The organism is Dactylosporangium siamense, from assembly GCF_016862795.1.
In the GTDB taxonomy this organism is placed as follows: domain Bacteria; phylum Actinomycetota; class Actinomycetes; order Mycobacteriales; family Micromonosporaceae; genus Dactylosporangium; species Dactylosporangium siamense.
In genome coordinates this window covers 1-113883 of the sequence record NZ_BONQ01000129.1, presented here as the reverse complement: position 1 = coordinate 113883, position 113883 = coordinate 1, and the positions used below count along the sequence as shown (strand labels likewise).

General features: G+C 70.3%; 104 protein-coding genes, 2 pseudogenes and 1 CRISPR repeat array. Of the genes and pseudogenes, 51 read left to right on the top strand and 55 right to left on the bottom strand.

From position 1 onward, the window contains the following. Positions 1 to 43 precede the first annotated feature (43 nt). Positions 44 to 796, top strand: coding sequence for an amino acid ABC transporter ATP-binding protein (locus Dsi01nite_RS41835; protein ID WP_203852049.1), 753 nt, complete (start codon positions 44 to 46; stop codon positions 794 to 796). Then, complete coding sequence (locus tag Dsi01nite_RS41830) at positions 793 to 1956, top strand: M20 family metallopeptidase (RefSeq protein WP_203851966.1); 1164 nt, start codon at positions 793 to 795, stop codon at positions 1954 to 1956. The genes Dsi01nite_RS41835 and Dsi01nite_RS41830 overlap by 4 nt, the downstream gene beginning before the upstream one ends. 50 nt (positions 1957 to 2006) lie before the next feature. On the opposite strand, the gene Dsi01nite_RS41825 is transcribed toward Dsi01nite_RS41830, so the two are convergent. Beyond that, on the bottom strand, positions 2007 to 3233 hold the full coding sequence (locus Dsi01nite_RS41825; protein ID WP_203851965.1) for a cyanophycinase: 1227 nt from the start codon (positions 3231 to 3233) through the stop codon (positions 2007 to 2009). A 148-nt stretch (positions 3234 to 3381) separates the two neighbouring features. Between Dsi01nite_RS41825 and Dsi01nite_RS41820 the strand changes: the two genes are divergently transcribed. Together Dsi01nite_RS41820 and Dsi01nite_RS41815 are read left to right on the top strand one after the other, a co-directional pair. Then, positions 3382 to 4788 carry a pre-peptidase C-terminal domain-containing protein gene (locus Dsi01nite_RS41820; RefSeq protein ID WP_203851964.1) on the top strand — a complete coding sequence of 469 codons (1407 nt, stop codon included), beginning with the start codon at positions 3382 to 3384 and terminating at the stop codon, positions 4786 to 4788. A 20-nt stretch (positions 4789 to 4808) separates the two neighbouring features. Then, on the top strand, positions 4809 to 5651 hold the full coding sequence (locus Dsi01nite_RS41815; RefSeq protein ID WP_203851963.1) for a MurR/RpiR family transcriptional regulator: 843 nt from the start codon (positions 4809 to 4811) through the stop codon (positions 5649 to 5651). A gap of 57 nt (positions 5652 to 5708) precedes the next feature. Here Dsi01nite_RS41815 and Dsi01nite_RS41810 read toward each other — a convergent pair whose 3' ends face one another. Continuing rightward, positions 5709 to 7385, bottom strand: coding sequence for a GGDEF domain-containing protein (locus Dsi01nite_RS41810; RefSeq protein WP_203851962.1), 1677 nt, complete (start codon positions 7383 to 7385; stop codon positions 5709 to 5711). A gap of 129 nt (positions 7386 to 7514) precedes the next feature. Beyond that, positions 7515 to 10916 carry a 3-keto-alpha-glucoside-1,2-lyase-like domain-containing protein gene (locus tag Dsi01nite_RS41805; RefSeq protein ID WP_203851961.1) on the bottom strand — a complete coding sequence of 1134 codons (3402 nt, stop codon included), beginning with the start codon at positions 10914 to 10916 and terminating at the stop codon, positions 7515 to 7517. A 317-nt stretch (positions 10917 to 11233) separates the two neighbouring features. Between Dsi01nite_RS41805 and Dsi01nite_RS41800 the strand changes: the two genes are divergently transcribed. Then, positions 11234 to 11758 carry a nitroreductase/quinone reductase family protein gene (locus Dsi01nite_RS41800; RefSeq protein ID WP_203851960.1) on the top strand — a complete coding sequence of 175 codons (525 nt, stop codon included), beginning with the start codon at positions 11234 to 11236 and terminating at the stop codon, positions 11756 to 11758. 4 nt (positions 11759 to 11762) lie between these two features. After that, positions 11763 to 12356 (top strand): TetR/AcrR family transcriptional regulator, encoded by a 594-nt coding sequence (locus Dsi01nite_RS41795; protein WP_239136567.1) that lies wholly within the window; start codon positions 11763 to 11765, stop codon positions 12354 to 12356. A 42-nt stretch (positions 12357 to 12398) separates the two neighbouring features. Here Dsi01nite_RS41795 and Dsi01nite_RS41790 read toward each other — a convergent pair whose 3' ends face one another. Further along, positions 12399 to 12869: a hypothetical protein gene (locus tag Dsi01nite_RS41790; protein WP_203851959.1), complete on the bottom strand. Its 471-nt coding sequence runs from the start codon at positions 12867 to 12869 to the stop codon at positions 12399 to 12401. Positions 12870 to 13089: 220 nt separating this feature from the next. Here Dsi01nite_RS41790 and Dsi01nite_RS58510 point away from each other — a divergent pair, with 220 nt between their 5' ends. Further along, on the top strand, positions 13090 to 16044 hold the full coding sequence (locus Dsi01nite_RS58510) for a fibronectin type III domain-containing protein (protein ID WP_203851958.1): 2955 nt from the start codon (positions 13090 to 13092) through the stop codon (positions 16042 to 16044). A 93-nt stretch (positions 16045 to 16137) separates the two neighbouring features. Here the strand turns inward: Dsi01nite_RS58510 and Dsi01nite_RS41780 are convergent, their stop codons facing one another. Next, the gene (locus Dsi01nite_RS41780; RefSeq protein ID WP_203851957.1) at positions 16138 to 17256 is read right to left on the bottom strand and encodes a hypothetical protein; all 1119 of its coding nucleotides are present in this window, start codon (positions 17254 to 17256) and stop codon (positions 16138 to 16140) included. Positions 17257 to 17534: 278 nt separating this feature from the next. Here Dsi01nite_RS41780 and Dsi01nite_RS41775 point away from each other — a divergent pair, with 278 nt between their 5' ends. The 5 genes and pseudogenes from Dsi01nite_RS41775 to Dsi01nite_RS41760 all read left to right on the top strand — a co-directional run bounded on the left by Dsi01nite_RS41775 (position 17535) and on the right by Dsi01nite_RS41760 (position 19507). Further along, on the top strand, positions 17535 to 18437 hold the full coding sequence (locus Dsi01nite_RS41775) for an undecaprenyl-diphosphate phosphatase (protein ID WP_239136566.1): 903 nt from the start codon (positions 17535 to 17537) through the stop codon (positions 18435 to 18437). Positions 18438 to 18480: 43 nt separating this feature from the next. Continuing rightward, positions 18481 to 18594, top strand: a pseudogene (locus Dsi01nite_RS59010) (acetyl-CoA hydrolase/transferase C-terminal domain-containing protein); the annotation flags it as partial. A 25-nt stretch (positions 18595 to 18619) separates the two neighbouring features. Then, a pseudogene (locus Dsi01nite_RS57785) lies at positions 18620 to 18850 on the top strand (acetyl-CoA hydrolase/transferase C-terminal domain-containing protein); the annotation flags it as partial. A gap of 148 nt (positions 18851 to 18998) precedes the next feature. Further along, a complete protein-coding gene (locus Dsi01nite_RS41765) occupies positions 18999 to 19292 on the top strand; it encodes a hypothetical protein (protein ID WP_203851954.1) in 294 nt (97 codons plus the stop codon). Positions 19293 to 19315: 23 nt separating this feature from the next. Next, positions 19316 to 19507: a hypothetical protein gene (locus Dsi01nite_RS41760; RefSeq protein WP_203851953.1), complete on the top strand. Its 192-nt coding sequence runs from the start codon at positions 19316 to 19318 to the stop codon at positions 19505 to 19507. A 30-nt stretch (positions 19508 to 19537) separates the two neighbouring features. On the opposite strand, the gene cydC is transcribed toward Dsi01nite_RS41760, so the two are convergent. The 4 genes from cydC to Dsi01nite_RS41740 form a co-directional block, all read right to left on the bottom strand. Continuing rightward, positions 19538 to 21214: a thiol reductant ABC exporter subunit CydC gene (gene cydC, locus Dsi01nite_RS41755; protein ID WP_203851952.1), complete on the bottom strand. Its 1677-nt coding sequence runs from the start codon at positions 21212 to 21214 to the stop codon at positions 19538 to 19540. Between the two features lie 202 nt (positions 21215 to 21416). Next, entirely contained in the window at positions 21417 to 23210 is a 1794-nt protein-coding gene (cydD, locus tag Dsi01nite_RS41750; protein ID WP_203851951.1) for a thiol reductant ABC exporter subunit CydD, read from the bottom strand. Further along, positions 23207 to 24211: a cytochrome d ubiquinol oxidase subunit II gene (gene cydB / locus Dsi01nite_RS41745; RefSeq protein ID WP_203851950.1), complete on the bottom strand. Its 1005-nt coding sequence runs from the start codon at positions 24209 to 24211 to the stop codon at positions 23207 to 23209. Before cydB ends, cydD begins: the two co-directional genes overlap by 4 nt. 10 nt (positions 24212 to 24221) lie before the next feature. After that, positions 24222 to 25616 (bottom strand): cytochrome ubiquinol oxidase subunit I, encoded by a 1395-nt coding sequence (locus Dsi01nite_RS41740; RefSeq protein WP_203851949.1) that lies wholly within the window; start codon positions 25614 to 25616, stop codon positions 24222 to 24224. Positions 25617 to 25820: 204 nt separating this feature from the next. On the opposite strand from Dsi01nite_RS41740, the gene Dsi01nite_RS41735 reads away from it, so the two are divergent. After that, positions 25821 to 26660, top strand: coding sequence for a universal stress protein (locus Dsi01nite_RS41735; protein WP_203851948.1), 840 nt, complete (start codon positions 25821 to 25823; stop codon positions 26658 to 26660). 18 nt (positions 26661 to 26678) lie between these two features. Here the strand turns inward: Dsi01nite_RS41735 and Dsi01nite_RS41730 are convergent, their stop codons facing one another. Continuing rightward, entirely contained in the window at positions 26679 to 28874 is a 2196-nt protein-coding gene (locus Dsi01nite_RS41730; RefSeq protein ID WP_203851947.1) for a winged helix-turn-helix domain-containing protein, read from the bottom strand. Between the two features lie 395 nt (positions 28875 to 29269). Here Dsi01nite_RS41730 and Dsi01nite_RS41725 point away from each other — a divergent pair, with 395 nt between their 5' ends. Together Dsi01nite_RS41725 and Dsi01nite_RS41720 are read left to right on the top strand one after the other, a co-directional pair. Further along, positions 29270 to 30724 (top strand): GAF domain-containing protein, encoded by a 1455-nt coding sequence (locus Dsi01nite_RS41725; protein ID WP_203851946.1) that lies wholly within the window; start codon positions 29270 to 29272, stop codon positions 30722 to 30724. A gap of 291 nt (positions 30725 to 31015) precedes the next feature. Continuing rightward, positions 31016 to 32827, top strand: coding sequence for a right-handed parallel beta-helix repeat-containing protein (locus Dsi01nite_RS41720; protein ID WP_203851945.1), 1812 nt, complete (start codon positions 31016 to 31018; stop codon positions 32825 to 32827). A gap of 53 nt (positions 32828 to 32880) precedes the next feature. On the opposite strand, the gene Dsi01nite_RS41715 is transcribed toward Dsi01nite_RS41720, so the two are convergent. Together Dsi01nite_RS41715 and Dsi01nite_RS41710 are read right to left on the bottom strand one after the other, a co-directional pair. Continuing rightward, positions 32881 to 34185, bottom strand: a complete 1305-nt coding sequence (locus Dsi01nite_RS41715) for a lectin (RefSeq protein ID WP_203851944.1) — start codon at positions 34183 to 34185, stop codon at positions 32881 to 32883. Between the two features lie 118 nt (positions 34186 to 34303). Then, on the bottom strand, positions 34304 to 35722 hold the full coding sequence (locus tag Dsi01nite_RS41710; protein WP_203851943.1) for a dihydrolipoyl dehydrogenase family protein: 1419 nt from the start codon (positions 35720 to 35722) through the stop codon (positions 34304 to 34306). A 274-nt stretch (positions 35723 to 35996) separates the two neighbouring features. Here Dsi01nite_RS41710 and Dsi01nite_RS41705 point away from each other — a divergent pair, with 274 nt between their 5' ends. Continuing rightward, entirely contained in the window at positions 35997 to 36806 is an 810-nt protein-coding gene (locus tag Dsi01nite_RS41705; protein WP_203851942.1) for an SAM-dependent methyltransferase, read from the top strand. Positions 36807 to 36809: 3 nt separating this feature from the next. Here the strand turns inward: Dsi01nite_RS41705 and Dsi01nite_RS41700 are convergent, their stop codons facing one another. Beyond that, entirely contained in the window at positions 36810 to 37664 is an 855-nt protein-coding gene (locus tag Dsi01nite_RS41700) for a helix-turn-helix transcriptional regulator (RefSeq protein ID WP_203851941.1), read from the bottom strand. Between the two features lie 102 nt (positions 37665 to 37766). Between Dsi01nite_RS41700 and Dsi01nite_RS41695 the strand changes: the two genes are divergently transcribed. The 3 genes from Dsi01nite_RS41695 to Dsi01nite_RS41685 are packed head-to-tail and all read left to right on the top strand — an operon-like array spanning position 37767 to position 39537. Next, positions 37767 to 38096 (top strand): carboxymuconolactone decarboxylase family protein, encoded by a 330-nt coding sequence (locus Dsi01nite_RS41695; protein ID WP_203851940.1) that lies wholly within the window; start codon positions 37767 to 37769, stop codon positions 38094 to 38096. Continuing rightward, positions 38096 to 39118 carry a zinc-dependent alcohol dehydrogenase family protein gene (locus Dsi01nite_RS41690; protein ID WP_203851939.1) on the top strand — a complete coding sequence of 341 codons (1023 nt, stop codon included), beginning with the start codon at positions 38096 to 38098 and terminating at the stop codon, positions 39116 to 39118. Before Dsi01nite_RS41695 ends, Dsi01nite_RS41690 begins: the two co-directional genes overlap by 1 nt. 11 nt (positions 39119 to 39129) lie before the next feature. After that, positions 39130 to 39537 (top strand): (R)-mandelonitrile lyase, encoded by a 408-nt coding sequence (locus Dsi01nite_RS41685; protein WP_203851938.1) that lies wholly within the window; start codon positions 39130 to 39132, stop codon positions 39535 to 39537. Positions 39538 to 39611: 74 nt separating this feature from the next. Here the strand turns inward: Dsi01nite_RS41685 and Dsi01nite_RS41680 are convergent, their stop codons facing one another. Together Dsi01nite_RS41680 and Dsi01nite_RS41675 are read right to left on the bottom strand one after the other, a co-directional pair. Beyond that, positions 39612 to 40898 carry an alpha/beta hydrolase gene (locus Dsi01nite_RS41680; RefSeq protein ID WP_239136564.1) on the bottom strand — a complete coding sequence of 429 codons (1287 nt, stop codon included), beginning with the start codon at positions 40896 to 40898 and terminating at the stop codon, positions 39612 to 39614. A 53-nt stretch (positions 40899 to 40951) separates the two neighbouring features. Further along, positions 40952 to 41980: a helix-turn-helix domain-containing protein gene (locus Dsi01nite_RS41675; protein WP_203851937.1), complete on the bottom strand. Its 1029-nt coding sequence runs from the start codon at positions 41978 to 41980 to the stop codon at positions 40952 to 40954. Between the two features lie 109 nt (positions 41981 to 42089). Between Dsi01nite_RS41675 and Dsi01nite_RS41670 the strand changes: the two genes are divergently transcribed. The 6 genes from Dsi01nite_RS41670 to Dsi01nite_RS58505 all read left to right on the top strand — a co-directional run bounded on the left by Dsi01nite_RS41670 (position 42090) and on the right by Dsi01nite_RS58505 (position 46573). Then, a complete protein-coding gene (locus Dsi01nite_RS41670) occupies positions 42090 to 42845 on the top strand; it encodes an SDR family oxidoreductase (RefSeq protein ID WP_203851936.1) in 756 nt (251 codons plus the stop codon). 7 nt (positions 42846 to 42852) lie between these two features. Continuing rightward, positions 42853 to 43830 carry a serine hydrolase domain-containing protein gene (locus Dsi01nite_RS41665; protein WP_203851935.1) on the top strand — a complete coding sequence of 326 codons (978 nt, stop codon included), beginning with the start codon at positions 42853 to 42855 and terminating at the stop codon, positions 43828 to 43830. A 163-nt stretch (positions 43831 to 43993) separates the two neighbouring features. Beyond that, a complete protein-coding gene (locus tag Dsi01nite_RS41660; RefSeq protein ID WP_203851934.1) occupies positions 43994 to 44416 on the top strand; it encodes a hypothetical protein in 423 nt (140 codons plus the stop codon). 88 nt (positions 44417 to 44504) lie between these two features. Continuing rightward, positions 44505 to 45068, top strand: a complete 564-nt coding sequence (locus Dsi01nite_RS41655) for an ankyrin repeat domain-containing protein (protein WP_203851933.1) — start codon at positions 44505 to 44507, stop codon at positions 45066 to 45068. A gap of 320 nt (positions 45069 to 45388) precedes the next feature. Continuing rightward, positions 45389 to 46108 carry an alpha/beta hydrolase family protein gene (locus tag Dsi01nite_RS41650; RefSeq protein WP_203851932.1) on the top strand — a complete coding sequence of 240 codons (720 nt, stop codon included), beginning with the start codon at positions 45389 to 45391 and terminating at the stop codon, positions 46106 to 46108. Between the two features lie 153 nt (positions 46109 to 46261). Next, positions 46262 to 46573 carry a VOC family protein gene (locus Dsi01nite_RS58505; RefSeq protein WP_203852046.1) on the top strand — a complete coding sequence of 104 codons (312 nt, stop codon included), beginning with the start codon at positions 46262 to 46264 and terminating at the stop codon, positions 46571 to 46573. A 141-nt stretch (positions 46574 to 46714) separates the two neighbouring features. On the opposite strand, the gene Dsi01nite_RS41640 is transcribed toward Dsi01nite_RS58505, so the two are convergent. The 3 genes from Dsi01nite_RS41640 to Dsi01nite_RS57775 all read right to left on the bottom strand — a co-directional run bounded on the left by Dsi01nite_RS41640 (position 46715) and on the right by Dsi01nite_RS57775 (position 48507). Then, positions 46715 to 46864 (bottom strand): hypothetical protein, encoded by a 150-nt coding sequence (locus Dsi01nite_RS41640; protein ID WP_239136563.1) that lies wholly within the window; start codon positions 46862 to 46864, stop codon positions 46715 to 46717. Between the two features lie 34 nt (positions 46865 to 46898). Continuing rightward, positions 46899 to 47840, bottom strand: a complete 942-nt coding sequence (locus Dsi01nite_RS41635; protein WP_203851931.1) for a hypothetical protein — start codon at positions 47838 to 47840, stop codon at positions 46899 to 46901. 88 nt (positions 47841 to 47928) lie between these two features. Next, entirely contained in the window at positions 47929 to 48507 is a 579-nt protein-coding gene (locus Dsi01nite_RS57775; RefSeq protein ID WP_239136562.1) for a hypothetical protein, read from the bottom strand. A gap of 87 nt (positions 48508 to 48594) precedes the next feature. On the opposite strand from Dsi01nite_RS57775, the gene Dsi01nite_RS41625 reads away from it, so the two are divergent. Further along, entirely contained in the window at positions 48595 to 49650 is a 1056-nt protein-coding gene (locus Dsi01nite_RS41625; protein ID WP_203851930.1) for a sensor histidine kinase, read from the top strand. Between the two features lie 8 nt (positions 49651 to 49658). After that, the gene (locus Dsi01nite_RS41620) at positions 49659 to 50297 is read left to right on the top strand and encodes a response regulator (RefSeq protein ID WP_239136561.1); all 639 of its coding nucleotides are present in this window, start codon (positions 49659 to 49661) and stop codon (positions 50295 to 50297) included. 291 nt (positions 50298 to 50588) lie between these two features. Here Dsi01nite_RS41620 and Dsi01nite_RS41615 read toward each other — a convergent pair whose 3' ends face one another. Next, positions 50589 to 51425, bottom strand: a complete 837-nt coding sequence (locus Dsi01nite_RS41615; protein ID WP_203851928.1) for a peptidoglycan-binding protein — start codon at positions 51423 to 51425, stop codon at positions 50589 to 50591. 454 nt (positions 51426 to 51879) lie between these two features. On the opposite strand from Dsi01nite_RS41615, the gene Dsi01nite_RS41610 reads away from it, so the two are divergent. After that, positions 51880 to 52386, top strand: coding sequence for an NUDIX hydrolase (locus Dsi01nite_RS41610; RefSeq protein WP_203851927.1), 507 nt, complete (start codon positions 51880 to 51882; stop codon positions 52384 to 52386). Between the two features lie 108 nt (positions 52387 to 52494). Then, positions 52495 to 53628, top strand: coding sequence for a hypothetical protein (locus tag Dsi01nite_RS41605; protein WP_203851926.1), 1134 nt, complete (start codon positions 52495 to 52497; stop codon positions 53626 to 53628). Between the two features lie 83 nt (positions 53629 to 53711). Here Dsi01nite_RS41605 and Dsi01nite_RS41600 read toward each other — a convergent pair whose 3' ends face one another. The 5 genes from Dsi01nite_RS41600 to Dsi01nite_RS41580 form a co-directional block, all read right to left on the bottom strand. After that, positions 53712 to 55037 (bottom strand): enolase C-terminal domain-like protein, encoded by a 1326-nt coding sequence (locus Dsi01nite_RS41600; RefSeq protein WP_203851925.1) that lies wholly within the window; start codon positions 55035 to 55037, stop codon positions 53712 to 53714. 82 nt (positions 55038 to 55119) lie between these two features. Next, entirely contained in the window at positions 55120 to 56142 is a 1023-nt protein-coding gene (locus Dsi01nite_RS41595; protein WP_239136560.1) for an ABC transporter permease, read from the bottom strand. Next, a complete protein-coding gene (locus tag Dsi01nite_RS41590) occupies positions 56135 to 57676 on the bottom strand; it encodes a sugar ABC transporter ATP-binding protein (protein ID WP_203851923.1) in 1542 nt (513 codons plus the stop codon). The genes Dsi01nite_RS41595 and Dsi01nite_RS41590 overlap by 8 nt, the downstream gene beginning before the upstream one ends. Continuing rightward, on the bottom strand, positions 57673 to 58743 hold the full coding sequence (locus tag Dsi01nite_RS41585) for a sugar ABC transporter substrate-binding protein (RefSeq protein ID WP_239136559.1): 1071 nt from the start codon (positions 58741 to 58743) through the stop codon (positions 57673 to 57675). Before Dsi01nite_RS41585 ends, Dsi01nite_RS41590 begins: the two co-directional genes overlap by 4 nt. Before the next feature lie 266 nt (positions 58744 to 59009). Beyond that, positions 59010 to 61007 (bottom strand): alpha-L-fucosidase, encoded by a 1998-nt coding sequence (locus Dsi01nite_RS41580; protein WP_203851922.1) that lies wholly within the window; start codon positions 61005 to 61007, stop codon positions 59010 to 59012. 391 nt (positions 61008 to 61398) lie between these two features. Between Dsi01nite_RS41580 and Dsi01nite_RS41575 the strand changes: the two genes are divergently transcribed. Beyond that, entirely contained in the window at positions 61399 to 62112 is a 714-nt protein-coding gene (locus tag Dsi01nite_RS41575) for a GNAT family N-acetyltransferase (RefSeq protein ID WP_203851921.1), read from the top strand. A 126-nt stretch (positions 62113 to 62238) separates the two neighbouring features. On the opposite strand, the gene Dsi01nite_RS41570 is transcribed toward Dsi01nite_RS41575, so the two are convergent. The 11 genes from Dsi01nite_RS41570 to Dsi01nite_RS41520 form a co-directional block, all read right to left on the bottom strand. Beyond that, a complete protein-coding gene (locus Dsi01nite_RS41570) occupies positions 62239 to 63366 on the bottom strand; it encodes a glycosyltransferase (protein ID WP_203851920.1) in 1128 nt (375 codons plus the stop codon). Beyond that, on the bottom strand, positions 63363 to 64529 hold the full coding sequence (locus tag Dsi01nite_RS41565) for a glycosyltransferase family 4 protein (RefSeq protein ID WP_203851919.1): 1167 nt from the start codon (positions 64527 to 64529) through the stop codon (positions 63363 to 63365). Before Dsi01nite_RS41565 ends, Dsi01nite_RS41570 begins: the two co-directional genes overlap by 4 nt. 104 nt (positions 64530 to 64633) lie before the next feature. Next, entirely contained in the window at positions 64634 to 65641 is a 1008-nt protein-coding gene (locus tag Dsi01nite_RS41560) for a hypothetical protein (protein ID WP_203851918.1), read from the bottom strand. 236 nt (positions 65642 to 65877) lie between these two features. After that, positions 65878 to 67065: a glycosyltransferase gene (locus Dsi01nite_RS41555; RefSeq protein WP_203851917.1), complete on the bottom strand. Its 1188-nt coding sequence runs from the start codon at positions 67063 to 67065 to the stop codon at positions 65878 to 65880. Then, positions 67062 to 68240 carry a glycosyltransferase family 4 protein gene (locus Dsi01nite_RS41550; protein WP_203851916.1) on the bottom strand — a complete coding sequence of 393 codons (1179 nt, stop codon included), beginning with the start codon at positions 68238 to 68240 and terminating at the stop codon, positions 67062 to 67064. The genes Dsi01nite_RS41555 and Dsi01nite_RS41550 overlap by 4 nt, the downstream gene beginning before the upstream one ends. 54 nt (positions 68241 to 68294) lie before the next feature. Further along, positions 68295 to 69446, bottom strand: coding sequence for a glycosyltransferase (locus Dsi01nite_RS41545; protein WP_203851915.1), 1152 nt, complete (start codon positions 69444 to 69446; stop codon positions 68295 to 68297). Continuing rightward, a complete protein-coding gene (locus Dsi01nite_RS41540; RefSeq protein ID WP_203851914.1) occupies positions 69443 to 70594 on the bottom strand; it encodes a glycosyltransferase in 1152 nt (383 codons plus the stop codon). Before Dsi01nite_RS41540 ends, Dsi01nite_RS41545 begins: the two co-directional genes overlap by 4 nt. A gap of 163 nt (positions 70595 to 70757) precedes the next feature. After that, complete coding sequence (locus Dsi01nite_RS41535; protein ID WP_203851913.1) at positions 70758 to 71816, bottom strand: glycosyltransferase family 4 protein; 1059 nt, start codon at positions 71814 to 71816, stop codon at positions 70758 to 70760. After that, complete coding sequence (locus Dsi01nite_RS41530; RefSeq protein ID WP_203851912.1) at positions 71813 to 73243, bottom strand: oligosaccharide flippase family protein; 1431 nt, start codon at positions 73241 to 73243, stop codon at positions 71813 to 71815. The genes Dsi01nite_RS41535 and Dsi01nite_RS41530 overlap by 4 nt, the downstream gene beginning before the upstream one ends. Further along, positions 73236 to 74657 carry an O-antigen ligase family protein gene (locus Dsi01nite_RS41525; RefSeq protein WP_203851911.1) on the bottom strand — a complete coding sequence of 474 codons (1422 nt, stop codon included), beginning with the start codon at positions 74655 to 74657 and terminating at the stop codon, positions 73236 to 73238. Before Dsi01nite_RS41525 ends, Dsi01nite_RS41530 begins: the two co-directional genes overlap by 8 nt. 38 nt (positions 74658 to 74695) lie before the next feature. Further along, entirely contained in the window at positions 74696 to 75583 is an 888-nt protein-coding gene (locus Dsi01nite_RS41520; protein WP_203851910.1) for a GumC domain-containing protein, read from the bottom strand. Positions 75584 to 75876: 293 nt separating this feature from the next. Between Dsi01nite_RS41520 and Dsi01nite_RS41515 the strand changes: the two genes are divergently transcribed. Continuing rightward, positions 75877 to 77583, top strand: a complete 1707-nt coding sequence (locus Dsi01nite_RS41515) for a sugar transferase (protein ID WP_239136558.1) — start codon at positions 75877 to 75879, stop codon at positions 77581 to 77583. Between the two features lie 196 nt (positions 77584 to 77779). On the opposite strand, the gene Dsi01nite_RS41510 is transcribed toward Dsi01nite_RS41515, so the two are convergent. Then, positions 77780 to 78349: a MarR family winged helix-turn-helix transcriptional regulator gene (locus Dsi01nite_RS41510; RefSeq protein WP_203851909.1), complete on the bottom strand. Its 570-nt coding sequence runs from the start codon at positions 78347 to 78349 to the stop codon at positions 77780 to 77782. Positions 78350 to 78392: 43 nt separating this feature from the next. On the opposite strand from Dsi01nite_RS41510, the gene Dsi01nite_RS41505 reads away from it, so the two are divergent. Continuing rightward, on the top strand, positions 78393 to 79403 hold the full coding sequence (locus Dsi01nite_RS41505) for a molybdopterin-dependent oxidoreductase (protein WP_203851908.1): 1011 nt from the start codon (positions 78393 to 78395) through the stop codon (positions 79401 to 79403). Between the two features lie 227 nt (positions 79404 to 79630). Here the strand turns inward: Dsi01nite_RS41505 and Dsi01nite_RS41500 are convergent, their stop codons facing one another. Further along, positions 79631 to 80404, bottom strand: coding sequence for a TetR/AcrR family transcriptional regulator C-terminal domain-containing protein (locus tag Dsi01nite_RS41500; RefSeq protein WP_203851907.1), 774 nt, complete (start codon positions 80402 to 80404; stop codon positions 79631 to 79633). Between the two features lie 97 nt (positions 80405 to 80501). Between Dsi01nite_RS41500 and Dsi01nite_RS41495 the strand changes: the two genes are divergently transcribed. Both Dsi01nite_RS41495 and Dsi01nite_RS41490 read left to right on the top strand, forming a co-directional pair. Further along, positions 80502 to 82013 carry an MDR family MFS transporter gene (locus Dsi01nite_RS41495; RefSeq protein WP_203851906.1) on the top strand — a complete coding sequence of 504 codons (1512 nt, stop codon included), beginning with the start codon at positions 80502 to 80504 and terminating at the stop codon, positions 82011 to 82013. Between the two features lie 58 nt (positions 82014 to 82071). Then, positions 82072 to 82356 (top strand): AMP-binding enzyme, encoded by a 285-nt coding sequence (locus tag Dsi01nite_RS41490; protein ID WP_203851905.1) that lies wholly within the window; start codon positions 82072 to 82074, stop codon positions 82354 to 82356. On the opposite strand, the gene pdxR is transcribed toward Dsi01nite_RS41490, so the two are convergent. After that, positions 82353 to 83723, bottom strand: a complete 1371-nt coding sequence (pdxR, locus tag Dsi01nite_RS41485) for a MocR-like pyridoxine biosynthesis transcription factor PdxR (RefSeq protein WP_239136557.1) — start codon at positions 83721 to 83723, stop codon at positions 82353 to 82355. The genes Dsi01nite_RS41490 and pdxR overlap by 4 nt on opposite strands. Positions 83724 to 83769: 46 nt before the next feature. Here pdxR and Dsi01nite_RS41480 point away from each other — a divergent pair, with 46 nt between their 5' ends. Further along, positions 83770 to 84231: a carboxymuconolactone decarboxylase family protein gene (locus tag Dsi01nite_RS41480; RefSeq protein ID WP_203851904.1), complete on the top strand. Its 462-nt coding sequence runs from the start codon at positions 83770 to 83772 to the stop codon at positions 84229 to 84231. 31 nt (positions 84232 to 84262) lie between these two features. On the opposite strand, the gene coaD is transcribed toward Dsi01nite_RS41480, so the two are convergent. Beyond that, entirely contained in the window at positions 84263 to 84706 is a 444-nt protein-coding gene (gene coaD, locus Dsi01nite_RS41475; RefSeq protein ID WP_203851903.1) for a pantetheine-phosphate adenylyltransferase, read from the bottom strand. A gap of 164 nt (positions 84707 to 84870) precedes the next feature. Further along, the gene (locus tag Dsi01nite_RS41470) at positions 84871 to 85356 is read right to left on the bottom strand and encodes a hypothetical protein (protein ID WP_203851902.1); all 486 of its coding nucleotides are present in this window, start codon (positions 85354 to 85356) and stop codon (positions 84871 to 84873) included. Between the two features lie 328 nt (positions 85357 to 85684). On the opposite strand from Dsi01nite_RS41470, the gene Dsi01nite_RS41465 reads away from it, so the two are divergent. Then, the gene (locus tag Dsi01nite_RS41465; RefSeq protein WP_203851901.1) at positions 85685 to 87232 is read left to right on the top strand and encodes a hypothetical protein; all 1548 of its coding nucleotides are present in this window, start codon (positions 85685 to 85687) and stop codon (positions 87230 to 87232) included. A gap of 158 nt (positions 87233 to 87390) precedes the next feature. On the opposite strand, the gene Dsi01nite_RS41460 is transcribed toward Dsi01nite_RS41465, so the two are convergent. Next, a complete protein-coding gene (locus tag Dsi01nite_RS41460) occupies positions 87391 to 88029 on the bottom strand; it encodes a LysE family translocator (RefSeq protein ID WP_203851900.1) in 639 nt (212 codons plus the stop codon). Positions 88030 to 88312: 283 nt separating this feature from the next. On the opposite strand from Dsi01nite_RS41460, the gene Dsi01nite_RS41455 reads away from it, so the two are divergent. Beyond that, positions 88313 to 89059 (top strand): hypothetical protein, encoded by a 747-nt coding sequence (locus tag Dsi01nite_RS41455; protein ID WP_203851899.1) that lies wholly within the window; start codon positions 88313 to 88315, stop codon positions 89057 to 89059. Positions 89060 to 89505: 446 nt separating this feature from the next. Here the strand turns inward: Dsi01nite_RS41455 and Dsi01nite_RS41450 are convergent, their stop codons facing one another. Further along, a complete protein-coding gene (locus tag Dsi01nite_RS41450) occupies positions 89506 to 89883 on the bottom strand; it encodes a hypothetical protein (RefSeq protein ID WP_203851898.1) in 378 nt (125 codons plus the stop codon). 408 nt (positions 89884 to 90291) lie between these two features. On the opposite strand from Dsi01nite_RS41450, the gene Dsi01nite_RS41445 reads away from it, so the two are divergent. Together Dsi01nite_RS41445 and Dsi01nite_RS41440 are read left to right on the top strand one after the other, a co-directional pair. After that, positions 90292 to 90537, top strand: a complete 246-nt coding sequence (locus Dsi01nite_RS41445; RefSeq protein WP_203851897.1) for a hypothetical protein — start codon at positions 90292 to 90294, stop codon at positions 90535 to 90537. A gap of 147 nt (positions 90538 to 90684) precedes the next feature. Further along, positions 90685 to 91326, top strand: a complete 642-nt coding sequence (locus Dsi01nite_RS41440; RefSeq protein WP_203851896.1) for a YcxB family protein — start codon at positions 90685 to 90687, stop codon at positions 91324 to 91326. A 77-nt stretch (positions 91327 to 91403) separates the two neighbouring features. Here the strand turns inward: Dsi01nite_RS41440 and Dsi01nite_RS41435 are convergent, their stop codons facing one another. Further along, on the bottom strand, positions 91404 to 91871 hold the full coding sequence (locus Dsi01nite_RS41435) for a DUF2690 domain-containing protein (RefSeq protein WP_203851895.1): 468 nt from the start codon (positions 91869 to 91871) through the stop codon (positions 91404 to 91406). A 135-nt stretch (positions 91872 to 92006) separates the two neighbouring features. Between Dsi01nite_RS41435 and Dsi01nite_RS41430 the strand changes: the two genes are divergently transcribed. Next, complete coding sequence (locus Dsi01nite_RS41430; protein ID WP_203851894.1) at positions 92007 to 93419, top strand: hypothetical protein; 1413 nt, start codon at positions 92007 to 92009, stop codon at positions 93417 to 93419. Between the two features lie 204 nt (positions 93420 to 93623). Here Dsi01nite_RS41430 and Dsi01nite_RS41425 read toward each other — a convergent pair whose 3' ends face one another. The 4 genes from Dsi01nite_RS41425 to Dsi01nite_RS41410 form a co-directional block, all read right to left on the bottom strand. After that, positions 93624 to 94247, bottom strand: a complete 624-nt coding sequence (locus tag Dsi01nite_RS41425; RefSeq protein ID WP_203851893.1) for a DUF899 family protein — start codon at positions 94245 to 94247, stop codon at positions 93624 to 93626. 88 nt (positions 94248 to 94335) lie between these two features. Continuing rightward, the gene (locus Dsi01nite_RS41420; protein WP_203851892.1) at positions 94336 to 94845 is read right to left on the bottom strand and encodes a hypothetical protein; all 510 of its coding nucleotides are present in this window, start codon (positions 94843 to 94845) and stop codon (positions 94336 to 94338) included. 266 nt (positions 94846 to 95111) lie between these two features. Then, complete coding sequence (locus tag Dsi01nite_RS41415; RefSeq protein WP_203851891.1) at positions 95112 to 96257, bottom strand: RCC1 domain-containing protein; 1146 nt, start codon at positions 96255 to 96257, stop codon at positions 95112 to 95114. Between the two features lie 273 nt (positions 96258 to 96530). After that, complete coding sequence (locus Dsi01nite_RS41410; RefSeq protein WP_203851890.1) at positions 96531 to 97346, bottom strand: hypothetical protein; 816 nt, start codon at positions 97344 to 97346, stop codon at positions 96531 to 96533. Between the two features lie 441 nt (positions 97347 to 97787). Between Dsi01nite_RS41410 and Dsi01nite_RS41405 the strand changes: the two genes are divergently transcribed. Further along, positions 97788 to 98237, top strand: a complete 450-nt coding sequence (locus tag Dsi01nite_RS41405; protein WP_203851889.1) for a group II truncated hemoglobin — start codon at positions 97788 to 97790, stop codon at positions 98235 to 98237. 124 nt (positions 98238 to 98361) lie between these two features. Beyond that, positions 98362 to 98922: a DUF4240 domain-containing protein gene (locus tag Dsi01nite_RS41400; protein ID WP_239136556.1), complete on the top strand. Its 561-nt coding sequence runs from the start codon at positions 98362 to 98364 to the stop codon at positions 98920 to 98922. Positions 98923 to 98973: 51 nt separating this feature from the next. On the opposite strand, the gene Dsi01nite_RS41395 is transcribed toward Dsi01nite_RS41400, so the two are convergent. Beyond that, entirely contained in the window at positions 98974 to 99114 is a 141-nt protein-coding gene (locus Dsi01nite_RS41395; protein WP_203851888.1) for a hypothetical protein, read from the bottom strand. 153 nt (positions 99115 to 99267) lie between these two features. Between Dsi01nite_RS41395 and Dsi01nite_RS41390 the strand changes: the two genes are divergently transcribed. From Dsi01nite_RS41390 to Dsi01nite_RS41380, 3 genes are all read left to right on the top strand, one after another. After that, positions 99268 to 101463, top strand: coding sequence for a hypothetical protein (locus tag Dsi01nite_RS41390; protein WP_203851887.1), 2196 nt, complete (start codon positions 99268 to 99270; stop codon positions 101461 to 101463). Positions 101464 to 101551: 88 nt separating this feature from the next. Further along, positions 101552 to 102514 (top strand): isopenicillin N synthase family dioxygenase, encoded by a 963-nt coding sequence (locus Dsi01nite_RS41385; RefSeq protein WP_203851886.1) that lies wholly within the window; start codon positions 101552 to 101554, stop codon positions 102512 to 102514. A gap of 75 nt (positions 102515 to 102589) precedes the next feature. Beyond that, positions 102590 to 102988, top strand: a complete 399-nt coding sequence (locus Dsi01nite_RS41380) for a hypothetical protein (protein WP_203851885.1) — start codon at positions 102590 to 102592, stop codon at positions 102986 to 102988. A gap of 44 nt (positions 102989 to 103032) precedes the next feature. Here Dsi01nite_RS41380 and Dsi01nite_RS41375 read toward each other — a convergent pair whose 3' ends face one another. From Dsi01nite_RS41375 to Dsi01nite_RS41360, 4 genes are all read right to left on the bottom strand, one after another. Continuing rightward, the gene (locus tag Dsi01nite_RS41375; RefSeq protein WP_203851884.1) at positions 103033 to 103629 is read right to left on the bottom strand and encodes a hypothetical protein; all 597 of its coding nucleotides are present in this window, start codon (positions 103627 to 103629) and stop codon (positions 103033 to 103035) included. A 182-nt stretch (positions 103630 to 103811) separates the two neighbouring features. Next, positions 103812 to 104993, bottom strand: a complete 1182-nt coding sequence (locus Dsi01nite_RS41370; protein WP_203851883.1) for a HEAT repeat domain-containing protein — start codon at positions 104991 to 104993, stop codon at positions 103812 to 103814. 56 nt (positions 104994 to 105049) lie between these two features. Continuing rightward, positions 105050 to 105850, bottom strand: a complete 801-nt coding sequence (locus Dsi01nite_RS41365; RefSeq protein ID WP_203851882.1) for a class I SAM-dependent methyltransferase — start codon at positions 105848 to 105850, stop codon at positions 105050 to 105052. A gap of 87 nt (positions 105851 to 105937) precedes the next feature. Beyond that, entirely contained in the window at positions 105938 to 106714 is a 777-nt protein-coding gene (locus Dsi01nite_RS41360) for a class I SAM-dependent methyltransferase (RefSeq protein WP_203851881.1), read from the bottom strand. 413 nt (positions 106715 to 107127) lie between these two features. On the opposite strand from Dsi01nite_RS41360, the gene Dsi01nite_RS41355 reads away from it, so the two are divergent. The 4 genes from Dsi01nite_RS41355 to Dsi01nite_RS41340 all read left to right on the top strand — a co-directional run bounded on the left by Dsi01nite_RS41355 (position 107128) and on the right by Dsi01nite_RS41340 (position 109493). Continuing rightward, positions 107128 to 107520 carry a nuclear transport factor 2 family protein gene (locus Dsi01nite_RS41355; RefSeq protein WP_203851880.1) on the top strand — a complete coding sequence of 131 codons (393 nt, stop codon included), beginning with the start codon at positions 107128 to 107130 and terminating at the stop codon, positions 107518 to 107520. Positions 107521 to 107573: 53 nt separating this feature from the next. Next, a complete protein-coding gene (locus Dsi01nite_RS41350) occupies positions 107574 to 107954 on the top strand; it encodes a DUF6334 family protein (protein WP_203851879.1) in 381 nt (126 codons plus the stop codon). 532 nt (positions 107955 to 108486) lie between these two features. Beyond that, positions 108487 to 108912 (top strand): Rrf2 family transcriptional regulator, encoded by a 426-nt coding sequence (locus tag Dsi01nite_RS41345; protein ID WP_203851878.1) that lies wholly within the window; start codon positions 108487 to 108489, stop codon positions 108910 to 108912. After that, a complete protein-coding gene (locus tag Dsi01nite_RS41340) occupies positions 108909 to 109493 on the top strand; it encodes an NIPSNAP family protein (protein ID WP_203851877.1) in 585 nt (194 codons plus the stop codon). The genes Dsi01nite_RS41345 and Dsi01nite_RS41340 overlap by 4 nt, the downstream gene beginning before the upstream one ends. Here the strand turns inward: Dsi01nite_RS41340 and Dsi01nite_RS41335 are convergent, their stop codons facing one another. Then, complete coding sequence (locus tag Dsi01nite_RS41335) at positions 109494 to 109793, bottom strand: DUF2695 domain-containing protein (protein WP_203851876.1); 300 nt, start codon at positions 109791 to 109793, stop codon at positions 109494 to 109496. It abuts the gene before it with no gap. A 67-nt stretch (positions 109794 to 109860) separates the two neighbouring features. Here Dsi01nite_RS41335 and Dsi01nite_RS41330 point away from each other — a divergent pair, with 67 nt between their 5' ends. Both Dsi01nite_RS41330 and Dsi01nite_RS41325 read left to right on the top strand, forming a co-directional pair. Continuing rightward, complete coding sequence (locus Dsi01nite_RS41330; RefSeq protein WP_203851875.1) at positions 109861 to 110169, top strand: NIPSNAP family protein; 309 nt, start codon at positions 109861 to 109863, stop codon at positions 110167 to 110169. Between the two features lie 47 nt (positions 110170 to 110216). Then, the gene (locus Dsi01nite_RS41325; RefSeq protein WP_203851874.1) at positions 110217 to 111020 is read left to right on the top strand and encodes a hypothetical protein; all 804 of its coding nucleotides are present in this window, start codon (positions 110217 to 110219) and stop codon (positions 111018 to 111020) included. Between the two features lie 9 nt (positions 111021 to 111029). Here Dsi01nite_RS41325 and Dsi01nite_RS41320 read toward each other — a convergent pair whose 3' ends face one another. Both Dsi01nite_RS41320 and Dsi01nite_RS41315 read right to left on the bottom strand, forming a co-directional pair. Then, the gene (locus tag Dsi01nite_RS41320; protein WP_203851873.1) at positions 111030 to 111887 is read right to left on the bottom strand and encodes an NAD(P)H-binding protein; all 858 of its coding nucleotides are present in this window, start codon (positions 111885 to 111887) and stop codon (positions 111030 to 111032) included. A gap of 28 nt (positions 111888 to 111915) precedes the next feature. Then, the gene (locus Dsi01nite_RS41315) at positions 111916 to 112722 is read right to left on the bottom strand and encodes a polysaccharide deacetylase family protein (RefSeq protein ID WP_203851872.1); all 807 of its coding nucleotides are present in this window, start codon (positions 112720 to 112722) and stop codon (positions 111916 to 111918) included. A gap of 671 nt (positions 112723 to 113393) precedes the next feature. Beyond that, positions 113394 to 113848: direct repeats of the CRISPR family, unit length 24 nt; unit sequence GTGCTCCCCGCGCATGCGGGGGTG. Between the last annotated feature and the right edge of the window lie 35 nt (positions 113849 to 113883).

Here is a 113883-nt window from a genome sequence, read left to right as displayed (position 1 = left end):
TGGTGCGGTGAACGTGCCGAAGGGTGGTGCCGTGAGCGTGCCGATGGTCTCGGCCGAAGGTGTCCGGAAGCGGTACGGCGGTCACGAGGTGCTGTGCGGCGTGGACCTGCGCATCGCGCCGGGTGAGGTGTGCTGCCTGCTCGGCCCGTCCGGCTCCGGCAAGTCCACGTTCCTGCGCTGCGTCAACCACCTGGAGACGGTCGACGGTGGCAGCCTGCGGGTCGACGGCGCCCTGGTCGGTTACGTGCAGCGCGGCGACCGGCTCTTCGAGCTGCGCCCCCGTGAGGTGGCGGCCCGGCGGCGCGAGATCGGCATGGTCTTCCAGCGGTTCAACCTGTTCCCGCACCTGACCGCGCTGCAGAACATCACCGAGGCGCCGTTGCGGGTGCTGCGTGAGCCGGCCGGCGAGGTCCGCGAGCGGGCCCTGGCCCTGCTGGAGCGGGTCGGGCTGGCCGACAAGGCCGCCGCGTTTCCGGCGCAGCTGTCCGGCGGGCAGCAGCAGCGGGTGGCGATCGCCCGTGCCCTGGCGATGCGCCCGAAGCTCATGCTGTTCGACGAGCCGACGTCCGCGCTGGACCCGGAGCTCGTCGGTGACGTCCTGGAGGTCATGCGCGGTCTCGCCGCCGACGGCATGACGATGCTGGTGGTCACCCACGAGATGGGCTTCGCCCGGGAGGTCGCCGACACGGTCGCGTTCCTCGACGGCGGCCGCGTCGTGGAGTCCGGCAGCCCGGACGAAGTCCTCGTCAACCCCCGGCACGAACGCACCCGCGCGTTCCTGTCGAAGGTGCTGTGAGCATCCGCGACGCCGCCGAGGCGCGCTACCCGTCCTATGTGGAGCGTCTCGGCCGGCTCGTGAACATCGACTCGGGCTCCCGTGACCTGGCGGGTCTGCGCGAGGTGGCGACGCAGGTGGCGGCCTGGTGCACCGACGCGGGCCTGTCGACGCACCTCGTGCCGGTGCACGACGCCGCAGTGACCCCGCTCGGCGATGCGGTCGTCGCCCGGGTCCGGGGTGCCGGTACCCGCCGGATCCTGCTCGCGGGGCACCTGGACACCGTCTTCGCGGCGGGCACGGCGGCGGCCCGGCCGTTCCGGATCGACGGCACCCGGGCGACCGGGCCGGGCGTCTGCGACGACAAGGGCGGCGTCCTGGCCGGGCTGTGCGCGGTGGAGACGCTGCTGGACCTCGGCCGGACCGGGTTCGGTGAGCTGATCCTGGTGGCGACGCCGGACGAGGAGATCGGCTCGATCGGCAGCCGGGCGCTGCTGGGCCGGCTCGCGGCCGACGCGGACGTGGCGCTGTGCCTGGAATGTGCCCGGGAGAACGGCGATCTGGTCTCGGCCCGCAAGGGCGTCGCCGATGTCGAGCTGGTGCTGCGCGGTCGGGCCGCGCACGCCGGGATCGAGCCGGAGCGTGGCGCCAACGCCGCCCTGGCCGCGGCCCGGCTGACGATCGCGCTGCAGGAGCTCAACGGGCGGTGGCCGTCGGTGACGGTGAACGTCGGTGTGCTGCAGGCGGGACAGCGGGCCAACGTGGTGGCCGACCAGGCCCGGCTCGTCGTGGACCTGCGCGCCGATCGGGTCGGCGCGTTCGACGAGGCGCTCGCCGCCGTCGAGGCGCTGAGTCGCCGGTCGTTCGTGGACGGTGTGACGGTGGAGCTGGCGGTGCACGCGCCGACGCCGCCGTGGGAGCGTTCCGCCGCGACGCAGCGGCTGGTGGACCTGGCCGGCAAGGTCGGGGCCGCGATCGGTGTCGAGGTCCGCGACGCCGCCACGGGCGGTTGCGCGGACGCGAACCTGTTCGCCGCGGCCGGGGTCGCGGTGCTGGACGGGCTCGGCCCGGTCGGTGGCAACGACCACAGCAGCGACGAGTGGCTCGACCTGGGGTCGGTGCCGGAGCGGGTGGCGCTGCTCGCGGGCCTGGTGGACGCCGCGGCGCACGACGAGATGTAGCGGCACGGCCTGGAGAAGGGGCCCCGGGAAACCGGGGCCCCTTCGCTGTTTCAGCTGATCCGGATCGAGACGCCGGTGAACGTGACCGCGTCACCGGTGCCGAATCCGGCGAAGCCGGGGCCCCTGGTCAACTCGACCGTGAAGGCCGGCCCCGTCTCGTAGGTGCGGCCCGAGGTGCGCCGGCACCCGGCGACCAGCCCGAGGGCGAGCGTCGGCAGCACATCCTCGCCGAACACGTCCTCGGACGGGCCCACCTGGCATCCCCCGGTCCCGTGGGACCGCGGTCTGGTGCTGGCCGGCCGCCAGCGGCCGGCGTCGTAGGTGTCGCCGGCGGTCAGCCGGGTCCACCGCACGTCGCGGATCGCCCATCCAGCGGTGCGCCGGTCCACCTTCGCGGCCCGCAGGTCGAGCACGTGCACACCGCTCGTGCCGATGACCCGCATCGCCTCCCGCCGCGTGCCCACGCCGGTCACCTCGAGTGCGGTGTCCTGGTCGAGGCCGAACACCCGGTTGTGGTGGGTGTCCGCGGCGAGCCGGATGGAGCGGCCCTGCCGTCCACGGGTGGAGAAGTGCGTGTCGAGCAGACCGGCCCGGAAGAAGCCGAAGCCGCCCTCCGGCAGGTAGCCCAGCACGCTGGCGTCGTCGAAGTAGCCCGCGGCGCTGCCGTCGCGGAGTCCTTCGTACGATTCGCCGCCGGTGAGCATGTCTGCGCCGGCCTGGATCTGCGCGCCGGCGCTGGTGCCGGCGACCACCGCACCGGCGTGCAGCCGGCTTCTGATGGCCGCGAGCACGGCGGAGTCGGTGCCGCCGGCCCGCCGCATGGTGGTCACGTACCGATACTGGTCGCCGCCGCCGAAGAAGAACCCGGTCAGCCCCCGCACCTGCGCCACGACCGACGGGTCGTCGGCCGCGGACACGTGGTCGAGGTCGATCGGGATCCACTCGGCGTGGGCGCCGTACCGCTCGAACAGCGCCGCGTAGTAGTCACCGTTGCAGACGCTGTTGTTGCAGTCGGGTGTACCGGCGTCGGGGTCCTCGGCCGGCGTCGAGGACGCCGCGGTGACGATCCCGATCCGGGCGCGCCCCGGCCCGCCGGCGAGGCGGACGATGTCGCCGTAGACCGCCGCGTTGTCGTCGGACAGGCCGCCGCCGACGAGCACCAGGCTGCCGCCATCATCCTGCGGATGGTGGGCGGACGCCGCTGACGCCGGCAGCACCGAGAGCGCGAGAGCGATGCAGACGCCGGCCAACGCGGCCGGCAAGCGTTTTCTGGGCATGGTTGCTCCTCCGACGAACCGTGAGAGGGCGGACCGTGCGCCACTACCCTACGATCACCGCCGATGTAACAGCAAGCACATCTTTAACAAATCGAAGAACTTATGTAACGTACGTTTCACCCCACCGCTCGACCCTCCCGGAGGCGTCATGCATCTAGCCCGGCTCTGCACAGCCGCACTGCTGACCACCACGGCCCTCGTCCCCCTCGGCGCCACCGCCGCACACGCATCGGTCACCCGAGTCCGGCAGGGCAGCACCAGCGACGTCACCCGCGGCACCTGGAGCGGCCCGTCGTTCGTGATGAACGGCTCCGGCGCGGTCGTGCCGGCCACGATGACCACCGCGCTGAACGCGATCCGCGGCGGCACCGGCACCCTCGACGTCGTCGTCATCGCCGGATCTGGTTCCACCACCCCGGAATGCGATGCCATCATCGGCCTGACCGGCGTCAACTCCTGCACCACCCTCACCCTCACCGCCGCGTCCGACGGCAACAACAGCCAGGTCAACACCGACATCCGCAACGCCGAGTTCGTCTACTTCGCCGGCGGCGACCAGTGCCGCTACGCGGCCTGGAAGGGCACCGCGCTGGAGGCCTCCGTCGAGTCGGTGGTCGCCAAGGGCGGCGGCAGCGGTGGCGGCAGCGCCGGCCTGCACATCAACAGCGACATCGTGTACGACGCGTGCGGTGGCAGCGCCACGTCGGCGACCGCGCTCGCCGACCCGTACAGCGCCGCCATGACCTTCACCACCGGCATGTTCGGCTGGCCGAACTACCTCAACACCATCAACGACTCGCACTTCGTCACCCGCGACCGGATGGGCCGCACCATGGCCTTCGTCGCCCGCGCCATCGCCGATGGGCGCACCACCGCCGGGAAGGCGTGGGGCGTCGGCATCGAGGAGGGCGGCTCGTTCGTCATCGACCGCAACGGCCTGGCCACCCTCGCCGGGCAGGACGCCTACATCGTGCTCGGCGACCACACCCCCGAGCGGGCCACCGCCGGGCAGTCCCTCACCTACTCCGACTACAAGATCTGGCGGGTCACCCCCGGCGGCACGTTCGACTTCAAGACCCGCCCCACCTGCGGCTACTACCTCAAGAGCGTCACCAACGGCACCCCGAGCGGCAGCCTGTACTCCGGCACCCCGGTCACCGACTGCAGCGGCGGCGGTGGCGGCGGAGGCGGCAACCCGTCCCAGGTCACCGAGACGGAACCGAACAACAGCCGCAGCGCCGCCAACACCGTCACCGTCCCGGTGACCGTCACCGGCGACCTCGCCACCAGCGGCGACCGCGACTACTTCAAGCTCACCCTCGCCGCCGGGCGCACGCTCACCGCGGCCTGCGCCGTGCCCAGCGCCTACGACGCCGACATCTACCTGCTCAACAGCGGCGGCAGCACGCTGACCCGCTCCGTCAACGACGGCGCCGGCACCGACGAATCCGTCACCTACACCAACACCGGCAGCGGCTCCGCGACGCTGTACCTCGATGTCGAGGCCTACAGCGGCAGCGGCACCGCCGACTACACGTGCACGATCACGATCTGAGTGTTGTCTACGCTGGTCCCATGACGCAGACCGTCGGTGTCGCGGGCATCATCCGGGCTCGGCTGGGCGAGTGCAGCCCAGCCGAGCGCCGGGTCGGCCGTGTGCTGCTCGCCGCCTACCCGACCGCCGGCCTCGAAACGGTCGCCACCCTCGCCGAACGGGCCAAGGTCAGCGCCCCGACCGTCCTGCGGTTCCTGACCCGCCTCGGGTTCGGCAGCTACCCCGACTTCCAACGCGCCCTGCGTGACGAGCTCGCCGAACGCGAGACCTCGCCGCTGTCGGCGTACAGCGCCGACGAACCGGCCGACGGCCCGCTCGCCCGCGCCGCGGCCGTGCTGCCGACTGCCGTCGCCGAGACGCTCGCCGAACTCCCCGACGCCGAGCTCGACCATGCCGTGCGGCTCATCGCCGACCAGCAGCTGCGGGTCACCGCGCACGGCGGCCGGTTCTCCTCGCTGCTCGCCGAGTACCTCGTCCTGCACCTCATGCAGATCCGCGGCAACAGCCGGATGCTCCCCACCGGCCCGGTGCAGCGGGTCGACGCCCTCGTCGACGTCGGGCGCCGGGACCTGTTCGTGCTGTTCGACTTCCGCCGCTACGAGCAGCCCACGCTGGAGCTCGCCCGCACCGTCACCCAGCAGGGCGCGCGGATCATCCTGTGCACCGACCGGTGGCTGTCGCCCATCTCCGGCCTCGCCGACGTGGTGCTGCCCAGCCGGGTCGACTCGCCGTCGCTGTATGACAGCTTCGTGCCGTCGCTCGCCCTGCTCGAAGCGCTCGTCGCCGGGCTCATCGACCGGCTCGGGCCGGCCGCCGGGCAGCGCCTCGCCGCGATCGAGGCCGCCAGCCAGCCCTACCTGTGACCCTAGGATGGCCGGGCTGCGGCGGGCCTCGCTCCGACCCCCACTTCGATACCGCCCCTACCGTCGCGACGCCTCGCGTTTGCGTTGATACATGGCGAGGTCCGCGCGGTGCAGCAGCTGCTCGGTCGACTCCCCCGCGCGGTGGACGGCCACGCCGACGCTGCCACCGATCTGCGCCACCCCGGCCGTCAGCACGAACGGCTCGTCCAGCACCGCCCGGAGGCGCCGGGCGACCTGCTCCGCGGGTGCGGCGGCGGCCGGGTCCTGCACCAGCACCACGAACTCGTCGCCGGCCAGCCGGGCGACGAAACCGCCGTCCGGCACCTCCGCGCGCATCCGCTCCGCGGCCGTGACCAGCAGGTCGTCCCCGGCGCGGTGGCCGAGGGTGTCGTTGATGTCCTTGAACCGGTTGAGGTCGACGAACAGCAGGGCCACCGAGCCGCCGCCGGCGCCGGCGAGCGCGGCGTCCAGGCGGGCCAGGAACTGGGCCCGGTTCGGCAGGCCGGTGAGGGGGTCGTGCATCGCGGCGTACCGGGCCTGCGCCTCGGAGCGGTAGCGGCGCAGGGCGCTGGAGATGGTGACGCCGACGGCCTCGGCGCTGAAGCGTTCGTCGACGGAGAAGCGCCGCCGTCGGCCGGAACGCTGGATCTGCAGCCGGCCGCCCTCGGCCAGCGCCACGGTCAGCGTCGCACTGGAGCCGGCCGGGGACCCGTCAGCGGTCGCGAGGTGCGGTGTCCCGTGCTCGTCGTCGGTGAGCAGCACGACGGCCTCGGCGGACATTGCCACCCTGACCTGCTCGACGATGTACTGCAGCAGCCGGTGCTCGTCGTCCTCGGCCAGTGCCCTCGTGCCGAGCTGCGCCACGAGGGCGTGCAGGCGCCGGGCCCGTTCCCGGCCGTTGATCAGCTGGATCACCCTGACGATGAGCAGCACGACGACGCTGAGCACGCCAAGGCCGCCGAAGGAGGTCAGCTGGTCGCCGCCGGCCTGGATGAACACCCCGACGATGGCCAGCGACAGGGCGATGCCGAGCAGCACGACCCTGGCGTAGGGCAGGTCGCCGCGACGGTCGCCGGGCACGGTCATGCGGACCATGCCCGGAGCGAGCGCGGCCGCGCCCAGCAGCAGGCGGCTGAGCCCGGCGAGGACGTCGGCGCCGACGACGGAACCGATGATGCCACTGTTGGTCATGGCGAGGGAGATGCCGATGAGCTGCCCGGCGACGGAGCCGAGCAGCAGCAGCCAGGCGCTCGGTGACCGTCGCGCGAGAAAGACCAGGCGCAGGCACGCCGCGAGGGTCACACTGGCGCTCACGGTGAGCACCAGCACCACCTGTTGCGGCACGACCGCCTGGTCCGGCTGCCCGGCGAGGAGGAACTGCCGCAGGGCGACCGCGAAGGACAGGGCCAGGATCCAGCCGTCGAACGCCTCCTCGCGGTCCTTGCCGCCGCGCACCCGCGCCAGGAGCAGCGGTGCGACGAGGAAGCCGAGGTTGCCCAGCACCGACACCAGGATCGTCGGGCCGTGCAAGGCCGCGCCACTGGTCAGCATCTTCGGAAACGACGTGCACCCGACGGCTCCGGCCAGGATCAGCCAGATCGCCGGCCGCCGCGGCCGGTGCACCCGGACGCCGATGACGATCGCGGCGACGCCGACCAGGCCGGTCAGGACCCCGGCGACGACCACCGCCGCCGGTGGGCCCGCGACGATCAGGGCCATGAGCACCACGCTCACGGCGACGTACCCGGCGGCCCACCTCCTCACTGCGTTCAATTCGGTCGTGGGGCGCCGCTCTTGAGTGGATCTCCGCGGCCACCCCTGCGCTCCTCCGGCGGGGACGCAGGGGTGGCGTGCGGTGCCGGGTTACGCGGGTTCGATCCAGATGTTGCGGTAGCGGACGTTGGCGCCCGGGTCGCCGTGGTCCTGCAGGCGGATCGGCCCGCCGGTCGGGCCCTCGGCGGCCCCGGCTCCGGTGGGTCCGTCGAGCTCGACGTTGTTGTGCACGGTCACGCCGTTCCACACGACGGTGGCGCGGGCGTTGGCCGTCTTGGTGGTGCCGTTGTACCTGGCTGCGGTGAAGGTGATCTCGTAGGTCTGCCAGGTCTCCGGTGCGGTGCCGGCGTTGCTGGTGGCCGCGTGCTTGAGGTAGAAGCCGGCGCAGTCGTTGTTGGCGAGGGTGGCCTTGCCGTAGGTGTCCAGCACCTGCAGCTCGTAGCGGTCCTGCAGGTAGATGCCGCTGTTGGCGCGCTGCTGTCCGGTGACGTCGCCGGGCAGGTTCGGCAGCCAGAACTCGATGTGGAGTTTGAAGTCGCCGAAGGACTGCTTGGAGCGGATGTCGCCGCCGAGGACCTCGGCCGAGCCGCCGGAGACCGGCCAGGTCGCGGCGCTGCCGTCGGACAGCTGCCAGTTGTTGAGGTTGGTGCCGTCGAACAGCTGGGTCCGGGTGCTGCCCGCGCCGCCGTTGAACACCCACTTCTGGTTGTCGCCGTTGGCGAACTCCCAGATGTGGATCTGGGTGCCGTCGGCGGAGCTGACGCCGGCGGCGTCGAGGACCTTGCCCGACTGCGGGTTGAGGATGGAGCCGTTGGCCTGTGGCTGCCAGACCTGGGCGGCGGAGCCGTTGCACGTCCACAGCTGCACGAGCGTGCCGTTGGTGGTGCCGCCGTTGTCCACGTCCAGGCACTTGCCCAGGGCGCTGAACGTGTCGCCGGTGCGGGTCCACTGTTGCGCGCCGGTGCCGTTGCAGGTCCACAGCTGGATCTTGGTGCCGTCGGCGGTGCCGGAGTTGTTCACATCGATGCACTTGCCGCCGATGCCGGTGATGGTGCCGGCCCCTCCGGTGCTGGCGGCGCCGTACACCTCCAGCTCGTAGATGCGGGCGGCGAGGTTGCCGTCGCTGGCCGGGGTGCTGACGTTCAACCGGACGTAGCGGGCCCCGACTGCGGTGATGTCGTGGGTGGTGGTGCTGGCCGTGTTGGCCGTCACCGTCGTCCTGGTCGTCCAGTTGGTGCCGTCGGTGCTGGTCTGGATGGTGAAGTCGCGGGTGTTCCAGGCGGTGTTCTCGCCGCCGGCGCCGGCGTGCTGCACGACGAACCGGTTGACGTTGTAGCTCGCGCCGAGGTCGACCTGCAGGTACTTGCCGGCACCGAGGGAGCACCACTTGTCACCGTTGCCGCCGGAGACGCTGCCGTTGACCGCCTGGGCCGGGCCCTCGGACGCGGCGCAGGAGCTGTCGGCGGTGGCCGGCTTGTTCAGGGCGAGGTTGCCGGCCGGCTGGGTGCCGCCGGGGATGGCGTTGAGCGTGTACCAGGCCTCGGTGCTCCACAGCGCCTGACCGTCGGTGGAGCTGAACGGCCGGGGCGAGCGGACGTAGACGACCCGGCCGGCCTTGAGCCCGTCGATGGCGAGGGTGACCTTCTTGCCGTCGGCCGACAGCGTCGCCGAGGTGACGGTCAGGGTCTCCTCGTCGACCTTCGGGCCGCCGTAGGCCGCGGTCGGCACGTATCGCCACTGCTTGACCCGGTACTTGCCGGCCAGGGCTGCCGCCGTCTCCGCGGACACCGGCTTGGTGTACTCGATCTCGAACCCGCCGGACTGCGCCCGCATCGCCAGGATGTCGAAGGTGTTGGTGCCGTTGGGGGTGAGCTTCTGCAGGCCGTAGCTGAGCTTGCCGTCCTGGCCCCAGTTGCCGCCGCCGTGCAGGCCGCCGGTGTACAGGGCGCCGTCCGGGCCCAGGCTGACCTCGGAGACCCCGGCCTCCAGGCCCTGCGTCATGCGGAACAGCGCGCCCTGGTATTCGCCGTTGACCTTCTCCAGGTACGCCCGCTGCAGGCCGCCGTAGGTGACGTCACCGATGGCCAGCTGCCCGGCGAACGTCCCCTGCGTCAGCAGGACCGGCGTGCTGGGCGAGTTGCCGATCTCGTTCTGCGGCAACCAGATCACCGGCTGGGTGACCGCGGTGCCGTCGAACGGGCCGGCCGGGTTCATGTAGTGGTTGAAGAACCGGCCCTGCTTGATGTGCAGCAGTTTCGACGACGGCAGCCAGCCGCCCTGGTTGTCGGTGACGAGCAGGCTGTTCTCCGGGCCCCAGCCGATGCCGTGCGGTGTGCGCAGCCCGCCGGCGACGTAGGTGACCGCGCCGGTGTTGCGGTCGATCTTGATGGTGGTGCCGCGGTTCGGGGCCGGCTGCGGGTCGGTGGTGGCGCCGCCGTAGTTGATGGACACCGACAGGTTCAGGTAGAAGAACCCGTCCTGGTACAGCAGGCCGAACGCGAACTCGTGGAAGTTGCCGCCGAACGGCCAGGTGGCGACGGTGCGGTACTGGTCGGTGACGCCGTCGCCGTTGGTGTCGTTGAGCTCGGTGAGCCTGGACTTCTCCGAGACGTAGATCTTCCCGTCGACGATCTTCACGCCCATCGGCTCCTGCAGGCCGCTGGCGACCCGGGTCCGGGTCACCTGGGCGGCGCTGGTGGCGCCGGTGACGTTGCCCAGGATCCACACCTCGCCCGCGGTGTTCAGGGAGCCGCCCCAGGTGGCCACGGCCAGGCGGCCGTCGGGGAACCAGTCGAAGCCGGTCACCTGCGGCTCGAAGCCGGACGGGCGCAGGTCGGTCAGCGTGTAGCTGGGGTGGACCGAGGTGAGCGGCAGCCCGTCGCCGGGCGAGTCGGCGCCGCCCTCGCACTCCTTGCGGCCCGGCGCGGTCACCCGCACCACCCCGGCGTCGGTGCTCAGCGCCGAGTTGGGCACCAGCACGAACGAGGACGAGCCCGGGGTCTTCCATTCCAGGGTGATCTGCTGACCGCCGTCGCGTTCGAAGTGGTCGATCCGCAGCGCGTGCAGCCCGGTGGTCAGGCTGACGGTGCCCTCCTTGGGCAGCGGCCCGTGCAACCCGTCGTGGTTGATGACGGTGGAGTTGTCGATCAGCAGCCGGGACCCGTCGTCGCTGGTGAGCCGGAAGGTGTAGCTGCCGGCGGCGCTGATGTTGACGTTGCCGAGGACCTGGGCGACGAAGAAGTTGTCCTGGCCGAAGTCGCTGACCGAGGTCCAGTCGATGGTGGGCATCAGCTTGTCGACGTTCGGGGTCTGCGCGGCCTTGAGGGTGCACAGCTCGTTGAGGGGTGTCTGCACGTCGAAGACCCGCAGTGTGACGCCCGGCTCCTGGGCGGGGGCCGCGGCGGCGGGCGCGACCCAGAGGCCGGCGGTGAGGACGAGCGCGAACGATCCGAGGACAGGACTGCGAAGTCGGCGCAGCAGTCGGGTGCCCATGATTCCTCCTGAAAGGGGTGGGTGGGTTCGGCGGCCGACCGGGTCTGGCGGGGTCTGGCGGGTTGGGCGGCAGCCGATCATCCGAGCCCGGGGTCGTCGACGCCGACGACGAACACCCTTGAGGCATCGCGTGATGGACTCGGACGATAGGGCACTTTCGATGACCGAGTCCATAGTTTTGGATCTGTTGAACAAAAGTTTTAGAGATCCGGAAATAAGTTCGCCGGAATTGACGTCTTTCACCGCATATTCGATGGCGCACAGGATTGGCGGGCCTGCCAGTTTTCGCTACACTCGCGTAGCGTTACGCTGGCGGGGTGAGCATCCAGCAGCGACCTGCGGTCGAACGCGTCCAGCCACCGAAGACCCCGTACCGACTGGTCAACCGCGTCATGCGCGGCCTGCTGTCCTCACCGCGCCGGGCCCGGGGCGTCGGCCGCCACCTCATGCTGCTGCACGTCACCGGCCGCAAAACCGGACGGAGCCTGGTGTTTCCGGTCGCTTACCGGACCCTGGAGGACGGCCGGCTGCTGGTGCTGACCAACTCCGGCTGGCGGGTCAACCTCCGCGGCCGCTCCGACGTCGCGGTCACCCTGCTCGGCGAGCGGCGCAAGGCCGGCGCCGAGCTGATCGAGGACCCGCAGACCGTCGCCCAGCTCTACCGGGACCTCATCGAGGCCGTCGGGCACGAGAAGGCGGGCCGCAGGATGGGCATCCGCATCAACGTCCCCCGCACCCCCACCCTGGACGAGCTGGCAACCGCGGCGACCCGCGACGGATTGTCCGTGCTCTATCTCGACCTGGATTCCCGCTCGCCGGGTGCTCAGCCGCCGATACGGTGAACGGGTGGCACGCCAGGACCCGTTCATCCCGAGAAGCACCGACCCCCGCGTGCAGCGCAGCCGCGCCGCCGTCATCGCGACGGCGCTGGAACTGCTCACCGAACGCGGCATCGCCGCCACCACCATCGAAGCCGTCTCGGAACGGTCCGGCGTCGCCCGGACCACGATCTACCGCCAGTGGCCGGGCCAGGCCGAGCTCGTGCTCGACGCCTTCGCCGCCGTCCTGCGGCCACCCGCCGACCCCGACACCGGCACGTTGCGCGACGACCTCGTCGAGCTCACCACCGGCCTGGCCCGAGCCCTGTCCACCGGGCCGGCCGCGGGGCTGATGCTCGCCCTGATGGACGCGGCGGAACGCGAGCCGTCCTACGCCGCGCTGCACCGGCGCGAGGCCGAGCTGCGCCACGCCGTCATCCTCGACGTGATCACCAGGGGCATCCGGCGCGGCGAGCTGCCGGCCGGCACCGACCCGGCCGAGGTGCTCGACCTGATCGCCGGGCCGATCTTCCACCGGCGCACCGTCTCGCAGGGCACGGTCGACCCGGCGTTCGCCGCCCGGGTCGTCGACCGGGTTCTCCTCGCCTACCGGCACCCGTAGGCCGGGCGGCGCTGCCCGGCCTACGGAGCGCGAAGTCCCGCCTCAGTTCGCGTTGACCGTCAGCACGAACACGTCGGGGTACACGACCTGCTGCACCGTGAGCGTGCCGGTGTGGTTCTTGGTGAGCGGCAGCTGCTGCGGCACGAACCGTTCCAGCGCGCTCTCGTTGATCTCGCCGGTCGCCTCGAAGACACCGGCCGGGGTGTACAGGACGTCGGTGCAGGTGCCGTAGTAGTCGGCGCCGACCTTGCGGGTGGTGAGGCAGAACGTGCTCACCGAACCCACCGCGGCGCCGCCCTGAGTCAGGCTCAGCGGCCCGGTCGAGCTGAACCAGCTGCCCGCACCGCGCGGGTCGCAGGTCGGGTCGACCGGCGTCGGCGTGCACGCCGGCACGAAGACGACGTTGGCGGCGGTCTCGAAGTAGGTGAGCTGCTGAGAGGCGTGTGCCGCGGTCGCGGGCAGCAACGCGACCCCGAGTGCCGCGACGGCTGCGGCGACGAACGCTTTGCGCATGGAACCTCCTTGATGTCGGTCGCCCGGCGGCTCACCGGACGCCCGTCATCGTGTGCCGCCGCGCGCCCAGCGCCGAGCGGACCGGTCCATGCTGTGAACCATGTCCATGTCCGGACCTCCGCGGTGGCACCGGCCGGGGAACAAGATCCGTGAAGTCCAACGGCGAACGACACAATGCGTTACGTTCTGAGCACTTAACGTAACGGAGTGTCTCTTCGCCATGCGTAAATTCGTCTCGGGCATCGTCGCCGTCCTCGCCACCACGCTGAGCACCGGCGTGTTGATCACCGCGGCGGCGAGCCCGGCGGCCGCCAGCGGTCCCACCTCGTTCTCCTACACCGGTGCGCCGCAGACGTACACGATCCCGGCCGGTGCCACGAAACTGCAGGTGGTCCTCAAGGGTGCGCAGGGCGCCGGCGGCAACGGCGGACCCGGCGGCGTGGTGTCCGTCGTGATCACCACCCCGCCGTCACTGGGCGGCACGATCCAGGTGATGGTCGGCGGCTCGGGCGGCTGGAACGGCGGCGGCTCGGCAACGTCCGGCGGCGGCAACGGCGGCGGTGCGTCCGACATCCGGCAGGGCACCTGCGCCGCGACCCTCAGCTGCGCCGCCGGCGACCGCACGGTCGTGGCCGGCGGCGGTGGCGGCGGCGTCAACTACGACGGTGGCGGCGGCGGCAAGCCCGCCATGCCCGCCTACAACACCTCCGGCGTCGGCAGCAACTTCGGCCGTGAAGGCGGCCCGGGCACCCAGGTCGGCGGCGGCGCGGGCGGCACAGCAGCGAGCGGTGCGGGCGCCGGATCCGCCGGTGCGCAGGGCACCGGTGGCGCCGGCGGCACCGGAACGGTCGGCGGGAGCGGCGGCGGAGGCGGCTACTACGGCGGCGGCGGGGGCGGCGGGACGAACTCCGGCGGTTCCGTCGGCGGTCCCGGTGGCGGCGGCTCCAGCTACGTCGACGCGACCAGGCAGGACGCCGCTCCCACATACACCAACGCCGACAACTACAACACCGGCTCGATCGAGATCTCCACCCTCGGCCCGCCCGCCCCGTCCGGCGTCAGCGCCCAGGTCACCGCGGGCACCGGCGCCATCGGCCTGCAGTGGACCGCACCCGGCGGCGGCGCCGACTCCTACGTCGTCTACCAGGCCACCAACTCCGGCGGACCGTTCACCGCCGTCGCGTCCGGCACCTGCGCCGCCCCCACGGGCACCTCCTGCACGTTCACCGGCACCCCCGGCCAGGCGTACTACTTCACCGTCGCCGCGGTCCTCAGCGCCGCCGAGGGCGCGGCGTCGAATCCGGCGGTCTCCGCGACCGCGATCGAGCCACCGGCGCCGCCCGGCACCGTCAGCGGCGCCGCCACCGGCGACGGGACGATGACCGTCACCTGGACCGACCCGTCCACCGCGGGCGCCCCGGCCAGCACCTACCAGGTCCTCGTCTCCGCCGGCGCCGGCTCGTTCGCCGCGGCCGCCGCAGGCACGTGTTTCACCGGCCCGGTCACCAGCCCCTGCACCGTGACCGGGTTGACCGGCGGCACCTCGTACCGCTTCCAGATCGTCGCAAGCAACGCCGCCGGCACCGGCTCGGCGTCGAACCCGTCGACCGGTGTGGTCGCGGTCGCCGCGCCGGGCGCCCCGACCCCGACGAGCGTGACCGTCACCGGGTCCGGCACCGTGACCGTCGCCTGGTCCGGGCCGTCCGAGGCCACGACCGGGTTCAAGGTGTACAGCTCCACCGGCGGCCCGTACACCGCCGTCGCCGCGGGTACCTGCGCCGCCGCGCCCACCTCGAGCCCGTGCACCGTCACCGGGCTGGCACCGGGCCAGGCGTACCACTTCACGATCTCCGCGGTCTCAGGCGTCCTGGAAGGCAGCCAGTCCGTGCCGTCCGGCGAGGTCACCGCGATCACGACGCCGGGCCCGCCGGGAACCCCGGCGCTCACCCTCGCCGGCGCGCGCTCGCTGCGGGTCACGTGGACATACCCGAGCAGCAGCACCGCCCCGGCGACCGGCTTCCGCGTCACGCTGTCCAAGAACGGCGGCCCGTACACGAGCGTCACCACCGGTCCCTGCGCGGCGCCGGCGGCCAGCCCGTGCGTCCTCGGCGGCCTCGAGGCGGGCGCCGCCTACCGGGTCCGCGTCACCGCAACGAACGCCGCCGGCACCGGCAGCGAATCCACCGACGCCACGCCGGTGACCGCCGCCGACGCACCGGCGGCGCCCACGATCGCCTCGGTCGTGCCCGGCGACGGGCAGGCGGTCGTCACCTGGACCTCGGCCGCGCAGTCCGTCACGTTCCACGCGGCCGCCGTCCCCACCACCGGGAGCGGCCCGACCCTGCGCTGCCAGGCCGCCGCCCCCGCGCTCACCTGCACCATCGTGGGGCTCGCCAACGGCACCGGCTACACGATCACCGTCCTGGCCAGCGGCGACCTCGACTCCTCGCCGAGCAGCCCCGCCACCGTGACCCCGAGCGTCGCACCGGCCGCGCCGGTCGTCACCGTCCAGGGCGGCACCGCCTCCATCACGGTCAGCTGGACCGCTGCCGCCGCCGGCTCCGGCATCGGCGGCTACCTCGTCACCGCCACGCCCGGGCCGGCCACCTGCGAGACCGGCCCCACCGGCACCGGATGCGTCCTCGGCGCGATCGCCGGCACCAGCTACACCGTGTCCGTCGTCGCCAAGGGCACGTTCGGCCGCGACTCCGCAGCGGGCGTGTCCGCCGCGGTGACCCCGACGACCCCGCCGCTACCGGCCGCCCCGCCGTCGTCCGCCGCCGAGCTCACCACCGACCAGGGCGACATCAGCACCGCCGCCCCCGGCCAGCGCATCGTGGTCGTCGGGCACGGGTTCGCCCCCCACTCGACGGTGACCATCGCCGTGTACTCGACGCCGAAGGTCCTCGCGACCGCCGTCGCCGACGCCGCCGGGGACGTGGAACAGCCGGTGACCGTGCCGGCGGACCTCGCCGCGGGCGCCCACAACCTGATCGCGCTCGGCGTCGACAGCAACGGCCTCACGCACACCCTCGCGCTCGCGGTCACCGTCCCGTCCGCTGCGGCGAGCCTGCCGGTCACCGGGATCGCCCTGAGCACCATGCTGACGGTCGCCCTGACGTCCGTCGCCGCCGGGGCGCTGCTGCGGTCGGTGGGCAACGGCTTCAGGAGGTGATGAGCCCGGCGGCGGCGAACCGGTCCCGGACGTGCGTCAGCAGCCCGCTGAAGGCACCTGCGCAGGACCCGGCGTGTCGAGGGTCGTCACCCGTCAGGCGGGCGGGGTGTAGGCCGGAAGGTTCGCCGCGACCAGGTGCTGCTCGAAGGCGAAGACGTTCGGGTCGCGGGCGTCGACGGTGGCGCTCACCCAGTGGTTCTGGGCCTCGCCGAACGTGGTCACGCGGGTGAAGTTCTCGACTACGTTCGGGCCCGCGAGGCCGGCGGCGTTGGTGGTGGCGTAGTCGGTGAGGGGCTTGTCCATCTCGAAGCTGTGACTGTCGCCGTTGACCAGGACCACCCGGCCGTTGAAGGCGGTGGTCTGCAGGAACAGCTCCTTCTTGGTGTCCGCGTAGTGGGTCTGTACCGCGGTCGGGTCCCACATGTCGGCCTGCGTGATGATCATGACGCCCTTGCTGCGGGCGGCCTTCGCGGCGGCGAAACCGGCGCGCAGCCACTCCAGGTTGGCCGCGTTGCGGGCCGCGTACTCGGCCTGGCCCTCCGCGGCGGGGCCGTTCTTGCCGCCGTCGGCGAAGTTGTTGTCGCTGCCGGGGATGTTGACGGTGATGAACGTGACCGGGCCGCGCGACCAGCGGGCGTTCTCCGGGTAGGCGGCGCTCTGCCGGGTCACGCTCATCGGGTGGCGGCCCTGGCTGAGGTTCGTGGTGAAGAAGATCGAACGCAGGTAGGCCAGCCGGTCGCTGGAGTCGGAGATCAGGCCGCCGAGGGTGCTCGGCCGGTCGCAGTCGGTCCACTCGTTGTCGCCGGGTGTGTAGACCACCGGAGCCTGGAACTGGCCGAAGAGGTGCTTCGTGTACTTGTACACGTCCGGGTGGGTCGCGTCGGCGATCGCCTTGTCCGGGGTGGGGTTGTTCGGGTCGGTCGGGTGCGGGTCGGCGAAGCAGGGTTCGCTGCCGTTCTTGGTGTCGCCGTCGAAGACCGAGAAGGCGAGGCGGGCGTCGTTCATGTCGGCGACGAGGTTGGCGATGTGGGACCGGCCGTAGTCGCCGTAGGGCATGTCGCCGAAGAGACCGACGTCGAAGGTCGCTCCGCGGGAGCGGTCGTCGTGGTTGCCGTCGGCGAGGGCCGGCGACGAGCCGCCGGTGGCCAGGACCACGCCCATGATCAGGGCAGCTCCGGCCGCGGTCAGGCCGACGGACAGTTGGGTGCGCATGGCGGGCTCCTCCGGGGGCGAGATGGCTGTCCGGAGTGTCGGCCGCCGCGGTTACGGCCCGACGGCCCGCAGTCCATACTCCTACAACATGTAGGTGAACGGCTGGCTCGACAATCTCCTACACGATGCAGGAGATTGACGGAGGTTAGGTAGGCCTGCGCTTGGAGCGCTTTGTGGGAACGGTGCCGATCGCCGTCGAGCTGCTGCGCGGCCGGGCGCGGGCCCGCCGCGACGTGCGTTCATGAATTTCTCAGCATCGCCCGGCCAGAATGCCCGACGTGCATCACCTGACCTATCCCGAGGCGATCGTCATCGGCCTCCTGCAAGGCGTGACCGAGCTGTTCCCGGTGTCGAGCCTGGGCCACAGCATCCTGCTGCCGGCCCTGCTCGGCGGACGCTGGGCCCAGGACCTCAACGTGGCTTCGCCCGAGTCGCCGTACCTGGCCTTCGTCGTGGGCCTGCACGTGGCCACGGCCCTCGCGCTGCTCGCGTACTTCTGGCGTGACTGGCTGCGCATCGTCACCGGCTTCGCCACCTCGGTACGGCACCGGCGGGTGCAGGCGCCGGACGAGCGGCTGGCCTGGATGATCATTCTGGCGACCATTCCGGTCGGGGTTACCGGCCTGCTCCTGGAGCACACGTTCCGCACCGTGCTCGGCCGGCCCGTGCCGGCGGCGATCTTCCTGACCGTCAACGGCATCCTGCTCTACGGCGCCGAACGCCTTCGCCGCCGATCGGCGGCGACCGACAAGGCCCACCCCATCAATGAGGACGGCGGCATCACTTCGGACCGGCGGATCGCTGCGGAGACGTTCACCGGGACGACGCTCGTCGGCGCCGCCCAGGTGCTCGCCCTGCTGCCCGGCATCAGCCGCTCCGGCGTCACCCTCGGCGCCGGCCTGCTCAGAGGGCTGTCCCACGAGGACGCCGCCAGGTTCTCGTTCCTGCTGGCCACCCCGGTCATCCTCGCCGCCGGCGTGCTGAAGCTCCCGGACCTGTTCGGCCCGCTCGGCGACGGCATCCGAGGTCAGGTCCTGGTCGGCAGCCTCGCCTCGGGCGCGGCGGCCTACCTGTCCGTGCGCTTCCTGACCCGCTACTTCGAGAAGGGCACCCTGACCCCGTTCGCCATCTACTGCGTCGCAGCCGGCCTCGCCTGCCTCACCTGGCTGCTGGCGGCGTGACGCCGGGTGCCGCCTGTCGTCCGGTCAGCCGAACCCCAACCTGATGAGCGTCAACAGCGCCCTGCAGGTCGACCTGTTCGCCCAGGCCAACGCGACCCGGATCGGCAACCGGACGCACTCCGGCTTCGGCGGGCAGACCGACTTCATCGTCGGCGCCAGGCACTCCCCCCGGCGGCCACGCCGTCATTGCGCTGCGGTCCTGGCACCCGAAAGCGGACGTGTCCTCGGTCGTTCCCCTGGTGTCCGGCCCGGTCACGTCCTTCCCGCACAGTTACATCGTCACCGAACAGGGCACCGCCCGGATCTGGGGCCATGACTCGGTGGAGCAGGCCCAACAGATCGTCGACCGGGCCGCGCACTTGGCCGCCCGCGACGAGTTGCGCGCCGCCGGCCGGACGTTCGGGCTGCCCTGACTTGAGTCGCCGCCGATCATCCACCCGGGTGACCGCGGCGCGGGCACGACCGGCACCCAGGTTCGTGACGTTCGACCCTCGTCTGCGGCGCCCCGGACGCATACCGTGGCAAGCAGAGCGCTCCGACGCATGACGGAAGGTGAGTCCGGTGGTGGCAGTCATGCTGGTGGCCACGGTCATCGTGGCCGTCTACGTCGCGCTGATCGCCATGCACGTCCTGGCCATTCGCGGCGGTGCGGCGGCGAACGAGCGCTACCGCCCGCGGATCGCCAGGTGGCTCGCCGGCCATGACGAGCGGCGGCGCGGCCGGGCCGAGCGCGACGCCGTCCACCGGCTGGCCGCCGGCACCCTCGACCGGGCCTCGTACCGCTCGGCGATGGCCGCCCTGGCCGCCCAGGACGCGGTCGAGCACCCGATCGAGCTACCCAAGACCAAGATGTGACCGTTGTGGAGGGGGTACCAGTCATGATCGCCCCTGACGAGCCGGTGGCGGGCGGGTTCCCGCCGTCGGACGCCGTCCTGCTTCGCGTGCGCCGGCTGGAGTCGCGGGTCCAGCTCCTGGAACTGACGGTCCGGGACCTGGCGGCGGCACTCGACCGGCTGGACCGCGACGACGCGGTGACCGTGGTCCGCAGGGCCCTCGACCAGCTCTCCTGACGTCCGAGAACGTTGCTCCGACCCGCCTCCTCAACCTGCCCGCACGGAGGCGGTCGCCGCCGCGCGGTCGCCCGGCGTCAGGGTGATGACCTCGTCGACGTCGGCGAGGACGTCGGCCCGGTGGGTGATGAGCAGGACCGCGCGGTCCCCGGCGGCGGCGAGCAGGTCGCGGATCAGCTCGGCGGCGGTGTCGTCGTCGAGGTGTTCGGTGGGCTCGTCCAGGACGAGGACGGGGAAGTCGGCCAGCAGCGCCCGGGCCAGGGCGAGCCGCCGCCGCTGGCCGCCGGACAGGGCGACACCGTGCTCGCCGACGGGTGTGCCGAGACCGGCGGGCAGCGTCCGCACCCAGTCCAGCAGCCGGGCCGCGGCGAGCGCGGTCTCCAGCTGGGCCGTGGTCGCGTGGGGCCGGCCGATGCGGAGGTTCGCCTCGAGGGTGCTGTCGAACAGGTACGCGTCCTCGCCCAGGTAGCCGACGACGCTCCGCAGGTCGTCGCCGCGCAGGTCGCGCACGTCGACGTCGTTGAGGGTCACCCGGCCGGCGGTCGGGTCGAGCCAGCGGACCAGCAGCGCGGCGACGGTGGTCTTCCCCGCGCCGCTCGGTCCGACGAGCGCGACCCGGCGGCCGGGGCGCAGGGTGAGCGTGACGTCGTGCAGCACGGGCCGGCCCGGCTCCCATCCGGCCGACACGTGCTCGAGGCGGACGGTCAGCGGCCCGGTCGGCAGCGCGACGGGGACGGCGGGGTCGGGCGCCGGTTCGGTGGCGGCGGCGATCTCGGCGAGCCGGCCCAGCGCCGCCCGCGCGGCGGCGAGGCGCTGCGCGGCGGCGGGGATCGCGCCGATGGTCTCGAACACGGCGAGCGGTGTCAGGACGACCACGGCGAGCAGTTCGCCGGGCAGCGTGCCGGCCCGGACGGCGACGGCGCCGGCGGCGAGGCCGGCGAGGACGCTGAGTCCGGTGCACAGCGCGGTGACCGCGGCCGAGACACCGGCGGCGGCGCTGGAGCGGCGGGCCGCCGTGAGCAGCTGCCGGTCGGTGCGGTCCAGGGTGGTCAGCGTGTCGCTGACGGCACCGTACGCGATGAGGTCGGGCAGCCCCTGCGTGAGGTCGACGACCCCGGCGGCGAGGGCGCCGCGCAGGGGCGCGAGCCGGGCGTCGGCGCGCCGGACCGCGGCCGCCTGCACCGCCGGGACCCCGACGGCGACGACGAGCATCGCGACGGCGAGGGCGGCTCCGGCGACGGGCAACAGCCCGCCGACGAGCGCGACGGTGGCGGCGCCGGTGACGGCGGCGACCGTGATGGGCAGCAGCGCGCGGACGATGACGTCGAGGACGGATTCGACGTCGTCGACGAGCCTGGCGACGAGGTCACCGCGGCGGAAAGCGACCAGGCCGGCCGGTGCGAGCCGTTCGAGCCGGCGGTACGTGCGGACCCGCAGCGCGCCCAGCACCCGGAACGCCGCGTCATGGCCGGTGAGCCGCTCCACGTAGCGCAGCACGCCCCGGCCGATGCCGAACGCCCGCACCGCGACGATCGCCACCATGAGGTGCAGGACCGGTGGGTGCTGGGCGGCCCGCGAGATCAGCCACGCCGAGGTCGCCATCAGACCCACCCCGGCGCCGGCCGCGCCGACCCCGGCGAGCACCGCGAGGGTCAGCTGGCCCGCGGCGGGCCGGCACAACCGCAGCACCGCACCCACCCCGCTCATGCCGCCACCCCACGGCGGCGGCTGCGACCCCAACGAACACCGCCACGGACACCTGACCGACGGCAGGCCGGCACAACCGCAGCACCGCACCCACCCCGCTCATGTCGCCACCCCACGGCGGCGGCTGCGACCCCAACGAACACCGCCACGGACAGCTGACCGACGGCGGGCCGGCACAACCGCAGCACCGCACCCACCCCCCTCATGCCGCCACCACCACGGCGTCGACGGAAGTCGCCGCAGCGCCCGCAAGGATCACAGTGGCGCCGGCGGGAATCGCGGCGGTGCCGCCCGAGGTCACAGTGGTGCCGCCCGGGGTCGCGGCGGTGCCGACGGGGATCACCCGGTCGGCGAGGGCGACGAGCGACGGGCGGTGCGCGGCCATGATGACGGTGCGGCCGGCCGCGTGTGCCCGGATGGCGGCGAGGATCCCCGCCTCCGTCGAAGCGTCGAGGTTGGCGGTCGGCTCGTCGAGCAGGACCAGCGGCGCGTCGCGGAGGAACACCCGGGCGAGCGCGATCCGCTGCCGCTGCCCCGCGGACAGTCCGGCGCCGTCGTCGCCGAGCCTGGTCGACAGACCGTCCGGGAGCGCGTCGATGAAGGCGAGGGCGCCGGCCTGTTCCGCGGCGGCGCGCACCGCCGCGTCTGTGGTGCCGGGCGCGCCGAGGCGGATGTTGTCGGCGATGGTGCCGGTGCTCAGCCAGGGCCGTTGCGGCAGCCACGCGACCCGCTGCCGCCACGCGTCCGGGTCCACGGTGGCGAGGTCCTGGCCGCCGACGGTGACGCGGCCGCTGGTCGGTGCGGCGAAACCGAGCAGGACCGCCAGAGCGGTGGACTTGCCGCAGCCGCTGGGGCCGGTCAGGGCGACCAGCTCCCCCGGTTCGACGGTGGCGGTGAACGGCGGCAGCGACGCGGTGGACCGGCCGGCGTGCCGCACGGCGACGGCTTCGAACCGCACCGTCCCGGCGGACACCGATGCCACGCCGACCGGTGCGCCAGGCGGTGCGCCAGGCGGCGCGTCGGCCGGTGCCGTGCCCCGCGGTCGTGCGGGTGTTTCGAGGAGCTCGAAGACCTCGGTGGCCGCGGCAAGTCCTTCGGCGCTGGCGTGGTAGTTGGCGCCGACCTGGCGCAGCGGCAGGTACGCCTCCGGGGCGAGGATCAGCACGAGCAGCGCGGTGGCGAGACCGAGGCTGCCGTCGAGCAGGCGCAGGCCGATGCCGACGGCGACGAGCGCCACGGACAGCGTGGCGAGCAGCTCCAGCACGAGCGAGGACAGGAACGCGACCCGCAGGGTGCGCATGGTGGTGGTGCGCTGCTCGGCGCTGATCCGGGCGATGATCCCGGCCTGTCGTTTCGCACGGCCGAAGACCCGCAGTGTCGGCAGGCCGGCGACGACGTCGAGGAAGTGGTGCGACAGCCGGGCGAGGAGCCGGAACTGCCGCCGGTTCGCCGCTTCGGTGTGCAGGCCGACGAGGGCCATGAACACCGGGATGAGCGGCAGGGTGAGCGCGATCGTGCCGGCGGCGACGAGGTCGACCGGTGCGATGCGGGCGAGCACGATCACCGGCACCAGGGTCGCGAGGACCAGCTGCGGCAGGTACCGGGCGAAGTAGGCATCGAGCGCGTCGAGCCCGCGGGTGGCCAGGGTGGCGATCGTGCCGCTGCCGCCGGCCGCGCCCGGTCCGAGCGCGGCGACGTGGGTGAGGAGCCGGGACCGCAGTTGCCGTTTGACGGCGGCCGAGGCGCGGGCGGCGGTCACCTCCTGCGCCCAGGCGACCGCGGCCCGCAGCGTGACGACGGCGGCCAGCCACGCCAGCGTCGGTGCGATCCGGTGCACGTCGGCGCCGTGCTGGTAGACGGCGGTGATCCCGGTGGCGAGCAGGGTCGCCTGCGCCACGACCAGGGCGGCGAGGGCGACGCCGAGGACGACGGACAGGATCAGGTAGGTGCGGGTCGCCCGGGCGTAGCGCAGCAGGCGCGGGTCCAGCGGCCTCACGGGTGGCTCGCCGGGATGTGTTCGACCCGCAGCCGGCGGCGGAACACCCAGTAGGTCCACGACTGGTAGCCCAGCACGATCGGGGTGCAGCACACCGCGACCCAGGTCATGACCTTCAACGTGTACGGCGTGGACGCCGCGTTGGTCACGGTGAGGCTGTCGCCGCCGGCCAGGGTGGTCGGCATGACGTCGGGGAAGAGCGTGACGAAGAGCGCCGCGACGGCCAGGACGAGCGTCGCGCCGGTGGCCAGGAACGCCCACCCCTCGCGGCGGACCTTGGCGGCGAGCACGGCGCCGACCAGCGCGGCGGCGGCCGCGGCGGACAGCGTCCAGCCCCACGCGTCGTCGTGGGTCAGCTGCGTCCACAGCAGGAACCCGGCGGCGAGGAGCACCGCCGGCAGGCTGAGCCGCATCGCGAGCCGCCCGGCGCGGACCCGGATGTCACCGTCGGTCTTCAACGCCAGGAACACGGCACCGTGCAGCGCGAACAGCGACAGCGTGGTGAGCCCGCCGAGCAGCGCGTACGGGTTGAGCAGGGTGAAGAAGGTGCCGACGTATTCGTGGTCGGCGTTGATCGGCACACCACGCACGATGTTGCCGAACGCGACGCCCCACAGCAGCGCCGGGACGAGGCTGCCGCCGATGACGCACAGGTCCCACCGGCGTCTCCACTGTGGACTGTCGACCTTGCCGCGGTATTCGAAGGCGAGGCCGCGCAGGATCAGCGCGACGAGGATGAGCAGCAGCGGCAAGTAGAAGCCGGAGAACAGGGTGGCATACCACTCGGGGAACGCGGCGAAGGTCGCGCCGCCGGCGACGAGCAGCCACACCTCGTTGCCGTCCCAGACCGGGCCGATGGTGTTGATGAGCAGGCGCCGCTCCCGCTCGTCGCGGGCCAGCACCGGCAGCAGCATGCCGACGCCGAAGTCGAAGCCCTCCAGGAGGAAGTAGCCGGCCCACAGCACGGCGATGAGCGCGAACCAGACGGTGGTGAGTTCCATGTCGAATCCTTCAGTACGCGAACGCCAGTGGGCGGTCTTCGTCATCTTCGTCGTGTGGTACGACGATTTCCGGGGCTCCGGCCCGGGCGTAGCGCAGGATCAGCGTCAGTTCGATGACGGCGAGGACGCCGTACAGCAGGGTCAGGACGATCAGCGAGGTCGCGACGGTGCCCGCGCCGACGGTCGGTGAGACGCTCTGCGAGGTCTTGAACACCCCGAAGACGGTCCACGGCTGGCGGCCGACCTCGGTGAAGATCCAGCCGAACGAGTTGGCCAGCAACGGCATCGCGACGGTGGCCACGGCGGAGATCCACAGCCAGCGCCCGCCGGGCAGCCGGCCCTTGCGGGTGCGCCACAACGCGACCGCGGCGATCGCCATGGCGAGGGCGCCGAACCCGATCATCAGGCGGAACGACCAGTAGGTGACCGGCACGTAGGGGACGTAGTCGCCGGCGCCGTACCGCTCCGTGTACTGCCGCTGCAGGTCGTTGATCCCCTCCACCTCGCCGTTGGGGCTGCCGGTCGCCATGAAGGACAGCAGCGACGGGATGCGGACGCTGGCGACCTCCTCGCGACCGTCGAGCGAGCCGATGGTGAAGATCGAGAACGAGGCGGGCTGGTCGGTCTGGTACAGCGCCTCCGCCGCGGCCATCTTCATCGGCTGCTGCTCGGTCATCACCCGGGCCTGCAGGTCGCCGGTGATGAGCACGCCCACACCGGCGATCAGCACGACCCAGGCGCCGAGCCGCAGGGCGGGACGGAAGACCTCGACCTGGTTGCGGCGGCGCAGGTGCCAGGCGCTGACCGCGAGCATGAGCGCGCCGGCGGTGAGGAAGCACGCGGTGATGGTGTGCGGAAACGTCACCAGGGCCGTCGAGTTGGTCAGCACGGCACCGATGTCGTTGAGTTCGGCCCTGCCACGTTCGGTGTTGACGGTGTACCCGACGGGGTGCTGCATCCACGAGTTCGCGGCGAGGATGAAGTACGCCGACAGCATCGTGCCGATCGAGGCGAGCCAGATCGTGGCCAGGTGGACGCGTTTCGGCAGCCGGTCCCAGCCGAAGATCCACAGTCCGAGGAACGTCGACTCGAGGAAGAACGCGAGCAGTCCCTCGATGGCCAGGGGCGCACCGAAGATGTCGCCGACGAAGCGGGAGTAGGCGCTCCAGTTCATGCCGAACTGGAACTCCTGCACGATGCCGGTGACGACCCCCATCGCGAAGTTGATCAGGAACAGCTTGCCCCAGAACCTGGTCGCCCGCAGGTAGTCCGGCCGCCCGGTCCGCACCCAGGCGGTCTGCAGCCCGGCCACGAGCGCCGACAGGCCGATGGTGATCGGCACGAAGATGAAGTGGTACACGGTGACAATCGCGAACTGCCACCGGGCGAGATCGAGCGCGTCCATGGGGCGATCCTCGGGACTCACCGGGTGTCCCGGCAGGGCCGAACGGCACGTCTGTTCGGGACCGTCGGTCCTGGGTTCATCCGGCCGGGCAGTGACGGGCCGTTCGTCACGGGCGCGGGGGCCGCCGTCCTCTTCCGGTGACGGGTGGCACCGGACGAGGGTGGAGCTGCACCCCTGCTGGGGATCGCCGTTGAAGGAGCATCGATGCAGTACACCGACATCGTCGTGGGCACCGATGGCTCGGCGGCCGGCACCTCCGCCGTCCGCTGGGCCGCGACGCACGCGGAGCGGGTCCGGGCCCGGCTGCGGATCGTCTGTGTCTACCATTGGCCGCTGCCCGGTCCGGGGCGGTCGGCGGCGCAGTTGGACGCGGCGGCCCGGGCGCAGGCGCTGGCCGTCGTGGCGGCGGCGGTCGCCGACGCGCAGGGCGCGCAGCCCGCGGTCGACGTGCACGGGACCGCGGTCCTCGGCCTGCCGACCGACGCGCTGCTGACCGAGGCGAGGACGGCGGCGTTGCTCGTCGTCGGTTCGCACGGGCGGGGCGCGCTCGCCTCGGCGCTGCTGGGTTCGGTCGGTCTGCAGATCGCCACGTACGCCGCGGGCCCGGTCGTCGTCGTTCGGGGGCGTGCGCACACCGCGATCGGACCGGTGGTCGTCGGCGTCGACGACACCCCGTCGAGCGATCGGGTGCTGGAGGCCGGTTTCGCGGAGGCGTACCGCCGCGGTTGTGCGCTGGTCGCGGTGCGGGCCGTCGAGAACGACGCGCCGCGGGTGCGCGCCGCGGCGGGTGGCCTGCGGACCATTGCCGCGATCGAGGTGACCGAGGGCGTCGCCCGCCTGCAGGACCGGTATCCGGCGGTGCCGGTGGAGGTCGAGCTCGCCGCCGGTAACGCCGCGGACGTGCTCGTGGCCGCGGCGCGCAGCGCGCAGCTGGTCGTGTTGAGCCAGCACGGATACGGTGCGTCACTCGATCCGGTCACCCATCACCTGTTGCAGCGCTCCGACTGCCCGGTGCTGATCGTGCCCGGGGCGGCGCCGGCCTGACCCCGGCGCCGGCGCACGTCAGAACAGGCCGAGCTCCCGGGCGCGGCGCACCGCGTCACGACGCCGGTGGACGCCGAGTTTGCGGTAGACGCCCGCCATGTGGGTCTTGACGGTGTTCGGGGACACCTTGAGGGCCCGCGCGATCTCGGTGACGGTCATAAATCCTTGCAGCAGCTCGCACACGGCGGTCTCGGCGGCGGTGAGCGGGACGATCAGGGTTTCCGCGCGTTCCGGTGCGGCACGGTGCAGGCCGTGCGGCCACCTGGGGTCGAGGAGCCGTGGGTGGTGGATGCCTTCATCGGCGGCCAGGGCGGCGGCCTGACGTTCGAGGTGGGCGGCGTGTGCGGTGTCGCCGTGCCGGTGGGCGTCGGCGGCCAGGACGAGGCGCACTTCGATGTCGTGCAGCAGTGACGGCGGCGGGTTCTGCAGGTGCGGTTGGAGCCGTCGATCGATGCGTTGCCGCACCTCGGGCGTGGCGTCGTCCAGCAGGAGCAGTTTCGCGGCGATGAGGTCGGCGAGGACCTGGGGAAGCACGCCGGCGTCGTGGCTCCAGTGGCGGCGCGCGTCGGACGGCAGATCGACGGCGAGGAGGGCTTCGATGCGCAGGGCGCGTGGTGCCCAGCGCGGGATGACGAGGGTGTCGAGGCCGTCGGTGATGAGCCGCTCGAGGTGGCGCAGGGCGGCGGCGTGCCGGCCCTGCTGGTGGTCCAGCAGTGCGGTGAGGAACCGTTCGCCGGCGACGATCTGCGGGTCCGGGCGGCGCAGTTCGGCGGCGAGCCGGTACAGGTGCCGGTGCGCTTGTTTGGCTCGCCCGCGGGCGATGGCGACGCCGGCGAGCACGAGCAGGGCCCATCCTTCGTCGTCGGCGCCGGTGATGCCGTGCTCGGCCAGGACGGCCCTCATCCGGTCCGCGTGGCGGGCGGCTTTGCGGAGCTGTCCGCGCTGGTAGGCGATGACGGCCTGGACGCGCAGCGGCGCCGTGTCGGGCGCGTCGCCGGGCGCGGGTGGCCGCCTGGCGCCGGTCGTGTCGAGTGCCGCCTGAGCCAGATCGGGTCGGCCGTGGCTGAGGGCCAGCCAGGCCTCGGCGATTCCGGCGGCGGCACCGGGCGCGGCGCGGCCGGCGGGTGCCGGGGGGCTCGCGCCGGCCGTCAGGGTCGGGCCGTGTCCGGCGAGGGCGTGCCGCAGCGCCTCGGCGGGCTGCTGATGGTGCCCGTACCAGATCGCGGCGCGGCGGTGGAGCTCACGGGCGGTCGCCGGGTCCTGTTCGTGCAGGGCGGTGACGATGGCGGCCCGCCACAGTCGCCGGTACCGGTACCAGTGCGAGGTCGGGTTGAGCCGGCAGGCGAACATGTCGTTGCGGGACAGCTCGGCGAGGATGTCGGCGCTGTCGGCCCGCCCGGTCAGCGCCGTGAACAGTTCCGGGTTGACGGTTTCCACGATGCTGCTGGCCTGCACCGCGTCGGCCACGTCGGCGGGCAGCTCGGCGAGCACCTCGTTCTGGACGTAGTCGTGCAGGCCCGCACCGGTGCGCTCGAGCCGGTCGAGCACCGTGTCGGGGTCGTGGGGTTCGCCGGCGAGGGCGGCGATCGCCACGACGACCCCGGCGGCCCATCCCTCGGTCACCGCGTACAGGCGCCGGACGGTGGTGGGCGGCAGGGTCAGGTGGTGCCGGTCGCACAGGTCGGCGGTCTCGGCCGGGGTGAAGGCGAGGTCGGCGCCGTTCAGGGCCGGGAACAGGCTTTCGTCACCGGGTGCGGGATCGGCTGAGGCCGGCGCGTGCCGGCCGCACAGCACGACGTGGACCGGCAGGGCGGTCACGAGCTGGTCGAGTTGCGCCAGCGCACCCGGCGCGGCGGTCTCGGCGCCGTCGAGCACGACCGTGCACGGCGTGGTCCCGCCGCCCTGCTGCCGGAGCTGGTCGAGCCAGCCGTCGAAGGTCGTCGCGCCGGCCGGCCACCAGCGCGCCGGTAGGGTGGTGGGGCACCACCACCGGCCGTCGGGGCACTGCGCCACCTGCACGTATGCCGTGCGATGCGGGGGCGGCACGGTCCGCAGCCAGACCGTTGCCAGCTCGGTCTTGCCGGCGCCCGCGGGCGCCAGCACGGCGGTGATGCTGTGCTGGTCGGCGCGGTCCAGGGCACGGTGCAGCCGTGGCCGGTACAGGCGCTTCGCCGCCGGCATCATCACCGCGCCCGTCGCCGGGTCACTCACCATCACAGCAGCCGGTCGTCGGCGCCGTGCGGTGCCGGCGGCACATCACCGCCGGCGACGCGGGACGCGGCCACGCGGACCCGGTCCGATGCTCACTGCCGACCCCCATCGCCAGTCCCCTTCCGCAGTGCCCACCGCCCTCGCCACACGTGACGGCACGGTTACGCCCGGAAACAATGACGATGCCGAACCCGGCATGTGCTTGTCCACATGTTGCACCGATATCGAAGGTGTCGTCGACCGAACGACTTCACTGCTAAGCCGTTCAGCTATCGAGCTTACTCGATCGGTTGACCACGAACGGGTGAACTGGACACTGAAATGTGGGGTACCCCGGACGACCTGGGTACATGGCAGCGCCTAACCAGGTAGGGCGGCGGATGCGAGTGGACCGTGCGATGGCGATCGATGTAGTGCGGACCGCGGCGGCGGTGCGGGACCGCGCCCGGCTGGCAGCCGTCGCAGCGCTCGGGGTCACGGCGGCCCCGGAGCCGCACCTGGACGAGCTGGCCGAGCGGGCCCGCCGCACCCTGCGCGTGCCGGTCGCCCTGCTGGTCGTGGTGGAAGCGACCAGGCAGGTGTTTCCCGGCGCGACCGGGCTGCCCGAGCAGTGGCAGCGCAGCCGGACCACGCCGCTGACGCACTCGTTCTGCCAGTACGTCGTGGGGGCCGACGCGCCGCTGGTCGTCGCCGACGCCCGCCGTGACCCGGTGCTGCACACCAGCGACGCCGTCCGGGACCTCGGTGTGATCGCCTACGCCGGCACGCCCCTGCACGACGTCGACGGGCACGCCGTGGGTGCGCTGAGCGTGGTCGACTCCCGGGCCCGCCACTGGACCACCCGTGAGCTGCGGGACCTCGACCGGCTGGCCGTCATCTGCAGCCGCGCCCTGCAGGCCCGGCAGGCGGACGGTCGCGCCCCGCAGGCCCGGCGGGCGGACCACCCGCCGGTCCGGTCCGACCCGCCGTCCCGGCCGGCTCCGGCGTGCACCGGCAGCAGGCCCGCCGACGGCCGGCAGTGGACGCCGCAGCACCTGCCGCCCGGACTCGTCCTCGACGTCCGGCCACCGCTGCGAGCCGGCCGGTCCGAGACCGTGCACGCCGGCCACCTGCACGGCGAACCCGTCGCCGTCGTCGTCCGGACCGGCGACGATGATCAGGCCCGGCAACGGTTCCAGCGACGCACCGAGGTCGCCGTCGCGTTCGGCGCCGACCCACCGCCGATCCCCGTCGGCCTGTACCGCTGGACCGACGGCGACCGCGTCCTCGTCCTCAGCCGCCTCATCGGTGAAGCCCTCGACCGGCGGCAGGGCGACGCGCCGGACCACCGGCTCTCCGGCCGTGACACGCGCGAGATGTCCCACACCGCCGCGCTGCTGTCCGCCTGGCAGCCGACCCGCCAGGACGCCCGCCGCTGGCTCGTCGACTACGCCGCCGAACTCGACGGGCATCACCGGGCGGGCCGGCTCACCGACGACGACCTGCGCCGCGCCAACACCGTGCTGGACCGGTGCGGCCGGGACCGCACCTTCGCCCACGGCAGCCTGCACCTCGCCAACGCCCTGCGCCTGCCCTCCGGGCGGCTCGGTCTGGCCGACTTCAGCGCCGCCGGCGTCTACCTCGCCGGTTACGACCTGGCCACGCTGCACCTGCACGCCCCCACCGACCAGGTCCGCCACGCGGTGCAGCGCCGTGCGGAGCACAGCGACATCGTGGAGACCTTCGCCGTCAACCTCGTGCTCGCCACCGCGCGGCACCACCGCGACCACAGCCACCGGACCGACCGGACCGCGCTCCTGCGCACCCGGCAGCACGCCCGGCGACTGCTCAACGACCTGACCGGACCCGGCTGAGCCCGCTGCAACTTTCACGACGGCGACGGCGACGGCGATGGCGGCGGCCTACCGGGTGATCCGCCCGCGCCGCCGCGAATCCCGAACGGCGCGGCTCCCGCGGCACGGTGCTCCACCGACTGCAAACAACCTGCACATCGCTTCCCTTGCGCTAGGAAACCGCTTTCCTTAGTGTCCGTTTATCGGCACGAAGGCCCGCTCCGCACCCCGCCGCCGAGGGCCTCACCGTGCGCACCCGTGCGATCTCCCCTGCGATCCGCCCTGCGTGCGCACCGTCTTCCCGGAGGATTCATGCGTCTACACATCGGTTCCCGGCTGCGCTCCCGCCGGTGGCCCGCGGCGACGGCCGCCGTCGTGGCCGCGACGGGCGTGGTGCTGGCCACGCAGATCGCGTTCGCCGACACCGCGTTCAGCGCGACGTTCGAGGACGGCACCACCAGCGGTTGGTCGAAGTCCGGCGGCACCTGGAGCGTCGTCACCGACGGCAACAAGGTCCTGCAGCAGTCCAACGCCGGCAGCGAAAACGCCCGCGAGTTCGCCGGCGACAGCGGCTGGACGAACTACACCGTCCAGGCCTCCGTCAAGCCGCTGACGCTGGGATCGGGCGGTTTCGCCGGCCTGCTCGCCCGCTCGACCAGCGCGACGACCTACTACCGCCTCGCGCTGCTGCCCGGCAACACGGTGCAGCTGCAGGCCGTGAACAGCGGCTCGGTCACCGTCCTGGGCAGCGCGTCGCGGACGGTGGCGACCGGCACCTGGCACACCCTGTCCATCACCGTCAACGGCAGCTCCGTCAGCGGCGCCGTGGACGGCACCACGGTCGGCACCGCGACCAACACGTCGATCACCAAGGGGCGCATCGGCCTGCAGACCGCCTACTCGACCGCGAACTTCGACAACGTCACGGTCACCACCGGCGGCACGAACCCGACCCCGTCGTCCTCGTCATCGCCTCCATCGTCGCCGTCACCGTCGGCTTCGGCCTCGACTTCGCCGTCCACCAGTCAGCCGCCATCGTCCGCGTTGTACGTGGCGTCCAACGGCACCGCCGGCGCCGCCGGCACCCAGGCCAGCCCGACCACCCTCGCCTCGGCGATCACCCGGGTCACCACCGGCGGGACGATCTTCATGCGCGGCGGCACCTACAGCCAGTCCTCCACGATCACGATCGCCGCCGGCAACAACGGCACGTCGGGCGCGACGAAGAACATCACCGCCTACCCGGGTGAGACGCCGGTGCTCAACTTCTCCGCGCAGAGCGAGGACCCGGCCAACCGTGGCCTGGCCGTGAACGGCAACTACTGGCGCGTCAGTGGCATCGTCGTGGAACGCGCCGGCGACAACGGCATCTTCGTCGGCGGCAGCAACAACGTCTTCGAGCGGGTCGTGACGCGGTTCAACCGCGACAGCGGGCTGCAGATCTCCCGGACCGCCTCCGACACCCCGAAGGCGCAGTGGCCGGCCAACAACCTCGTCATCAGCTCCGAGTCCCACGACAACGCCGACTCCGACGGTGAGGACGCCGACGGCTTCGCCGCCAAACTCACGGTCGGCACCGGCAACGTCTTCCGCTACACGGTGTCGCACAACAACATCGACGACGGCTGGGACCTGTACACCAAGACCGACACCGGCGCGATCGGCCCGGTCACCATCCAGGACTCGCTGTCCTACAACAACGGCACGCTCAGCAACGGCACCGTGAACACCAACGGCGACCGCAACGGCTACAAGCTCGGCGGCGAGGACATCGGCGTCAACCACGTCGTGCAGCGCAGCATCGCCTACCACAACGGCCATCACGGGTTCACGTACAACAGCAACCCGGGCTCGATGACCATCTCCAACAACCTGTCGATCGACAACGCCGAACGCAACTTCTCCTTCGACGCGGGCACCTCGACGTATCGCAACAACACGTCCTGCCGGTACAGCAGCGGCGGCTCCAACGACAAGACCATCGGCAACACCGACAGCTCCAACCAGTTCTGGACCGGCACCAACGGCTCCCGCTGCAGCACGTACAGCGGCGCCCTGGCCTGGTCCTTCGCCGCCGACGGTCACCTGGTCGTGACCCTCGGCGGCCGCACGGTCAGCCTGTAGCCCCGCACGCACCGGACCGGTCACGCTGTTGGGCGCGACCGGTCCGTGTTGTGTCAGCAGCTCAGATTGCCACCGGCGGGGACCCCCAGGATCCCGACGAACTGGTTGTAGAGGTTCACCCGGCTCTGCACCTGCGCGGGGTTCCCGCCGTTGCACTCGATGCTGTTGATCGCCCGGATCGTGGTGCCGAAGCCCTGCCCGTTCACCATCGCGTTGTGCGACGTGGTGCCCGCGCCGCCGGTGCCGGTCATCCAGTACCACAGGCCGGTCTGCCACGAGATCGACGAGTTCGTGGCGACCAGGTTCGGGTTGTTGAGCAGGTCGACGCCGAGCGCGTCACCGGCCGCCTTGTAGTTGAAGTTCCAGCTCAACTGGATCGGCCCGCGGCCGTGATACGCCGACTGGCCGGCCGGGCAGCCGTAGGGCTGGCTGTAGTCGCAGTAGTGCGGCCAGTTCGCCGTGTTGATCTCGTCGATGTAGACCAGGCCGCCGGTCTCGTGGCTCACGTTGGCCAGGAACGCCGCGGCCTCCTGCCGCTTGACCGTGTCGCTGCCGGTCGTGGCGAACGCCGGGTACTTCTTCATCGCGTCGGTCAGCCCGGCGTAGGAGTAGAAGCCGTTGCGGCCCGGGAACATCTGGTTGAACTGCGCCTCGCTGACCACGAAGCCGCTCCCGCCGCCACCACCACCTCCACCGCCGCCGCAGGCGTACGGCGACCAGAACCAGGTGCTGATCGTCGGGTCGTAGCCCGGGTTGTCATGCGTCGCCTGGTAGTACAGGCCGTTGGTGTACCGCACGATCGCACCGGTCACGTAGTTCTGCCCGGCCACCCAGTTCGGGTAGTTGCACGAGCTGCCGCCTCCGCCGCCGGGGACCGTCCACTTCTGGTTGGCGCCACCGGTGCAGGGCCAGATCAGCAACGGGGTGCCGTCGGCGGTGCCCCAGTTGGCCGCGTCGAGGCACTTGTTCGCCTGCGGGTTGACGATGTCGTTGGCGGCGGTGGCGACCCACTGCTGGGCGCCGGTGCCGTTGCAGTCCCACAGCTGGACCCTGGTCCCGTCGGCGGTGGAGCCGCCGGCGACGTCGAGACACTTGCCGAGCGCGCGGACCGTGCCATCGGTGCCCACGGTCCAGGTCTGGGCGTTGGTGCCGTTGCAGGTCCACAGTTGGATGGCGGTGCCGTTCGCGGTGTTCGCGGCGTTGACGTCGACGCACTTGCCGCCGTAGCCGGTGATCGCTCCGGTGCCCGCGGCGGCCGCGGTGCCGGGGTTGAACGGGATGAGGACGACGGCGCCGAGGACGGTGGCGGCCGCCGCGACGAGCACCCGGCGCAACCGCGCCGGTCGTGATCTGTCCATTCTGGGGTGCTCCTGGGCTCGGAGGTGAGGCAGAACATGGACCTACCTCGATGGGGGACCTTGTTCATATCGCAAACCCAGGAAACTGTAAAGAGTCTTTAATTTTTCGGTACGGTGTCTACAGGCCGTACTGCTCCAGCAGACGCAGCCAGATCTCACTGACCGTCGGGAACGGCGGGACGGCATGCCACAACTGATCGAGGGGCACCTCCGCGTTCACCGCGATCGTGACCGAGTGCAGCATGTCCGCGGTGTCCGGCGCGACGAACGTGCCCCCGAGCACGACCCGGCGGTCCGCGTCGACCACCAGCTTCGCCCGGCCGCTGAAGCCGACGCCGCGGACCATGGCGCCGGCGACGTCGCCCACGTCGTATTCCACGGTCCGGACCGTGAAGCCGTCGGCGCGCGCCCGCGACTCGGTCCGCCCGACCATGCTCACCTGAGGTTCGGTGAACACCACCTGCGGGGCGCCCCGGTCGTCGGCGGTCGCACGCAGCGCCGGCCCGTCGTCGCGGGCGCCCGCGGCCCGGGCGGCGATCACGTCGCCGCACACCCGGGCCTGGTACTTGCCCATGTGGGTCAGCAGGTTGCGGCCGTTGACGTCACCGACGGCGTACAGCCAGCCCTCGGCGACCGCGGTGGCCCGCAGGCTGCCGTCGACCTGGATCGGGCCGTCCACCCGCACGCCGACCGTGTCCAGGCCGATGTCGTCGACCCCGGGCCGGCGGCCCGCACCCACGAGGATCTCGTCGGCGACGATCTGCTCGCCACGGCCGGTGTGCAGGGTCACCGGACCACCCGGAACCGGCCGCTCGACCCGGGTCACCGAGCGGCCGAACCGCACGTCGATGCCCGACTCCCGAAACGAGCGCGCCACCAGGTCACCGGCGAACGGCTCCATCGCGGCGAGCAGCCGCTCGCCGCGCACCAGCATCGTGGTCTCCCGCGCACCGAGGGAGTGCAGGGCCTGCGACATCTCACAGGCGACCGGCCCCGCGCCGATCACCGCCAACCGTTGCGGCACCCGCTGCACACTGGTCGCCTCCTGGTTCGTCCACGGGTGGGCCGCCGCGAGCCCCGGCACGTCCGGAACGGCCGGGGTGCTCCCGGTGGCGACGACCACGGCGTGCCGGGCCCGCAGCGTACCCACACCGCCGTCTGACGAAGCGACCTCGACGCGGCGCGGGCCGGCCAGCCGTCCGTGACCCCGCACGAACGTCGCCGGCAACTTCTCGATCGCCTGCACCTCGTGATCGTCGTTGCGGTGCGACACCGTCTCGTCGCGGCGGGCCAGGACCGCCGCGGCGTCGATCGGGCCGCGCAGTTGCAGCCCCGGCATCCGGCCCACCTCGGCCGCCAGCTCCATCGGCCACAGCAGCGCCTTGCTCGGGATACACCCGTAGTACTCGCACTCACCGCCGGCCAGGCGGTCCTCGACGACAGCCGCGCTCAGCCCACCCCGCACGACGCGCGCGGCGACGGTCATCCCGACCGGCCCCGCACCGATCACCACCACGTCGAAGACGTCATCCTCCACGACTCACCTCTTTCAGCGTTGCACCGAGACGTCGCCGCCTTCCCCGACAGCGCGGCAGTCCAGCCGACAGCCGGCAACTTCCCCAGCGCTTTCACCCGCTCGCGCTGCTCAGCAGGCGTGCCGGTGCGGCGCACGACGTCGGCGGCGCGGTCGCGGGTGGAACCTCCGGTCGACAACCGGTGCGGTACAGGACGCGGGCAGCGCAGTGCGGCGCACCGGGCGTAGTGTCGGACATCAATCCGAGCTTGTCCGACCCGCCACGGAGGACCGTCGCATGGAAACGCCTGCCTGGGCACCGGCCCGAACCGGATCCGAGACACCGAGCGCGGCGCGGGTCTACAACTACATGCTCGGCGGCTCCCACAACTTCGCCGTGGACCGGGCCGTCGCCGAGCAGGCCATCGCGGCCATGCCGGCGGTCCGTGTCGCCGGCCAGCTCAACCGCGCGTTCCTGCGCCGCGCCGTGCAGTTCCTCATCAGGTCCGGCATCCGCCAGTTCATCGACCTCGGCGCCGGGATCGCCGCGGTCGGCGCCGTCCACGAGATCGCCTGGCAGCTCGATCCCGAATGCACCGTCGCCTATGTCGACAACGACCCGGTCGTCGCGGCGTACAACGAACAGATCCTCTCGGGTGACGCGCGGGCCGCCGCGGTGCACGCCGATCTCCGCGATCACGACGCGGTGCTCGCCGACCCCGGCCTGGCCGCGGTGATCGACCTGACCCGGCCGGTGGGCCTGCTGATGGTGGCGGTGCTGCACAACCTCCCCGACGGCGACGACCCCTACGGCGTGGTGGACGGATACCGCGCGCGGCTCGCGCCCGGGAGCTTCATCGCGGTGTCGCACGCCACCATGCCACCGGGCATGCCGGCGCCGGCGTCGGACGCGCAGGCCCAGTACAACCGCACCGACAACCAGCTCGTCCTGCGCGCCCAGCCGGACGTGGAGCGGTTCTTCACCGGCTTCGACCTGGTGGAGCCGGGCGTCACCTACGCCGACGCCTGGCGCCCCGACGACGGCGACCCCACCGACCACGGCATCGCGTCGCTGATGACCGTCGCCGGAGTGGGGCAGCTCTCCTGAGGACTACCGGTGGTGACCGGCGGGCGCGGCCCAGCTGGCCAGCAACCGGAGCGCGTCGGCCGCGGGTGTGCCCGCGGCGGCGCTGTACGCGGTGAGGGTGAGCCCCGGGTCGGCCGGCATCGGCATCGCCTCGAAGCCGAGCTCGACGGTCCCGACGACGGGATGGTGGAAGCGTTTCACGCCGGTGTGGTGCAGGCGGACGTTGTGCGCCGCCCAGCGGGTGCGGAAGTCGTCGCTGCGGGTGACGAGCTCACCCACCAGATCGGTGAGACCCTTGTCGTACGGGTCACGGCCGGCCTCGGTCCGCAGCAGCGCGACGGTCGTGTTCGCCGCCTCGCTCCAGTCCGGGTAGAAGTCCTCCGCGCGGGGGTCGAGAAAGCAGAACCGGGCCAGGTTCACCGGCCGGGTCGGGGTGTCGAACGCCGGGGCGTACAGCGCCTCGGCGAGCCCGTTGGCGGCGAGGACGTCGAGGCGACCGTTGCGGACGAACGCCGGGGCGTCGGTCATCGCGTGCAGCAGGTGCAGGGTGCCGGGACGCACCTGCTGCTTCGGTGACCGGCGGCTGCGTGGTCCGGTGTTCGCGGCGCGGGCGAGGTCGTGCAGGTGGGCGCGTTCGGCCTCATCGAGCCGCAGCGCCCGGCCGACGGCTTCCAGGACGCTGTCGGAGACGCCGGCGAGATTGCCGCGTTCGAGGCGGACGTAGTAGTCGGGGCTGACCCCGGCCAGCAGCGCGACCTCGGCCCGCCGCAGGCCGGGAACGCGGCGGCTACCGCCGTACTGCGGCAGCCCGGCCTGCTCGGGGGTGATCCTGGCGCGGCGGGTGGCCAGGAAGTCGCGCACCTCGTCGCGGTTGTCCATGCGTCCCACGCTACGGGTGCCGCCACGGGCGAGAGGGGTCCTGGCATTACCACCTTCGGTAATCCCTCCCGCCCGTCGTGAGCCGGCGGTTGGATGGGTGTCATGAGCGAGCAATCCGAGCCGTCCGGGCCGCACCGCATGTTCGGCGACTTCGCCCCGGCCTTCGTCGACCTCACCGACAACGTCGTGTTCGGGCAGGTCTGGCAGCGCCCCGAGCTGTCCCCGCGCGACCGCAGCCTCATCACCGTCGCGAGCCTGCTCACCAGCGGCGCCACCGAGCAGCTGCCGTTCCACCTCGCCCGGGCCCGCGACAACGGCCTCACCGAGACCGAACTCGTCGAAGTCATCACCCATCTGGCGTTCTACGCCGGCTGGCCCAAGGCCGTGTCGGCGATGACCGTCGCCAAACAGCTGTTCCGAGGAGACCACTGATGCGCGGCACCATCCTGCACGCCCCCGGCGACGTCCGGCTCGAGGACCGTCCCGACCCGACGATCACCGCACCCACGGACGCCATCATCCGGATCACCGCGACCTGCGTGTGCGGCTCGGACCTGTGGCCGTACCGTGGCATCGAACCGGTCAAACAGCCGTCCCCGATGGGCCATGAGTACGTCGGCGTCGTCGAGGCGGTCGGCGGCGACGTGCGGCAGATCCGGCCCGGGCAGTTCGTCGTCGGCTCGTTCTTCGCCTCCGACAACACCTGCGAGATCTGCCGCGCCGGATACCAGAGCAGCTGCATCCACCGCGAGCCGGTCGGCGCCGGGGGCGCTCAGGCGGAGCTGCTGCGGATCCCGCTCGCCGACGGCACCCTGGTCGCCACGCCGGAGCTGCCCTCCGACGACCTCGTGCCGGGCCTGCTCGCCGCGTCGGACGTGCTCGGCACCGGCTGGTTCGGCGCCGTCGCCGCCCAGGTGCAGCCGGGCAAGACCGTCGCCGTCGTCGGTGACGGCGCGGTCGGGCTGCTCGCCGTCCTGGCCGCCAGGCACTTCGGGGCCGAGCGGATCATCGCCATGAGCCGCCACACTGACCGGCAGAAACTCGCCCTGGACTACGGCGCCACCGACATCGTCACCGAACGCGGCGACGACGGGGTGGCCCGCGTCAAGGACCTGACCGGCGGCCTCGGCGCCCACAGCGTCATCGAAGCCGTCGGCACCCAGGAGTCGATGCTGCAGGCGATCCGCTCCACCCGCCCCGGCGGGCACGTCGGCTACGTCGGCGTCGCCCACGGCGTCGAACTGCCCGGCAGCGAGCTGTTCTTCTCCCACGTGCACCTGCACGGCGGCCCGGCACCGGTGCGCCGGTTCCTGCCCGAGCTCATCGACCTCATCACCAGCCGGACCATCGACCCGGGCCGGGTCTTCGACCTCACCCTCCCCCTCGACCGGGTTGCCGAGGGATACACGGCAATGGACGAGCGTCGCGCCGTCAAGACCCTGCTGCGACCGTGAAGGAGCCCACCATGCGACTGCAACCCGTTGCCGCCACCGTGAAGACACCCGCCACGCGCTTCACCGGGGACGTGTACATGACGCCGATCGTTGCCGGGACGGGACCGTCCCGGATGACCGTCGCGCTGGTCCGCTTCACGCCGGGCGCCCGCACCAACTGGCACTCCCACGCCGTCGGTCAGACCCTGCACGTCACCGAGGGCGTCGGGCTGGTCGGCACCCGCGACGGCACCGTGCTGCGCATCCGCGCCGGCGACACCGTCGTCTGCCCGCCCGACGAGGACCACTGGCACGGCGCGGCCGCCGACACGTTCATGAGCCACCTCGCCATGCTCGAGGCGAAACCCGACGGCGGCGACCCGACGACATGGCTCGAGCCGCTGCCGGAGGAGCAGTACGCCGCCGCCAACCAGCTGTGAGAACCCACACCGCGTCCAGAGCTTCCTAGGACAATCCTTGCCGACGGTGCGCCGGAGCCGGTCCGTCGCTCGCGTCACCGCCGGCCGAAGACCTCGTCGAGCCAGTCGTAGATCCGGGCGAACGCCAGCCGCTGCGCGCCCGACTGGCAGTGCGCCGCCGCGCCTTCGGCGTTGGTGAAGGCGAGCAGCGTCTTCTTGCAGGTGAGGTGTTCGAAGAGGCGCTCGGGCTGACCGCTGAAGAACAGGTCCTCCTCGGCGGAGCACACCAGCGTCGGGCAGGCGATCTCCTCGGCGGTGCCGTCCCGCAGGTGGTAGTCGAGGAAGCCGGCACAGAACGCCCGTGGCGTCGGCGCGTTGCAGGCCCACATGCCCTGCTCCATCATCCATCTGACGGTCGGGTTATCGGCCATCAGCCCGGCGATCACGCCGTCGAGGTCCGGGTCCGACGCCGCCCGCAGCCGTGGGTCGAGGTCGGCGCGGCCGCCGGGGACCTCGGCGGCTTTTTCGGCGGCTTTTTCGGCGGTGATCTCGGCGGTGATCTCGGCGGTGATTTCCGCGGTGACGAAGTCGCCGAGGTCGTACACGCCGTCGAGCGCGATGAGGGCGTTGACGCGGGGCTCGAACGCGGCGGCCCTCGGCATGAGCTCTCCGCCCATACTGACGCCGAGCAGCGCGATGTGCATCGGGTCGACGTCGACCCTGGTCAGTGCGTAGTCGATGACCGGACCGACCACGTGCTCCCAGTCGGGCCGGAAACCCAGCCCCTGCCGGTGCCGCGGCCCCGGCTGCCCGGGACCGTCGAAGCTCAGCACGTGATAGCCGCGCTCGGCGGCGGCCGCGGCCCCGAACACGTGCATCTCCTCGACCGTGCCGTCGAAGCCGTTGCACATCAGGATCGTGGCACGGCGCTCGCCGGTACCACTGCCGCGGCCGTGGTAGAAGTACCCGGGCAGCGTCGTGCCCTCATAGGGGATCTCGACCGGTTCGATCGCCGGCGTGAACAGGCCCGCCGCGGCGTGGAAGCAGGCGACGCTGCGGTCGTAGGCGTGCGGGATGCGCGGGTCGTCGGGCCGCCCGTGCAGGAAGAACTCGGCGGACCGGTAGTAGTTCGAGGCGCGCAGGTGCGCGTCGCGGGCGCTGACCCGGTGCCCGGCCGCGGCGGCCTTGTCGGCGACGGTCGCGACCCGGTCGGCGGTGGCCAGCCACCGGTCGTGCCAGCCGTCGTAGTCGCCGGCGGTGATGGCCTCGGCCGTGCTCACGACCTCGCCGATGTCCGCGCCGCCGTATGCGGTGTGGCCGAGGCTGCGCAGCGTCTCGAACCAGAACTGCTGGTCATCCGGGAACAGGAGCGGGCGCATCATGCCTCCTCAACACGTCGGTGCCTGCCTTGAGGCGCATTGGATACCCCGCTGTGTCACTCGAAACGGGCCGCGCGGGGCTGGGCCGAATCCAGCCGCAGCGAGAAGTCGCGGCGGTAGTGCTGGGGCGGCACTCCGAAGTGGAGGCTGAAGTGGCGGCGGAGGTTCGCCGCCGAGCCGAGGCCGCTCTGTTCGCTGACGGTGTCGATCGGCAGGTCCGTCACCTCCAGCAGCGTCTGGGCGTGGGCGAGGCGCTGGTGCAGCAGCCACTGCAGTGGCGTGGTGCCGGTCGCGGCCTGGACCCGGCGGAAGAAGGTGCGCGGGCTGAGCCCCGCGCGACGGGCGAGGGCCTCGACGGTGTGCGGCCGGTCGAGGTGCGCGGTTGCCCACTGCAGGACGGTGCCGACGCTGTCGTCCTCCGCGGCGGGCACCGCGACGTCGACGAACTGCGACCTGTCCCCCGGCCGGTGCGCCGGCACCACGAGACGGCGGGCGAGCTGGTTCGCCACGTGTGCGCCGTAGTCGGTACGCACCACGTGCAGGCACAGGTCCAGCCCGGCGGTCATCCCGGCGCTGGTGAGCACCGGGCCGTCGTCGACGTACAGCACCGAGTCGTCGACCTGCACGTCCGGGTGCCGGCTCGCCAGGATCGCGGTGTGCGCCCAGTGGGCGGTGGCCCGGCGCCCGTCGAGCAGACCCGCGGCGGCAAGGGCGAACGCACCGGTGCACAGCGACATCATCCGGCTGCCGGCGGCGCTCGCCTGCCGGAGGGCGTCCAGCAGCTCGCCGTCGAGACCCTGCTCGCCGGTGACGCAGGCCTCCGGCACGGCGGTGACGATGACGAGGTCCGCGCCCATGATGTCCGACAGGCGGTGCGGTGATCGCAGGTCGATCCCGCTCGGCGCGGTGATCGCGGCCGGCGCCGGCCGGTCGCTGCCGGGGCAGAGCCGCAGCTCGTACCAGGAGTCGGTCAGGTCCGGCTGCGGCACACCGAAGACCGCCGATGCGATGGCAACCTCGTACAGGTCCCACGGGTGCAGGTCGGCGTGGTCCACCACGACCACCGCCACAGATGGGCCAGTCATGCATCCGATCGTATGGCACGAATTTTGCGGACATGGTCAGTCCTGCCACTCGTGCGCGGGTATCGCAGCTTGGCAGCATGACACCACCCTCTTCGGCACAAGGAGCATGATGCGCCCGTTCAACGGCAAGCACTGCGTCGTCATCGGCGGCACCCACGGCATGGGCCGCGCGGTGGTGGATCATCTGGTGGCCGGCGGTGCGCAGGTGCTGCTGACCGGCCGTTCCGAGACGACGGTGCGGCAGGCCACGGAGGAGCTCGGCGCGACGGCACACGTCGTGCGGTCGGATGTCGCCGACGCCGCACACATCGACGCCCTTGGCACCTTGGTGGCCGAGCGGTTTCCCGCGGTGGACCTCCTGTTCGTCAACGTCGGTGTCGCCGATGCGCAGCCGTTCGAGGACGTGACCGTGGCGGGCTACGACCGGATGTTCGACGTGAACGTCAAGGGCGCCTTCTTCACCGCCCAGCGCCTCGCCCCGCTGATCCGCGACGGCGGGTCGATCGTGTTCACCACCGCCGTCACCAACGGCCGCGGTTCACCGACGATGAGTGTGTACTCGGGCACCAAGGCCGCAGTGCGAGCGTTCGCCAAGGTCCTGGCCGCGGAGTTCCTGCCACGCCGCATCCGGGTCAACACCGTCGCACCGGGGTTCATCGACACTCCCACGATGGGTATCGCTGACGCCACGGCCGAGCAACGCGCGGCGCTGATGAAGATCGGCGACGAGGTCACCCCGATGCGCCGGCACGGCACCACCGACGAGGTGGCCCGCGCGGTGCTGTTCCTCGCCTTCGACGCCACCTTCACCACCGGGGTGGAACTCCCCGTCGACGGCGGCCTCGGCCACGTCGAAGCCGCCTGACCGCTCGATGTCCAATCTCCGCCACCGCACAGCCACGCTGATCAGGCAGGCTGGCTACACCGACGACCAACCGATCGTCGTCGGCATCCAGCAGCGTGGGGCACCACCGGTCTTCTCAGCCCAAGGGTCGACGCTGACTGCCTCGACACCCGTCTACGCCGCGTCCCTGGCCAAACAGATCACCGCGGCCTGCGCCGCCCTGCTCGTCAACCAGGGCCGCCTGAACATGCGATCCACGCTCGCGCAATGGCTGCCCGAACTGCCCGGCTGGGCGCACGAAATCCACCTGCGCCACCTCGTCCACCACACCGCGGGGCTGCCTGCCGACGACCACATCGACACGCTCATCCGCACCGATCACGACCGCACCACCGCCGGCATCATCGGAGCACTGGCCCGGTCAGTGGACGCCCCCAGCACCCCAGGCGGTCAGTACCTGTACTCCAACGCCGGATACGTCTGCCTGGCAGCCGCGGTCGAACGCGCGGCCGGCCAGCCGCTGCCCGAGTTCGCCCGTGCGCACGTGTTCGCGCCGCTGCGCATGAACCGTAGCCAATACTGGCCCGGACCCGCACCGCACCCGCCCGGGGCGGCACCACTGCCCGACCCTCGGCCCGCGCCACTGTCCCTCGGCGACGGCGGCATCTGGACGACCGCGCACGACCTGATCCGCTGGAACCAGGCCCTCGAAGCCGACGAACTGGGCATCTCAACACTGCTGCACACACCCGGCACCCTCGACGACGGCACCGTCCTCGACTACGCGTGGGGCCTCGGCCTCCGGACCCACGCCGGGCGCCGCATCTACCGCCATGGCGGCGGCTGGCCCGGCCTGCGCGCCCAACTCATCCGCATCCCCGACCAACGGTCCAGCATCGTCATCCTCGCACTGGCCGACGACACCGACCGCACGATCGGCCTCGCCAACGCCTTGCTCGACGAGCTCAACCCAGCCGACCCAATACTCGGAACTCGAGCCGATTGACCGTCCATACCTCCAAATCCCCGTTCAACGCCTTTGAGGTCGTCCACCTCGCAGCATCCGCGGCTGCCGTCAGCGAAGTCAGCGCCGATGTCCTGGCGCCGAACGGCGCCGTGCTGCTCGCATCTTGATCAGCTTCAGGTGCTCCCCGCACTACGCTTCCTGGATGCGCTACCTCACCCGGCAGTTCGCCATCGGGGCCCTGCGCCGCGGACGCGGCATCGAACAGTTTCTCGGTGGCATCCAGCTCGGCGGCGAGGCCGCCATCCAATGGGTCGCGATCAGCCCCATGGACGGTCAGTACCGTGTCTCCCTGCACACCGTGCAGGACCCCGACGACGACGAGTTCGGCGACCTGCCCAACCTCATGTCCCTCGACCCGGTCGACCAAGAGTACGTAGGCGAAGGCCGCGAACTCGGCGCCAGCCAGGACGAGGCCGAAGCGATAGCGCTCGCCGAGCGATCCACGACCGCACAACCCGACCGCTGGGTCAACAACGCGGTCGCCGGCGACGAATACATGGACTTCGTCCGAAGCCGGCGAGACACTGCCGGCGCGCACGGCGAACAAGACCAGTCACGAAGTTAGCGCCAGTGCCGACTTTGGGCACCGCTCACGCCGTCGGCCTCCCGCGGAGGACCTGGCTGGCGAAAGTCGATCAAGTTGGTGTGCGGAGATGAACGCGCTGCGAGAGGGCCCGCTGCACATCGCCGCCCAGGCGGGCGATGTGCAGGAGGTAGCTCGGTTGATCGCCGAGGGCGCCGTGGTCGACGCAGGTAATTTCCGTTTGTATACGCCGTTGCATTTCGCCGCCGGTATGGGGGCGTCCGCGGTCGTCACGATGCTGCTGGACGTCGGCGCGGACGCCGGGGCGCTGACGGTGTTTCAGGAGACGCCGCTGCATCGGGTGGCCCATGGTCTGGTCGGCGCCGCCGATGCTCGCGTGGAGATCATCGACAGGCTCCTCGACGCCGGCTGTCCGCTCGACGCTGTCGACACCGCTGGACGCACCGCGCTGTGGTTCGCAGCGGGCACCGGCACCATGCCGTGGACGCCCGAGCAGCAGGCCACGCGCTTCCGCGTCTTGCGGTATCTGCTGGAGCGAGGTGCTGATGTCAGCATCGCAGCGGGCGGCAAGCAGGGCCGGCCGATCGACGCTGCTCGGGGACTCCACCAACTGAGGAAGTATCGAATCGAGTGGGCTGAAGGCGCCGCGCTGCTGGAGCAACGCGGCCAGTAGCCACTAGACAGATCAGTTCCAGATCGGCGGTGGTGGACGAGATCGTCGACGAGACGGTCCCGCGGCGGCGGAGGCGGATCGGATTGTTGCCAGCAGCGGCTGCGCAGCGCCCGGCAGTGATACCCGGCGACCGCACGAGCCCCTCACAGTCGCCGGTGACGGGCCAGCGACGTGGTCGCCGAGTGTGCACGGCCGAGCACGGCAGCTGTGGCGGGTCGACGACATGACGCGACGTGCCCTCGGACGCGCGGTAGGCTCCGTCTTCGGGAGGTCCGATGCGCGCAACGGCCGAACACCTTGAACCGTACCGGCGGTGGCGTATGTCGTACCGCAGCGAAGGGCGTGACCTGGCCGGCTTCTGGCTGACGCCCGACGGCGACGGCCCGCATCCAGCAGTGGTGTTCAACCACGGCAGCATCGGCCTCGGCCCGGCCTCGCTGCCGGGTCTTCAGGTGCTGCTCGCGCTGGGGTGCGCGGTGTTCGCGCCGATCCGCCGCGGGCACAACGAGGAGCCGGGCCCCTACTGGTCGGATCTGGTGCCGGCGCCGTGGGGCAGTCCGGAGATGGGCCGCCAGCTGGTCGCCGTCCTGCGGGCGGAACTGGTCGACGTGTTGGCCGCGGTGGAGTGGGTCGCGGCGCGACCCGAGGTGGACGCCGGGCGGATCGCGGTGGCCGGCTCATCGTTCGGCGGTGTGCTGACCGTGCTCGCGTTGAGCGAGCCGGCACCGTTGCGCGCTGGGGTGAGCTTTGCCGGACCGTCGATGAGCTGGCCGGACGCGCCGGCGTTGCAGACGGAACTGCTGGCCGCGGCGGCGTCGGGGACGGCGCCGCTGTTTCTGGCCCAGGCGTTCAACGACCACAGCCTGCAGCCGACCTACGCGATCGGGGCCGAGTTGGCCAGGTGCGGCCGGCCACACGAGACCCGGGTGTATCCGGCCATCGGCGACGAGCCCATGACCGGACATGGAATCTTCGCCACCGGAGTGGACCTGTGGCGCGACGACATCGGGCGGTTCCTGGCCCGCTGGGTGACCGGATAGCCGACCGACTTCGACCACCCACTGGAACAGGCTTGGGCTCACCGCCGAGGTCCAGGTCATGCTCGAGCAGCCAGCCAAGGAAGCCCGGCCATGGGCCTGACGGCAGGTGACTCGCCGGCAGACAATCGCTGAGCAGGCCCTCGCCCCGCTCGGCTGACCCGGAGCAGCGGTCTCACCAGCCCACTCGTCTACGTCGGCGACGGACCGGACGTCCTCGTCTACGCGGAAGAGGGCGGCGACACCAACCCGCACCGCCACGGCCGACCCGGCCTCCAGCACATCGCCTTTGCCGTCGACAGCCCTGGCATCGTCAACGCCGCGCACCAGGCAGCCGTCGACGCCGGCGGTGCCGTCGTGCACGAACCGCAGATCTTCCCGTACATACCGGGCTACCACGCCGCCTTCGTCGAGGACCCCGACGGCTCCCGCATCGAGATCGTCCACATCCCGGCATGCGCGGCCTGACCGATGTCGACACCGCGACGCTGTCGGCCACCGACCTCCGCGAGCAGCGTGGTCCGGGCCGAGGCGACAGGTCTGCGGCGCGGCTGCGACCGAAACAACGGCCGGCCCCAGCGACCGGGTCGGCCGTTGTTGTCGTGACGGCTACCGCTGGTCCTTCTCCCACCACGTGAACGCCACCCGATAGTCCGACGGCGTGTCGTCCGCGGCGTGGTTGGCCAGCCCGTTCCTGCCGAAGTAGTAGTCGTGCACCTGGTTGGCCGCCTCCGTGGCCAGAGTTGATTGACGGTCCACACCTCCAAATCCCCGTTCAACGCCTTCGAGGTCGTCAAAGTGCAGTACGACTGCTCGGCTCCGGTGATTCCGCTTCCAGCTTCGGCGGGAGTGTCACCGGCGTCGGTCGAGTCCTGAGCTGGTACGAGACCGCACAGACGGTCAGCGCCAGCCCATAGCCGGCGAACGATATCGGCTGGGCCACGCCGATATAGCCCGCCGCGTCGAGGCCGGTGCGGCCGTGCCAGTGCAGCACGCCGCCGATCAGCAGCATGACGTAGACCCCGGCGCCCAGCCCGTACAGCACGAACGTGGGGGCGATCAGCCAGACCGGGACGATCGGCAGGAAGCGGGGGACGCGCCGGCCGGCCAGCAGGATCGTCCAGCGGGGGAACACCATGCCCCATGGATGGACCAGGCCGAGCAGCAGAAACACGGCCAGGCTGAGGCCGACGCAGAGCGCGATCGCCATGCTGGGACTCGGGCGGAAGCCCTCGGGCTCGAGACCGGGCACCCCGAACGCGCCGAGCAGATGCACGCCCCCGTACGGTAGCCACGCCGCACAGCCGGCGTAGGCGATCCGGCGGATCCGCGCGGGGGCGGAGTGCGCGAGCGGCCGGAGGCCAGCGGTGCGGCGCCGTACGGTGGTCGCGACCAGGAGGGCGCCGGCGGTCGTCAGCCCGAGGCGTTCCAGGAACGCGAGCCAGGCCGGGTCGCCGTGGCGGTCGGTGACGGTGCCGGTGAGCGCGAGTTCGACGAGGTTGAGCAGCAGCCAGCAGCTACCGGCGAGCAGCACGACGGCAAGCGTCCAGGCCGCCCATCGGCGGTGAGTGAGCACGGCAGCGGTCGCGAGCAGCAAGACCGCCGCGCCGGGCCACGCCGCATGCGGAAAGCCGGCGAATTGGTCGTGGCCGGCGAACGCGCCGATGCCTGTGCCGATGCCGAACAACGCAGTGAATGCGGCGGTCGCCCCCGCAACCCAGACCCTCAACTGCATGCCGGCAGTCTCTATGCCCAGGCCTGTGCCAGGGCTGAGCCACCCTGAGATCGCCCACAGCCGAGAATCTGCGACCGGCGCCCCACCATCAGCGCTGCCGGCGGCGTCGATGGTAGGCGTAGGTGACGACGGCGAGGAGTGGCCCCCACAGCAGCAGGGGCAGGTAGCAGATGTAGAAGATCGTGGCCGACCAGACGCCCTGCTGGGTGGGGAAGTCCGAGGGAACCGGTGCGCCTCCCGCCGTGACCCCTCGGAAGACGGCGATGAAGGCGACGATCCACAGGACCGTCAGGAACACCGCGGCGACCGTCGCGGGAACGACGGCCACCAGTGCCGGCACGGTCCGGCCACGAAGCCAGGGAATCCAGGATGGGAATCGTTCTCCCCAGGAGGCGACCAGTCCGACGGCGGTGAACGCCACCAGCTCCGCCACGATCGACAGGCAGACGACGTAGACCTCCACGCCGAGCCCGCCGCCGTGCAGGAACGCGGCCGGCAGCCGCCAAAGGCTGGACGGCAGGACGACGAACGGCACCGCGTACGCGGCGACTCGCGCCCAGCGGGGCACCCCAGCGACCGGCGCATGCGCGGCCCGCCAAGCGGCACGCAGCCGCCCGGCGGGCATCGGCGGCGCGGCCCCGCCGCCTGATTGATCGATGTCGGTCATGCCGATGACGCTAGGAGCGGCCCGGCTGGGTCGCCTCCCCCTGGCGAGGGAGTATGCCGTCCGGGGCGTGGGCTACCGTCGGTCGTCGTGAAGCGCCGTGTCGTCCGAGCCGCGCGGGCCGGGATCTACCAGTTGCTGGGCGCCGCGCTGCTGACGCCGGTCGCGGTGGCACTCGGCCTGCCGATCCTGGTGGAGGTGACGCCGCAGCGCGTGCTGGCCTGGTGGGCGGCGTGCCTGCCCGCCGCGGTGCTCCTGGCCGTGACGCCGCTGATCCGGCGTCTCGAGGTGACCGCGCTGTCCGAGCTGCTCGACGTCGACGTGCCGAAGCGAGTCGACCCCGTCTATCTGACGGCCCTGACCAGCCTGCACCTGTACGGCGGCGCCACGCTCAGCGCAGGTCTGGTGGCGCTGTCCCCCGAGCTCGTCCGCGCCGCCGGATACCGGCGTGGCGCGCCGGGCGACTCGACCGAGGTCCTGCTGGCCGCCGCCGCCATCCTGGCCGCAATGGTCGCTGCGGGGTTCGGCCAACGCTGGGCGGCGCGCCGGCTGCTGCGCACCGAACCGTCCCGTATGGTCGACGAACTCGGCCGCCGCCAGACCCTCGCCATGGAACTGCACGACGCCGTCGGTCACGCGCTCAGCGTCGTCCTGGTGCAGGCCATGGCCGCCCAGGCCGCGCTGCAACGGCCCGATCTCACCGCTGCCGTGTCATCACTCGACCATCTGACGGCAGCCGCCCGGCACGCCCAGCAAGACCTCGACGTCGTGCTCAGCGTGCTCGACGACGGCGTCGGCGCCCAGCCACCCACGCTGGAAGCACTCGACATGCTCATCAGCGGCCTGGACGTGCACGCCAACGTCGGCGATGTGGACAAGGTCCCGGCCGCAACGTCGCGGGCGGCGTTCGCGATCGCCCGGGAAGCGCTGACCAACGCCCTGCGGCACGGGCACGGCCCGGTGACACTCGACCTCGCCGTCGGCGCCGAAATGGTGCTGACCGTGGGCAACGTGACCGTCGGCCCGCCCGGCGAGGCCGGCCGCGGCCTGACCGGTATGCGCCTGCGCGCTCGCCTGGCCGGCGGCACATGCACCTGGCAGCAGGCGGACGGAACGTGGCGCGTCCAGGCGAGGCTGCCGCTGTGATCCGCGTGGTGCTGGCCGACGACGAGAGACTCATCCGCGCGGGATGGCGCACCATCCTCTCCCTTCACGACGACATCGAAGTGGCGGCCGACGCGGCCGACGGCTGCGAAGCCGTCGAGGCCGGCGCCGGCGCAGACGTGGTGCTGATGGACGTCCGCATGCCACGCATGGACGGCCTGGCTGCCACCCTGGAACTCGCCCGCCGCGCCCCGACGACGCGGGTGATCGTGGTCACCACCTTCGAGCACGACCAACTCGTCTGGGGCGCGCTGCGCGCCGGCGCCGCCGGCTACGTGCTCAAACGCGCACCCGCCGAGCAGCTGGTCGACGCCATCCGGCTCGTGCACACACGCGATGCGGTGCTCTTTCCCGACGCGCTGCGCCGTATCGCCGCACCGCTCGCCGGCACGGTCCGATCCAGCACGGTGGCCGGGCTGACCCCCCGCGAGCTGGACGTCCTGCGCCACATCACGCTCGGGCAGAACAATTCGGAGATCGCGGCCACGCTGCACATCACCAACGAGACCGTCAAAACGCACGTGGGCAACATCCTGGACAAACTCGGCGCCCGCGACCGCACCCAGGCGGCGGTCCTCGCCTACGAACTCGGCCTCGTCTTCCCCGGCGCCCACCACCAAACCCCATAAGACGTTCGCGCATCCTGCTCGCTGTGCACCGCCGGAGGTCGGCCTCACGGTGTCGTTGCCCTCGACCGGCTCGGACCTGAAGGGCGGAGTGAGGCCGGCGGTCACGGCGTCCAGGTCCGCCGTCTACTCGGAGCCGGAGCTGGTGGAGCTGCCGGCCTGCGTCGCCGACTCGACCGAGGGCAGCTGGGTCGAGCATCGCGCTTCAACGGCACCGTGCGCCGCCTGCGGCGCGGCTGAAGACGAAACAACGGCCGGCCCCGGCGATGGGGTCGGCCGTTGTCGTAATATCGGCTACCGCTGGTACTTCTCCCACCACGTGAACGCCACCCGATAGGCCGACGGCGTGTCGTCCGCGGCGTGGTTGGCCAGCCCGTTCTTGCCGAAGTAGTAGTCGTGCACCTGGTTGGCCGCCCCCGTGGCCAGATCGGTGTCGGAGATCGCGACGGCATGGATGTGGTACGGCCAATCCCCCTGCGACGGATTGCGCAGCCAGGCGGCGAACCCGACGGTCCGCAGCGCCTGGACGGTCTGCCACCGCTGTGTGGTGCTCAGACTGGCGACCGAGATGTCCACCGCTCCGCCCGCGTCATGGGTACCGGCCGAGCTCGGGTTCGACGACGTGTAGGACCCCTGGCTCAGCGTGATGCTCCAGGACAGCTTGGCATCGGCCGCGGCGAGCATGTCGCGGGTCCTGGCGTTCACCCGTTCGCCACCGTACGAGCTGGTCCGCGACCCGGTGCTGATCGGCCTGGTGACCGTGTACCGGCCGCTGCCGAGCGTGGTCAGCGACGACGGACCCGGATACCCGTTGGCGTCCAGGCCCGAGTAACCGAGTGAGCGCTGCCAGGCCGCGTACGCCGCGACGGTCGACGTGCCGTAGTGCCCGTCGACCGAGCCCGAGGCCAGGAATCCCTTCGCCGACAGCGCCCGCTCGACCTCCAGCACGCTCGCCGCCGCGCCAGGGGTCTGCCCGGTGCCACTCTTCGGCGGGTCGACCTGCGCGGCGAGCATGACCTGCTCCATGTCGACGACCGGCAGCGCTGCGGCGGCCGGCCCGCCGAAGGGCACGACGACCCCGAGCAGCGCGAACACCACCGCCCCACGGGACAGCACGGCGGAAAGGTTCATGGGAGCTCCCATCCAGACATCGACGGACATGATGTCAAGAAGCTACAGGATCATCGATGTGGATGGAAGAAACCTGCAAACCGGCCTCTGAGGCACCACAGTGGTGCGGCACGATCGAGCACGATGGCGTGATCGTGGCGGCTTCCCGGATTCGCGGATTGTCGCCGGATGAGGCCGACGTCCCGACGGAACGTTCCGGGTGCCACGGTGTGGTCATTGTTTGAGGTGCCTGAGGTCGGCTGGCTGGTGTCGTCCGGCCAACCCGCGCACGCGTTCGCGACGTCGGGCTATTTGGTGCCGCCGGTCGTGGAGTACCGACCCGTCCCGCAGTGAGGTGCGATCAGCGTCTGCGGCACGTGGGCGTCATCCGCGAGGCCATCGACGGCAGTCGCCACGCGCTACCCTCAGTCTCTCGCCGATCATTGCGGTACTCGCACAGCATCAGGAGTCTGCCATGTCGCTGAACCTTCGAGCCTCCGCCCGCGCGATCATCCTCGACGAAGACGACCGCATCCTGCTGTGCCGATTCGTCTTCCCCCACCCGGCGGTCCCGACCGGAGCACCGGCCGTCTGGTCTGCTCCAGGTGGCGGCATAGAACCAGGTGAGGACGGGCTGTCCGCGCTGCGCCGCGAGCTGCGTGAGGAAACCGGCCTGGTCGCCGACATCGATCCGCCACACGTCTGGCATCAAGTCGTTGTCAGCGCAGATCATGCGCCCCGCTTCGACGGCATCGTCAACGACTACTTCCTCGTCCGTGCCACCCACTTCGAGCCCCGAGGCCAGTTCACCGACGACCAACTCGCCGCTGATGAGCTCCTCGCCGGCTTTCGCTGGTGGCAGCTCTCCGAGATCGCCGACTACACCGGACCTGACGTGTTCTCGCCCCGTGACCTTGCCACACCGCTGACCGACCTGCTCACCTTCGGGCCACCCTCCGCCCCGGTCGCGCTCGGACTATAAGGATCAGTAGCTGATCCGGCTGGAGCCGCGAATTCGGACGACGGTAGGACCGACCATCGACGCGGGCCTGAGGCGGCCAGTGTTGCGCCCGGCATCTAGATTCGGCGCATGTCACTGCGTGACTGGTGGTCCGATCTCATGGCAGGCGACCCGACCGCGGTGGCGCTGCTCATCATCGGCGGAATGCTGGCGGCGCTGGCCTACGCCGTGGTCAAGGCTGTCGTCGGCGGTCTTTGGAGCTTTGGCCGCAGCCAGGTCGAGCAGCAGTTCTGGCGCGACGGCGGGAAGCTCACGACCCTGATGAGCGTGACCGTCCTGGTCCTCGCCTACGCCTTCTACCGCGACGAGCAGCCTCGCCCCCTCGCCAGGGCCCTGGTCGACCTGGCCCACGACAAGCTGCTCGCCGTCCTGCCGCTGGCGATCCTCACCCAGTGGGTGCTGCTGTGGCTGTTCTGGATCCTGTTCGGGCTGCTGATGAAGGTGCCGCTCGCGCAGCTGATCCAACCGGCCGTGATCTTCAACTCCTTGCTGGTCTTCTCCGGCCTGATGGTGCTGTTCACGCTCGTCTTCCTCGGCGTCGCGCGGCGTGACTGGGGCGCGGCGGCGGGCTGGTATGCGGTCGTCGTCGCCGCCAACTATCTGCTGATCGTCATGGGGAACAACCCCCGCAACAGACCGTCCGATCGGCGCGGCTGGACGTACCGCTGGAGAATCGCACCGCAGACCATCGTTCTGGTCACCCTCCTGTTCACGGTCCTCTTCGCGGTCATCGCCGCCGTCGTCTGGGGCGTTCAGCGATCGATGCACCGTGGCGTGCCGTCCCTGGCTGGCGCGCTGCACGGCGAGCTCATCGCCATGTCGGCCGTGTTCCTCCTGGCCTGCCTCGGGTTCAAGACCTTGATCCTCAAGGACAACCCCGGCACCCCGAAGGTGCTGCTGAACTTCATCGAGCTGACGACCGCGCTCTCGGCCGTGATGATCGCTCTCATCGGGCTGTCCCAGTCGCCAGTGAAGCTCGGGTCGACGCCGGTGTGGGTCATCGCCGTCGGACCGCCGCTGCTGGTCGCCGTGGCGATCCTGCTCTTCAACCTGGTCCCGCGGTCGGCCCGCACCGAAGCCCCGCGCTGGGGGCTGTGCCTCGCGGCGAGTGTCGCCGTCGCACTCCTCGTCGTCCCCGGCCGGGTGATCCTGACCGACGTCCTCACCCCGGTCGCCGCCCTCATCCCCTGGCCCGACCTGTAGCGGTCCTCGTCGGGGGTGCACCGGCCCGCTCTGCGTGGTGGAGACGCGCCACGGGACGCGCGGCGGGAGCTACGTCCGCACCGTCAGGCGACCGTCGTGAGCGGCTGGTCGTCCGCGGCCGCCCACTCCGGGCCGTCCGGGAACCGGAACGCGGCCAGCGAGGCGGGGACGATCTGCGCGCTCATGCCCGGCGTGGTGGGCGCCAGGTACCGCCCGCCGCTGATGCGCACCGGATCGACGAAGTGCTCGTGCAGGTGGTCCACGTATTCGATGGCCCGGTCCTCGGTGCTCCCGCTGACCGCGACGAAGTCGAACATCGCCAGGTGCTGCACCAGCTCGCACAGCCCCACGCCGCCGGCGTGGGGGCAGACCGGCACCCCGAACTTCTGCGCGAGCAGCAGGATGGCCAGGTTCTCGTTGACGCCGGCGACCCGGCACGCGTCGATCTGCACCACGTCGATCGCATCGGCCTGCAGCAGCTGCTTGAACATCACGGCGTTCTGGCAGTGTTCGCCGGTGGCGACCTTGACCGGCGCGACCGCCCGGCGGACCGCGGCGTGGCCCAACACGTCGTCCGGTGACGTCGGTTCCTCGATCCAGTACGGGTCGAAGCTGCTGAGTTCGCGCATCCATCCGATGGCGTCGGGAACGCCCCAGATCTGGTTGGCGTCCACGGCGATGCGGATCTTCGGCCCGACGGCCTGCCGGGCGATGCCCAGCCGGCGCACGTCGTCGGCCAGGTTACCGCCGACCTTCAGCTTGATCAGCTCATAGCCGGCGTCGACGGATTCCCGGCACAGCCTGGCGAGCTTCTCATCGTCGTAGCCGAGCCAGCCCGGCGTCGTGGTGTACGCCGGATAGCCGCGCTCCAGCAGCATCCGTTCACGGTCAGCCCGGCCACCGGCAGCACCCCGCAGCAGTGCGAGCGCCTCGTCCTCGGTGAGCGCGTCGCGCAGGTAGCGGAAGTCGATCTGGGCCACCAGCTGTTCCGGGGTGAGGCCGGCCAGCAGCTTCCACAACGGCTTGCCGGCCCGGCGGGCGGCGAGGTCCCACACGGCGTTGACCAGCCCGCCGGCGGCCATGTGCACGACGCCCTTCTCCGGCCCGAGCCAGCGGATCTGGCTGTCCCCGGTCAGTCGCCGGGCCAGCGCACCCGGATCGGCCAGCAGCTCCTCGACGGACTGCCCGACCACCATCCCGGCGAGCGACCGCATCGCCGCCACCGCGATCTCGGTCCCCCGGCCGACGGTGAACACGAGACCGTGGCCTTCCGCGCCCGAGGTCGTGCGCAGCACCACGTAGGCAGCCGAGTAGTCGGGGAACGGGTTCATCGCGTCGGACCCGTCCCGGTGCAGGGAGGTCGGGAACCTGACGTCGAGAGTCTCCACGGACGAGATGCGCTCAGTCACCGATGCTCCTTGGAGGTCTTGGAAGGGTCCTGGCGCCGCACGGCAGCACCCGGGCGGTCCGCAGGTCGGCGATCGGCCCGCGTCACGTCTGCGCCTTGCCGCCGGTGATCCGGGCGACCACGAGCGCGACCAGGATGACGGCGCCGTTGAGGAAGTTCGTCCACTGGGCGGGTACACCGGCCAGCGTCAGCACGTTGATGATCATGAACAGCAGCAGGACGCCGGTGAAGGCGCCGAACACGGTTCCCTTGCCGCCGTTGAGGCTGACGCCGCCGATGACCGCCGCGGCGAAGACCTGGAAGATGGCGCCGTTGCCCTGTGCGGCGGGCACGGCCGCGAGCCGGCCGCTCATCAGCAGGCCGGCGAGTGCCGCGAGCATGCCGGCCACGATCAGGGTGACCCACAGGATCCGGTCGGTGCGGATGCCGGCCGCGCGCGCCGCGTCGACGTTGCCGCCGATCGCGTACAGCGCCCGGCCCGCCCGGGTGTAGCCGAGCACGACGATCCCGGCCACGAACAGCAGCAGCGAGATCCACACCGATGCGGGCACTCCGAGCCAGGTGGTGGAGCCGAGGTAGGTCATCGACGACGGCAGGGCGAAGAAGGTCTTGCCGCCGGAGATCCCGGTCAGCAGGCCACGCAGCACGATCAGCATGCCGAGGGTGACGATGAACCCGTTGAGGCCGAAGCGGACGATGAGCAGCCCGTTGAAGGCGCCGACCAGGACGCCGACGAGCAGGACGACCGGGATGGCCAGGGCCGGTGGCAGGACGTGGACACCGAGGCCGTGGGTGACGGCCGGGTCGACGATCAGCCAGGCGGCGATGCCGGGGGCGAGCCCGAACGTGGACTCCAGCGACAGGTCCATCTTGCCGGTGATCAGGACCATGGTCTGGGCCAGCACGAGCACGGAGATCTCCGACATGCTCTGGAGCACGTTGATGACGTTGTCGGACTGCAGGAAGACCGGGTTGACGAGGTAGCCGACGACGGCGACGGCGATGATCGCGGGGACCAAGGCCAGGTCACGCAGGCGTGCGAGCGCTACGCCCCGGCGTACCTCAAGCGGTGGGGACACGGCGGTCTCGGACAACGTTTCAGACATGGTCGACATCGACCCCCTCCATCGCGGCCACCAGTTCGTTGTCGCTCCAGCCGTGCGCCTTCGTCCCGACCACGCGGCCCCGGAACATGACCAGGACCCGGTCGCAGAGGCGAAGATCGTCGAGTTCGTCGGAGACGATGAGCACCGTGGTGCCACGCCCGCGCACCTGTTCCACGACGCCGAGCAGCGTCTGTTTGGAGCGCACGTCGACGCCGGCGGTCGGCGTGATGAGCACGAGCACCTTCGGGTCACCGGCCAGGGCGCGGCCCATCACCACCTTCTGCTGGTTGCCACCGGAGAGCTCGGCGACCGGCACGTGCGGGCCGGATGCCTTGACGGCGAGGTCGGCGATCGCCACTCGGGCGAAGGCGTCGCGCCGGGCCGGGGAGATGAACCCGTTGCGCCCGATGCGATGCGGCACGGTCATCGTGACGTTCTCCCCGATCGACAGCTGCGGCACCAGGCCCTCCCGGTGCCGGTCCTGCGGCACCAGGCCGACGCCGGCGTCCAGCGCGTCCGGCACGTCGCCCGGGCGCAGCACCCGGCCGTCGATGGTGACCGTCCCGGCGACGGGACGGCACAGACCGACGATCGCCTCAGCCACCTCGACCTTGCCGCTGCCGCCGCCACCGGCGATGCCGACGACCTCCCCGGCCCTCGCCTCCATCGACAGTTCCGCGCCGGACCGGGTGGTCAGCCCCCGCACGGACAGCAGCACCGGCGCGCCCGGCACCGGTGGGCGGTGGGCGGCCTCGGGCAGGCTCACGTCCTCGCCGGTCATCGCGGCCACCAGGGCCTGGCGGCTCAGATCGGCCACCGGCGCGGTGAGGATGTGCCGGGCGTCGCGGAAGACCGTCACCTGATCGCAGATCTCGTAGATCTCCTGCAGGTGGTGGCTGATGAACAGAAACGTGACCCCCTGGGCACGAAGGTCGCGGATGCGCTGGAAGAGTCGGCTGATCCCGGCGGCGTCCAGCTGCGCGGTCGGCTCGTCCAGGATGATGAACCGCGCGCCGAACGACAGTGCCCGCGCGATCTCCACGAACTGCCGCTGCTCCACCGACAAGGTCGAGGCCGGTTGGCGGACGTCGACGTCGACCGCCCACGCGGCGAGGAGCTGCTCGGCCTCACGCCGCAGTGCGGGCCAGCGGATCAGCCGGTCCCTGCCGCGTGCGTGCCGGTTGAGGAAGAGGTTCTCCGCCACGGTGAGCGCGGGGATGATGGTGGACTTCTGATACACGCACGCCACCCGTCGCCGCCACCCGTCGCGGTCGGCGAGCGGCGGCGCGGGCGCGCCGTCGAAGGTGACGATGCCGTCGTCGGCGGCGTGCAGGCCGGTGAGGATGCTGACCAGGGTCGACTTGCCGGCGCCGTTGCGCCCGACCAGAGCGTGGGTCTCGCCCCGGCGGACCATGATGCCGGCTTGGGACAGTGCCACGGTCGAGCCGAACCGTTTGTCGATGTTGACGGCCTCGACGACGGGCCGGCCGCTGACAGCCGGCCCGTCGGTCGCGCTTTGCGGGATGGAGCTCATGCGGTGTTGCCCCACAGGGTTTTGTCGTCGAACTTGAGGGTCGGCTGGCCGCCGATGGTTGCACCGTCCTGGGTCACCAGCGGCGCCGCGAGCTGGTCCTCCAGCAGGCCGTCACGGACCTGGATGATGGTGCTGCCGTGGTCGGTCGGGCCGGGCTGGAACGTCTTGCCGTCGATGGCCGCCTTGACGTAGTAGAGCCCGTACTTGGCGTAGAGATCGGCCGGCTGGCTGACGGTGGCGTCGATGGTGCCGCTGCCGATGTCCTTGAGTTCCTCGGGGATGCCGTCGTTGGAGACGATGAAGACGTGCTTCGGGTCCGACGGCGGGACCTGCAGCCCCTTCTGCTTGAGAATCTGCAGCGTTCCGGACAGCGCGAACGACGACTGCATGTAGACGCCCTTGATGTCCGGGTCCGACGCGAACCGGGTCTGCAGCTTCGCCGCGGCGACGTCGGCCTTCCAGTCGGTGGCCTCACCGAACACGGTAATCCCGGGGAAGTCCTTCTTCATGCACTCGTTGAAGGCCTCGGTGCGGTCCCGGCCGTTGATCGAGGCCAGGTCGCCCTGCAGCATGACGACCTTGCCCTTGCCGCCGAGCTTCGTGCCCAGGAACTGGCACGCCTTGGTGCCGTAGGCCCGGTTGTCGGCGCGCACCACCATGAACACCTTGCCGGTGTCCGGTCTCGTGTCGATGGTGACGACCGGGATCTTCTTGGCCTCGAGCTGGCCCAGCGTCGGGGCGATGGCCGCGGTGTCCTGCGGCGCCATCACCACGCCCTTCACCCCTTGGCTGATGAACGTCTGCGCGTTGGAGATCAGGTTCGCGATGTCGTTCTGCGAGTTGGTGGCCTTGAGCTCGACCCCCAGTTCCTTGGCGTACTGCGGCGCGTACTTGATGTAGGAGTTCCAGAAGTCGGTGTCCGAGCGCGGGTAGTCGACGCCGACCAGCGGCGCCGAACTGCCGGTGGTGCCGGAGCCGGACTCGCCGTCATTACCGCAGCCAGTGGTGAACATGGCCGCGCCGAGCGTGACAGCCAGACCGCAGCCGAGCAGAGCTTTGCGGTTCACCGGGGCTCCTTCCGTTTCGACATGGGTGCGCGCCGCGCAGCGCGTTTCGGCACGGGTCAGCACCACCGCCGCGGACGCGGAGGCGTGGACTGGCGTGTCGGGGGTGTCGTTGCCTGCACGGCGCGCGGAGGGGGCTGTTCAAGCGGGTCGAGATCCGCCATACATCAGATGTATTTATAGACCAGAAGCGAACTGGTGTCCATAGTGCCGGTTTGCCCGACACGTATTCGTCATTACATCAGATGTATCGCCGACGGAATCGTCGGTCACAGCGCGGTGATGGTCCATTGCAGGTTGGTGCTGGAGTCCGCCGTCCACAGCTTGACCCGGGCGCCGACAGTCGCGTCACCGCCGCTGTCGAGGACGGTGCCGGTGCCGCGGTTGACGATCTGGTAGCGGCCGTTGCCCACGCTGTCGAGCCGCCACTGCTGGTTGTTGCCGCCGTTCCACGGCGCCTGCATCGCGGTCGCGCCGTTTGCGGTGTTTCCCCAGCTGTCGGCGACCATCCCGTTGGTTCGGTTCACGATGCGATACCAGCCTCCGCCCACGTCGACCAACTGCCACTGCAGGTTGGCGCTGCCGTCCCAGTTCCACTGCTTGAGCTGCGACCCGGACGCGACACTGCCGCCGCTGTCCAGTACCAGACCGGTCGCGACGTTGGTGATCCTCGCCCAGCCGGTCGGGACCCCGCTGCCACCGCCGAGGGCCGGGATCTGGCCGGAGAACACCAGCTTCACCACATAGGCCGGCGCGCTGTACGGCGCACTGCTGGACGGCATGGTGATCCGCAGACCGCTGCCGTCCTGGCTGCGTGTGGGCAGATTGATGTAGGTGCCGGCGGTGGAGCCCAGCAGCTGCGCGGAGGTCAGGGTGCCGAGGTTGATCCGGCTCGCGGACAGGGTGGTGATGTTGACCGTGCTGCCGGGCCAGCCGAGGATCGTCGCGTACAGCACCCGGTTGTCCTTGCTCCGGGTGAACCGGATGTCCTGCGCGGTGCCGGTCCGCGGCGTCTGGAACGTCCCGCCGCCCATCTGCGTCGGCCCCTCGCCGTAGGCGCTCCACGCCCTGGTGCTGTAGACGGACTCGCCGAAGCGCCGCAGGTAGTCGCCGATGCTCAACAGGACGGTGCGCTGCCCGGACGGGATCGTGCCGTCGGCCATCGGCGCGATGTTGAGCACCATGTTGCCGTTCTTGCTGACCCGGTCGATCAGCGCGTGCAGCAGGGCGTTCGCCGAGTAGTAGCCGATACCCACCGTGTAGCACCAGCTCGAGCTGGAGATGCTGTCATCGGTGAGCCAGTACGGGCTCTGAATGCCGGCCGGCCCGCCGCGCTCGAAGTCGAAGACCTCGCCCCGGGTGTTGAAGCCGTCCTTGTAGGTGGCGACGACTTCCTTGTCCCAGGCGACCGCGCGGTTGTAGTAGTACGACAGGAAATCCAGCCGCCGCGACTCCGGCAGCTGCGACAGGTTGAAGTCCTGCCACAGGATGTCCGGCTGATACCCGTCGATCACCTCGCGCAGCTTGTCGTACCACAGCTGCTCCTCGGCGGAGGCACCGAGCTGGCCGTAGAGCTTCCTGAGGCTCGCGTCGGTCTGCTGCGGCGCCCACTGGTAGAAGCCGGTGAAGTTGAACGCGTGATGCATGGCGACCAGGAGCTTGAGGCCCTTGCCACGGATCGCGTCGGCATGCAGCCGCAACAGGTCCAGCCTGGGCCCCTTGCCGACCGAGTTCCATTCGTTGACCGCGCTGTTCCACATGGAGAAGCCGTCGTGGTGCTCGGCCACGGGCCCGGCGAACTTCGCGCCGGCGTCGAGGAACAGCTGCGCCCACTCATTGGGGTCGAAGTTCCCGCCGGCGGACCGCAGCCGCGGCGCGAACTGCACGAGGTTGCCGGCCTTGTCCCGGGCGCCGTTGATGAAGTTGTGGTACGGCCACACGGACGGATCGCCGTACACACTGCGGTGATGGTTGTTCTCGTTCGAGCCGTTGTTGTACATGTTGCGCGGGTACCACTCGTTGGCGTACGCGGGCACGCTGAACACGCCCCAGTGGTAGTAGATGCCGAACTTCGCGTCCTGGAACCATTCGGCGGCGGGCGGGTGCTGATCGACCGACGCCCAGGTGGCGGAGTAGCTCGACGGTCCGGGAATGGCGGCTGCGGCGGGCAGCGCACGGATGAGCTCGGCGCCACCGGCGGCGACCGCGGCGCCGGTCGCGCCGAGCACGGTCAGGAACCTCCGGCGGGACAGCGGGGATCGGGACATGGAGATCCTCCAAGGAACGGGTGGAGCACCCCGGCCGGGACACACGGGACATCCCGGCCGGGGTGCCGGGCGATGGACCTATGGCGCCACCCGGAAGGTGGCGTCCTGCCGGTCCGTAGCGGTGGAGCTCGCGCTGAGCGGGTCGATCCGCAGCACGTAGAAGGCAGCTTGTGAGCGCTCACAGGCATGGCGGTGCAGTGAGCCGAGATCGAGAACGGTTCTGGCGGCGGCGGGCTCAGAGCGAGCGTTCACTGACAATGCCAGAATGTCACCCGCGCAGCAAGGGGACCTCCAGCCGGCGCGCCGAATAACACTTTCCGGACAGCCGGTCCGAGCCCCGATCGAGGCAGAACCCATCCAGCGGCTGCGATGTTAGCGTTCAAAAGATCCGTTGGACGAATACATCATATGTTTGCGGCCTGACCGTCCCTTGCCCAGCGTTGGTTCGGCCGCTGCTCGGGGCTATGAGCATCACCGCCAGATCGACCGCCGCCCGACCCGGGTCGTGGCCTCCACGACGCTGGGTGGCTGGGTTTACCGTGTCGAGGTGAGCCGACGAACTGATGCAGGCGCAGCTGCTGACCTGAGTCCGGTCGTGGTCGGGCCCGGCGCCGAGGATGACCTGCCCGGGATCGTGGAGATCCTCAATGACACGGCGGCGAACTCGCACGCCACCTTCGCGACCCGGCCGACCAGCGTGGCCGAACGGCGGGAGTGGTTTGAGCAGTTCTCCTTGACCGGTCCGTACCGGCTGGTCGTTGCTCGACGCGGCACGTTGGTCCTGGGTTACGCCTGCAGCCGGCGTTACCGTGACCACGAAGCGTTCCAGGAGACGGTTGAGGTGAGCATCGCCCTGGATACCGGTTGCCGTGGCCAGGGTGTGGGTTCCTTGCTGTACCGCGCGTTGTTCGAGTGCTTGGCCGACGAGCCGGTTCATGTCCTGCTTGCGGGCATAGCCATGCCCAACGACGCGTCGGTGGCGCTGCATCGAAAGTTCGGCTTCACGGAGGTCGGCACGTTCCACGAGTACGCGGTCAAGCATGGTCAGTACATCAGTTCGCTGTGGATGCAGCGTCTTTCACAAACCGTTGATCAATCCGGGTAGCGCGGCGAGTTGGTCCAACGCGCTGCCCAGGGCCGGTGTTGCGCGCTGCGTAACCCGGTTCGGCGGGCTGCAAATACCTAGGTCGCGTGCCGACCCAGCCACGACAAGCCCCGCCAACACCTCACTTTAGTTGAGCGAAGGGCCTCCGCGACGGATCTCGTCCCTTGGCCCGACGCTACCGGCGAGCCTGAGGACGATGCGTTCAACTCGTTGCCGCACCGCGTCGAGGCTGTACTCGGCTTCGAACCGGGCGCGGGCCGCTGCGCCCAATCGACGTTGGCGGTCCGGATCGTCGGCGATGCTCCGGATTGCTTCAGCCAGGCCGTGAGCGTCGCCAGGGTCGACGAGGACACCGCATCCGTCGAGGACTGCGGGCAGGTCGGAGACGCGTGTGGCGATGACGGGCCGCTGCATAGCCATGGCGTCGAAAACCTTCGCCGGCAGCTGTGCCTTGGCAACGTAGCCGGGCTGCTGGGCAAGGACAACCAGGTCGGCCGCGGCGAGGAACTGCGGCACGCGATGGAAGGGCTGAGTGCCCAGGGCATGAACGTAGTCGCGGCGGGGTGCGGCGCCGTCGCCGACGTGGACGAAGGCGATCCCAGGGTCGCCGAGCAGATCGAGGGCGTCGATGATGGACTGCAGGCCTTTGTGCCGCCGGGCTGAGCCGAGGAAGAGGATGACGGTGTGGCGCTGCAGGCCCAGCTCCTGCCTGAGTTTCGTCGCATCGAGGTGCGGTTGGTAGGCGTTCGCGTCACGGGCGTGCGGCACGATGGTCCCACCGAACCGGTTGAGCAGCCACGACGACGACACCGTGACGGCGTTCGCGTGTCGCACCTGGCGCTCGGCCTGGATCGTGGCCCACAGGTTGTCGGGTAGCCGCAGGTCCACGGCGTTTCGCAGCAGCCATTTCGGGTTGTCGAGGAAGAACGCCAATTCCCAGTCGTCGACGTCGGCGATGACTGGCGTTCCGTGCAGCTTTCGCGCCATCAGCGCGGCACCGAGGCTGCTTCGACGGGCTTTGACGGCATACACCACGTCGGCGTCGAGACTCTCAACGAATGCCGCCATGGACATGCCCGGCGGAAGCATCCGGATGGGCACGGACGGGTCGTCGCGCAGCGGTTCCCAGACCGTGCCGTCGGCTGACCGGCCGATGATTTCCACGTCCGCGATGTTTGACACCAACTGCGCCAACACGTGAGCGCGACCGAGGCAGTTGTGCGAGAGATCGTGACTGACGACCTGAATCTTCATGACGAAGCTCCCGACTCGTTCAACGTGGCTGGCTGGCCGTGGTAGGCACTGCGCAGTTGATCGGCATGCACGCGCCACGAATGCCGCTCGACGGCCTCGGCTTGGGCCGCAGCGCCGAGGCGATCCCGCAGGTCCGGATGTCGTAGCAGGTCCTGAAGGTTCGCGGCGAGCGCAGTGGTGTCGTCGATCGCGATGAGCCGACCGGTGTCCCCATCGCGGATTTCGGTGACCGCCGCAGGTACTCGTGTGGCGATCACGGCACGCCCTTCTACCAGGGCCCTCACGAGAATGCCGCTGGCCGGGTTGGATGCCCGGTACGGCAGCACCACCACCGCCGCTGCGGCGATGAGGTCAGCGAAGGTCGAGTCGTCGACCGGCCCGAGCCAACGGGTTGCGTCTGGCCGTTGCTCGCATCTGGCCTTGAGTTGCTGCGCCCACGCCCCGGACTGCCGGTGTGCGGCACCGACGATGATCAGCGGTAGTGGCGCGTCGATGCGGTCCCAGGCGTCCAGAAGGACGTCGACGCCCTTGTCCGGCGCCAGGAAGCCAGCCATCAGTACGTGGGTGCCGAGGGACGGCGGCGGTGCGGCAGCGGATGGTGGCGCCGCACCATGGACAAGGACGGCCACAGAAGGCCATCGCCGGGCCGTCGCCGCTTCGGCGGCGCTGCGGCTGAACACGAGGGTCTGCGAGATCCACAGTCGCAATGCCGCCACCAGTACGCGGTCCAACATCGGAGCGATGAGACGGTAGGCGATGATGTCGCGAAGGCCAGGTGCGACGGCGAGCAGGCCTGCTCCCGGACTCTTGATCAAGACGGGCATGTCGTGTGCGATCAGGACGGTGCGGCGGCGGCCGCGCAGCATGACGGCGGCCAGGCCGAACCAGAACGCGCCGACGGCACTCCGGCCCAGTTCAAGATGCAGGATCTCGGCTGCGCGCAGTACGCGGCGGGCCGCCCAGGCCGCGCGGCAGGCGCTGAGCGCGGGTGCGCGACGGCAGGCAACGACCGTTCGATCGTCGGCTTCGGCAGGGGCCTGATCGTTGCGATGGTCGGTGACAACGATCTGGTGGACGCGTCCTCCGTCGGCGCGAAGCTGATCGGCTATGGCGCCGGCGACGTGGGCGACGCCGCCGGCTGCCGGGCTCACGAGGATGATCATTGTGAACTCCGATGACGATTGTTGACCTCGCGCGGGCACGAAACGGATTGCGGCGGATCTGCGGCCGTCACGACAGACAATCGGTCGGCAGACGGTCGGACGAGTCAGCGAACGACCATGAGCGTCGGGGCCATTCGGCTGCCCCACAGCTGGTACATGCCGACGTTGGTGTAGCCGCCTGATTCCGCGAAGGCCGTGCCGATGAAGGCCACCTGGTTGTCGACGAGCGACACCAGGTCGTTCCTGCCATGGGCAGCGAGGACCGCGGCTGCGCAGGTGGTGAACGGTGCGGTGCGATGCTGGTCCGGATGGCGGCTGCCGCTGCTGGTATCGAGTAGCCAGGTGGTCCGGTCGACCCTGGGCAGCAGTTGATTGGCCAGGAGGTTGGTGAGCCGGATCGCTCGCGGGTCGGCCGTGACGAGAGCAAGAATGGCTGCGAAATCAGCCTGGGTCTGCGTGTAGTCGGCGTCGAAACCGGGCGGGCCGTTGCCTGCGGTTTCGGTGAGATAGCCGGCCCCGTCCGCGCCATCGGCAGCCGCCGGTTGCCGGGTCAGGATGAGCCCGCGGCCCGGCCACCGGCTCTGTGGCGGGTCGAGGGCGAAGGCAAGTCCTTCGTCGTAGATGTCTGCGTACCTCTGCTGCCCGGTTGCCGCAGCCGTGATGCCCGCCACGACAGCGTTGCCGAGTGAGATGTTGCCGTTGGTGTACCAGGTGAAGTTGCCGTTGCGGACGAGGAAGTCGGTTGCGGCCCGGAGGGCGTCGGTCCATGCGATGCGGTGAGCACTGTCAAGGCTCGTGCCCAGGATGTGCAACGTGAGACCGAGGTGGACCGCGAAGAACATGGTCTGGATGTCCGGCCCCGTCTCGCCTCCTGCGGGCGGACCATAGGCACCGGTGTTGAGCCGGTGGTGCTGAACGGCGCTGTCCATCGTTCGGATCGCCATTGCCTTCAGACGCTCATCGCCGCTGAGGGCGCCGAGCGCCGCCGCTGCGACGCCGGGACCGACGTCACAGCGGAAGCACGGCGCCTGGTCGTGGACCCAGACGCCGTCCTCGAAGTACCGCGGGTCGGCGCCGCCGTCCCTGGTAGTCAACGCGGTGAGCCCGTCCATTGCCCTGGCCCGCAGGGTTGCCGCCTGATTGCTGGGCGCCGACCGTGCCGGCGGAGGCACGGCGGTGCGGAGCGACGATCCTTGTGTGGGTCGATCAGCCACATCCGGCTCGCCACCGACCGCGTACTGACCGGCGGTCCCGATGACAAGGAGGCTGACGATAGCGCCAGCCACGGGTGATCGGCGGACCCATCCCAGCCGGCGTCTTCTGCGCTGCTGCGCAGCGGGTCGCGTGTTCACCGGCGCCGCTGCCCTGGGAGCTGATGAGCACTGCGGCCGTCCAGCACGGCTTGATAGCTCTCATGAATCGACTGGATCGTCGCCTGCTCATCGAATCGTTGCTCGATTCGCTGACGGGCGGCGGCACCTTCTGCGGCGAGGAGATCCCGTTGGGCGAACCGCTCGATGACCGCCGACGACAGCGCGACCGGGTCGTCCGTTCCGACGATCGCTCCAGCGCCGGGCAGGTCGCCTTGCGTCAATGCCTCTCGGTTGCCGGCGACGTCCGTCGCGACAGTCGAGCGGGCGCACGCCATACCCTCGAGCAGCGAAAGCGACATACCTTCCCATCGCGACGGCGCCAGGACAAGGTCGGCGGCGAGAAACACTCGGCGCACGTCACTACGGGGACCCAGTGCGCAGACACCTTCGCCTCGCAACGGCAACGCTTCGACGCCCTCGCCGGCCAGTATCAGCAACGCATCTGGGAACACCTGACGAACTCGTTTCCAGGAGCGGAGTGCGATGTCCTGGCCTTTCTGGTGACAGGCGCGGCCGACGACGACGGCGACGGAGGCGTGATCGGAGAGTCCGAGCTCCGCGCGGGCAGCGGTGCGTTCAGCGGCGGATGGAGGCGAGAACGTATCGAGGTCGACGCCATTGAGTACGACCCGCCCGGGCGCGGTAACGCCTCGGCGCTGACCGGCGGCCTGTTCAGCTCTGCTGCAGTAGAGCGTCAGGTCGGTCCAGCGGGTGGCGCACTGTTCCCAGTGGATCGCCAAGGTTCGCGTCAACGCGCTGGATGCGAGGAACGACCACGCGTGGGGTTGGAACACGGTCGGGCGGCGCCGCCGTATTCCCAGCCGACCGACCAGGCCAGCTTTGCTGGAGTGCAGATGGACGAGGTCAGGTTCCGTTTTGGCGATGATGCCTCGGAGAGCACGCAGTTCCGGGATCAGGGACCGCCCTGGTTGCCTGGTGCTGTCCCAACGAGCCCAGCGCCCGCCCTCGGACTCGATGGCGTCGGCAAGTGGTCCGGGTGGGCAGGCCACCGTCACGGTGTATCCGATCGTGGTCTGCGCCCGGACGAGACCCTCGATGACCCGCGCGACACCGCCGGTCGTTGGCTGTGCGACATGCAGGACGGTCGGGGTGTCCTTGTGGTCGGCGCACACTTGGCTGGATCCAGGGAGCTGGAGGTTCACGAGAGGTTCCGGGTGTGTCGCTCATACAGGTCGATGTAGTGGCTTGCAACCGTGTCCCAGGACCACCGTCGGACCCGCTGCCCAGGCAATGTGCAGCGGGCTGCGTCAATGACACCGGGTTGGTCCAGCAACGCCAAGATGGCGTCGGCGAGTGCCGTCGCTTCGGCAGACCTGGCGACGAAGCGCGGGTCCATTCCCGCGACCAGCTCCGGGTTGGCGCCTACCGGCGTCACCAGCACTGGCGTGCCACAGGCCAATGACTCGGCGGTGGTCAGGCCGAAACCCTCCAGTTCCGCGGTCGGCATTACCGTCAGGGTAGCGGTGCGGTATCGGTCGCGAAGGCTTTCCTCGCTGATCCGTCCGAGCAGGTGCACCTTTCCGGTGAGGCCGAGTTGGACGATTTGTTGCTCGATTGCCGGACGCAAGTGGCCGTCTCCGGCGATGGCCAGTTCCGCGCCGGGGTGCCGAGCAACGACCGCTGGCATCGCCGCAATGACCTCGGCGACACCGGTCCGCTGCACCAGCCGGCGAGCCGTGAACATCATCGGCGTGCCGGCGGCTGGCAGGTGCACATCGTTGGCGGGGGCAAACCAGCCGGTGTCGACACCACCGGGAATCAGGCTGGCGTCGTCAGCGGCACGGGGCGACAGCAGCGCGAGCTGCCTGCGCATGTACTCGCTGAGCACCGTGACCGTTGCGGCGCGGTCAACGACGGCTGCTTCCGCTCGCCGCAGCAGGCTGACCGCCGATCGTTGCACTGGCCTTGGCAATGCGTACGTGTTCTGCCGCTCGGACAGCAGTTCGCGATAGACGGGTGCGTGGAACGTGTAGACGAAGGGTCGATGCGACCGGCGACGAAACGGGATCATTGACAGCATCGGCACGGGAAAGTGTCCGTGCACGATTGCGCCCGGTCGTTGACGAACCGCCGCCCGAACACCGCGCCGCGTATACCAAGGATACTGCGCGGCGAAGAGCAACCGACGTTTGTCTGGGACGTCGTGCCGCACAATCGTCACACCGTCATCACCGGTTTCGACGTCCGGGTGATCAGGTGACATCCGTTTCGCAACGACCGTGGTCTCCACTCCGCTGCGAACCAAGGCAGCGGCGAGTTCGCGGACGTAACGCTCCAGCCCACCCAGTTTGTCTGGGGCGACGGCGTTGGTGACCATGACGACTGGGGGATGCATCTCGCTCCGTGTGGGTGCGGTGTCGGACGAACCGGTTCAACGGTCGGCGGGGACAGGTTGGGAGCCGAAGGCCGCCGCGGACCACAGCGGCCATCGGCTCGGCCAGGTCCGCTGCCGGGCCCACGCGACCGCACCGTCGATGTCGCCCGCGTCGGCGTACGCCTGGACTACAGCTGCGGCAAACTCCTCGGCGTTCGCCGCCATCCAGGTGTTGGGTGGCTGCTCGGCATCGGGGTTCGTGTCCCAGCCGGTGCTGACGATCGGACGGCCTCGCGCGGCGTAGTCCGCAAGTTTCATGGAGGATTGCCCTCGGCTCTGGGCGGCCCTGTGCGGCACGACTGCGACGTCGGCAGCGTCGATCGCCTGACCGAGATCGTCCCGGTCCAGGACGCCGTGCCATCGGATCCGGTCCGGGCATTGCCGCAGCAGGTCACGGAACTCTCGCGCGGGCTCATCGCGATGGCCGGGATAGCGGCTTTCGCCGTACAGGTCCAGACGCCAGCCTGGCAGCAGATCCAGCACCGCACGGATCAGATCCACGTCGAATCGGTGCGACAGCGTCCCTGCGTACACCAGCCGGCGGTCGTGAGGGCGTGGCCGAACGGCATCGACGACGAGATCCGCCGGCGTGCCGTTGGCGACAAGTTCGACGGTACGGCCCGGGAACAGGTCCCGCAGGGTCGGGTTGGCCACGATGATGGCGTCGGCCTCGTCGGCGATCCGGTGGTACATGGCCCGCACGTGCGGGCGAGAACCGCCGAGCAGCGCATCCCAGTCGTCAGCCGCGTCAAAAATACGTCGGATGGGCAGTCGTGCGGTGGCCGGCCACTGCCAGGGAAGATTGACCACCACCGTCGGTCGAGCCGACCGCGGTGACCGGCTCAGCACGCTGCCGATCTGGCGACGCAGCAGCGCATTGTCGGCGGATGCGGCTGCGGAGTGGCGGTGGCCGGGAGCAAGCGTGGATCGACTGACGATGTCCAGCCCGTCTCGCAGCTGCCGCGGCGTCGCGCTGCAGAGCCCGCGTAGCCACGGTCCCGTGGTGGACACACGCACGGAACGCACGTCACTTGGTGCCTCGATGAAGGTGACCTCGACGCCGTGGCTGCACGCCTCTGTTGCCAGTGCGTGCTCTCGCCGTATCGACGGATGCCACAAGCTCTTCGCCACCATGATCAGCCGGCTCATTTCAGCACCGTCCGCTGTTCCGCCGCGGTCTCGGCCAGCGAGGTCAGGGCTCGGTGCAGAGTCTTGGTGCAGTCCGCCCAACTGACCGACGCGCCATGGCGGGCAGCTGCCTGCACGATACGGTTGCGTCGAACGCCGTCGGCCAGATAGTTCAACGCCTGCGCGGCAGCCTCCGGATCGCGGGCAACGGCGAAGCCGGTGACACCGTCGCGCAGGGTCTCCGGGAGCCCGCCCTCAGTGGCGACGACGACCGGGCTGCCGCAGGCCTGGGCCTCCAGGCTGACCAGGCCGAGCGGTTCAGCGGCAGCGAGGTACAGGGTGGCGAAGGCGTTCTGATACAACACGACCAGCTCCTGGTCCGACACTCCGATCTTGATCTGCAGCGGTACGCCACTTCCCCGTGCCAGCGTGTGTAGGCGCTGTTCCTCGATGGCGTCGCCACGATGCGCCACCACGATCACCGGCAGCTGCAACCGGCACAGCGCAGCTGCCTGAATGACGAGGTCGTGTCCCTTCGATGCGATCATGGCGCCGACCGATAGCAGATGGTGGGCCGCTGCGGACGGACCCGGGGCCATGAAGCTCGGCACGCCACATGGAACTACGTCAGCGGTTCGCCCGTAGGCCCGCCGAATCTGTCCGGCGGTGTAGCGGGAGTTGGTCGCAACAGCGCTGGAGTCCGCCAAGGCGGCACGGTCGAGACGCCGCTGCTGCCTGTGGAGCACGGCGTAGAGGCCACGAGTGCCGGCACGCCGCGTCGCACGCAACGCCGGCTCGTAGTCGATGCGACGCGGTTCGTCGCAGTACCGCAGGACCGGAAAGGGTAGTGGCCCGCACGGCATGGCGCCCCGAAGGACGGAGTCCGGGTTGGCATACACCACGTCGGCGCCGATCCGTCGAGTCAACGCGCCGATCTCGGCCCATGCTGCGACGAGACGGCGAAGATCGAGATAGCGCGCCGGTGGCCGGGCCACCGAAGGCAGCCTCGGTGCTCGCAGGTGCAACGGCACCAGGTACGGCCGTGCAGTGACAGGCTCGGCATGTGTGGTGGTCACCTCGACCACGTCTGCGTCGAGCGCGGCGACCTGCTCCGTCAGTCGACGGTGAGCGCCTCCGGCGGTGAGGTTGTGGATGACGACGACCTTCATCGCGGCACTCCCGGGATGTGACGACGACAGTTCCGATCGGCGATGCGCTGGTGGCGACGCGACCTGTGTCCTGACGAAGTCGCCATCGTGCGGGGTTCACGAAGAGTCCGGCTGCTCCACGCCACCTCGGATCCCGTCCACCGTCTCAGGCCTCTGACCCGGCTCATCGCAGGCTCCGATACAGCTCGAACGTGTCGCGCACCATACGATCCACACCGAAGCCGGCCGCTGCCTGCCTGGCAGTCGTGGCAATCGAAGCGGCCAGGGCACGGGTGTCCACCAGCCGGTCAATCTCGACGGCCAACTTCGCCGGATCGTCCGGATCAACCACGATTCCGGAATGTCCGTGCACGATCATGTCGCTGATGCCGTCGACCCGGGTCGCGACGACCGGCCGTCCGAGCGCCATCGCCTCGGGCACCACATACGCGCACGCTTCCCATCGGGATGGCACGCATACCGCGGTCGCTGCCAGCATGTCCGCCCGGATGTCGTCGAGCCAGCCAACGAGCTCGACCCGGCCCGGTGCCACCGCGTCGGCGAGCCGCTGGAGCTCCTGCCGGTGGGGGCCTTCGCCGGCGATGACCACACGCCAGTCGCCGCGGGACGCGGCTGCGGCACGAATCAGAAGGTCGTGTCCCTTCTGCCGGACCAGCGCGCCGACGGCCAGCACGACTGGGGGCTCGGTGACCGGTAGGCCCGCCGAGCTGGCGAACCGGCTGAGATCGACGCCGTTGGAGATGGCGACGACCTTGTCCGGTGCGAGCCCGTAGCGGTCGATCAAGAAGGAGCGTGACCCGGAGCTCACGGCGACGACCGCGTGGGTGACAGCGAACTGGATGCGTTTGAATGCGGTCTTCGCGGCGTGAGCGCCTGGAGTGCGGCGGTCCTCGGTGAGAGCCGCGTCGGAGGCGTTGCTGCGCGGCAGATGCTCAGTGAGAACGATCCGGTGGTTGCGCAGCCGGGCACGCGCGAGCTGGTGCACGGACCCGCGATGATAGGTGTCTGCAAGGTGCAGGTGCCATATGTCAGCACCGCCCGGAGCACGCGCGAAAGCGGTGAACGGTACGCCGAGTTCGTCGGCTGTCTGCCGCATCGCGGACCCAGCCGGCGCTGTCAGACTGACCTCGCATCGACGTTCGATGAACCCCCGGGCCAGGTCCTTGATGTGCCTCCCGACGCCGCCCGGAATCATGGCGTCGGTGGCCAACACTACCTTCACGCGAGTTTCCGCCACTTCAGCAGCGCGGCTGTCAGCTCGGTCGGCCACCCGCGCAGGGCCGTCAGGGTGATGAGGTAAGCCAGGCAGCACAGCGGGATCGAAACCCACGGCCGCCCCGGAAGGAGCGACCAGACCCCGACCATGGGCGCCATCGCAAGTGCGGGTGCTGCGGTCATTCGCAGTAACGGGCCAAGGTCCAAGCGATGCCGCAGCGCCCAGCACGAGCCGACGCACACCGTCAGTTCGGTCAACACCGTCAGCCATGCCGCCGCGGCCATACCGAAGCGGGGCGTCAACAACAGGTTGCCCCCGACATTGATCACCAACGCGAGGATGTTCTGACCGATGAGCCATGCGCTACGAGCCGCGGCGACCACGACCACGCTGAGGACCTGCGAACACATTTGCACCACGCCGGCCAGCATCAAAATCCGCAGCAACGGCGCAGCGTCGACGTAGTGCGGGCCGAACAGCAGGCCCATCGCGGTGGCTGCATAGAGGCTCACGAGGACGAATCCTGGCAACACAAGACTCGCGAACCAGTGCCACACCTGGGCAAGCAGTGCCGTAACACGCGCACGGTCGATCAGCTCGGCACTCACCTGCGGCAGGGCCATGCCCATGACGACACCGGGCACCATGATCAGAATGGTGAGGACCTTCACGGCCGCCGCGTACCGGCCGATGTCTTCGGCGGGAAGCAAGCTCGCGAGCAGGACAACGTCGATGGAGAAGTAGGCGCTCGCCAGGAACGACGCGACACCAATGGGCGCGGCCTGGCTGACGACGGTTCGAGCATCAAGGCCGTCGGCGTCGACGACGTCACCGGACGACGTCAGCGGCCAGGCGAGGCGAATCACCAGCAGGCTGTTGATGGTCGCCGCCAACGACGCGACAGCGGCGAGCAGAAACGGTGGCGCGTCCGCTACCGCCAGGACGATGAGACCAACCGTCGACGCGGCGGTCGTCATCAGGTCGAGCGTTGCCAGCCGGCCAACCGCGTGCCGCGCGTAGAACACCTGCCGCAGGCAACTGGCGCCGGCGACCGCAACCGCCGGAATGAGTGCGAGCAGGACGCCCCCACGGATCGTGCCGATGCCGACCAGCACCGCGAAGGCCAGGCCGCCGAGGGCCACCGTCGCTGACCATGTCAGGTGTACCCGCAGCACGACTCGAATGCGGTGCTGCGCGCCTTCGGGCCGGCGGCCGAGTGAACGGCCGAGCACCTCGCCAAGACCAAAGTCCGTCAGGGCGAGCAGTACGTAGAATGCCGCCAGTCCCGCCGCGTACTGGCCGAACTGCTCCGGCAGCAGGCTGCGCACAACGATCACCGAGGCGGTCGCCGACATCGCGGACACGGCGATCTTCCGGCCGACCAGCACCGCCGCCGAGCGCGCGAGCTTGGAGGCCGCCTGGGTACTAACCATCGGCGCTCTGCCGTGAGGCCAGCCCTGCCACGAGGCCCAGCAATGGCGCGAGCGCGGCGGCGACGGCGACATAGCGGATCACCACGACGTCGGTGAGCGCAGCGACCGACACCGCTGTGGCGGCGCCGGCCAACCCGGCGGCGAGCACCGGCGACCGCCGCCATACCCGCGCCAGATCGCGCAGAAACCCTGCGCCGATGATCGCAATCGCGGCCAGGCCCAGCACGCCGCACTCGGCGAAGATCTGGAGATAGGTCGAGTGGGCGTGCGTGTAGACGTTGGCGTCGGGTGCTCGGGCAACAAGCAGCTGGTTGAGGTGGCCGACGCCGACCCCCGCGAGAGGGTGGTCAAAACCTGCTTCGAGTGCGACGTGCCAGAATCCGACGCGGTCACGATCGCCGTCAGCGGTCACCACCCCGTTGGCGGTCGGGTCGGTCACCGACGTCGCCCGCAGCAGCAGCGACGGCCCGCCGACGCTCACCGCCATGGCGACCAGGACGCCCAACACGGCACCCGTCTGCGCAACGGCGGGCCAGCGCAGCCGACGCGGGACCAGCACGAGCACCGTGGCGATCCCGACGAGAGCACCGATCGACGGCATCCGCGACAGCGTCAGCGACAACCCGCATCCGACCAGAATCACCGCAGACGCGGTCGCCATTGCAGCGAGACGGCGGCGGTGGTGCACGAGCAGCAGCACCGCGGCCACGCCGAGCGGCAGCACCGGCGCCAGAACCGTGCCCAGCGAGATGGGATCGAAGAACGTGCCGGTCGGCCGCGGCTGCGTCTGAAAGTCGAAGAAGTATCCGGCTGCGCGTGCTTCCGCACCGCCGTACAGGTTGATCTGCTGGCCGGTGGCGTACTCCCAGACCGCCAGCGCTGCCTGCGTCATCAACGAGATCAAACTGCTGATCAGCACAACGGACGTGCCACCGGGCAGCACCGAGGCCCGGGCACAGTAGAACGCGACGACCGCAATGACGGCCGGGACGTAGAGTGCCTCGCTGATGTCCGGTCCTGCGGCGATCGGCACTGCGATCAGCACTGCTGCGAAGCAACCAGCGCGGCCGAGTGCCGTCGGACCGACCCGCTTGCCCAAGCCGAGGAAGACCGGCACCGCGGTCAGCATCAAGAGCGCCACGACCGCCGAGACGCGGACGCCGACCAGGTCGACCTCGAACGTCGCCACTGGTGCGGCGACGACCAACAGAGCGACAAAGACCAGCAGTGGCTGCGGTGCGAGCGCCGCGGCGATCGCGATCATCGCTGCGCCGACGGTCAGGGCGTACTTGAGTGCAGACGTCCGGTCGAACATCAGCTCGGCGGTCAGCCCCGAAGAACTCAACACCAGCAACGGGACTGCCGCCAAGAGCGTGATCCGTCGGGCCGGCGACATCTCGCTCAGGACGAACACCGCGGCTCGGTTCGGAGCGGGCCACGACTGCGGAAAACTCATCCGAACAGCACCGGGCGGTGCCGTCGTGCCCGGTTGACGGGGTTCCGCCGGCGCTCGCTGAACACCGCCAGTTCGGCGAGGACGACGAGGCTGAGCAGCAGCGCGATGACGGCGGACCGCAGTGGACGCGGTCCAGTCTGTTGTGCGCTTCCACCCGGCGTGAGGACGGTGAGCGACACGTCGTGGGCAGTGCTTTCGTTCGTCATCTGGTTGATCAGGTCGACGCGCTTGAGCGTGAACATCATGACCTGCTGCTCTGCGTTGTTGAGCAGCGTGTTGGCCAATTGGGCAGCGGACGACCCGGACGGCGCACCGAGCAGTGCGCTCCGGGCCGCGGTCACATCGTTCTTCGCCTGGACCAGCAGCGCGTCCAGCTCTTTGAGGCGGTCAGCATTCGCCTGTTCCTTGCCTGTCCGCAGAGTGCCGACAAACGCGGACAGCGACCCGGCGACCGCTTCAGCTCGGCGGCTGGCGACGCTGGCTGAACTGGCCGCTACGGTCACCCGCACGATGTTGGTATTGGCCACGGTGGCGACAGTGGTGGTGCGTACCAGTTCCTTGGCCGTCGTGCCCGCACGGCGGGCAGCCTCGTCGAGCACGGGGGTCGTCGTGGCGAGGTGGGCATACTGCGTTGCCAGGCTGTTCATACCACCGACGGAATCCATGGTCGCTGCGGCGGCCCGCCCGCCGATCAGGACATCACTGGATGCTTGAAAGTTTTCCGGCAGAAATGAAGCGGTCGCCCAGGTCGCCACGGCGATGACTGCGGCGACGCCACCGATCGCGTATTTCGACCGCCACATTATTTGCCAGCGCGACAGCGCAGCAGGCGGCTCGGAGGCGTTTTCAAATTGCAGTCTCTCGACCAATGAATCGGTAGCCATATCCTATTCCAGGAAGCGAGTCATGCGGTAGAGGCGAGCAGGTTCATGCGTGCCGAACTACCAGGAGGCGCTCGTGAATGCGCCGTGTCGACACCCACACTGCCCAAGGGCGAACCGCATGTCATCAGACGTTCGGGTGACCCACCTGCGGGTTAACCCGTTCGTGTACACCTGCAACGACATGCACGATCCATTTAACGAATCGGAAACATCGAATTCGCCACAACACAACGAGCAAGATTCCGCAACTCCAGGCGGTCAACCTGTGGTCAGATTCACTGCGAGCCACTCCCGTGCGCAGCGAGCGCTTCGGCAATCCCACCAGCAAGGGCGTGAACATCTTTCGTGGGAATACGATCGGACCGATCGTCGCAACCCTTGGGAATTCAGACGAGCGTTTCTACCGGGGATCCGATGCGCAAATTGCACCTACTGTCATCGCTGCTGGCATCAGATCTTGCGAGGGGCTGGAAATGACATCCGACGGCGCGCCGGTCATACAACAAAAGCGACCATCAAACAACGATGTCACTCCAGTTGACACGGGCACGGCACATTCGGATCAGCAGGCGGCCCGGCTCGGCGCCGCGGTGGCGGTCATGCAGGCCAACCGGCGCAGCGCAGCGCCGGCGTCCGCGCCCACTTCAGGCGTCCGGTACCCACGCCGTTGGTTCGCGCCGCTGCGCGCTTGGATGGTGGTGCTGCCCGTCGACCTTGCCGCGCTGGTCGGGCCGATCTTGATGAATCCGCTCTATCTTCGAGCGCTCGGTGTCATGGCGGTACTCACGGTGGGGCTGCTGGCGAATGGCGGCTTCTACCGTCCACGGCTCCACCTGTCCTTCCTGGATGACCTACCCAGCCTCACCGGCCGCTTCCTCGTCGCCGCCGGGCTCGTCGCTTGTGTCGTGGCACTGCGGCACGACCGCACCAGCGTGGACGGCTTCATGCGCGACGCAGCGGCGACGGCTGTCTGCCTCCTGATCGGCCGCGCATGCACGACATGGGCGCTGCGACAGGGGCGGCGACGGAATCTGGCGGTGCACCGGGCCATCCTGGTCGGCGCCGGGACGCTGGGAGCGGAAGTGGCGACCGTGCTCGGTCGCTATCCCGCCTACGGACTACGGCTCATCGGCTATGTCGACACCTTCGATCGCCCGGAGGCTCGGCAGGCAGGGCTCGAGCGTCTCGGCGCACTCGACGACATCGTGCGGCTCATGACCACCCATGACGCCGAAGTATTGCTGATCAGCGACCCCGACACGACCGACGGTCGGCTCGCAGACCTGCTACGCACCGCCCTGACGCTGACATACGACGTGTTCGTGGTGCCGAAGATGCCGCAACTCCAGACCCAGATGACATCAGCCGACCACATCGGGGCCATCCCGATCATGCGAATCCGCGCGCCACGGGTGGGTGGTTGGCGATGGACCCTGAAGCGGACGGTGGACATCGTCGTAAGCCTGCTCGGGCTGATGGTCCTGAGTCCGGTTCTGGCCGTGTGCGCCTGTGCGGTCGCAGTGGAGAGCAGGGGTGGCGTGCTGTTCCGCCAGCAGCGCGTCGGCCGCAATCAGCGGCTGTTCAACGTGTTGAAGTTCCGCACGATGCGTCCGTCCGACGAGACGGAGTCGCGAACGAGATGGTCGATCGCCGACGATCCCAGGGTCGGTGTCGTCGGCAAGATCCTACGCCGCACCTCGCTGGATGAGTTGCCCCAGCTATGGAACATCCTGCGTGGCGACATGACCATCGTCGGTCCGCGACCGGAAAGGCCGCACTTCGTCGAGCGATTCTCCGCCGAGCACCAGCTCTACGCATGGCGGCACCGGGTGCCCGCCGGCCTGACCGGCCTGGCGCAGGTGAGCGGCCTGCGCGGTGACACTCCGATCTCGGACCGAGCCAGGTTCGACAACTACTACATCGAGAACTGGTCGCTCTGGCTCGATCTAAAGATCGTCCTACGGACTCTCCGTGAGGTCTTTGCCGCCGCTGGGCGATGACAACGTGTTCGCCGGAGCCGCCGCTACATGTTCGTTGTGGCGGACGTCCGGCGGGTGCTCCGGTCAGCGGCCAGGGCGGGGTTCGCCGCCAGCCGCACCACTGGGTCCCCGCGCACTGCGAACGCCGGTCCACTGAGGACGGCCAGGCCGAGGGCGAACACCAGTGACCAGGCCACCGTTGCAGCGGGAGAGACCACTACTGGTCGCGGTGGCGTAGCCAGTCCACGTAGCGGCGGACCTCGCGCTGCTGGGCCGGCGTCAGCGGCGGCCCGTCATAGTCGAGGGTCGGCCGTTGCGACGGCGGTGGCAGTTGGTACGGCCGTGCGCTCACCCCACGCACCGTGCGCAGCGCGTCGTCGAGGACCTGCAGGGCCGGCCGGATCCCTTCGCTGCCGCCGACTGTGGCGTCCTCCAGCCGGGACAGCAAATCAAGCAGGCCGGGCAGCGCGGCGCGGTACACCGCCTGGCCCTGCTCGGTGAGTTGCAGCAGGGCGCTGCGGCGGTCGGCGGTGTTGGCGACCCGCTCCAGTTCGCCGCGGCGCTCGCAGCGGGCGAGGATGCCCGACACGGTCGTCGCCGGTAGGCCGGTCGCTCGCACCAGGTCGGCGGCGGTGACCGGGGCGAGGTCCACGACCAGGCCGTAGATCGCGAACTCGTCGGCGGACATCGGCGAGCCGGCGAGGGCCTCCTCGACCGCCGGTGTCGCCAGGGTCGAGATCAGCCACACGTCGACCAGCACGTTCTTGGCGGGTTGCGCCGATGCCATATTGCGACCTCGCATTTTCATCGGTACGAGTTAGCATCATCGCATGGACGTGCGGTTCCGGAACAGGCAGGGTGGCCGGCGGGTCGACCTGGCGCTCGGGCTTCTGCTGGTGGCCGGGGTCCTGACCGGGCTCGGCGCCAACACCATCGGCGTCGACTGGCCCCTCGATCTCATCCAGCTGCACGCCGCGGGCGCCCTCGCGATCCTGCTGCTCGCCCCGTGGAAGTACGTCGTGATCCGCCGCGGGCTGCGGCGGCCCGGGCGGCGCGCCGTGGTGAAGTGGCTGTCGATCGCGCTGGCCGTGCTCGTGCTCATCACCATCGCCAGTGGCCTGATCCACTCGACCGGCCACCTCGAGCACGTCGGCCCGTTGACGCTGATGCAGATCCACGTCGGTGCGGCGGTGACCGCCCTGGCCGTCCTCGTCGCCCACTTCGGGACGCACGTGGTGCGGCCGCGCCGCGCCGACGTCGACCGCCGGGCGGTGCTGCGGCTCGCCGCGCTGGGCGCGGGGGCCGCGGCTGCCACCGCCGTCTGGGATGAGGGGCCCGGCGACGGCCGCCGGTTCAGCGGGTCCGTCCGCAAGCCCGAGCTGCTCGTCACGGCCTGGCTCGACGACCGCATCCAGCGCATCGACCCGGCACAGTGGACGCTGCGGGTCGGCACGGCCACGTTCGACCTCGCCGCGGTCCATGACCTGCCGCACGAGCGGTTCACGGCCGTGCTCGACTGCACCAGCGGCTGGTACAGCGAACAGGAATGGGACGGTGTACGGCTCAGCGAGCTGCTCGCCGCGGCCGGGGTGCCCGACGACGGCTGGCGCAGTGTCGAGGCCCGCTCGGCGACCGGGTACAGCCGCTGGTTCGGCGCCGCCACCCTCGACGACGTGTGGCTGGTGACCGGCGTGGCCGGCCGGCCGTTGACCTACGGGCACGGCTTCCCGGCCCGGATCGTCGCGCCCGGCCGGCGCGGCTTCTGGTGGGTCAAGTGGGTCACGTCCGTCCAGCCGTCACGGCGACCGCCGTGGGCACAGTCGGTGTTCCCACTCACCTGAGCGAGCACCTGAGCAAGCCGCCTGAGCAAGCCGCCTGAGCAAGCCGCCCGAGCGAGCCGCCCGAGACGGCGCGGTCCCAGCGGGCCGGCGCGGCTGTCGGCCCTATTCGGCGATCCGGGTGCGGGTGGTCCAGCGGAAGACGACGGCGAGACCGTCGGTGGTCCGCTCGCGTCAGAACCCCCCTGGAAGGTGCAGGGGGCGCGGGAGCCGGATTCAGGGGTGCGCCGTCAGGGCTTGCCGGTCGCCTTGCCGTGGCTGGCGGCGAAGCCGGCCAGTAACCAGTTCAGGCTGGTGACGAAGGCGTGGTCGGAGGGCTCCCCGGCGAGCTGGGCCAGATGGGGCGCGCGGCCGGTGCGGGACAGGTCATCCAGGTAGGCGCCGGTGGAGTCGGCCCACTGGGACTCGGTGAGGCCGTCGCGTTGCCGCATGCTGTGACCGGCCAGCTCCAGGCCTCCGAAGCCCATCGTGAACGCGTCGACGGCGATCAGCAGGGTGCGCGCCTGCTCCCGCTCGAGGCCGAGTCCCGCAATGGCCGCCATGGACTGCTCGGCGTGGCGCACCGCATTGGGCCCGAGTGCCGGTCGCTGCATGATCGCGGCGATCAGCCACGGGTGGCGGCGGCCGACCGCGCGGGTCTGCGCAGCGATGGCGTGCAGCGCGGCCAACCAGTCCTTCGGGGGCTCACCGAGGACCATCTCACCCATGATTTCGTCGACCATGAGCTCGATGAGGTCGTCCTTGCGGTCCATGAACGAATAGAGGCTCATCGGCCGGGCGTTCAGCTCGGCGGCGACCCGGCGGATCGTGATGGCGTCGAGCCCTTCCGCGTCGGCCAGGTCGATGGCGGCCCGCACGATCGCCTCCAGGGACAGCCGTCGGCGCATGGGCCGTCGTGGGCGCGTCCAGACCGAGCCACTGACCGGCGCGGACGCGCCACCGCGGGCGTTGGGGCGGTCGGCGGGCTCCTGATCGAGCCCAGGGGTGGATGGCGTCGGCGACATACGTCCATCATACAGCCCATCGGTTTGTGATACGTTGTATCAACAATCGATATGCCGTACCTGTTATCCATCGGTCCGGCCAGCGATCGGAGTCCAGATGACTGTTCCGGCACCTCCCGACGCATCCGTGCCCGACGGCGCAGCCACCACCTCCGACGACGACACCCGGATCTCCCCCGGCCTGCTCAAGCTGGCCGGCGTCATCATGCTCGGCGCAATCATGGTTCAGCTTGATTCCACGATGGTCAATGTCGCGATCGATACGCTGAGCAAGCGCTTCGAGGTCACGGTCAGCACGATCCAGTGGGTGAGCACGGGTTACCTGCTGGCGATGGCCATCGTCATCCCGCTCACCGGCTGGGCGTCCGACCGGTTCGGCGCGCGGGCCGTGTGGACGTTCTCCCTCGTCGCGTTCCTCGGCGGCTCCGTGCTCTGTGGTGTCGCCTGGTCGGCCGAGAGCCTCATCGCCTTCCGCGTGCTGCAGGGCTTCGGCGGCGGGATGATCCTCCCGCTGGCCCAGGCGATCCTCGCGGCCGCGGCCGGGCCGAAGCGGCTCGGCCGCATGATGAGCGCGATCGGCGTGCCGGCGATGCTCGGCCCGGTCCTCGGCCCGGTCCTCGGCGGCGTGCTGGTCGACCACCTCTCCTGGCGCTGGATCTTCTATGTCAACGTGCCGATCTGCCTCGCCGCGCTGGCCCTGTCCTGGCGGCTCATGCCTTCCGGCACCAGCGCCGAAAGCGAGCGCAAGGGACTCGACAAGCTCGGGCTGCTCCTGCTCTCACCCGGCTGTGCCGCACTGGTGTACGGGCTGTCCAAGGCCGGCCAGCACGGCAGCTTCACCGCCCCGGAGGTCCTCATCCCGCTGGTCGGCGGCGTCGTGCTGCTGGCCGCGTTCGCCCTGCACGCGCTGCGCACCACGGTGGAGCCGATCATCGACCTGCGCCTGCTCAAGTCGCGCAACTTCAGCGCGTCCTCGAACGTGCTGTTCGTCTTCAGCATGGCCCTGTTCGGCGCGATCTTCCTGCTGTCGCTGCTGTATCAGCAGGTGCACGGGGACAGCGCGGTCAAGACCGGCCTGCTGCTGGCACCACAGGGCGTCGGCCTGGCCGTCGCGCTCCTGCTCGCCGGGCCGCTCACCGACAAGATCGGCCCCCGCTGGATCGCGGTGGTCGGGCTGCTGCTCGCGATCGCGGGCACCATCCCGTTCTGCCTGGCCAAGGGCGAGATCAACCAGTGGCTGCTGGGTGGTTCCCTGGTCGTGCGCGGCGCCGGGCTGGGCGCGGTCATCGTGCCCTGCATGGCCGCGGCCTACGCCGGGGTGGCGCAGCACGCCTTCAACCGGGCGAGCAGCGCCCTGCGCATCTTCCAGCAGCTCGGCGGCTCCTTCGGCGTGGCCGTCGTCGCCGTGGTGCTCCAGCGCCAGGTCACCGACACGACCGACGCCGCCGGCGGCCGGCCGAACCTGGACCAGATCGCCGGCGCGTTCGGCAACACCTTCTGGTGGACCGTGGCCCTGACCGTCGTCGCCGTGATTCCGGCGCTGCTGCTGCCCCGCACCCTGCGCGACGACGCGGCAGAGCCGGCCCCGCAGCCCGCGGCGATGGGCTGAGACGCATCCCCGATGCTCGGTCGGCTGCCCGATCCGGGGCGTCCGCGGCGGCCACAACGTGCACCCGCGGGAGATCGAGGAGGTCCTCACCCGGCATTCCGCGGTCCGGCAGGTCGCGGTGGTCGGGCTGCCTGACGACCGGCTCGGCGAGGAGGTGTGCGCCGCAGTCGTCGTCCGGGACGGCTTCGCGGCGGGCCCGGAGCTGGCGGCCGAGCTGGTGGCGCTGGCGAGGGAACGCCGCTCCGCGTACGAGTGCCCCCGGCGGGTCGAGTTCCTCGCGTCGTTCCCGCTCGGCGGGAGCGGCAAGGTGCTGAAACGCGAGCTGGCGGTGCTGCTGGCCTAGGCGAGCGCCCTGGCCAGTGCGTCGAGTGCGGCGGGATAGGTTGCCGGTCCGGGCGTGGCGTACCCCAGGATGAGGCCCTCCATGTCGCCGGTGCCGGGCATGTGCCACTGCGGGCCGAGTGTGGTGAGGGCCAGGCCGTCGGCTGAGGCGCGGGCGACCACCTCCTCCTCGGTCGGGCCGCCCGGCGGCAACTGCAGCAAGGCATGCAAGCCGGCCGCGATGCCGTGCAGCCGGTGCCGGCCGCCGATCCGGGTGACGAGCAGGTCCCGGCGGCGGCGGTAGTGCAGGCGGCGGGTTCGGATGTGCCGCTCGTACCCGTGGCTTGCCATCAACTCGGCCAGAGCGAGCTGACCGATGCTCTCGGTGTGCAGGTCGGTGAGCCGTTTGGCTTCGGCCACCGGCGCGACCAGGTGGGCGGGCAGCACCATCCACGCCAGCCGCAGCCCCGGGCCCAGGCTCTTGGCGGCTGTGCCGACATACGCGACGTGCGCGGGGGCCATCCCCTGCAGGGTGCCGACCGGCTGTCGGTCGTAACGGAACTCGCCGTCGTAGTCGTCCTCGATCAGCAGCCCACCGTGCTCGCGGGCCCAGGCGACAGCGGTGTGCCGGCGTTCCGGCTGCAGCGTCACGCCGGTCGGGTACTGGTGGGCCGGTGTCAGCACGGCGGCCCGGACGGCATCGGTGAGCAGGTCGACCCGCGCGCCGTCCTCGTCCACCGGCAGCGGCACGACGCGGGGGCCGGCGTGGCGGACCACCGCACGGTGCAACGGGAGGCAGGGGTCCTCCAGCGCGATCGCACCGCCGAGGACACCGGACAGCAGCGACAGGGCCTGGACGAAGCCGGAACAGACGACGATGTGGTCCGGGTCGGCCAGCACGCCGCGGGTACGGCCGAGATACGTCGCCAGGACCGCGCGCAGCTCCGGACGGCCCCGCGGGTCCCCGTAGTCGTACGCCGAGACGGGCGCCCGGGCGAGTGCCCGCCGCGTCGCCCGGATCCACGCCTCGACTGGAAACGTCGTCACGTCGGGGCTGCCCGGCCGCAGGTCGAAGCGGGGCGTGGGCAACTGGGCGGGCCGGGCCGCCGGACGAGGCTGCGTGGGCAGGGCGATCACGGTGGTTCCCGACCCGGTACGCGCGGCCAGGTACCCCTCGGCGACCAACTGCTCGTAGGCGGCGGAAACCGTGTTGCGGGCGAGGCTCAGCTCGGCGGCCAGCGCCCGGGTCGACGGCAACCGCGTCCCGGGTGCGAGCCGCCCGGAGCGGATGGCATCGCGCAGCGCCTGCTCCACGCGCGAGCGCCGATCCCCGGCGACGCTGAGGTCGAGATGCAGGTCGATGCCAGCATTGGCCCAATCCGTCGGCACAAGAATGGATCTTATCAAGGGGCCATTGCGTTCGTACGGTTGTCTCATGACCCAGACGACCACTGAGGTGCCGGTCCGCGTCGCGGTCGGCGACCTCGCCCCACACATCAACAAGGCCATGAACGCCCTCGACGCCGCGGCGCGGAACACCCGGCTGGAGGCGGGCCTGTTGGAGCTCGTCCGTACCCGTGCCTCGCAGATCAACGGCTGTGCCTACTGCGTCGACACCCACACCCGGGACGCGGTCGAAGGCGGCGACGATCCGCGCCGGCTCTACGCGCTGCCGGTCTGGCGCGAGTCGCCGTTCTTCACACCACGCGAGCGCGCCGCCCTGGAGCTGACCGAGGCGATGACCCGGCTCAGCCAGTCCCCCGTCGGCGACGACACGATCACCCGGACCGCCGAGCACTTCACAGAGGTGGAGCTGGCCGAACTGATCTGGTCGATCACCGTCATCAACGCATGGAACATGCTCGGCGCCACCGCCCGCCCGTGGCCCTTGTCCTGACCACCGCACCGACCGGTCGTTGCCGCGGCAGTCAACCCTGGGGGCGCAGAGCCCGCACGGCCGTGGACGACATCGTCACCAGCTCCGGCCGGGAAGGCACCAACAACGTCGTCACGCCCAGCGCTGCATTCATCGCGGCGAGTTCGTGCTCGTGCACACAATCGGCCGGGTTCCTGACCCCGCGGATAATCACCCCGCAGCCGTTCCGCCGGCAGTAATCCACGGTCAACCCATGCCAGGCGGCGACCGCAACGTTCTCCCAGCCCGCCGGCAGCAAACCCCGGATCTCCCTCGCCCGCGCAGCAGTCGTCCCGGACGGCTGCTTGCCGTCGTTGACGGCAACCAGCACCGTGACCCGATCGAACATGTGGCGCGACCGGTCAACAATATCGAAATGACCTGGGGTGAACGGATCGAACGTCCCTGGATACACCGCTCGGGCCGACCCGGAACCGCCATCAGACGCAAGGGGCACCGGACCAGAGTAGGCCGCACCGAACCCCGTTTTGGACCAACTTCACCGACGAACACATCCAGGCACTCCTCTGCCTGGCCAGACGCCCGGTCCACGCCCGGTCCACGTCCTGTTCGTGATGCTCCGCGACGGCACCTTCCACCGGTCCTGGCCAGCCGCCCCGGTCAGCTGAGCCGTGGATCTTGCAGCAGCCCCACGCGGTCGGCTGCCGGGTCGAACCCGAGGACCGGGTCCCCGTAGCCGCCTTCGGCGGTCATCACCACCGGCTTGCCCAGCCGCCGACCGATCGCGCCGAGGAAGCCGCACAGGGTGTCCACTCCTGCCTGGCCCTGCAGCTCGCGAAGGTCGACGTCGAAGTCGATCTCGGCTGCGGACATCGGACGGAAGATCGCCAGCACATCAGCGACCGGCCATACCCGCAGGTCGACCGTCTCCGCATCGGCGGGACGCGACAGCACCTCCGCCGCAGACGGCAGCGCCCCGGCGACTCCGCCCACTGCAAACTCCCACGTCCATCCGCTCGACCGGACCAGGTCGAAGACGGCCTGCCAATCCTCGACCGAGGCGCCTGCCACGCACACGTCCGGCAGCGCACCCATCAGGTCAGGATCGAAGAAGTTCCTGACGTCATCCCACAGCAGATCCGGCATCCGGCCATGCTGCCCCCCAACCTGCACGAACGCAGCCCGATTTCCGGGTCTGCGAGCCAACCGGCTGAAGCCGCTGAATGGTTACGTTTCGCCGCCAACCTTTTCCGAGGATTGATGCGTGTTGGAGAGGGCACATCCTGGACCGGTCGATTCGGGGTCGTGACGAACGCACCGGTCCAGTTCCATGCGCACGGTCCGCGCTCAACATCACCATGGGGGTCCAAAGATGGGTCGGTTGTCGTTCGAGCAGCAGGAAATACGGCTACGGCGACCGCTCGAACCGCCGACCGAGACGTTGACGCCGGCACCGACAACGCGGCGGAGCGGAATGCTACACGGGCCGGCCGTCTTCGCCGCCGCGTTCCTGACGCTGGGCACGCTGCTGGCGGTGCGCAACTGGGCGCTGTTCTCGGTGGTCATCAACGAAGGCGGCGACTCAGGAGCCAACTCCATCCTGGTCCTGCGCGCCAAGGACTTCGACCAGCTCGTCGGCAACTACTCGCGGCTCGGCTTCAACCACCCCGGCCCGGCGTTCCTGTACGTCCAGGCCTTCGGCGAGTGGCTCCTGCACGATCTGCTGCACGTCGTCCCGTCGCCGTGGAACGGCCAGACCGTTGCGCTGCTGGTGCTCAACGCGGCACTGCTGGCCGGCGCGCTGGCCGTCATCGGGGGCTGGCTGCGGTCCTGGACGGCGATCGGCCTGGCCGGTGCGGTGCTGGTGGGATACGCCGCCACGGTGCCCGACCCGGTCATCGCCGGCACGTGGATGCCGTTGCTGTACTTCCCGCCGTTCCTGCTCCTGCTCACCTCCGCCGCGTCGGTCGCGGCCGGCCGCGCGGACCACCTGTGGGTCCTCGGGCTGGCGGGCGGGCTGCTGGTGCACGGGCATGCGGAGTTCATGTTCTTCGTACCGTTGATCGCGGGCACCGCGGTAGCCGCACTGATCCGCCGCCGCCGCCGACCCGAGCCGGCCAGCACCGGACGCCGCCGCGCCTGGCTGCTGCTCACGGGCGTGCTTGCCGTCTTCGCGCTGCCGATCCTGGTCAATCTCGTCGCGCACTGGCCAGGCGAGTTCGGCAAGTACCTCAGCTACGGCTCGTCGGAGCAGGCCGGCGGCCACTCGCCGTGGTCGTCGGCCTTGTACGTGGTTCGCTTCTGGCCGGGTGAGCATCCACTGACCCAGTCGATCGTGGCCGTGGGATCGTGGACGGCGGCGGTCGTGCTGACCCGCCGGCTGCCGGACGGCCCGGACCGCCGGTATCTGCGTGCCGCCCTCGGCATCGCCGGCATCGCCACCGCGCTGTTCGCCGTCTACGCGCAGTTCGGCATCGACCGCCTCGCGGAGACCTACATCGGCTTCTTCTCCTACGCGCTGCCGCTGCTCGTCATCACGGTCGCGGTGTTGGCCGCGGTCGAGTCGCTCCGGGTCCGGGCGCCGCGCCTGGCCAGGCCTCGCCTCGTCGCGGCGGGTGTCGCGATCGCACTCGTAGCCGGCCTGCTCGCCGCCGGCAACGCGCCGACGCTGGTCACACCACGCTACGACAACGTCCCCGAGCTGGCGGCCGCGATGCCGTCCGTCACCGCTTGGGCCGCCGGCCGGCCGCTGGTCCTCGAAGTGCGCGGAGACAGTCCACTGCCCGATCCGACGCCGCTCCTGCTCGCCGGCAAACGCAGCGCCACCCGCGTCTGTGTACGTGACCCGTGGTGGACGTGGATCGTGACCAAGGACCTGGTCTGCACCGCCGACGAGGTCGCGACCGGGCAGCAGGCCCTCCTCAGCGCCCCGGCCGACATCCCGACCGGCTCGACCGCCATCGCCGACCTCGGCCGGTTCGTGCTGTCAGCGTCCACCCCATCCGCGCAGGGACGTCGCTGACGCTTCCCGTCCCGCCGATGAGTGAGCCCGCTCGCCGGCACCGGTACCCCGGCCAAAGCTGATGACCTTGGAGACCTGCCTGGTCCTGGGCCGGCAAGTCTCCAAGGTCAACGTTGAGCTGGGTTTGCCGGCCGCAGCGGTGGGTCCAGCGCGGTGACCTACCTCGCGGTGGTGAACGCGAGCCGGACGCCGAGGCCGATCAGCGCCGTGCCGCTGATCCCGTCGATCCAACGACGCACGGCCGGGCGGCCGAGCACCCGGCGCGCCGCGGCGACCAGGTTCGCCACCGTGAGGAACCAGACGGCGGTGATGACCACAGCGATCATCGACAACGTCAGCAGCGGTACGAGGCCGGCGTCGGACGGGAGAAACTGCGGCAGCAGCGCGACGAAGAACACCGCCGCCTTGGGGTTGAGCGCATTGCACAGCAGACCGTCACGGAACGCTGCCCACAGGCCTGACCCAGCGGCAGGCCCGGTGTTCAGGTCGGGTCGCAGGTCGCGTGAGCGCAGTGCCGAGCGCAGTGCCTTGACACCCAGGTAGAGCAGATAGCCCGCTCCGGCAAGCTTGATGACGGTGAAGGCGACAGCGCTCACGGCGACCAGTGCCGCAACGCCGGTCGCGGCAGCGATCGCCCAGACGAACACTCCGGCGGCAACGCCCACCGCCGTCGCCATGCCATGCGCACGGCCGGCAAGGACCGAGCGTCGCATCACAACGGCGAAGTCCGGCCCTGGCGAGATGGCACCAAGGGCGACAACGCCGCCGAAGGTCAGCACCTGCGCGGCTGTCGTCACCGTTCCTCCCACGCTCCCACCCAGACCGACAAATCGTCCACCTCCATCTGCGCCACGATGCCATACGGAACACGAATCCGATGTCCGCTTCCGCCGCCGTCCGTGAGCGGCCGGTCAGCGTGCTTCGGACGCCGCGTAGCTGGCGGTCGGTATCGGTTCGTTGTCACGAACAGCGAATACAGTGCCCCTGATCTTTGACTGGTCGGCGTTCGCGGACAGCATCCCCCCGGTTCCCACTGATACCTGGTGGGACAGATGCCGCTTCGCGCGGTAGGCTCCGCCGGTGTCCGGCCCCAACGACGTCCTCGCCGCCGTCCTCGGTCGCGGTCGGCCAGCCGACGAGGCCGACGCCCTGCTCGCCGCACTTGTCGACGGTGGCGTCTACGTGCCGTTCGACGCGCAGGGCTCGGTGGTCTTCATCGGTGTCGACGACACCGGTCCGGTGCTGCCCGGCTATACCAGTGAGGCCTCGTGCGAACGGTGGCTGCCCGACGCCGCTGGGTCCGTGCACTGCGACGCGTTGCGCCTGCTCGACATCTCCAAGCACACGGGCGTCGAGACGCTCGCCGTGTTCGCGGGCCAGCAGTGGGCGAAGGTTCCGCTGTCCCTGGTAGCGGCGACGCTGCGCGACCGAGGGCTGCGCACCCAGGGCGATCAGACGCTGCGCCTGACATGGTCGACGCACCCGGTCGCCGTGGCGCTGCGAGGTGCGTTCGCGGATCGGATCCTGGCCCACCCGCCGGTGCGGACCGTGTGGATCGCGCAGGCGCGGTGGGTCGAGTCCGGCAACGAGCAACTCATAGTCCAGATGGCGGTCGACGAGGGGGCGCGGTCCGCCGCGCAGGCTTTGCTGGAGGCGGTGCTGGCCGAGGACGTTCCGCTGAACTCCGAGTCGCCGAACCTCGCCCTGCGAATATTTGAGCCGCACGAGGCACATCAGGCGGCCGAGCTGGACCGCATGGGGCTGGACACGATCCGCGCCGACCACGCCGGGCGCCGGGTGCACGTCGTGTCCCGTGAGTTCGACTGAGTCGCTACCGCAGCGCCTCGTTCACAACTGGGTGTCACGCAACGCGTACGCGTCCAGCACGGAGGCGCACATGTACCCGCAGCCGGCTGGTCGTGCAAGCCACCCGAACCGTCACGGCGATGACGGGCGACTCCACGGTCACGGAACAGTGGCATCTGGGGTCCGTGGCTCGATGGGCTCGTCATGCCGCGGGCCGGTAGCAGCCCACGCGAACATCACGACGTAGACCGTCCGGAGCCACGATCCGGCGCGTCGCCCGAGGTGTGGAGGGTGGCTGCTGCATCCGGGTCAGCGTCCCGGCCGCGCCCGCATCCCGACTAGATCCCGCAGCGCGCCAGGGAGGCCACGGTCAGCGGCCCGCACCGCCCGGCCCCCAGCGCCTGCGGCGTCACCGGCCTCCCGCATCAGAAGCGCACCAACTCGAGACGCTGAGCGGCATTCGCCAGTCACGGCTTCTGGGGGCATTGGTCGAGCGCCGTCTGCATCGCCTCGAGATCCTGACCGCCGGCGCTGTAGGCGTCCGCTGCTGCAGTGACAGACGCTTTCAGGCCGGGGTCATCGGCCCTGTCCGCGATCGATCGCAACGCGTCACCGAACGCTCTGTTGTACGCCAGCCGTGCGGCCTTCGCGTCATCGGGCGTGCCGTTGCCCTGGTACGCCTTCTCGATCTCAGCGTTGAGCGCCTTCAGCTCCGGTGCTTCCGATGTGTAGTACTTGAGGGTGGCGCGCGCCTTGGCGCACGTCTCCTCGGCCGTGTCCGAAGATCCGCAGCCCCCGGTCAGGACCGTCGCGACCAAAACCATACCGACCAGTGCACGCCTCATGGCGCAAGATCAAAGCACCTCGTGGTGGTCCTGCGCCAGGCGATTGTGGACAGCTTCTTGAGTTGGGGCAGCAGATCTCGCAATCGATGCGCACCGGCGTGATCGAGGAGCTGCGTCTGCTCATCGAGGCCGGCTCGGCATCACACCGATCTCCGCGTGGCGACTGCTGAGGTCGGGCGCGAACATCCGTCGCTGACCGCTCGTCCCGTCTTGTCGTCCCGCTCGGACCTGCAGGCCGGCTCAACCAGCGCCTTCGGCCGATGGCGGCCAGATTTTTGCATAGGTCCCATCGGCCTCGCACTTCTCGCCGGGACTCCCGGATCACGAGCAGCCTCTCCACGAGGTCGGTCGCAAACATTCACAGCCGCTCCATGAAGTGGCTGCTGGCCGACGCATAGCATTCAGTGAGTGATGGACCGCCAGCCGACGTCGAACCGCGCCCCGTGGGTGTGGCCAACGGTTACGGTCGCCGTGTTCCTCCTGGGCGCGGCGGCCCTGTGCGTTGCTGCGCTCTCGGCCGTGATCGCGGACTACGACGGGATCACCAGCTGGATCAACGCCGTCGCTCTTGGAAGTTGTTGTGGTGCTGCCGTGCTCGTCTTGCTGGCGTTGCCAGTGGCGTGGTTCGTGCACGAGGCCTTCCGCAACGGTTGAGACCAGTAGCTGATGGCGTCCGCGGCGATTCTCGTAACGCCCGCACATGCGGCCGACCGTGCGCAGCGGCCAGCCGCGACCGGTTGCTGGTGTCGGTCGCTGCGCTGCCGTGAGCCGTGCAACGGTTCGGCGCCGTACTATCGCCGCGTGCATATCGAGTTCACCTTCGCCCGGCCGCAGAAGTATTTCCGGACGTACGCGGCCCCGAAGGCCAGGCATGCCGCGCTGCCGGGGGTGCTCACCGCTGGCGTGCTCGTGCTGCTCGGGTATGCGGTCGTCGGTTTCGTCGACGACATCGCCTGGAGCTGGCTCCCCGCCGGCCCCACCGTGATCGGGTTCTTCGTCATCCCAACGGGGTACGCGCTGTGGCGGGCATGGCGCAGCTATGCCGCGCTCATGAACGTACCTGAATTCTTGTCGCTGCCACGCCAGTACCGGGTTGATGACGAAGCGCTGCATGCCAGCACCGACCTGTCAGCCGTGACGTACCGCTGGCCGCTGGTGCAAACCGTTTGGGTCACGCCTGAGGCATATGTGTTCGGAGTGCGGAACTTCGGCATCCTCGACCTGCCGCGGGTTCCGCTGACCGAGCAGCAGGACGCCGAACTCCGAGCCTTCCTGGCAGCGCGAGGCCTGCTCCCCGCCGACACCAGGCTGGCCGATCGTCGCAGTGAGCGGTTCCTGCCACCGGTCAGCCGCCCCCCGTCTCAGGATTTGCGGCCCTGGACGGCGGCTGATCCACGACCCGCGGACGATCCGGCGCCAGCGGACGGCTACACCGTGCCCTAGTCAGTGAGCCTGTCCAACCGGACTGCGGGTGGCGCAGGTCGAGATGCTGATGACCGGCGCCACCGTCTGCCAGGGATTCAGCAGACCCAGTCGAGAGACTGGCCGTTTGAGGCGATCACTTGGCCGTTGAGCGTGATGACGCCGCCCACCTGCACGCAGACCCACGACGGTGCGTAGAGCTGCATGCCGTAGCTCCAGCCGGTGACGGTGTCCGACGTGATGTCTTGCGCGTACGGCACGGAACCGCCGCTCGGCGCGTACGTGTGCAACCGGACGATGGTCTTCTGCGCCGTGGCACCGCTGACGTAGTTGTTGATTCGCACCCAGTTGGTCTCGCAGGAGCGCGAGTAGCGGAGCTCCATCGTGCCGTTGACGACGCCGGTGGCCGGGTTGGTCAGGTTTTTCGACCAGTATGTGATGGCCGATGCGGAGCAACCCGTTGACGACGGGTCGGTGTTGTCGATGCCGGCGCCCGGCGGTGCCGCTTGCGCGGACTCCGACGGGACGAAGGCGACTGCCGCGGCCGCCAGCACCGCGGCGGTCATCGTGCGGATACGCATCCCTGTCTCCTCTCAAAATGTTGTCGAGGACGACCGTACGAACCGTCCGATGATTGATGGAGATCGATTGCATTTGAGATTCCACCCGCAAGGAACAGCCCGCGCTGTTACGGTCGGGGTATGCCGTTGTGGCCGGCGAGCCCCAGATTGACCGGCTGGCTGCTGCGCACCAGCCGCACTCTCGATCCGGCGGCGCGATTCCGTACGGCGAAAGCGTTCGCGGCTGCGTTCCCTGCCGGCGTGAGCGAGTCGCAACTGTCACGGTGGGAGACCGGAGTGCACCAGGCGCCCCTCGCCGCGGTGCGCCGTTACGAAGAGCTGCTCGAGCTCCAACCCGGCCGGCTCGTGGGGACGCTGAACGTCGGGGGCCGCTATCTCAACTTGGGCCGGGACAGCCAGTCGACTGTACGCAACGCGGCGGGCGGTGATCATGCCAGGCTGGTCAGCCTGATCGATCTCGTTGACTGCAACGCCGACCTCACCGGCATGCAGTGGGATGATCTGACGTCATTGCTGGTCGAGGAGCCGTACCCGGTCGTCGCTCCGCGCCGGATCTGGCGGACGCTCGCCGAACGCCTGGTCAACGAAATGATCATCGCGGACGGCGTGGCGTGGCAGTTGCGGTTCGAGTCGCTGAACCGGCTGATGAGTCACCGCGACGCCCAGGGCGCGGCGATCGCCGTATGCGCGGACCTCGCCGACGACCCCGCCAACCAGGTGCCGGTCGAGGTCGTCAGCATGTTCGACGCCACGGTGCACCCTGAGGCATCGCGGCACGTGCTGCGCCAACTGCATCGGCCGACCAACGACCGCGCGCTGTACGGGGCCCTGCTGGCGTGCGTCCGAAAGATCCGCCATCACCACTTCGCGCCCGACGAGGTATACCGGGTAGCCATGCTCGCCCGGCTGCGCACGCGCGACGGCGAGGCGCCCGCCGACGTGCGGGCCCTCGCCGGCCACGTGCTGTCCTTGCTGGCGACGCCTGCCGCCCGGCCGGCGCCCCGCACCCATGACCCCGACCGAGTGGTGGACGACCTGTACGGCGAAATGCTTGGTAACCCCAGCCCCGACGTGCGCCTCATCAGCGCGATGTTCCTGGCCGCGAGCCCGTACCGTGAGCGCGTGGCGCAGCGGCTCGCCACTCGAGCGGCCGGTGCGCTGGCCGCGTGCGACACGGCCACGACGGTGCGGTCGCTGGAGTCACTGCGGGTGGTCGGCGGCGCCGAGCACCGGACCATGGTGCAGCGCCTGCTGCTCGCCCCAGGCCTGGCACCCGAGGTGATGGCGACGGCAGCACACGTGATCGGCCACGTCGGCGGTCGCAGCCCGACCGAATTCTGGCGCGCCGCCGTGAGCCGCTTCACGGCCGACCCAGTCATCCTGCCATCGCTGGTGTACGCCATGGGCGTCGCGGGCGAAGACACCTTGCTCGGCGATGTCCGGACCAATCCGGCCGCCGTACACGACGCCCGGCGCGCTGCCGCGTGGTGGCTCGACATGCCACGCGCCACCCGCACCCGAGCACGTCTCTAGCTCACGTTGCCGCACATGCCGCCATCCGCTTGCTGACACCCGCCACGCTCGGCGGTCCGGCCATCGAGCGCGTGCCGAGGTGACCCCACCCCGGCACACGGCTCCCCGTCTGCCCGATCCAGCGGCGCGCTTGCCGACGCCGTTCCAGCCGCCCGAACGCCGCGGCTCCGGGCCTTCTCGGGGCAGGCCAGGCGCCAGGGCTCGTCAGCCGTACGTCGGATGCTGCGGCCAGCCGTCGGGCGAGTCCTCCCAATCCTCCTGCCGCCCGTACACGCTGAGATCTCGCACGTTGTTGCTGAACAGCAGCCGGTCGACGCCCCGCTGGGTGGTGCTGTAGGTGCGGTGGACGACGTCGCCGTCGCGGACGAACATCGACAGCATGAAGTAGTCCGCGCCGCAGTCCTTGGCGAAGGTCGTGCCGCGGGACGAGACGAACGGCATCGTCCAGCCCATCTTCGCCTTGTACCCTTCGATCTGCGCCAGCGGCATGTTCGAGATCGTTGCCCAGCTGATGCCGGCGTCGGCGAGCATCGCCAGGCCATGCTCAGGCACGTTGTTGGTGAACGCGGTGCACCCAGGGCAGAAGTCGTCCGCGCCGTTATCCATGAACTGATACACAGCCAGCTCCGGCCGCCCGTCGAACAGGTCGACCAGCGTTCGCGGCCCGGACGGCGCGTCGAACGTGTAGTCGCCCATGCGGACCATCGGCAGCCGCCGTCGCTGCGCGGCGACCCTGTCGGTGAGCCGGGTCGCCTCCTTCTCGGCCGTGAGCAGCTCCGCGCGCGCCCGGTCCCACTCTTCGACCGTTACCACCTGTGGCTTCTCCATAAGCCCGATCATGTCGCGTTCCGGCCTGGATCGCAGTGCAGACGTCCCGGCCCACCCCTACCGGGTGTACGTCGCGCAGACGAGCGGCTCAGACGCTGCCGTAGGTGGCGTTCGGGCCCCAGTGCGGCATGGTCTTGGCGGCGTCGATCCGGTCGTGCTGGTCGTATTGGCCGTCGTCGTTGCTGTCGCGGTCCATCGTGTCGAGCCGGCCGTCGTTGTTCGTGTCGGTCTGGCGCAGCTCCGGGTGACCGTCATGGTCGGCGTCGAGGCGTACCTCATCGATGCGGCCGTCCTCGTTGTGGTCATACTCCTTCTGGTCGATGGAACCGTCGTGGTTGGTGTCGTACCCCGTCATGTCCATCGTGCCGTCGTTGTTCAGGTCGTACTGCCAGGCGTCGTCCTTGCCGTCACCGTCGGTGTCGGCGCTGACCACGTCGACGCGCCCGTCGTGGTTGATGTCCTGCTCGTGAACCTCGGGCCCGTAGTGGTGCGGCGTGGACTGCGCATCGATGTGGTCGCTGACGCCAGGGTGGGTCTCGAAGGTGTGCGCGTGGTACGGGTCGTCCAGATGATCCGAGGTGAAGTCGTAGTCTGTCATGGCAGGCAGGCCTCCTTGTCGATGCCACCACACTACGAACCGTAGCCGCCTGGTCGATTCCCGAATTCGTGCCGCGTTGACGATGATCACTGGACCGGACCCGCCCAGGGCCGCCGCCGCCGAGCAGCGGACGGCCACCACTGAGAGCGCGCTCGATCGTCGCAGTGCCGCCAGCGCCGGACTCACAGTCTGGCCCCTGACGCGGTAACCGCACGGCTCGCACATCCATAGCCGTACATTGTCATCGGCCCCGAGTCGGTGAGGAACTACGCGGCGATGAGCACAGGGGTCACCGCGTCGTCGTCATCGTCGTCGTCATCGTCGACGAGGCCCAGCATGGCACCCGCGCCCCAGCAGTACAGGTGCGTGTTGCGGATGCCGCAGGTGTGGCTGAACCCGGCGGACAGGCCGGTCCACGGGCCGTCGAACACGGCCGACGGGGTTGTCCGGGTCGCCAGGTCACCGACGCCGAGCCCGGGGGCACCGAGCCCCCAGCAGTAGCGGACGCCGGCCGCCTGGCCGCAGGCGTGCCGGCCACCGGTCGCCATCGCGACGCGGGTCCAGCTGGTGCGGCTGCTCACCATGACCGGGGTGAGCCGGTCGGTGGCCGCGGCGTCGCCGGTGCCGAGCTGGAACCAGGAGTTGTCGCCCCAGCACCACAGCGTCCCGTCGATGCGGATACCGCACCCCGTCGGGTAGCCGTTGGTGATGGTGCGCCACGCGGGTTCACCGACCACCCGCCGCGGCGCGGTGCGGCCGGTCCTGTCGCCGATACCGAGCTGCCCCGTGTTGTTCGCGCCCCAGCAGTACCGGGTGCCGTCGGTCTTGAGCGCGCAGGCCATGTTCTCGGCGGTGGACACCATCGCCCAGTTCGCCTGCGTGCCGACCTGTGCGGGCCGGGTGCGACCGGTGGTGTCGCCGATGCCGAGCTGCCCGTCGGTGTTGCGCCCCCAGCACCACAGCGTGGCGTCGGTACGGATCCCGCAGGTGGCGTACGTCGTGGCGGACACCGACAGCCAGGCGGCCTCGCCGATGATCCGGCGTGGTGCGTCGCGGTTGGTGGTGTCGCCGAGCCCCAGCTGGCCGTCGGTGTTGCGGCCCCAGCAGTACCGGATGCCATCGGTCTTGAGCGCGCAGGTGTGGTCCAGTCCCGTGTCGACCGACGCCCAGGCGGCGCCGCCGACCTGCGTCGGTACCTGCCGTGCGGCGGTGTCGCCGACGCCCAGCTGCCCGCTGTCGTTGGCGCCCCAGCACCACAGTGTGGCGTCGGACCGCACTGCGCACGTGTGCCAGCTGCCGGCGGACACCTGCGTCCAGCCGGTCACCGCCGCCGCGGCCGGTGCCGAGGGGGCCACCGCCAGCCCGGTCGTCACGGCCAGTGCCGCGAACCCGCGCCGCCACGAACCCCGCATGAGCATTCCTCCGCATCCGCGACCCGCCGCCGGCTGGCCGATGAGGTGCCGATGTGCCGATGACCCGCCGACCGTGGGGCCGGGCACGCCGAGGATGCTGAGTCGGATCCGTCCCTGTCAAAGACCGCCGCCACATTCGCCGGTGACCCAGCGGCCGCCATGAAAGTTTCGTGCCCCGCACCGCGGTCAGATCTCGGTGATCGGTTCGTGTGACGGCATGGTGTGTCCCAGCACGGCTTCAGAGCCTGGTCGGCCGTGAAGTGAAGCAGATAATCACCTGCTCCGACGTTGGCGGGTGGATTTGTCCAGGGCGATCCGGTGGTTGATCTTGGCTGCCCGTGCGATCGTTCGATCGGTGTGCTGCAGTCTGGGCGCGATCAAGTCGACCGCCTCGCGTGGGTGCAGCCGGGCAAGGGCCGCCATAGCGGCCGGTGCGGCGGTGTCGTCGACCACGATCCGGCTCAGGACCTCCAATGTGCGGGGGTGCCTCTTGGCGATGCGGACCAGGAGGAGGATCAACCGGTCGCGCCGCAGGCCGTGCTGTTCGTCGTCGACGAAGTCGAGGATCCGGTCGGCGTGCTCCGTTGAGGCGCCGGTCTCAATCGCGTGCTCGACTACGGTGAGCGAGCCGATGCCGGCGTGTGGCAGGAGGTCCAGCATGAGTGCGGTGATGTCGGCGCCGGATACGATCAGCGCACGGACGATGTGGCCCATCAGCCAGTCACGGTTGCCCGACGGCGCCTCGACATCCCGGAGTTCCCCGACCCAGCGAACGAGGACCGGAACGGACTCCGGGCGGCCAGCGCAGGCGTCAGGCAACCGTTCGACCGTGGTGACATCGCAACCCACGTCGCGGAGATCGCGTGCCAGCCACTGCCAGGCGGCCGGGGCGGGAAAGTCGTCCACGATCGGCACGCCGGCCTCCAGCATCCGCCGCACGACCGCTTCAGCGAGGTCGTCGTCGCAGATCAGGGTCACCGCGCGGTGTTCGAACGAAGCGACGAGATAGCCGCCGGTTTCGTGGACCCGGAACAGTCCGTACCGATCAAACGGCGGGGTCCACAGAGCGCTGAATTCGTCGATGGTCACGTTCGTCGCCTCCGGTGTGAGGGCGCTTCCTCGCGAGGCACGGCGCCTCGGTGCCGCAGGGCTGGGCGGGATCGAGCACGTCAGGTGAGGACCACCGCCATGATCTCGTCGACGCGGGTAAGCCGTCCAGTGACATTTCGGGCGCACCCCGGCTCGTCGGCCATCGTGACGTTGCGTACGCCACTTCGGCCAACCTGACCCGCTATGCCTGCATCCGCTCGTGCCGCGACTGGCGCGGAGGTGCCGACTGTGCCGATGGTCATCCGTGGACGAGGTACCGCGCAGGTCGGCCGTCCTACCGCCGGGCGACCAACAGCTCATCCAGCGTCATCCCGAGCCGGCCGTAGGTGACCACGCTCGTCACCACGAGGTACGGTCGCAGCGATCGGATCTTCGGGAAGCACGCACCCCGCTCAGCCCTAGGCTACGAAGGACGACGCAATGACCACTCTCTACGAATTCGCCGGCGGCGACGACGCGCTGCATCGCCTGGAAGAACTGTTCTACACCAAAGTGCTGGACGACCCCGTGCTGAGCAGCGTGTTCCCCACTCGCCAGCCGAGCCACGTCGAACATCTCACGTGGTTCACCGCCGAGTCCTTCGGCGGCCCGAGCAGATTCACCACCGGCCCCGGATTTCAGTACCTCATTGACGTCCACCGCCATCTGAAGATCACCGACGAGCAACGGGAGCGGTTCGTCGTCCTCTACCTCGAAGCGATCGATGAAGCCGGTCTACCGGACGACGACGCCTTCCGCGCGGCCGTCGGCGAGCATCTTGACTTCGGCGCCCGCGTGGCCCAGCAGAACTCGCATGCCGAGACCGATGACCAGCTGCATCCGATCCGTGAGGTCCCCGCCTGGACATGGCCGCGACAGTCTGAGAACTGACGGGCATCTCGCCATTCGGCAGCACTTGATCGGCTGCGCGCCCATGCCGCGGCGAACACGAATTGCCTCGCACCGACACGACGGAAACGCCTCGGGCACGTAACCCACGGCTCACGACCGGGGTGTGCAAGCCGCGCCGCCGATGCAGAATGCCGACGTGGACAGAGATCGTTTCTGGGAAGATGTCGACGCCGCCCGTGCGCGGGTGGTCGATGTCGACGAGGTGCCTGCGGCGCTCGTTGAGGTGCTCCGAGGTCGGCCGCTCGCCGAACTGGTGGCCTTCCGCGAGGTGCAGGACGAGTTGTTCGATCGGGAGGCCTACCGCTGGGACCTGTGGGCCGCCGCGTATGTCATCAACGGCGGCGCGTCCGATGACGGCTTCGAGTACTTCCTCGGCTGGCTGATGGCGCAGGGCCGGACGCGGTGGGAGGCGACGCTCGCCGACCCGGACTCGCTCGCCGATGTCGTCGACGCGGACACCGGTGACCTCGACTGCGAGGAGATGCTCTACGTGGCGCCGACGGCAGCGGAGGATGAGGAGGCGTTCTGGGCGGCGCTGCCGGACAAGGGCGAGCATCTGCCGCCTGGACCGGCGGGAGAGCGCTTCGACTTCGAGGACGAGGACCGGATGCGCCGCCTGTTGCCTCGCTTGACCGCGATCTTCTACGACGAGGACGAGCGCTGAGCCTGGTCCGCACCCGGCCCGAGCACGTCACCGGCCACGGACCGGCTGCGGTCACAGCATTGGGGTGGCGATGACGCGTATCGACCAGCGCGTCGAGAACCAGCCCTCGTCGCGCAGCGGGGCCACAAGACGGGTCCCGTCCGGAGCGAAGGCGACGCCCCGGTATTCGCCGCGAGCGACGTTGCGGATCAACTGCGGAACACCTCGGACCCGGCGTCAGCCCTTCTCGATGGTGTACCAGCACCGCCTGGCCGACAAACGCAGCCTGCGGCACGGCCGTCCACCTGATTGACCGGTCAAGGTCGCTGCTCGGGGCGGTTGCGGCGGGTGGGATGATCTTCTGCGATGACGACGCACCTGAACCTCGAAGAGATCTTCGCCGGCCTCGACGACGTGGAGTGGCCCCACATCGGCTTCTCGTACGTCGAGTTTCCCGCCGAGAAGCTGCGCACCATTGTGTCCGAGGACGCGGAGGTCGCGCGGGAGGCCGTCGGTGACTTCTGGGCGGCCATGAACACGCGGGCGCCGCGCTACCGGGCGACCGTGGAGTGCATCCCCTTCCTCGCCCGGCTCAGCGCGGCGGGCGTGTTCGCCAGGGAGTTGCTGGAGCTGCTGCACAGCGTCGCCCAGGGGTTCAACCAGCCCCGCGACGACCAGGATGAGCTGGTGGCGGCCGTGGCCGCCGAGCTGCCGCTGCTGCTCCCCCGGCTCGACGACCCCGACGAGGACAACCGTCGCTGGACGATCGGCATCATCGCGCTGTGCGGCCGCTCGCGGGAGGCGGCCGAGGCGATCCGCGCCCGTTGGACGCGGGAGCGGGATCCGGACCTGCGCACCGAGCTGCTCAACGCCTGCCGGCACGCCGACCCGGAGATCGCCGCCGAGTTGAGCGTCGCCGCGATTGCCCCGCAGGAGGCTCCCGAGCTCCGGCTCGCCGCGACGCTCAGCCTCGTGCTGGCAGAGGCGCCCTGGACGCCCGAACTGGCCGCCGCGGCCACGGCGTGGGCGCTGTCCGGCGACGACGTCGAATTCGCCGAGCGCTGGTTCGACACCAGCACCGGCGACTGGAAGGAGACCGACCAGGACGACAAGTTCGTCGAGCTGCTGGGCCTGCTCGCCGGGCGCGGCGCGCTGGCGGAGGCCGCCGCCCTGGCGCGGACCGTCCTGGCGGTCGACGGACCCGGAGAAGGCTTCCGGCGCCGCCGCGCTCTGGCCGGCATCGACGAGCTGTGCGGCGAGTACCGCGGTGCGCCGGTGTTGCTGGCCCCGTTGCTCGCGCCGCTGGTGGCCGACGAGGATGAGACCGTGGCCGAACAGGCCCTCGCCGTGCTGCACCGGATCGGGCCGGAGGGTCGGCCCGCCGCGGATGCCGTCCTGGCGGTGGCCGACTCGCGGGACGGAAGCGACGACGAACTGGCCGACCAGGCGCTCGGGGTGCTGCTCGACCTCGGCGACCCGCGCGCCTTGCCGCTGCTCGCCCGCGACCTGCCACGCCGCGGGAAGGCCCTGGAGGTCGCCATCGGCCGCTCGTGGCGCGGGGCCGGATCGACCGCGCCCTTCGACCCCGCGCTGCTCGACGCGGCCCGGGACCTGCTCCGCAACCCGGACCGGCGCAGCACCGGCGCGCTCAGGCATCTGTGTTCGTTGCTCGCCTCGTGGGGAGCCGAGGCCGCGCCGGCGCTTCCCGAGCTGTACTCGCTGCTGGACAAGCATCCGCAGCACGCACCGGCGGCCATCGCGGCCATCGCGGCCGGCACCGATGCCGCCGCGGAAGCCGCCGCGCGACTCACCGCGCTCGCCGACGCCGCCTCCAGCTATGACCGTATGTTCGTCGCCGACGCGCTGCACAAGCTCACCGGCGACACCGCCCCGCTCGTCGCCGCGCTGGGACAGGGGTTGGCCGGGGTGCTCTACGAGCTGCGGTACGCGATGCCGCGGGCCGGCCAGCTCGGCGCGGCGGGCGAGCCATTGCTGCCCCGGTTGCGGGAGCTGCTGGTGTACGACGACCGGGGCTGGGCCGCGGACGACCGGATGGCCGCCGCCGGCGCGATGTACGCGATCGCCGGTGACGCCGTCGCCGACGAACTGCTGCCGGTCCTGTCGATCGCGCTCGACAAGCGCAGCGCGGCGGCGGCCGGGCTGGTCCGGCGGATCGGCGTCCCGGCCGCAAGCCTCGCCCCGCAGGTGGTTCCGCTCCTGGGTGCGCTGCGCACGGCGCTGGCCGCCGCCGGGGCACTGCTGGCCCTTGCCCGGTCCGGCCCGGGCGAGGCGCTCCCCAACCCGGTCGGGTCCGACGGGGTGATCAGCCACGACGACCTCGCCGAGGTCCTGCTCACGATCGTGGAATACGGCGGGCGCACCGAGGCTGCCATCGCGCTGCTGCGCGAACTCGGCGGGGGAACGCTCGAACCCGCGGCGGCCGACGCGTTGCGACGGATCCTCGCCAACGAGCGCCGGCCACCGCCGATCGGGTACGAACTCGACCGCATCCGCAACGACCAGGACCGCGTCGCCGCGATCGGCGCCGCACTCGCGGAGTAACGGAGGGTAGCGGTTCAGGCTGTGCGGTTGTGGAAACAGTCGCTCCGTATGGTCGTGTTGCTTGCCCACCTCGGCCGGGATGTGATGCATGAGCACGCTGGACATTCCCCTGTTCGACATCGGTACGTGGCGGACCGCTGGCGTCGAGGAACGCGCTGTGCTCGCCGCCCGGCTCGACCGTGCCATGCAGGACTGCGGGTTCTTCATGGTCAGCGGGCACGGCATCGATGACGCGCTCAAGGAGCGCATCCGTGAGGTGTCCCGCACGTTCTTCGCGCTGCCCGACACGGTGAAGGAGGCGTACGCGACAGGCGTCGGCGGGCGGGGGTGGATCGCACAGGGCCGCGAGGCGAACGCGTTCTACGGGGAGGTCGCTGATGCGAACAAGGCCGACCTGAAGGAGTCCTTCACCCTCGGGCGTGAGGACCCTGCCGGTGATCCCGCCTGGTTCATGGCGAATGTCTGGCCGGACCAGGTGCCCGGGCTCCGCGAGCCGGTCACCGAGTACGCCGCCCAGGTCCAGGACCTGTATCGGGAGCTGCTGGAGGTACTGGCCACCGCGCTTGGGCTGGAACCTGGCTACTTCGTCGAGCGGACCAGGAATGCGCCGTACACCTTCAACATCAACCGCTATCCGGCGCTGTCGGTCACCGGTGCGCCACTGGAGGGACAGTTCCGGGTGGCACCGCATACCGACTGGGGGATGCTGACCATCCTCGACCGGCAGCCAGGGTACGGCGGACTCCAGGTGCAGACGCTCGACGGCGAGTGGGCGGATGCGCCGCACGTGCCGGGCGCCTTCACGGTCAACATCGCCGACCTGCTCGCCCGGTGGACCGGTGACCGATGGCGTTCCACCCGGCATCGGGTGCTGCCGCCGTCGCAGGCCGACCCGAACGAGGAACTGATCAGCCTCATCGTCTTCTGCGAATCCGACATGGACCGGGTCATCACGCCACTGGCTCCCCCGGCCGGCGGCGGCACCGACCATCCGCCAGTGGTGGCCGGCGACTACTACCGGGAGCGGGAAGCCGCCGCGTCGGTCACCTGAGTCGACCAATCCGGCGTACGCGGATCCGCGGCATGGCGTGGTGGCTCTCGACCGAGATGCCGGTACCGTGTCGGCGTGGCTGACGACGACGGCGTGATCGGCAACGATCCGCTCGTCGACGGCATGCGGCTGTCCGTGCGCCTCCGGCGGGACTTCACCGTCACCGACGCGGACCGCCTCCTCGCGACCGCCCGCCGCGCCTATTGTGAACTCAACCCAGGCACGAGCGTCGACGAGGCCAACGACATGGTGACCTGCGCCGCCGACGCGCTGTTCGTCATCCTCGAACAGGCTGGACTCCTCGGCGACGCTGCCGACGAACGGCTCGCCGGTCACGCCTCCAACGGACTGGTGACCGGCGGATGGCGGGCACAGATCGTGCTCAATGAGCCGCACCCGTTGTCTCCTCGACCTCGAGGCGACTGCCTACGCGGAGATGACGTCTTCGCACTCCCGCCCGACGACGACCACTGATTGCTCTGTTCCGGTGGGGCCTTGGTCTGGCGGCGGTTCAGCTGTCAGAGGCTCGGCCCGTCGGGCCCCAGGGTGCGACGAGGGCGGGCGAGCATGCCGGCGAACAACGTGACCGCCGTCAGGGACATGGTGGCCAGGCCGAACCACATTTCCGGGGTGACGTCGGCGGTGAGGCCGGTGTCGTGGATGCTGCGCAGGTGGTCGCGTACGGTCCAGGCGTCGGCCAGCTCCTGCTTGTGATCGCGGTGCGTGTCCACCGAGCCGAGTTCGACGTCCACCCGGCTCACCGCGTTCGGTGGCGGCCAGGACTCGATGCCACGCCATTGCGCGACGGTGAGTGCGACCGCGACAACGATGACCCCGAGTGCCAGGACCCGCACCACGAACGGAATCCGCCGGCGCCCCAGAACAACGATCAGCCACACCACCGCGACGGCGGCGACCAGCAGCACGGCAACGGTCCACCGGGTGGATACCTGCCACGCCGTGCGCCCATAGGTGGTGTAGATGACGTCGGTCTCGCGTCCGTCCTCCCATGAGGCCGACCGCACCCGCACCGACCACCAGGGCCGGAATGCGACCGCGAGGACGGCCAGCATGAAGCTGGCGGACAGCCGGTCAAGCACGGCGCGACGTTCCACCGCTCCAGCTTGCCCGATGCGCTCGACATCGTGGCCCCGAACGCAACGGGGCGCAGCAACCGTGCCCAACCGGCCGCCGACAGCGCACGCAGTGGAGAACGTCGAACCGCGGCCGCGCTGCTCGCACGTACCGATGACAAGCGCGTTCGCGCTCGGCGGACGAACCGCGGCTGCCGTATCCGCTATGAGCGTCGGGATAGGCGATCGAGTTGGGTCGTAGCGACCTGGCGCACCATCGCTTCGGGATCGCCGGCGAGGCGGTGAAGAATCTCGATGACTTCGTTGGGCGCGAGGTGACCCGCGACGACGGCAACGCGCTGACGAACCGTCGGGTCGGGGTCGTTGGCCATTTCGGCCACGAGCGATGCCCAACGCCACGAGGTGTCGGCGACAGTCGCAAGCCCGCTCAGCGTGGCCGCACGCACCGCCGCCTCATCGTCTCGTGCCAGCACCATGAGCCGCGGTGCGACCCGAGGATCGGAGTCGGTGGCCTTCGCGAGCGCCTTCGCGGCCTGGGCCCGCCGCCGCGGGTCCTGATCAGCCTCCGCGAGCAGGGCATCGACGGCAGCCTGTCCGCCGATCGAGCCGAGTGCGTCGAGAGCCTGCTCACGAACGTGCCGGTCGGAGTCGTCGAGCATCCGCACCAGGATCGGCGTCGCCTCGGCGCTGCCGAGGCGTGCGAACGCGTACGCCGTCCTTGCCCGCACCCGCGGTGCGGGGTCGTCGGCGACGGCCGCGAGGGGCGCCACCGCGTCGGGCCGCTTCGTCGAGCCGAGCCGACCGATCGTCGACATCCGCGCCTGTTCGTCGGGATCGTGCAGCGATGCGACAAGGACCTGGAACGCGCGGTCGTTGCCGGCCGGGTCGGGGACAGCCTCGATCGCCATCAGCCTGATCTGCGGATCGGCGTCAGTGGCCGCCTCGGCCAGCAGTTCAAGGTCGCCGGATCCGGCCACTGAACCGAGCGCCAGCAGTCCCGCCCGGCGCCGCTCGGGCGCGGCGTTGTGGACGAGTTCGAGCACCATGCGCCGGCTGGCCTCAGGGTCGGCGTCCAACAGGCCGGCGATCTCGGACTGCAAGCCGTCCTGGTCATCGCCGAGATCGCGGGCCGAGGCCAGCAGCAACACCGGTAGTGCCGCCACACCTTCGATACCGGCAAGCATTCCGGCGATGAGGTCGCGGCCGTAGAAATTCTCCTCGTCGAGGAACCGGTCGAGGGCCTCGTGCAGTCGCGGCGCCAAGCTGACATCCCCGGAGTCCGTCAGCGCGTCGACGGTCACCGCGATGTCGTCGTAGTCGATCTCGCCAAACTGCGCCGCATGCCGAATCACGGATTCCAACGCCTCGCCGTTGTCGATCACCACGCCACCTTGCCACACCGGCCCGGGGCTGCGAGTTCCGGACCGCCACCGCCGTCAACTCATGAATGCGATGTCGGCCTGCGGCCCCAACAGACGGCGGTGGCGAATGCCAACTCGAAGAACTCCGGCCGGTCCAGGAGGCGCAGGGCTTCGTCGACCGCCGGCCGGGCCCCGGGCATGTGCTCAAGGATGCGGGGGCGCAGCTGAGCGAGGGTGTGCGACCAGCATCGCGCCGATGCGTTACGGCCTCCGGTCGCAGGGACGTGCACCGAGGCCGATACCGCGGTGAGCCCGTGCGCCAGCAGGGGCGTGGGAAACGTCCGCGGCCATCTCGCGTCCGTGCCGATGGTCGCGGCCAGCGTCGACTCGATCGCGTGCATGGCGTCGCGGAACGCCGGGGTGCCACCGGAGGCGATCGGGAAGCTCGCGATCGACTCGATCACCAGCAGGCCCCCAGGTCGCAGGGACCGGCACAACTTGGTCAGGACCGCATCGCGTTCGGGCAGGTGTTCCAGCACGAACCTGGCGTGGACGAGGTCGAACGCCGACTCCGGCAACGGGTCCAAGACGATGTCGTGCTCAGTGACGTGCAGGTTGGGCACGCCGATCGCGTGCAACCACCGGGTGTCGATGTCGGTCGCCAGGACGCTGCCGTCCGGCACCTGGCCGGCCAGCCACGCCGCGATCGTGCCGGCGCCGGCACCGACCTCCAGACAGTCCCAGTCCGGGCCGAGCCCGAGATCCTGCAGTATCCGGATGGTCGTGCCATCGGCCACCTCGGCCATGGCGACGAGCCGTTCCCGCTCACCGTGCCACTCGGGGCTGAGAACCGATTCACCGTAGCGCTCAGGTGCCGTCATAGCCGCAATTCAACCCCACGAGCAGCGAACCGAAACGGCAGCACGCAAGCGCGCACTACTACCGCCAGAACGCCCCTGATCAAATCTTTAAGGCCGATGTCCGAGTTTGCGGGCGGTCCACAGATCCTCCACCGGCCACTGCCTGGCCCAGTCGGCCGTTGCCACGTCGTAGTACTCGTGCGTCTGGGCGTCGTCCGGGGCGTACAACTCATGGAGGGCCTCCACAACCAACCCATGAGCGGCCAGGATACGAATCCATTCGCCATGGGCGGGATGGAACTCGACCCCGCCGTTCGACCATTGCACCCGGTGCATTCCGCGCTGGGGGCGCAGCAGCGACTGCCCCGCGTAGCCTTCCTCTTCCGGCAGGCACAGCGTCACGAGGATGCTGTTGGTCAGGAACACCAGGCGGCCGCCCGGCCGAAGCAGCCGCGCCGCCTCGGCGATCCAGCGGTCCGGGTCGCACCAGAGGCTGGCGCCGTACTCCGACACCGCCAGGTCGAAGCTCGCTGCGGGCAGCGGCACGTCCTGGGCGTCCGCCTCGATCAACGGGAATGAGACACCGAACTGCTCCTGGCAACGCCGAGCCGTGTCCAACTGAGCCGGGGTCACATCGACACCGACCGGGCGGGCGCCGGCCCGGGCCAGCCAGGCGGAGAAGTATGCGGTGCCGCAGCCCAACTCGACCACATCCAGACCGGTGACATCGCCAAGAGCCCCGAGCCGGCTTTCGGGGATGTCGAACAGCCCCCAGGTGATCTCAGCACTGGCCCAGGCGCGGAACGCCTGCGCGTCGGTGAAGGCGGCGTTCTGCCGCGTCCACACCTCCCGATTGAGTGCTGCGTCGTCGTCGATGACCGACACCACCCGACCCCCAAACACACAACGGATCCGAAGGCGCACACTACCCGCCGGCGGCGATCCGATCCCGCGGTTATCGGGCGAGCCCCGCCGTGGCGGCGACGACTCGATCAGGTACACGCAACTGGCGCAGATCGTTCGCTGGCCAACGCGCGAAGGCGACGAAGAAGCACCTGGGCGACGCGTTCGGTGTCACTGCCCGCCTCAGCTCGGGCACCTTCGACGATGCGCCAGAAGACCGCCCATTCCAATGCCGGACCGTACCAAGTCGGTTCTGTGCCGCCGAATGTCACCGCGACGAGCCTTACGGTAGGTCTGAACCGGCGTGCTGACGTCGCCCGCCCCGACAACAACACGGCCCAACTACGTCCGTGAGGCGTCAACCGACAGCGGAACGGACCAGTATGCTGGCGCGGGTGATCGACTTTCGTGCTGCGGTTGAAGCGCGTGACGCCGACGCCATCGCGGCGACCCTGGCAGACGACGTGGTGTTTCGCAGTCCCGTGGCGTTCAAACCCTACCCGGGCAAGGCCATCACCGCTGCGATCCTGCGCGGCGTGCTGCGGGTCTTCGAGGACTTCCGGTACGTCCGTGAACTGGGCGCCGAGGGCGGTCGCGACCACGCGTTGGTGTTCGAGGCGCGTATCGGCGACGTCACCGTCGAGGGCTGCGATTTCCTGCACCTGGATGAGCGCGGCCTGATCGACGAGTTGACGGTCATGGTTCGGCCGTTGTCCGCCGCACAGGCCCTGGCCGCCGCGATGGCCGGCCAGTTCGAGCAGATCCAGCGTGAGGCCGTCGCCGGATAGGGCGCCGGCCCGCCCGCTGATCTTCGTGTGGCGCGTAGCGTGAGGTGCCCTCTGTGTTGACTGGTCTGGTCGAGGTCGTGCATCTGGCGCACGCGGAGGACCCTGCCTGGCTTGTGGCGGTTCAATTCCGGTTCGACCAGGGATACCTCCACGTCGAGGTTGATCCGGACGACGACACGGTCGAGGTTTCCTTCGACCCGCGCCAACGACCGCCGCTTCGCCACTGGGCGCCGGACGCCGTACCGACCCAAACGAATCAGCATCTTGCCGGTCTGATCGGCAGCACCTCCGCCTGGTGGTGGGTGCTCCGCAATCAGCAGGGATACGAGGACGCCTTCCAGATCGAACTGAGCACACCCTCGTCAACCACGACGTTGCAGTACCTGGCGATGGCCTCGCGCCTCCACCTCCGCCATGTCCACGACGCACCATGACCACCGGCACAATGTCGCCGGACAGCAATGCGTCGCCATGGCCATGATCCTGCGATGCTCGTCATCGCCGTGACCGTGACGGGGACCCGAACACGCGGTCGTCTGCGGCGGATCAGCGCGTTTCGTCGGGCCCGGGTCAACCGCCGGTGACTTCGGCGAGGAAGTCGCGGATCAGCCGGCGCAGTGTCGTGCCGGCCAGCGACGGCGAGCAGCGTCGGTACGTGCGCGGGCGGCGTGACGGCGGGCCGGGCGAGCTCCGAGTAGGCGGTGACGGCGGCCGGCACGCTGTAGCGCCACCGCCACCGCCCGTCCGACCCACATCGCAGATGGTTCGCCACCTCGTCCCGGACGAGGCGATGCGAACACGCGCCACCGGCCGCCGTACCCCTTCAGACCATGCACCGCGACGATTGCCCGGCCGTTCGCCGGCCCGAAGCGGTACACGTGCAACGCCATCCCGGCATGCTACGACTTCCGTCGAATGTAACAGCAATGGTTGCTTTTGGGCCCGGGTGTCGGTGAGACTGTCACGGTGGCGGCCAACAGCAGGGTGACGATCGCGGCCCATGCCCTGGCATGGCTGGAACTGGCCAGGCGGCGCGGACGAGCGGTGCTCACCTCCGAGGAGGTGGCGGCCAGCGTCAACACCAACCCGGTCATCGTCCGGCGCAGCCTCGGCGACCTGCAGCGGGCCGGCCTGGTGACGGCGCGCCGCGGCAACGGCGCCGGCTTCGCGCTCGGGCGGCCGGCCGCAGAGATCACGCTGCTGGACGTGTGGCTCGCCGTCTCGCCCGAGCCGCTGCTCGCCCTGCATCACTCCGAGCCCAACCTGGAATGCCCGGTCGGGCGCGGCATCCGTCCGGTGCTGACCGATGTGTACGACGAGGCGACCGGCGCGTTCCGGGCGACCCTGGCGCGCACGACCGTCAACGACGTTCTGGAAAGGATCCTGACATGATCGTCGAACTGCGCCGGTACACCCTGCGCCAGGGACGCCGCGACGAGCTGATCGACCTGTTCGACCGTGAGTTCGTCGAGACCCAGGAGGAACTGGGGATGGCCGTGCTGGGCCAGTTCCGCGACCTCGACCGGCCCGACCAGTTCGTATGGCTGCGCGGATTCACCGACATGCCGTCGCGGCACGCCGGCCTGACGGCCTTCTACTCCGGCCCGGCATGGAAGCAGCACGGACCGGCGGCGAACGCGACGATGCTCGACTCGGACGATGTCCTGCTGCTCCGCGAACTCGTCGCGGTCCCGGTGTTCGACCGCGGCACCGCCGACCCAGAAGCCGTCCTGCACGCGACGATCTGGTACTGGACCGGCCCGTTCCCCGATCCCACCGAACACGCGGACGACACCCTGGCCGTCCTGCGCACCGAGTACGCCGAGAACACCTTCCCCGGGCTACCGATCCGCGAGGGGGAGCACGCGCTCGTGTGGCTCACCCGGTCACCCCTGCGGACGGAAGTGCCCGAGCAGGTGGTGAAGACCGAGCACTTCCGCCTCAGCCCTACCCACCGCTCCACCCTGCACTGATCAGCCGTAGATCTGGTCCGGGTCGCAGTTCATGACGACCTCGCAGTCGCAGTACCCATCGAACTCCTCGAGCCCTTCGACGAGCCGGTCCAATGACACCTGATGCTCGGCCGCCCACTGCACGGTGAAGCGCCTGGTGTGATCACAGCCCTCGGCCACTACCCGGGCGTCCACGAACTTGACCAGGTCATCGAGCTCACCCTTGTCCAGCGGCATGAGTGCCGCCCGTGCGGTGCGTTCGGCGTGCTTGTAGGCGTCGCGCAGCTGCCTCCGCCGTGCTCGTTCTTCGGCCGATACCACCTGCCGATGGTGCCACGGCCCGGCCGGACCACCGTCGGCGACCTCAGCGCGTACGTATGCTGGCACCGTGATCACCTGCGTTGTGCACTACACCATCGATCCCGCCCAGATCGACGCGTTCGAACGGTTCGCCCGTGAGTGGATGCGGCTCGTGGTGAAGCACGGGGGTGTCCACCACGGCTACTTCCTGCCGGCCGAGGGCGCCAGCGACCGGGCTGAGGCCCTGTTCAGCTTCGAGAGCCTGGCGGCCTACGAGGTCTACCGCTCCAGGTTCGGCCAGGACCCGGAGTTCGTCGCCGCGGACAAGATTCGCGACGAATCCGGTTGCGTCCTCCGATGGGACCGGACGTTCATGCGGCCGCTCCTGCCAAACTGACCAGGCGCACCTCATCTGGCGGTGATCCGTTGACGTATCGTGCGCCGGTGAGTTTCTTCGGGACGTTCGTACTGGCGCGATCCGACCGGCTTCTCGTCGATGAGGAGACGGTGCTCGGCTTCGGATATCAGCACGAGCATCTGTACGAGCTCGGCGACGGATGGCAACTGCTGGAGACCCGGGGCATTTCGGACCCGCAGGACTTCGCCGCCGCCAGCGAGCGGTTCGTCGCAGCCACGGGTGTCGGCGTGTTGGCCTTGTATGTGAACGCCGCCGACTGCCTCGGCGTCTACGGGCGGACGGGCGAGGGCTGGACCACATCGTTCCATCTGCCCGTCGACCAGGTGCCGTGCCCGTACTGGCATAACCCACAGCCGGTGTCACGAACGACGGAGGCCGTCGCCGCCGATCTCGAACAGTGGGCCCGTGCCGTCGGGCTGACGGCCGTCCCGGAACAGGTACGGGCCATCGCAGCCTACGAATCTTCGTTCTGGGGCTACCAGCTGCCGCTCGAACTGCTGCCGGCGCTCGGTCTGCCCGAGGCCGGCGAGCCGAGCCCGACGGTGATCGACCTTGGAGAGTCGCCCTGGTGCGCCATCATCGGTTTCAGCGGCCTGGCACGGCAGGCGTTGAACCGCAAGGCCTGCCGGGCCAGCTGCGACACGATGGACTGTGAACTCTACGGCCCGGAACGCGAATGGGAACGCGCGGCGATCGCGCTCGAGGCCGACATCTGGGCCGCCCGGCATCGCCGGAACACCGACACCACGACATTGCGGGAACGAGCCGAGCGGCTGCTCGAGGCCGGCCGAAACGACAAGAACGCCCAGGTATACCGCCAGCGCACCTGAATGGGCGGGCTACGACAACGGCCGGAAGTCGTCGGCGTGGTCACGGGCCCATTGCTCGAAGCTGCGGGCCGGCGCACCGGTGAGCTGCTCGACGGTGTCGGTCACCGGCTCCGGCGTGTGCACGAGCGAGGCCCAGTAGGCCAGCGAGCTGTCCGCGAAGTCGGGGTCCGCCCAGCTGAGCATCCCGATGCGGGCCTCCTCCGGGCTGATCCCCTCCACCCGCGCCGGCCGACCGGCGACCTCACCGAGGATGCGCACCTGTTCGGCCTGGGTCAGCGCCGCAGGTCCGGTGAGCACGTACGTGCGCCCGGAGTGCTCCTCTCCGGTCAGCGCCCGCACGGCAACGTCGGCGATGTCCCGCTCGTGGATCAACGACCTGGCCGCATCGGGGTACGGGATGCGGACCGGACGGCCGTCGCGCACCGCGGCCGCCCACTGCAGGGTGTTCGTCGCGAACCCGCTCGGGCGCAGGAACGTCCAGTCGAGACCGGTGTCACGGATCGCGGCCTCGACCTGTCCCCACACGCCGTTGGCCGCCAGCGGGAGGTCGTCGCGGACGCTCATCGCCGACACGTACACGACCCGGCGGGCCTGACCGGCGATCGCCTCGACCACGGCGGACGCCCCTTCGGCCGACAGGAACGGCCACAGCAGGAACACCCGATCGACGCCGGCGAGGGCACCCCGCAACGCGCCGGGATCGGTGAGGTCACCCGCGACCGGTTCAACACCGCCGGGCAGCACGGCCGCCGCCGCCGAGCGGGACAACGCGCGCACCGCGACGTCGCGAGCATGGAGGCCGGCGACGACGTTCCGCCCGATGTTGCCTGTCGCGCCGAGCACGAGAACTTTGCCGGTAGCTGTCATGACCTGAGCGTCGAACATGAACCGAGGTTCAAGTCAAGCGCGCCAGCCACAGCTGCTGGATGGCCCGGTAGTCGGTCACCACGATCCCCTCCTCCTGGAGGATTTCGCGGGCCTCGGGCGAGGTCAGGAACTCGTGGTCGGTCTGCCGCACGCGCCAGCCGTCAGGGTCGACCGCCCGCGCCTCCTCGGTGCCGAGGCCGGGGTGCACCGCCCACTCGCTCAGACCGGCCGGCAGGTCGCGGAGCAGCTGCGCATATCGGGCCGCCTTGCCGTCCAGATCCAGCTGGAAGCTGTCCAGGAAGTCGTGGTCGACGACCGGCAGGCCGCGGTGTCGCAGCTGCTCGCGGGCCGGGTCGAGCCAGGCCCGCACCGCCAGCCCGTACTCCTCGGCCAACCCGACGGTCAGGTCGAAGATGTCGTCGCGGCCGCCGTCGGCCAGGCAGTGCCAGTCCAGGTGGGTCGGCGCCAGCCCGGCCTCGATGACCGTGTCGATCTGGGCGCGGAACTCGAGCTCCACCTCGCCCAGGCGGGCGCGGGCAAGCAGCTCGGGGCGCAGCGCCGGCGAGAACAGCTCGCCCGCCGCATCGAGCAGCGAAGGCACCCGCTCCCGCGCGGTCAGCGGCCCCCACCGGTCGTGGGTCGTGTCACAGACCAGGGTCAGATGGATCCCGAAGGGGATCTCCGGCTTCCGGCGCAGCAGCCGCATGGCGTCCTGCGCCCCTGGGCACGGCACCATCAGGCTGCAGGAGCCGGCGATCCCTGCCTCGATCGAGGCGATGACCGCGGCATTGATCGAGGGGTACATCCCGAAGTCGTCGAGGTTGATGATGACCACCCGAGCGTCGGCGGGGAAGCCCAGTAGTGCATTGGTACGGACCGGGGACGCGGCGGCAGCCGGCTCAAAATCATATCCATGATCCACAAGGTAAGTGTGGCAGCAGCGTCCAACCCATTTGTCGATGCACAGCAAGTCTCGGTGTGGACATCAATGTCTTGGCATGGATCAGTCGTCCAGCGACGACATCGACGAGGCGAGACCATCCCCGCGCGCGTGGGGAGCACGGCGACGTCGCACCCACCATGAACTGCCACGCGGGACCATCCCCGCGTGCGCGGGCAGCACGGCACCCGCCGCCACCTGGGGCCGGAAGAGATCGGACCATCCCGCGTACGCGGGGAGCTCCCCCACCTCCAGGGACGGGACATCCCCGCGTGCGCGGGGAGCGCTGGACGTGCCCGCCACTGGTCGGCGTGCCCGCCGGACCATCCCCGCGTGCGCGGGGAGCACTTGGTCTTGGCGATCGCGTGGGTCAGCTGGTTGGGACCATCCGCGCGTGCGCGGGGAGCACGTGTGGCGGATCACCGGGACGGTCGCTGTCGGGGGACCATCCCCGCGTGCGCGGGGAGCACGGCCCGGAGCGCTTTCAGGTCGTTGTGGATGGTGGACCATCCCCGCGTGCGCGGGGGTGGTCCATAGAAGTCCGTCGCGTTGAAGTACCACAGGATGTGCTCCCCGCGCATGCGGGGGTGGTCCCGTCCCGGCCAGCGACGCCCGCGGCATGTAGGCGTGCTCCCCGCGCATGCGGGGGTGGTCCCGCCCTGATGTACCCGACGACCCTGGACGAGTAGTGCTCCCCGCGCATGCGGGGGTGATCCCCGGGTAGACGGGTGTCTCACGTGCGAGCGCGCGTGCTCCCCGCGCATGCGGGGGTGGTCCCGCGACAGCAGCGTCGTTGGCCGCCAGTAGCCGGTGCTCCCCGCGCATGCGGGGGTGGTCCCAGGTCAGCCGTGCGGGCAGTGCAGCGGGTGCCGTGCTCCCCGCGCATGCGGGGGGGTGTGGTCCTTAGCTGGGATTGGGCCTAACTGAATAGGACGTGTGCTCCCCGCGCATACGGGGGTGGTCCCACGCTGTTGCCGCCGGTGCCGCCCTGCGAGTAGTGCTCCCCGCGCATGCGGGGGTGGTCCCCCCGGAGACGTGGTCACGGTCTACGTGCTC

Coding starts and splice junctions, on each gene's coding strand:
- Dsi01nite_RS41805 (WP_203851961.1), bottom strand. CDS start 10,916: ATGGGCACCCGACTGCTGCGCCGACTTCGCAGTCCTGTCCTCGGATCG.
- Dsi01nite_RS41320 (WP_203851873.1), bottom strand. CDS start 111,887: ATGACAGCTACCGGCAAAGTTCTCGTGCTCGGCGCGACAGGCAACATC.
- Dsi01nite_RS41715 (WP_203851944.1), bottom strand. CDS start 34,185: ATGGACAGATCACGACCGGCGCGGTTGCGCCGGGTGCTCGTCGCGGCG.
- Dsi01nite_RS41760 (WP_203851953.1), top strand. CDS start 19,316: ATGATCGCCCCTGACGAGCCGGTGGCGGGCGGGTTCCCGCCGTCGGAC.
- Dsi01nite_RS41405 (WP_203851889.1), top strand. CDS start 97,788: ATGACCACTCTCTACGAATTCGCCGGCGGCGACGACGCGCTGCATCGC.
- Dsi01nite_RS41610 (WP_203851927.1), top strand. CDS start 51,880: ATGTCGCTGAACCTTCGAGCCTCCGCCCGCGCGATCATCCTCGACGAA.
- Dsi01nite_RS41700 (WP_203851941.1), bottom strand. CDS start 37,664: ATGGACAACCGCGACGAGGTGCGCGACTTCCTGGCCACCCGCCGCGCC.
- Dsi01nite_RS41650 (WP_203851932.1), top strand. CDS start 45,389: ATGTCGTACCGCAGCGAAGGGCGTGACCTGGCCGGCTTCTGGCTGACG.
- Dsi01nite_RS41560 (WP_203851918.1), bottom strand. CDS start 65,641: ATGGACGGGCTCACCGCGTTGACTACCAGGGACGGCGGCGCCGACCCG.
- Dsi01nite_RS41420 (WP_203851892.1), bottom strand. CDS start 94,845: ATGACAGACTACGACTTCACCTCGGATCATCTGGACGACCCGTACCAC.
- Dsi01nite_RS41665 (WP_203851935.1), top strand. CDS start 42,853: ATGTCCAATCTCCGCCACCGCACAGCCACGCTGATCAGGCAGGCTGGC.
- Dsi01nite_RS41670 (WP_203851936.1), top strand. CDS start 42,090: ATGCGCCCGTTCAACGGCAAGCACTGCGTCGTCATCGGCGGCACCCAC.
- Dsi01nite_RS41470 (WP_203851902.1), bottom strand. CDS start 85,356: ATGCCGGATCTGCTGTGGGATGACGTCAGGAACTTCTTCGATCCTGAC.
- Dsi01nite_RS41595 (WP_239136560.1), bottom strand. CDS start 56,142: ATGTCTGAAACGTTGTCCGAGACCGCCGTGTCCCCACCGCTTGAGGTA.
- Dsi01nite_RS41465 (WP_203851901.1), top strand. CDS start 85,685: ATGCTACACGGGCCGGCCGTCTTCGCCGCCGCGTTCCTGACGCTGGGC.
- Dsi01nite_RS41815 (WP_203851963.1), top strand. CDS start 4,809: ATGACGCAGACCGTCGGTGTCGCGGGCATCATCCGGGCTCGGCTGGGC.
- Dsi01nite_RS41790 (WP_203851959.1), bottom strand. CDS start 12,869: ATGCGCAAAGCGTTCGTCGCCGCAGCCGTCGCGGCACTCGGGGTCGCG.
- Dsi01nite_RS41450 (WP_203851898.1), bottom strand. CDS start 89,883: ATGAGGCGTGCACTGGTCGGTATGGTTTTGGTCGCGACGGTCCTGACC.
- Dsi01nite_RS41720 (WP_203851945.1), top strand. CDS start 31,016: ATGCGTCTACACATCGGTTCCCGGCTGCGCTCCCGCCGGTGGCCCGCG.
- Dsi01nite_RS41730 (WP_203851947.1), bottom strand. CDS start 28,874: ATGGTGAGTGACCCGGCGACGGGCGCGGTGATGATGCCGGCGGCGAAG.
- Dsi01nite_RS41385 (WP_203851886.1), top strand. CDS start 101,552: ATGAGCACGCTGGACATTCCCCTGTTCGACATCGGTACGTGGCGGACC.
- Dsi01nite_RS41735 (WP_203851948.1), top strand. CDS start 25,821: ATGCAGTACACCGACATCGTCGTGGGCACCGATGGCTCGGCGGCCGGC.
- Dsi01nite_RS41580 (WP_203851922.1), bottom strand. CDS start 61,007: ATGTCCCGATCCCCGCTGTCCCGCCGGAGGTTCCTGACCGTGCTCGGC.
- Dsi01nite_RS41430 (WP_203851894.1), top strand. CDS start 92,007: ATGCCGTTGTGGCCGGCGAGCCCCAGATTGACCGGCTGGCTGCTGCGC.
- Dsi01nite_RS41530 (WP_203851912.1), bottom strand. CDS start 73,243: ATGGTTAGTACCCAGGCGGCCTCCAAGCTCGCGCGCTCGGCGGCGGTG.
- Dsi01nite_RS41415 (WP_203851891.1), bottom strand. CDS start 96,257: ATGCGGGGTTCGTGGCGGCGCGGGTTCGCGGCACTGGCCGTGACGACC.
- Dsi01nite_RS41835 (WP_203852049.1), top strand. CDS start 44: ATGGTCTCGGCCGAAGGTGTCCGGAAGCGGTACGGCGGTCACGAGGTG.
- Dsi01nite_RS57775 (WP_239136562.1), bottom strand. CDS start 48,507: ATGACCGACATCGATCAATCAGGCGGCGGGGCCGCGCCGCCGATGCCC.
- cydB (WP_203851950.1), bottom strand. CDS start 24,211: ATGGAACTCACCACCGTCTGGTTCGCGCTCATCGCCGTGCTGTGGGCC.
- Dsi01nite_RS41605 (WP_203851926.1), top strand. CDS start 52,495: ATGTCACTGCGTGACTGGTGGTCCGATCTCATGGCAGGCGACCCGACC.
- Dsi01nite_RS41435 (WP_203851895.1), bottom strand. CDS start 91,871: ATGACCGCCGCGGTGCTGGCGGCCGCGGCAGTCGCCTTCGTCCCGTCG.
- Dsi01nite_RS41820 (WP_203851964.1), top strand. CDS start 3,382: ATGCATCTAGCCCGGCTCTGCACAGCCGCACTGCTGACCACCACGGCC.
- Dsi01nite_RS41365 (WP_203851882.1), bottom strand. CDS start 105,850: ATGACGGCACCTGAGCGCTACGGTGAATCGGTTCTCAGCCCCGAGTGG.
- Dsi01nite_RS41500 (WP_203851907.1), bottom strand. CDS start 80,404: ATGTCGCCGACGCCATCCACCCCTGGGCTCGATCAGGAGCCCGCCGAC.
- Dsi01nite_RS41705 (WP_203851942.1), top strand. CDS start 35,997: ATGGAAACGCCTGCCTGGGCACCGGCCCGAACCGGATCCGAGACACCG.
- Dsi01nite_RS41545 (WP_203851915.1), bottom strand. CDS start 69,446: ATGAGCCGGCTGATCATGGTGGCGAAGAGCTTGTGGCATCCGTCGATA.
- Dsi01nite_RS41725 (WP_203851946.1), top strand. CDS start 29,270: ATGGCGATCGATGTAGTGCGGACCGCGGCGGCGGTGCGGGACCGCGCC.
- Dsi01nite_RS41690 (WP_203851939.1), top strand. CDS start 38,096: ATGCGCGGCACCATCCTGCACGCCCCCGGCGACGTCCGGCTCGAGGAC.
- Dsi01nite_RS41480 (WP_203851904.1), top strand. CDS start 83,770: ATGACCCAGACGACCACTGAGGTGCCGGTCCGCGTCGCGGTCGGCGAC.
- Dsi01nite_RS41550 (WP_203851916.1), bottom strand. CDS start 68,240: ATGGTCACCAACGCCGTCGCCCCAGACAAACTGGGTGGGCTGGAGCGT.
- Dsi01nite_RS41740 (WP_203851949.1), bottom strand. CDS start 25,616: ATGGACGCGCTCGATCTCGCCCGGTGGCAGTTCGCGATTGTCACCGTG.
- Dsi01nite_RS41675 (WP_203851937.1), bottom strand. CDS start 41,980: ATGACTGGCCCATCTGTGGCGGTGGTCGTGGTGGACCACGCCGACCTG.
- Dsi01nite_RS41685 (WP_203851938.1), top strand. CDS start 39,130: ATGCGACTGCAACCCGTTGCCGCCACCGTGAAGACACCCGCCACGCGC.
- Dsi01nite_RS41680 (WP_239136564.1), bottom strand. CDS start 40,898: ATGATGCGCCCGCTCCTGTTCCCGGATGACCAGCAGTTCTGGTTCGAG.
- Dsi01nite_RS41655 (WP_203851933.1), top strand. CDS start 44,505: ATGAACGCGCTGCGAGAGGGCCCGCTGCACATCGCCGCCCAGGCGGGC.
- Dsi01nite_RS41520 (WP_203851910.1), bottom strand. CDS start 75,583: ATGGCTACCGATTCATTGGTCGAGAGACTGCAATTTGAAAACGCCTCC.
- Dsi01nite_RS41590 (WP_203851923.1), bottom strand. CDS start 57,676: ATGAGCTCCATCCCGCAAAGCGCGACCGACGGGCCGGCTGTCAGCGGC.
- Dsi01nite_RS41615 (WP_203851928.1), bottom strand. CDS start 51,425: ATGAACCTTTCCGCCGTGCTGTCCCGTGGGGCGGTGGTGTTCGCGCTG.
- Dsi01nite_RS58510 (WP_203851958.1), top strand. CDS start 13,090: ATGCGTAAATTCGTCTCGGGCATCGTCGCCGTCCTCGCCACCACGCTG.
- Dsi01nite_RS41565 (WP_203851919.1), bottom strand. CDS start 64,529: ATGATCATCCTCGTGAGCCCGGCAGCCGGCGGCGTCGCCCACGTCGCC.
- Dsi01nite_RS41510 (WP_203851909.1), bottom strand. CDS start 78,349: ATGGCATCGGCGCAACCCGCCAAGAACGTGCTGGTCGACGTGTGGCTG.
- Dsi01nite_RS41495 (WP_203851906.1), top strand. CDS start 80,502: ATGACTGTTCCGGCACCTCCCGACGCATCCGTGCCCGACGGCGCAGCC.
- Dsi01nite_RS41780 (WP_203851957.1), bottom strand. CDS start 17,256: ATGCGCACCCAACTGTCCGTCGGCCTGACCGCGGCCGGAGCTGCCCTG.
- Dsi01nite_RS41340 (WP_203851877.1), top strand. CDS start 108,909: ATGATCGTCGAACTGCGCCGGTACACCCTGCGCCAGGGACGCCGCGAC.
- cydC (WP_203851952.1), bottom strand. CDS start 21,214: ATGAGCGGGGTGGGTGCGGTGCTGCGGTTGTGCCGGCCCGCCGCGGGC.
- Dsi01nite_RS41570 (WP_203851920.1), bottom strand. CDS start 63,366: ATGAAGATTCAGGTCGTCAGTCACGATCTCTCGCACAACTGCCTCGGT.
- Dsi01nite_RS41695 (WP_203851940.1), top strand. CDS start 37,767: ATGAGCGAGCAATCCGAGCCGTCCGGGCCGCACCGCATGTTCGGCGAC.
- Dsi01nite_RS41660 (WP_203851934.1), top strand. CDS start 43,994: ATGCGCTACCTCACCCGGCAGTTCGCCATCGGGGCCCTGCGCCGCGGA.
- Dsi01nite_RS41825 (WP_203851965.1), bottom strand. CDS start 3,233: ATGCCCAGAAAACGCTTGCCGGCCGCGTTGGCCGGCGTCTGCATCGCT.
- Dsi01nite_RS41425 (WP_203851893.1), bottom strand. CDS start 94,247: ATGGAGAAGCCACAGGTGGTAACGGTCGAAGAGTGGGACCGGGCGCGC.
- Dsi01nite_RS41540 (WP_203851914.1), bottom strand. CDS start 70,594: ATGAAGGTCGTCGTCATCCACAACCTCACCGCCGGAGGCGCTCACCGT.
- Dsi01nite_RS41390 (WP_203851887.1), top strand. CDS start 99,268: ATGACGACGCACCTGAACCTCGAAGAGATCTTCGCCGGCCTCGACGAC.
- Dsi01nite_RS41505 (WP_203851908.1), top strand. CDS start 78,393: ATGGACGTGCGGTTCCGGAACAGGCAGGGTGGCCGGCGGGTCGACCTG.
- Dsi01nite_RS41635 (WP_203851931.1), bottom strand. CDS start 47,840: ATGCAGTTGAGGGTCTGGGTTGCGGGGGCGACCGCCGCATTCACTGCG.